Annotated in this window: 101 protein-coding genes (2 of these 101 cut by a window edge); 73 read left to right on the forward strand and 28 right to left on the reverse strand. The window is 69.9% G+C overall.

What is annotated here, in order from left to right; genetic code table 11:
* Positions 1-36 carry the 5' end (the start) of an adenine phosphoribosyltransferase gene (locus JOE67_RS10010; protein ID WP_204975436.1) on the reverse strand. The gene continues 483 nt to the left of window position 1, outside the view, so the window shows 36 of its 519 coding nt (coding positions 1-36); its start codon is at positions 34-36; its stop codon lies off the left edge, out of view.
* Positions 37-111: 75 nt separating this feature from the next.
* Here JOE67_RS10010 and JOE67_RS10015 point away from each other — a divergent pair, with 75 nt between their 5' ends.
* The 4 genes from JOE67_RS10015 to JOE67_RS10030 all read left to right on the forward strand — a co-directional run bounded on the left by JOE67_RS10015 (position 112) and on the right by JOE67_RS10030 (position 5,355).
* Positions 112-1,533 carry a GH1 family beta-glucosidase gene (locus tag JOE67_RS10015; RefSeq protein ID WP_204975437.1) on the forward strand — a complete coding sequence of 474 codons (1,422 nt, stop codon included), beginning with the start codon at positions 112-114 and terminating at the stop codon, positions 1,531-1,533.
* Positions 1,534-1,582: 49 nt separating this feature from the next.
* Positions 1,583-2,581: a LacI family DNA-binding transcriptional regulator gene (locus JOE67_RS10020; RefSeq protein WP_204975438.1), complete on the forward strand. Its 999-nt coding sequence runs from the start codon at positions 1,583-1,585 to the stop codon at positions 2,579-2,581.
* Positions 2,582-2,810: 229 nt separating this feature from the next.
* Positions 2,811-3,575: a LamB/YcsF family protein gene (locus tag JOE67_RS10025; RefSeq protein ID WP_204975439.1), complete on the forward strand. Its 765-nt coding sequence runs from the start codon at positions 2,811-2,813 to the stop codon at positions 3,573-3,575.
* A gap of 13 nt (positions 3,576-3,588) precedes the next feature.
* On the forward strand, positions 3,589-5,355 hold the full coding sequence (locus JOE67_RS10030) for a 5-oxoprolinase subunit B/C family protein (protein WP_204975440.1): 1,767 nt from the start codon (positions 3,589-3,591) through the stop codon (positions 5,353-5,355).
* 46 nt (positions 5,356-5,401) lie between these two features.
* On the opposite strand, the gene JOE67_RS10035 is transcribed toward JOE67_RS10030, so the two are convergent.
* Both JOE67_RS10035 and JOE67_RS10040 read right to left on the reverse strand, forming a co-directional pair.
* Complete coding sequence (locus tag JOE67_RS10035) at positions 5,402-5,878, reverse strand: CinA family protein (protein ID WP_204975441.1); 477 nt, start codon at positions 5,876-5,878, stop codon at positions 5,402-5,404.
* A gap of 244 nt (positions 5,879-6,122) precedes the next feature.
* Entirely contained in the window at positions 6,123-6,941 is an 819-nt protein-coding gene (locus JOE67_RS10040) for a M57 family metalloprotease (protein ID WP_204975442.1), read from the reverse strand.
* A gap of 243 nt (positions 6,942-7,184) precedes the next feature.
* On the opposite strand from JOE67_RS10040, the gene JOE67_RS10045 reads away from it, so the two are divergent.
* Entirely contained in the window at positions 7,185-8,426 is a 1,242-nt protein-coding gene (locus JOE67_RS10045) for a sensor histidine kinase (protein ID WP_204975443.1), read from the forward strand.
* A complete protein-coding gene (locus JOE67_RS10050; protein WP_204975444.1) occupies positions 8,423-9,049 on the forward strand; it encodes a response regulator in 627 nt (208 codons plus the stop codon). Before JOE67_RS10045 ends, JOE67_RS10050 begins: the two co-directional genes overlap by 4 nt.
* 135 nt (positions 9,050-9,184) lie before the next feature.
* Here the strand turns inward: JOE67_RS10050 and JOE67_RS10055 are convergent, their stop codons facing one another.
* Both JOE67_RS10055 and JOE67_RS10060 read right to left on the reverse strand, forming a co-directional pair.
* The gene (locus JOE67_RS10055) at positions 9,185-10,513 is read right to left on the reverse strand and encodes a uracil-xanthine permease family protein (RefSeq protein WP_204975445.1); all 1,329 of its coding nucleotides are present in this window, start codon (positions 10,511-10,513) and stop codon (positions 9,185-9,187) included.
* A gap of 97 nt (positions 10,514-10,610) precedes the next feature.
* Positions 10,611-11,474 (reverse strand): phosphoribosylaminoimidazolesuccinocarboxamide synthase, encoded by an 864-nt coding sequence (locus JOE67_RS10060; protein ID WP_204975446.1) that lies wholly within the window; start codon positions 11,472-11,474, stop codon positions 10,611-10,613.
* 59 nt (positions 11,475-11,533) lie between these two features.
* Here JOE67_RS10060 and JOE67_RS10065 point away from each other — a divergent pair, with 59 nt between their 5' ends.
* Complete coding sequence (locus tag JOE67_RS10065; RefSeq protein ID WP_204975447.1) at positions 11,534-12,094, forward strand: GNAT family N-acetyltransferase; 561 nt, start codon at positions 11,534-11,536, stop codon at positions 12,092-12,094.
* A 46-nt stretch (positions 12,095-12,140) separates the two neighbouring features.
* Positions 12,141-13,631, forward strand: a complete 1,491-nt coding sequence (locus JOE67_RS10070) for a DHA2 family efflux MFS transporter permease subunit (protein WP_338041567.1) — start codon at positions 12,141-12,143, stop codon at positions 13,629-13,631.
* A gap of 52 nt (positions 13,632-13,683) precedes the next feature.
* On the opposite strand, the gene JOE67_RS10075 is transcribed toward JOE67_RS10070, so the two are convergent.
* Positions 13,684-14,169: a hypothetical protein gene (locus tag JOE67_RS10075; RefSeq protein ID WP_204975448.1), complete on the reverse strand. Its 486-nt coding sequence runs from the start codon at positions 14,167-14,169 to the stop codon at positions 13,684-13,686.
* A 109-nt stretch (positions 14,170-14,278) separates the two neighbouring features.
* Here JOE67_RS10075 and JOE67_RS10080 point away from each other — a divergent pair, with 109 nt between their 5' ends.
* From JOE67_RS10080 to JOE67_RS10090, 3 genes are all read left to right on the forward strand, one after another.
* Positions 14,279-14,473: a helix-turn-helix transcriptional regulator gene (locus JOE67_RS10080; protein WP_101187959.1), complete on the forward strand. Its 195-nt coding sequence runs from the start codon at positions 14,279-14,281 to the stop codon at positions 14,471-14,473.
* The gene (locus JOE67_RS10085) at positions 14,460-14,894 is read left to right on the forward strand and encodes a hypothetical protein (protein WP_204975449.1); all 435 of its coding nucleotides are present in this window, start codon (positions 14,460-14,462) and stop codon (positions 14,892-14,894) included. Before JOE67_RS10080 ends, JOE67_RS10085 begins: the two co-directional genes overlap by 14 nt.
* Positions 14,895-14,988: 94 nt before the next feature.
* Entirely contained in the window at positions 14,989-15,462 is a 474-nt protein-coding gene (locus tag JOE67_RS10090) for a GNAT family N-acetyltransferase (RefSeq protein WP_338041568.1), read from the forward strand.
* 43 nt (positions 15,463-15,505) lie between these two features.
* On the opposite strand, the gene purD is transcribed toward JOE67_RS10090, so the two are convergent.
* Together purD and JOE67_RS10100 are read right to left on the reverse strand one after the other, a co-directional pair.
* The gene (gene purD, locus JOE67_RS10095; RefSeq protein ID WP_204975451.1) at positions 15,506-16,783 is read right to left on the reverse strand and encodes a phosphoribosylamine--glycine ligase; all 1,278 of its coding nucleotides are present in this window, start codon (positions 16,781-16,783) and stop codon (positions 15,506-15,508) included.
* Between the two features lie 32 nt (positions 16,784-16,815).
* On the reverse strand, positions 16,816-17,496 hold the full coding sequence (locus JOE67_RS10100; protein ID WP_204975452.1) for an NUDIX hydrolase: 681 nt from the start codon (positions 17,494-17,496) through the stop codon (positions 16,816-16,818).
* A 124-nt stretch (positions 17,497-17,620) separates the two neighbouring features.
* Between JOE67_RS10100 and JOE67_RS10105 the strand changes: the two genes are divergently transcribed.
* The 3 genes from JOE67_RS10105 to JOE67_RS10115 are packed head-to-tail and all read left to right on the forward strand — an operon-like array spanning position 17,621 to position 18,822.
* The gene (locus JOE67_RS10105) at positions 17,621-17,977 is read left to right on the forward strand and encodes a sterol carrier family protein (RefSeq protein WP_204975453.1); all 357 of its coding nucleotides are present in this window, start codon (positions 17,621-17,623) and stop codon (positions 17,975-17,977) included.
* Between the two features lie 22 nt (positions 17,978-17,999).
* Positions 18,000-18,455, forward strand: coding sequence for a hypothetical protein (locus tag JOE67_RS10110; protein WP_204975454.1), 456 nt, complete (start codon positions 18,000-18,002; stop codon positions 18,453-18,455).
* A gap of 40 nt (positions 18,456-18,495) precedes the next feature.
* A complete protein-coding gene (locus JOE67_RS10115; RefSeq protein ID WP_204975455.1) occupies positions 18,496-18,822 on the forward strand; it encodes a potassium transporter Trk in 327 nt (108 codons plus the stop codon).
* On the opposite strand, the gene JOE67_RS10120 is transcribed toward JOE67_RS10115, so the two are convergent.
* A complete protein-coding gene (locus JOE67_RS10120; protein WP_204975456.1) occupies positions 18,819-19,418 on the reverse strand; it encodes a zinc-binding alcohol dehydrogenase in 600 nt (199 codons plus the stop codon). The genes JOE67_RS10115 and JOE67_RS10120 overlap by 4 nt on opposite strands.
* A gap of 85 nt (positions 19,419-19,503) precedes the next feature.
* The gene (locus JOE67_RS10125; protein ID WP_204975457.1) at positions 19,504-19,836 is read right to left on the reverse strand and encodes a hypothetical protein; all 333 of its coding nucleotides are present in this window, start codon (positions 19,834-19,836) and stop codon (positions 19,504-19,506) included.
* 233 nt (positions 19,837-20,069) lie between these two features.
* Between JOE67_RS10125 and purM the strand changes: the two genes are divergently transcribed.
* The 3 genes from purM to JOE67_RS10140 are packed head-to-tail and all read left to right on the forward strand — an operon-like array spanning position 20,070 to position 23,953.
* Positions 20,070-21,185: a phosphoribosylformylglycinamidine cyclo-ligase gene (purM, locus tag JOE67_RS10130; RefSeq protein ID WP_204975458.1), complete on the forward strand. Its 1,116-nt coding sequence runs from the start codon at positions 20,070-20,072 to the stop codon at positions 21,183-21,185.
* Between the two features lie 6 nt (positions 21,186-21,191).
* Complete coding sequence (gene purF / locus JOE67_RS10135) at positions 21,192-22,658, forward strand: amidophosphoribosyltransferase (protein WP_204975459.1); 1,467 nt, start codon at positions 21,192-21,194, stop codon at positions 22,656-22,658.
* Positions 22,655-23,953 carry an MFS transporter gene (locus tag JOE67_RS10140; protein WP_204975460.1) on the forward strand — a complete coding sequence of 433 codons (1,299 nt, stop codon included), beginning with the start codon at positions 22,655-22,657 and terminating at the stop codon, positions 23,951-23,953. Before purF ends, JOE67_RS10140 begins: the two co-directional genes overlap by 4 nt.
* 132 nt (positions 23,954-24,085) lie before the next feature.
* On the opposite strand, the gene JOE67_RS10145 is transcribed toward JOE67_RS10140, so the two are convergent.
* Positions 24,086-24,271 (reverse strand): DUF3073 domain-containing protein, encoded by a 186-nt coding sequence (locus JOE67_RS10145; RefSeq protein WP_204975461.1) that lies wholly within the window; start codon positions 24,269-24,271, stop codon positions 24,086-24,088.
* Between the two features lie 153 nt (positions 24,272-24,424).
* Between JOE67_RS10145 and JOE67_RS10150 the strand changes: the two genes are divergently transcribed.
* Together JOE67_RS10150 and JOE67_RS10155 are read left to right on the forward strand one after the other, a co-directional pair.
* Positions 24,425-24,967, forward strand: coding sequence for a universal stress protein (locus JOE67_RS10150; protein WP_204975462.1), 543 nt, complete (start codon positions 24,425-24,427; stop codon positions 24,965-24,967).
* A gap of 67 nt (positions 24,968-25,034) precedes the next feature.
* Entirely contained in the window at positions 25,035-26,216 is a 1,182-nt protein-coding gene (locus tag JOE67_RS10155; protein WP_204975463.1) for an MFS transporter, read from the forward strand.
* A gap of 52 nt (positions 26,217-26,268) precedes the next feature.
* On the opposite strand, the gene JOE67_RS10160 is transcribed toward JOE67_RS10155, so the two are convergent.
* The gene (locus JOE67_RS10160; protein WP_204975464.1) at positions 26,269-26,904 is read right to left on the reverse strand and encodes a PadR family transcriptional regulator; all 636 of its coding nucleotides are present in this window, start codon (positions 26,902-26,904) and stop codon (positions 26,269-26,271) included.
* Complete coding sequence (locus tag JOE67_RS10165; RefSeq protein ID WP_204975465.1) at positions 26,901-27,740, reverse strand: DUF4097 family beta strand repeat-containing protein; 840 nt, start codon at positions 27,738-27,740, stop codon at positions 26,901-26,903. The genes JOE67_RS10160 and JOE67_RS10165 overlap by 4 nt, the downstream gene beginning before the upstream one ends.
* A 167-nt stretch (positions 27,741-27,907) precedes the next feature.
* Between JOE67_RS10165 and JOE67_RS10170 the strand changes: the two genes are divergently transcribed.
* Positions 27,908-28,678, forward strand: coding sequence for a MerR family transcriptional regulator (locus JOE67_RS10170; RefSeq protein ID WP_204975466.1), 771 nt, complete (start codon positions 27,908-27,910; stop codon positions 28,676-28,678).
* Positions 28,679-28,724: 46 nt separating this feature from the next.
* On the opposite strand, the gene JOE67_RS10175 is transcribed toward JOE67_RS10170, so the two are convergent.
* The 3 genes from JOE67_RS10175 to JOE67_RS10185 form a co-directional block, all read right to left on the reverse strand.
* Complete coding sequence (locus JOE67_RS10175; RefSeq protein ID WP_204975467.1) at positions 28,725-29,789, reverse strand: glycoside hydrolase family 26 protein; 1,065 nt, start codon at positions 29,787-29,789, stop codon at positions 28,725-28,727.
* A gap of 169 nt (positions 29,790-29,958) precedes the next feature.
* Positions 29,959-31,044 carry a LacI family DNA-binding transcriptional regulator gene (locus JOE67_RS10180; RefSeq protein WP_338041569.1) on the reverse strand — a complete coding sequence of 362 codons (1,086 nt, stop codon included), beginning with the start codon at positions 31,042-31,044 and terminating at the stop codon, positions 29,959-29,961.
* Between the two features lie 20 nt (positions 31,045-31,064).
* The gene (locus JOE67_RS10185) at positions 31,065-32,072 is read right to left on the reverse strand and encodes a hydroxyacid dehydrogenase (protein WP_239528079.1); all 1,008 of its coding nucleotides are present in this window, start codon (positions 32,070-32,072) and stop codon (positions 31,065-31,067) included.
* Between the two features lie 203 nt (positions 32,073-32,275).
* Between JOE67_RS10185 and JOE67_RS10190 the strand changes: the two genes are divergently transcribed.
* The 4 genes from JOE67_RS10190 to JOE67_RS10205 are packed head-to-tail and all read left to right on the forward strand — an operon-like array spanning position 32,276 to position 37,873.
* Positions 32,276-33,304 carry an ABC transporter permease gene (locus tag JOE67_RS10190; protein WP_338041570.1) on the forward strand — a complete coding sequence of 343 codons (1,029 nt, stop codon included), beginning with the start codon at positions 32,276-32,278 and terminating at the stop codon, positions 33,302-33,304.
* Positions 33,294-34,235 (forward strand): carbohydrate ABC transporter permease, encoded by a 942-nt coding sequence (locus JOE67_RS10195; RefSeq protein ID WP_338041571.1) that lies wholly within the window; start codon positions 33,294-33,296, stop codon positions 34,233-34,235. The genes JOE67_RS10190 and JOE67_RS10195 overlap by 11 nt, the downstream gene beginning before the upstream one ends.
* A gap of 60 nt (positions 34,236-34,295) precedes the next feature.
* The gene (locus JOE67_RS10200; protein ID WP_204975470.1) at positions 34,296-35,927 is read left to right on the forward strand and encodes an extracellular solute-binding protein; all 1,632 of its coding nucleotides are present in this window, start codon (positions 34,296-34,298) and stop codon (positions 35,925-35,927) included.
* Positions 35,924-37,873, forward strand: a complete 1,950-nt coding sequence (locus tag JOE67_RS10205; protein ID WP_204975471.1) for a DUF2264 domain-containing protein — start codon at positions 35,924-35,926, stop codon at positions 37,871-37,873. The genes JOE67_RS10200 and JOE67_RS10205 overlap by 4 nt, the downstream gene beginning before the upstream one ends.
* A 165-nt stretch (positions 37,874-38,038) precedes the next feature.
* Here JOE67_RS10205 and JOE67_RS10210 read toward each other — a convergent pair whose 3' ends face one another.
* Positions 38,039-39,487, reverse strand: a complete 1,449-nt coding sequence (locus tag JOE67_RS10210; protein ID WP_338041572.1) for an alpha-L-fucosidase — start codon at positions 39,485-39,487, stop codon at positions 38,039-38,041.
* A gap of 100 nt (positions 39,488-39,587) precedes the next feature.
* Here JOE67_RS10210 and JOE67_RS10215 point away from each other — a divergent pair, with 100 nt between their 5' ends.
* A complete protein-coding gene (locus tag JOE67_RS10215; protein ID WP_204975473.1) occupies positions 39,588-40,973 on the forward strand; it encodes a flavin monoamine oxidase family protein in 1,386 nt (461 codons plus the stop codon).
* Here the strand turns inward: JOE67_RS10215 and JOE67_RS10220 are convergent.
* Positions 40,897-41,613 (reverse strand): Pr6Pr family membrane protein, encoded by a 717-nt coding sequence (locus tag JOE67_RS10220; RefSeq protein WP_338041573.1) that lies wholly within the window; start codon positions 41,611-41,613, stop codon positions 40,897-40,899. The two genes, JOE67_RS10215 and JOE67_RS10220, sit on opposite strands and share 77 nt — an antisense overlap.
* A gap of 109 nt (positions 41,614-41,722) precedes the next feature.
* Here JOE67_RS10220 and JOE67_RS10225 point away from each other — a divergent pair, with 109 nt between their 5' ends.
* The 4 genes from JOE67_RS10225 (at position 41,723) to JOE67_RS10240 (ending at position 46,322) form a co-directional block, all read left to right on the forward strand.
* Positions 41,723-42,112 (forward strand): fluoride efflux transporter FluC, encoded by a 390-nt coding sequence (locus tag JOE67_RS10225; protein WP_338041574.1) that lies wholly within the window; start codon positions 41,723-41,725, stop codon positions 42,110-42,112.
* Positions 42,109-42,471, forward strand: coding sequence for a CrcB family protein (locus JOE67_RS10230; protein WP_204975475.1), 363 nt, complete (start codon positions 42,109-42,111; stop codon positions 42,469-42,471). Before JOE67_RS10225 ends, JOE67_RS10230 begins: the two co-directional genes overlap by 4 nt.
* A gap of 76 nt (positions 42,472-42,547) precedes the next feature.
* The gene (locus tag JOE67_RS10235; protein WP_204975476.1) at positions 42,548-43,120 is read left to right on the forward strand and encodes a TetR/AcrR family transcriptional regulator; all 573 of its coding nucleotides are present in this window, start codon (positions 42,548-42,550) and stop codon (positions 43,118-43,120) included.
* Between the two features lie 10 nt (positions 43,121-43,130).
* Positions 43,131-46,322 (forward strand): efflux RND transporter permease subunit, encoded by a 3,192-nt coding sequence (locus JOE67_RS10240; protein ID WP_204975477.1) that lies wholly within the window; start codon positions 43,131-43,133, stop codon positions 46,320-46,322.
* Between the two features lie 89 nt (positions 46,323-46,411).
* On the opposite strand, the gene JOE67_RS10245 is transcribed toward JOE67_RS10240, so the two are convergent.
* The gene (locus JOE67_RS10245; RefSeq protein ID WP_204975478.1) at positions 46,412-47,329 is read right to left on the reverse strand and encodes an aldose 1-epimerase family protein; all 918 of its coding nucleotides are present in this window, start codon (positions 47,327-47,329) and stop codon (positions 46,412-46,414) included.
* Between the two features lie 249 nt (positions 47,330-47,578).
* On the opposite strand from JOE67_RS10245, the gene JOE67_RS10250 reads away from it, so the two are divergent.
* The gene (locus tag JOE67_RS10250) at positions 47,579-49,948 is read left to right on the forward strand and encodes a DEAD/DEAH box helicase (protein WP_204975479.1); all 2,370 of its coding nucleotides are present in this window, start codon (positions 47,579-47,581) and stop codon (positions 49,946-49,948) included.
* 108 nt (positions 49,949-50,056) lie between these two features.
* Positions 50,057-50,290 carry a hypothetical protein gene (locus tag JOE67_RS10255; protein WP_204975480.1) on the forward strand — a complete coding sequence of 78 codons (234 nt, stop codon included), beginning with the start codon at positions 50,057-50,059 and terminating at the stop codon, positions 50,288-50,290.
* Here JOE67_RS10255 and JOE67_RS10260 read toward each other — a convergent pair.
* Positions 50,269-51,321 (reverse strand): Rv2578c family radical SAM protein, encoded by a 1,053-nt coding sequence (locus JOE67_RS10260; RefSeq protein ID WP_204975481.1) that lies wholly within the window; start codon positions 51,319-51,321, stop codon positions 50,269-50,271. The genes JOE67_RS10255 and JOE67_RS10260 overlap by 22 nt on opposite strands.
* 156 nt (positions 51,322-51,477) lie before the next feature.
* Between JOE67_RS10260 and JOE67_RS10265 the strand changes: the two genes are divergently transcribed.
* The 12 genes from JOE67_RS10265 (at position 51,478) to JOE67_RS10320 (ending at position 65,510) form a co-directional block, all read left to right on the forward strand.
* On the forward strand, positions 51,478-52,527 hold the full coding sequence (locus JOE67_RS10265) for a LacI family DNA-binding transcriptional regulator (protein WP_204975482.1): 1,050 nt from the start codon (positions 51,478-51,480) through the stop codon (positions 52,525-52,527).
* Positions 52,524-53,465: a carbohydrate ABC transporter permease gene (locus JOE67_RS10270; RefSeq protein ID WP_239528081.1), complete on the forward strand. Its 942-nt coding sequence runs from the start codon at positions 52,524-52,526 to the stop codon at positions 53,463-53,465. The genes JOE67_RS10265 and JOE67_RS10270 overlap by 4 nt, the downstream gene beginning before the upstream one ends.
* Positions 53,462-54,301 (forward strand): carbohydrate ABC transporter permease, encoded by an 840-nt coding sequence (locus tag JOE67_RS10275; RefSeq protein ID WP_204975483.1) that lies wholly within the window; start codon positions 53,462-53,464, stop codon positions 54,299-54,301. The genes JOE67_RS10270 and JOE67_RS10275 overlap by 4 nt, the downstream gene beginning before the upstream one ends.
* Positions 54,302-54,346: 45 nt before the next feature.
* Positions 54,347-55,642: an ABC transporter substrate-binding protein gene (locus JOE67_RS10280; protein WP_204975484.1), complete on the forward strand. Its 1,296-nt coding sequence runs from the start codon at positions 54,347-54,349 to the stop codon at positions 55,640-55,642.
* Positions 55,643-55,789: 147 nt separating this feature from the next.
* Positions 55,790-56,959, forward strand: a complete 1,170-nt coding sequence (locus JOE67_RS10285) for an ADP-ribosylglycohydrolase family protein (RefSeq protein ID WP_204975485.1) — start codon at positions 55,790-55,792, stop codon at positions 56,957-56,959.
* Positions 56,956-58,320, forward strand: coding sequence for an ADP-ribosylglycohydrolase family protein (locus tag JOE67_RS10290; protein WP_204975486.1), 1,365 nt, complete (start codon positions 56,956-56,958; stop codon positions 58,318-58,320). Before JOE67_RS10285 ends, JOE67_RS10290 begins: the two co-directional genes overlap by 4 nt.
* A complete protein-coding gene (locus JOE67_RS10295; protein ID WP_204975487.1) occupies positions 58,317-59,246 on the forward strand; it encodes a PfkB family carbohydrate kinase in 930 nt (309 codons plus the stop codon). Before JOE67_RS10290 ends, JOE67_RS10295 begins: the two co-directional genes overlap by 4 nt.
* Positions 59,247-59,250: 4 nt before the next feature.
* Positions 59,251-61,209, forward strand: coding sequence for an SUMF1/EgtB/PvdO family nonheme iron enzyme (locus tag JOE67_RS10300; RefSeq protein ID WP_204975488.1), 1,959 nt, complete (start codon positions 59,251-59,253; stop codon positions 61,207-61,209).
* Positions 61,206-62,396: a CaiB/BaiF CoA transferase family protein gene (locus JOE67_RS10305; protein ID WP_204975489.1), complete on the forward strand. Its 1,191-nt coding sequence runs from the start codon at positions 61,206-61,208 to the stop codon at positions 62,394-62,396. The genes JOE67_RS10300 and JOE67_RS10305 overlap by 4 nt, the downstream gene beginning before the upstream one ends.
* The gene (locus JOE67_RS10310) at positions 62,393-63,241 is read left to right on the forward strand and encodes an HpcH/HpaI aldolase/citrate lyase family protein (protein ID WP_204975490.1); all 849 of its coding nucleotides are present in this window, start codon (positions 62,393-62,395) and stop codon (positions 63,239-63,241) included. Before JOE67_RS10305 ends, JOE67_RS10310 begins: the two co-directional genes overlap by 4 nt.
* 36 nt (positions 63,242-63,277) lie before the next feature.
* The gene (locus tag JOE67_RS15685) at positions 63,278-64,207 is read left to right on the forward strand and encodes a M15 family metallopeptidase (RefSeq protein ID WP_338041575.1); all 930 of its coding nucleotides are present in this window, start codon (positions 63,278-63,280) and stop codon (positions 64,205-64,207) included.
* Positions 64,208-64,346: 139 nt separating this feature from the next.
* The gene (locus JOE67_RS10320) at positions 64,347-65,510 is read left to right on the forward strand and encodes an acyl-CoA dehydrogenase family protein (RefSeq protein WP_204975491.1); all 1,164 of its coding nucleotides are present in this window, start codon (positions 64,347-64,349) and stop codon (positions 65,508-65,510) included.
* 69 nt (positions 65,511-65,579) lie between these two features.
* Here the strand turns inward: JOE67_RS10320 and JOE67_RS10325 are convergent, their stop codons facing one another.
* From JOE67_RS10325 to JOE67_RS10340, 3 genes are all read right to left on the reverse strand, one after another.
* Positions 65,580-66,455 (reverse strand): siderophore-interacting protein, encoded by an 876-nt coding sequence (locus tag JOE67_RS10325; protein WP_204975492.1) that lies wholly within the window; start codon positions 66,453-66,455, stop codon positions 65,580-65,582.
* A 10-nt stretch (positions 66,456-66,465) separates the two neighbouring features.
* On the reverse strand, positions 66,466-68,820 hold the full coding sequence (locus JOE67_RS15775) for an energy-coupling factor transporter ATPase (RefSeq protein WP_338041576.1): 2,355 nt from the start codon (positions 68,818-68,820) through the stop codon (positions 66,466-66,468).
* Between the two features lie 100 nt (positions 68,821-68,920).
* Positions 68,921-69,463 carry an ECF transporter S component gene (locus JOE67_RS10340; RefSeq protein WP_204975493.1) on the reverse strand — a complete coding sequence of 181 codons (543 nt, stop codon included), beginning with the start codon at positions 69,461-69,463 and terminating at the stop codon, positions 68,921-68,923.
* A gap of 80 nt (positions 69,464-69,543) precedes the next feature.
* Here JOE67_RS10340 and recQ point away from each other — a divergent pair, with 80 nt between their 5' ends.
* Positions 69,544-71,547, forward strand: coding sequence for a DNA helicase RecQ (recQ, locus tag JOE67_RS10345; RefSeq protein ID WP_204975494.1), 2,004 nt, complete (start codon positions 69,544-69,546; stop codon positions 71,545-71,547).
* Positions 71,548-71,587: 40 nt separating this feature from the next.
* On the opposite strand, the gene JOE67_RS10350 is transcribed toward recQ, so the two are convergent.
* Positions 71,588-72,001 (reverse strand): OsmC family protein, encoded by a 414-nt coding sequence (locus JOE67_RS10350; protein WP_204975495.1) that lies wholly within the window; start codon positions 71,999-72,001, stop codon positions 71,588-71,590.
* Between the two features lie 91 nt (positions 72,002-72,092).
* Here JOE67_RS10350 and JOE67_RS10355 point away from each other — a divergent pair, with 91 nt between their 5' ends.
* The 27 genes from JOE67_RS10355 (at position 72,093) to JOE67_RS10485 (ending at position 109,380) form a co-directional block, all read left to right on the forward strand.
* Positions 72,093-72,866, forward strand: a complete 774-nt coding sequence (locus JOE67_RS10355) for a methionine ABC transporter ATP-binding protein (protein WP_204975496.1) — start codon at positions 72,093-72,095, stop codon at positions 72,864-72,866.
* Positions 72,863-73,534: a methionine ABC transporter permease gene (locus JOE67_RS10360; protein ID WP_204975497.1), complete on the forward strand. Its 672-nt coding sequence runs from the start codon at positions 72,863-72,865 to the stop codon at positions 73,532-73,534. Before JOE67_RS10355 ends, JOE67_RS10360 begins: the two co-directional genes overlap by 4 nt.
* Positions 73,535-73,581: 47 nt before the next feature.
* Positions 73,582-74,403 carry a MetQ/NlpA family ABC transporter substrate-binding protein gene (locus JOE67_RS10365; RefSeq protein ID WP_204975498.1) on the forward strand — a complete coding sequence of 274 codons (822 nt, stop codon included), beginning with the start codon at positions 73,582-73,584 and terminating at the stop codon, positions 74,401-74,403.
* Positions 74,404-74,555: 152 nt separating this feature from the next.
* Positions 74,556-76,622 (forward strand): acyl-CoA dehydrogenase family protein, encoded by a 2,067-nt coding sequence (locus JOE67_RS10370; RefSeq protein ID WP_204975499.1) that lies wholly within the window; start codon positions 74,556-74,558, stop codon positions 76,620-76,622.
* A gap of 116 nt (positions 76,623-76,738) precedes the next feature.
* Positions 76,739-77,308, forward strand: coding sequence for a DNA-3-methyladenine glycosylase I (locus JOE67_RS10375; RefSeq protein ID WP_204975500.1), 570 nt, complete (start codon positions 76,739-76,741; stop codon positions 77,306-77,308).
* Between the two features lie 189 nt (positions 77,309-77,497).
* Positions 77,498-78,982, forward strand: a complete 1,485-nt coding sequence (locus JOE67_RS10380; protein WP_204975501.1) for a S8 family peptidase — start codon at positions 77,498-77,500, stop codon at positions 78,980-78,982.
* A gap of 249 nt (positions 78,983-79,231) precedes the next feature.
* A complete protein-coding gene (locus JOE67_RS10385; protein WP_338041577.1) occupies positions 79,232-85,237 on the forward strand; it encodes an Ig-like domain-containing protein in 6,006 nt (2,001 codons plus the stop codon).
* A 33-nt stretch (positions 85,238-85,270) separates the two neighbouring features.
* On the forward strand, positions 85,271-86,242 hold the full coding sequence (locus JOE67_RS10390) for an AAA family ATPase (protein WP_204975503.1): 972 nt from the start codon (positions 85,271-85,273) through the stop codon (positions 86,240-86,242).
* Positions 86,242-87,501: a DUF58 domain-containing protein gene (locus JOE67_RS10395; protein ID WP_204975504.1), complete on the forward strand. Its 1,260-nt coding sequence runs from the start codon at positions 86,242-86,244 to the stop codon at positions 87,499-87,501. Before JOE67_RS10390 ends, JOE67_RS10395 begins: the two co-directional genes overlap by 1 nt.
* A complete protein-coding gene (locus JOE67_RS10400) occupies positions 87,498-89,888 on the forward strand; it encodes a transglutaminase-like domain-containing protein (RefSeq protein WP_204975505.1) in 2,391 nt (796 codons plus the stop codon). The genes JOE67_RS10395 and JOE67_RS10400 overlap by 4 nt, the downstream gene beginning before the upstream one ends.
* Positions 89,885-91,249 carry an RDD family protein gene (locus JOE67_RS10405; RefSeq protein ID WP_204975506.1) on the forward strand — a complete coding sequence of 455 codons (1,365 nt, stop codon included), beginning with the start codon at positions 89,885-89,887 and terminating at the stop codon, positions 91,247-91,249. The genes JOE67_RS10400 and JOE67_RS10405 overlap by 4 nt, the downstream gene beginning before the upstream one ends.
* The gene (locus JOE67_RS10410) at positions 91,246-92,064 is read left to right on the forward strand and encodes a PP2C family protein-serine/threonine phosphatase (protein ID WP_204975507.1); all 819 of its coding nucleotides are present in this window, start codon (positions 91,246-91,248) and stop codon (positions 92,062-92,064) included. The genes JOE67_RS10405 and JOE67_RS10410 overlap by 4 nt, the downstream gene beginning before the upstream one ends.
* A complete protein-coding gene (locus JOE67_RS10415; protein ID WP_204975508.1) occupies positions 92,061-93,407 on the forward strand; it encodes an FHA domain-containing protein in 1,347 nt (448 codons plus the stop codon). The genes JOE67_RS10410 and JOE67_RS10415 overlap by 4 nt, the downstream gene beginning before the upstream one ends.
* On the forward strand, positions 93,404-95,074 hold the full coding sequence (locus tag JOE67_RS10420; protein ID WP_204975509.1) for a protein kinase domain-containing protein: 1,671 nt from the start codon (positions 93,404-93,406) through the stop codon (positions 95,072-95,074). The genes JOE67_RS10415 and JOE67_RS10420 overlap by 4 nt, the downstream gene beginning before the upstream one ends.
* On the forward strand, positions 95,074-96,531 hold the full coding sequence (locus JOE67_RS10425) for an RDD family protein (protein ID WP_204975510.1): 1,458 nt from the start codon (positions 95,074-95,076) through the stop codon (positions 96,529-96,531). The genes JOE67_RS10420 and JOE67_RS10425 overlap by 1 nt, the downstream gene beginning before the upstream one ends.
* A gap of 56 nt (positions 96,532-96,587) precedes the next feature.
* Positions 96,588-101,087, forward strand: a complete 4,500-nt coding sequence (locus JOE67_RS10430; protein WP_204975511.1) for an FtsK/SpoIIIE domain-containing protein — start codon at positions 96,588-96,590, stop codon at positions 101,085-101,087.
* A 114-nt stretch (positions 101,088-101,201) separates the two neighbouring features.
* Positions 101,202-101,495, forward strand: coding sequence for a WXG100 family type VII secretion target (locus tag JOE67_RS10435; protein WP_239528083.1), 294 nt, complete (start codon positions 101,202-101,204; stop codon positions 101,493-101,495).
* Positions 101,496-101,582: 87 nt separating this feature from the next.
* Complete coding sequence (locus JOE67_RS10440) at positions 101,583-102,287, forward strand: WXG100-like domain-containing protein (RefSeq protein WP_239528085.1); 705 nt, start codon at positions 101,583-101,585, stop codon at positions 102,285-102,287.
* A 2-nt stretch (positions 102,288-102,289) separates the two neighbouring features.
* Positions 102,290-102,925 (forward strand): DNA/RNA non-specific endonuclease, encoded by a 636-nt coding sequence (locus JOE67_RS10445; RefSeq protein ID WP_204975512.1) that lies wholly within the window; start codon positions 102,290-102,292, stop codon positions 102,923-102,925.
* A gap of 17 nt (positions 102,926-102,942) precedes the next feature.
* Positions 102,943-103,323 carry a hypothetical protein gene (locus JOE67_RS10450; RefSeq protein ID WP_204975513.1) on the forward strand — a complete coding sequence of 127 codons (381 nt, stop codon included), beginning with the start codon at positions 102,943-102,945 and terminating at the stop codon, positions 103,321-103,323.
* A 61-nt stretch (positions 103,324-103,384) separates the two neighbouring features.
* Positions 103,385-103,606 (forward strand): hypothetical protein, encoded by a 222-nt coding sequence (locus JOE67_RS10455; protein WP_204975514.1) that lies wholly within the window; start codon positions 103,385-103,387, stop codon positions 103,604-103,606.
* A gap of 7 nt (positions 103,607-103,613) precedes the next feature.
* The gene (locus JOE67_RS10460; protein ID WP_204975515.1) at positions 103,614-105,311 is read left to right on the forward strand and encodes a periplasmic substrate-binding domain-containing protein; all 1,698 of its coding nucleotides are present in this window, start codon (positions 103,614-103,616) and stop codon (positions 105,309-105,311) included.
* A gap of 97 nt (positions 105,312-105,408) precedes the next feature.
* Entirely contained in the window at positions 105,409-105,702 is a 294-nt protein-coding gene (locus JOE67_RS10465; RefSeq protein ID WP_239528083.1) for a WXG100 family type VII secretion target, read from the forward strand.
* 175 nt (positions 105,703-105,877) lie between these two features.
* Positions 105,878-106,168: a hypothetical protein gene (locus JOE67_RS10470; protein WP_204975516.1), complete on the forward strand. Its 291-nt coding sequence runs from the start codon at positions 105,878-105,880 to the stop codon at positions 106,166-106,168.
* On the forward strand, positions 106,165-107,829 hold the full coding sequence (locus JOE67_RS10475; protein ID WP_204975517.1) for an alpha/beta hydrolase: 1,665 nt from the start codon (positions 106,165-106,167) through the stop codon (positions 107,827-107,829). The genes JOE67_RS10470 and JOE67_RS10475 overlap by 4 nt, the downstream gene beginning before the upstream one ends.
* 16 nt (positions 107,830-107,845) lie before the next feature.
* Positions 107,846-108,556: a hypothetical protein gene (locus JOE67_RS10480; RefSeq protein ID WP_204975518.1), complete on the forward strand. Its 711-nt coding sequence runs from the start codon at positions 107,846-107,848 to the stop codon at positions 108,554-108,556.
* A gap of 53 nt (positions 108,557-108,609) precedes the next feature.
* Complete coding sequence (locus JOE67_RS10485; RefSeq protein WP_338041579.1) at positions 108,610-109,380, forward strand: FHA domain-containing protein; 771 nt, start codon at positions 108,610-108,612, stop codon at positions 109,378-109,380.
* A gap of 43 nt (positions 109,381-109,423) precedes the next feature.
* Here the strand turns inward: JOE67_RS10485 and JOE67_RS10490 are convergent, their stop codons facing one another.
* Positions 109,424-109,882: a recombinase family protein gene (locus JOE67_RS10490; protein ID WP_204975519.1), complete on the reverse strand. Its 459-nt coding sequence runs from the start codon at positions 109,880-109,882 to the stop codon at positions 109,424-109,426.
* Positions 109,883-109,925: 43 nt separating this feature from the next.
* Positions 109,926-110,915 carry a malate dehydrogenase gene (locus tag JOE67_RS10495; protein WP_204975520.1) on the reverse strand — a complete coding sequence of 330 codons (990 nt, stop codon included), beginning with the start codon at positions 110,913-110,915 and terminating at the stop codon, positions 109,926-109,928.
* Between the two features lie 95 nt (positions 110,916-111,010).
* Between JOE67_RS10495 and ypfJ the strand changes: the two genes are divergently transcribed.
* Complete coding sequence (gene ypfJ, locus JOE67_RS10500) at positions 111,011-111,889, forward strand: KPN_02809 family neutral zinc metallopeptidase (protein ID WP_204975521.1); 879 nt, start codon at positions 111,011-111,013, stop codon at positions 111,887-111,889.
* 160 nt (positions 111,890-112,049) lie between these two features.
* On the opposite strand, the gene JOE67_RS10505 is transcribed toward ypfJ, so the two are convergent.
* Together JOE67_RS10505 and JOE67_RS10510 are read right to left on the reverse strand one after the other, a co-directional pair.
* Positions 112,050-113,804 carry an aldehyde dehydrogenase family protein gene (locus JOE67_RS10505; RefSeq protein ID WP_204975522.1) on the reverse strand — a complete coding sequence of 585 codons (1,755 nt, stop codon included), beginning with the start codon at positions 113,802-113,804 and terminating at the stop codon, positions 112,050-112,052.
* Between the two features lie 43 nt (positions 113,805-113,847).
* Entirely contained in the window at positions 113,848-114,111 is a 264-nt protein-coding gene (locus JOE67_RS10510) for a glutaredoxin domain-containing protein (RefSeq protein WP_204975523.1), read from the reverse strand.
* Positions 114,112-114,250: 139 nt separating this feature from the next.
* Between JOE67_RS10510 and JOE67_RS10515 the strand changes: the two genes are divergently transcribed.
* Positions 114,251-115,343, forward strand: partial view of a glycosyltransferase gene (locus tag JOE67_RS10515; protein ID WP_204975524.1) — the 5' portion only. 104 nt of this gene lie beyond the right edge of the window; only the first 1,093 of its 1,197 coding nucleotides appear in the window; the start codon lies at positions 114,251-114,253; the stop codon falls past the right edge of the window.

Here is a 115,343-nt window from a genome sequence, read left to right on the forward strand (position 1 = left end):
GATCAGGGACTCGGCGCGTGCCAGTTCGGAGTTCACCGATCAAGGGTACCGAACCGGACTGCGCCGAGATCTGTGGGAGCGCTCCCAAGCCAGTCGTGGCATCATGTTCTCATGACGCGAACCTTTCCCGAGGGCTTCCTCTTCGGCGCCGCCACCGCCGCCTACCAGATCGAGGGCGCGGCCTTCGAGGACGGCCGCACGGCATCCATCTGGGACGCCTTCGCGCGGGTTCCCGGTGCCGTCGTGGGCGGCGAGAACGGCGATGTCGCGTGCGATCACTACCACCGCTACGCCGACGACGTCGCGCTCATGAAGCGGCTCGGCCTGCAGACCTACCGCTTCTCGACCTCGTGGTCCCGCGTGCGCCCCGATGGCGGGCCCGTGAACGCCGCCGGGCTCGACTTCTACAGCCGGCTCGTCGACGAGCTGCTCGAGGCGGAGATCGTGCCATGGCTCACGCTGCACCACTGGGACATGCCGCAGGCGCTCGAAGAGCAGGGCGGCTGGACGAACCGCGACATCGTCGCCCGCTTCACCGACTACGCGCTCAGCGTGCACGACGTGCTCGGCGACCGTGTGCAGCACTGGACCACCATGAACGAGCCGTGGTGCTCGTCGTTCCTCTCGTACACCGCGGGGGTGCACGCGCCGGGGCGCACGAGCATCCGCGACGGGCTGCTCGCCTCGCACCACCTGCTCCTCGCGCACGGCAGCGCCGTGCAGGCGCTGCGCGAACGCGACGCCTCTCTCGACCTCGGCATCACCCTCAACCTCACGGTCGCCGACCCCGCCGACGTCGACGACCCGGTCGACATCGACGCCGCACGCCGCATCGACGGGCAGTTCAACGGCTGGTTCCTCAGCCCCCTCTTCCACGGCGAGTACCCGGCCGACATCGTCCGCGACTTCCGCGAGGTCGACCCGGCCGCCGTCGCCGAATGGCAGGATGCCGTGAAGCCGGGCGACCTCGACATCATCTCCGCCCCGCTCGACGCGCTCGGCGTGAACTACTACCACGGAGAGCTGCTGTCGGGGCATCCGCAGCCGGGCGGAGGAGACCCGCACCAGACCGAGGGTCAGCAGCGCGAGACGCGCTCGCCGTTCCCCTCGAACGAGGGCATCCACTGGGTCGAACGCGGCCTGCCGCGCACCGGCATGGACTGGGAGGTGCAGCCCGATGGGCTCACCCGGCTGCTCGTGCGCGTCGCGAAGGACTACTCGGGCGACGTGCCGCTCTACGTCACCGAGAACGGCGCCGCCTACGACGACGAGGTGGGGCCGGACGGCGAGGTGGCCGACGTCGAGCGCACCGACTTCCTGCGCGCGCATGTCGAGGCGACGCTCGACGCGATCGAGCAGGGCGTCGACGTGCGCGGCTACTTCTACTGGTCGCTCATGGACAATTACGAGTGGGCGTGGGGCTACGCCAAGCGCTTCGGCATCGTGCGCGTCGATTATGAGACGCAGCAGCGGACGATCAAGCAGAGCGGCCAGGAGTACGCTCGGATCATCGCCGCACACACCGGTCGCTGAGCGACGGAGCTCAGTCCGGCGGCGACACGCACGGCCCGAAAGCAGATCCATGCCCCGACCCACGATCGAAGAGGTCGCCGCACTCGCCGGCGTCTCGCGCTCGACCGTCTCCCGCGTCGTCAACGGCTCGAGCGCGGTCAGCCCCGAAGCGCTCTCGGCCGTGCAGGACGCGATCGCCAGGCTCGGCTATGCCCCCAACCGTGCCGCCCGCTCGCTCGCCAGCCGGCAGACGCATGCGATCGGACTGGTCGTGCCAGAAGACACCACGCGGTTTTTCGGCGACCCGTTCCTGGCATCCGTCGTCGCGGGGATCAGCTCTCGCCTGGCCGAGTCGGAGTACATCCTCAATCTGCTCATCGCGAGCGACGACCCTGACGGCAAGATGACGCGGTTCGTGCGCAACGGCGGGGTGGATGCGGCGATCATCGTCTCGCACCACGCGAGCGACTCGTTCGTCGAGCGGATCGCCGAGGCGATCCCTGTGGTCTTCGGCGGCAGGCCCGTGACCGTGCGCACGAGCGACATCATCGTCGACGTCGACAACATGACCGCCGCGCGCGACGCGGTCGCGCACCTGATCGCCCTGGGGCGCACGCGCATCGCGACGATCACGGGCACCATGACCATGTCGGTGAGCGTCGATCGCCGAGACGGGTACCGGGCAGCCCTGGAGGATGCCGGACTGCAGCCCGCCGGTGAGATCGACGGCGACTTCAGCGAGCAGGGCGGTGCCGAGGCCGCGCGTCGGCTGCTCGAGCGAGACGAGCACCCCGACGCGATCTTCGTGGCCAGCGACCTCATGGCCCGCGGCGCCATCGGCGTGCTGCGCTCTGCCGGACTGCGGGTGCCGCAGGACGTGGCGGTCATCGGATTCGACGACTCGCCCCTCGCCGAGGCATCCGACCTCACGAGCGTGCGCCAGCCGATGTTCACGCAGGGCGAGATGCTCGCCGGCATGGTGATCGACCTGCTCGCGGGAAGGCGGCCCGAACCGCTCACGATCCTGCCGACCGAGCTCGTCGTGCGCGGATCCGCTCCCGCGGTCTGACCCGCCTGGGCCGCCGGGCTGTTGGGGTGTCGGCTTCCGTCGGGGTGCCGGCTGCCGTCGGGGTGCCGGCTGCCGTTGGGGTGCCTCCTTCGCGTCGGAATCCTCGGACGGTTCGTCCCGCAGGCGGCGGGTCGCTGACAGACACGCCGCGTGGCAGGCATCCGGTCCGTGACGTCCGGCACGGGCTGCTCGGATGGACAGCCGTCGATCCGTTGGGTAGACAGGCGGCATGGCATCCATCGACCTGAACTCGGATCTCGGCGAGAACTCCGCCGAGCGGGTCGTCAGCGATGACGCCGCGATGCTCGAGATCGTGACCAGCGCCAATGTGTCGTGCGGGTTCCATGCGGGCAGCGCCGAGGGCATCCGCGACACCCTCGCCGCGGCGACGGCGAACGGGGTCGTGATCGGAGCCCACCCGTCGTACCCCGATCGCGAGAACTTCGGCCGCACCCCGCAGAACCCGGATGCCCGTACCCTGCAGGCCCAGATCGAGTATCAGCTCGGTGCGCTCATCGCGCTCGCGGGTGCCGTCGGCGCGCGGGTCGCCTACGTCAAGCCGCATGGCGCGCTGTACAACACGATCGCGCGCGACGAGAGGCAGGCGCAGGCGGTGGCCGCGGGCATCCGCTCGGTCGATCCCGGGCTGGTCATGCTGGGTCTCGCGGGCGGCGTGGCACTCGAGGTCGCCGCCGGTGCGGGTCTGCAGGTCGCAGCCGAGGCGTTCGCCGACCGCGGCTATCTCGCAGACGGGACGCTTGTGCCGCGTTCGCAACCCGGGGCCGTGCTGCACGACGCCGCAGCGGTGGCGCGGCGGATGGTGCGGCTCGCCGAGACGGGTTTGATCGAGGCCGTCGACGGCACCCCCGTACGCGTCGAGGCCCAGTCGATCTGCGTGCACGGCGACAGTCCCGGTGCGGTCGCGATGGCGGCGGAGACGAGGCGGATGCTGGTGGATGCCGGCGTCGAGATCGCCCCGTTCATCGCGGGCTGAGCGAGGTGACCGCATGCGTGTGCTGACCGCCTCCGACCGCGCCGTGCTCGTCGAGTGCGCCGACCTCGACGAGGCCATGCGCATGCACCGCGCCTGGGCGGACGTGCTCGGTGTGATCGAGCGCGTGCCAGGTGCTCGCACGGTTCTCGTGCGCTTCGACCCGCTCGTGACGACGGCTGACGAGCTGGCGAGGGCGCTGCTCGCGACCCATGCGGATGGGGCCCCGCCGGGAGCGGGGGCCGACCTGCTCGTGCCCGTGCGGTACGACGGCGATGACCTCGCCGAGGTCGCGGAGCTGCTCGGGGTCTCGGCCGAGGAACTCATCCGCCGGCACGGCGCCGCCCGCTGGACGGTCGCCTTCTCGGGCTTCGCGCCGGGGTTCGGGTATCTCGTCGGTGATGATCCACTGTTCGACGTGCCTCGTCGGGCCTCGCCGCGCACGCGCGTGCCCGCCGGCTCGGTGGCGCTCGCCGGCCCGTTCAGCGGCGTGTATCCGCGCGAGAGCCCGGGCGGATGGCAGCTGATCGGCACGACGGATGCCGTGATGTGGGACGTGCAGCGCGATCCGCCGGCACTGCTGGTGCCCGGTGCGGTCGTGCGTTTCGTGGATGCGGATGCGGATGCGGATGCGGATGCGGGTGCGGATGCGGGTGCGCGTGCTGCGGCGGTGTCGGGGGTCTCGGATGTGTTGGCCGCGAAGCGGCGTGTCGAGCCGCGACACGCGGGTGGGGGGCCGGATGGTCGGGTGGTTCCGGCGGATGCGCGTGCGGGTGTGGATGCGGGTGCGCGTGCTGCGGTGTCGGGGGTCTCGGATGCTCTGGCCGCGGAGCGGCGTGTCGAGCCGCGACGCGCGGGTGGTGGGCCGGATGGTCTGGTGGTTCCTGCGGCCACCGTCGAGGTCATCGACCCTGGGCTGCAGCTGCTCGTGCAGGATGGCGGCCGTCCCGGCCTCGCCGAACTCGGGGTTCCGGCATCCGGAGCAGCCGACCGCGTCGCTCTCCGCGACGCGAATCGTGCCGTCGGCAACGACTCCACCGCGGCAGCTCTCGAGGGCATAGGGGCGATCGCGCTGCGATTCCACGCCGCGGGTGTCGCGGCCGTCGCCGGCGCCGATGCCGAACTGGCCGTGGTCACTGCGGCCGGCCGGCTCCGCAGCATCCGGCTCGGAGCGCCGTTCGCCGTCGCTCGCGGCGACCTGCTCGAGATCGGCCTTCCGGCGCGCGGGCTGCGGGTCTCGGTCGCCGTGCGCGGCGGCATCCGGATGCCCGATCAGCTGGGCAGCCGGTCGACCGACACCCTCTCGGGGATCGGTCCTTCGCCCCTGCGGGTGGGTGACGTGATCGCGATCGGCGGCATCCCGTCGGTCGCCGTCGAGCCGGCGCCACTGCCACGCGAGCTGCCCGCACCCGGTGATCTCACCGTGCTCGACATCACGCTCGGCCCGCGCGACGACTGGTTCACTCCCGACGCCGTGCGGCTGTTGAGCACGCAGGAATGGCTGGTCACACCACGTTCTGACAGAGTAGGCATCCGCCTGCGCGGTGAGCGCGCTCTCGAACGCGCGATTCGCGACGAGCTGCCCAGCGAGGGCGCGGTCGACGGTGCCATCCAAGTGCCGGCCGACGGCCAGCCCGTGCTGTTCGGGCCCGACCATCCGACCACCGGCGGCTACCCGATCATCGGCGCGCTGACTGATGGGGCGCGGGATCTGGCGGGGCAGCTGCCGCCTGGTGCGCGCATCCGGTTCCGTGACGTGACGGAGATCTCAGACCGTCCGTGACGGGTGCGGCGTGTCAGCCGCCGCCACGCCGGGCGCAGCCGTCCGGTCACTGATTCCCCGCGCCGTCCACAAGGCCGGCATGGAACGTCAGCAGCTGCACGGCCGCCTCGATCGTCGCCTCGAGCACCTCCTCCGGACCGCCGTCGAGCGTCAGACGGCGATGCCCGGCCTCGTCGCGAGTGGCCCATCCGAGGAACACCTCTCCCGCGGGGTGCCCGTCTTCGGCATCCGGACCCCCGACGCCGGTCGTCGAGACGCACAGATCCGCGTCGAGCAGCTCGCGCGCGCCTCTGGCCAACTGCTCGGCGCACTCCGCCGACGTCGGATCCTGATCGGCGGGGAAGCCGAGCACGCGCTCCTTGACCTCGGGCAGGTATGCGACCACCCCGCCGCCGAACCATGCGCTCGCCTCCTCCCCGGCGCCGACCGTGCTGGCCAGCGCGCCGGAGGTGAGCGATTCGGCGACCGCCACGCGCAGGTGTCGGCTTCGGGCGAGATCGGACAGAGCGGTGACATCGGACATGCGCCGACGGTACCGTCCCATCCGGATGCTGCGGCGGGGCCTTGACAGCCGTTCCGGCTCCGGTCGTGTCGGGAATCTCGGACGGTCCGGGGCGTGGGCGGCGGGTCGCACGACGACACGCCGCGCCGCGGACGTCTGGTCCGAGATTTCCGACGTCCGGACGCCCGCACAGCCAAGGCCCCTCGTGCCGCACACACACGTGGGGCCCGGTCTCTCGACCGGGCCCCACGCGAGGAGAGGGTGATCAGCTGCCGTACAGCGCGACGACGCCTGCGCGGTCGGAGCTGGTCATCGACAGGTCGTCGGAGCTGCCGTTGCACTGCGGGTAGTGCATGATCGACGACGAGTCGTACGGGGTCAGCGGACGCCAGTTGTTGTCTTCGAAGCAGGTGCCCGACTCGGGGCGGGTGTGCTCGTGGCGGAAGCCCAGGGTGTGGCCGAGCTCGTGGCCGAGGATGTTCGTGGGGGTCCACGAACCCGACGACCAGATCGAGTCGTCGATGAGCACGTTCATCTGACGGTCGGGGCTGCTCGGGAAGAACGCCCGCGCGATGTACTGCGAGGTCTGCACCGGCTCGACCGAGAACAGCACCGCGTTGTTGCGGGTGGTGCAGTTGCTGTCGGCGCTGCTGACGTACACGAAGTTGACCTTCGACGAGGCGGCCTCCCAGAGGGCGGCGCCGCTCGCCATCGCCGCGACCACGTCGTCGTGGCGCGTGCCGAACTTGGTGCTGACGCAGTAGGTGAGGTTTCCGACCTTCGAGGCCGACCACTTGTCGTCGACGCCGTTGACAGTGTTGACGATCAGGCCGTCCGTCATCGAGTCGGGTCCGAGAAGGTTGTCGTAGAAGCTCTTCAGGTCGCCCTTGGTCGACACGAGCTCGTCGCCGTTGACCACGTATCCGCCGTCGATGTCGCGATAGGTCGACGCCGCGAACTCCTGGTAGGTCGGGGTGTCTCCGCTGCCCGCCGAGGGGGCGGCGCTGGCTGCCGGCGCGATGGCGCCGAAACCGAGCGCGACGACCGCGGTCGCTGCGAGGGCGAAGGTTCTGGTGATGCGCATTCAGTGCTCCTTTTGAACTGAACGATGTCCGCCCACCTGGTCGGCGGGCGCACCTCGGAGTGGAGTGCCGGGCATCTTCGCACCGTCTCTCACGCCGAAGCCCGCTCACCGTAACCAGCCGATTTCAGCCCTGTCAACCCTTGCGATTCGCCCGATATTCTGCTGCCGGTCGATGGGATCGCTCCCAGGATTCGCGCCGATCGGATGATTCCCGAGACCTGCTCCGCTCCGTAGGCTGTGCCCATGACAACCGCGCCCGATGCCGCCGAGACCGGCGTTCGGGGCATCCTCGCGCCGGTGCGGTTCGCCCGGATGCTGCAGGTCGTGCTGCTGGTTCTGCTGGCCGTCTGCGCGGCTCGCTATGTGATCAGGCATGAGTGGGACGCGACGGCTGCGATGATCCTCAGCGGCGTGGTGGTGCTCGCTGTGATCGCCGTCATGCAGGGTCTGGTTCCGCGTCACGGGGCATGGCCGGCGGTGTGGACGCTGATCGTGTGCGCGCTGTGGGTCGCGCTCACGCTGACCGCGCCGTCGTTCGCGTGGTGTGCGGTGCCGCTCGCCTTCCAGGTGCTGCAGATCCTGCCGTTCTGGCCGGCGTCGGGGGTCGTGTCGGTCATGACCGCGGTCGTGGTCGCCGCCGAGCTGCGCCTGAACCCCGAGCTCGACCCGACGATCTTCGCGGGACCCATCGGCATCGCCGTCGCCGCGGTCGTCGCCTACCGCGCTCTCGACCGCGAGGCCACTGCTCGGCAGCGCCTGGTCGACGAGCTGACCGAAGCGCAGGCCGAGCTCGCCGCCGCCGAGCATCGCGCAGGCGGACTCGCCGAGAGGGCAAGGCTGTCGCGCGAGATCCACGACTCGGTCGGGCAGAACCTCACCAGCATCAATCTGCTGCTGCAGGCGGCGGAGCAGGGCTGGGACCGCCGGCCCGATGCAGCCCGTGCGCAGGTGCGCACTGCGGCAGACTCCGCGCGCGCCGGGCTCGACGAGGTGCGGCGGGTCGTCCGCGACCTGGCGCCGGCCGAACTCGACGGCGCCGCCTCCTCGCTTCCCGCCGCCGTGCAGCGCGCGGTGCAGCGGGCGGTGGCGGATGCCGCATCGTCGATCCTCACGGTCGACCTCCGCGTGCACGGCGAGGTCGATCGAGTGCCGCTGCCCGTGGCATCCGCCGTCATCCGCACGGTGCGTGGAGCGCTCGCCAACGTCGCCGAGCATGCCCGCGCGACCAGAGCCGTGGTGAGCCTCACCGCCCAGCCCGGCGAACTGCGCCTCGACATCCGCGACGACGGGATCGGGTTCGACGCCCGGCCGGCCGCGCGGCGCCAGGCGGCCGTGCAGCGCCGAGCGCAGGGCCGTGGCTACGGACTCGACGGCATCGCCGAGCGCATCGCCGTCGTGGGCGGGCATCTCGACATCGAGAGCGCGCCAGGCGAAGGCACGACGCTGTCGGCCGTGTTCCCCCTCACCGAGAGGACGCTCCGATGACCCTGCGACTCGTACTGGTCGACGACCACCCGGTGGTGCGTGCGGGGGTGCGCGCCCTGATCGAATCGAGCGACGGTCTGATCGTGGTCGGTGAGGCGTCGAACGCCGCCGAGGCGGTGACGGCGGTCGAGCGCGAGCATCCCGATGTCGTGCTGATGGACCTCAGCCTCGGCGACGGCGTCGGCGGCATCGAGGCGACCGCACGGCTGCGTGGCCTCGAGCACCCGCCGGCGGTTCTGGTGCTGACGACCTACGACAGCGAGTCCGACATCCTGCGGGCGCTGGATGCCGGTGCGGGCGGCTATCTGCTGAAGGATGCCCCGCCCGAGCAGCTCTTCGCGGGCATCCGGTCGGTGGCCGTCGGGGCGCCCGCGCTCGCTCCTTCTGTCGCGGCGATGCTGATGCGGCGTGCGTCGTCGCCCGACCCGCGCGTGACCGAGCGCGAGGTCGAGGTGCTCGAGCTGCTCGCCGACGGTCTCGGCAACCGCGAGCTCGCCCGCGCGCTGTTCGTGTCCGAGGCGACCGTGAAGTCGCACCTGTCGCACATCTACGCCAAGCTCGGCGTCGATACCAGGGCGGGCGCTGTCGCGGCTGCGATCGAGCAGCGGATCATCCGGCGCTGACGCCGCCGGACTGGCATCCGGATGCCCGAGAACAGGCGAACACGCGAGAACAGGACGGATTCCGGGGAATCGACCTGCGCTCGCGTGTCCTCCTGTCGTGGACGGCGGGCCCGAGGCCCGCGTCAGGCGTCCGCGTCAGGCGGGGTCGCCGCCGGGCGCACCCACACCGGCGAGCGGCTTGGGGTCGTCGGCACCGGAGCCGCGCAGCCGCGCGACGAGGTTGCCGAGGTGGTAGATGAGGATGGCGCCGACGGTGGCGAGCACGATGCCGCCGAGCTCGAAGCCCGATTCCGGGTCCTTGATCATGAAGCCGCCGACCGCGACGATCAGGCCCACCGCAGCGGTGTACTGGTTGACCGGCCGTGAGAAGTCGACGCGGTTGTCGACCCAGATCTTGATGCCGATCACGCCGATCAGACCGTACAGGGCGGTCGTGACGCCGCCGAGCACGCCGGCGGGGACCGAGTTGATCACGGCCCCGAACTTCGGCGACATGCTCAGCAGGATGGCGGTGATGCCGGCCACCCAGTACGCCGCCGTCGAGTACACGCGGGTGGATGCCATGACGCCGATGTTCTCGCCGTAGGTCGTGGTTCCCGAGCCGCCGAAGAAGCCGGCGAGCGAGGTCGAGATGCCGTCGGCGATGAGCGCCTTGCCGGTCTGCTGGTTGATCGCGGGATCTTCGACCATGGTCGCGACGCCGCGCACGTGGCCGACGTTCTCGGCGATCAGCACGAGCACGACGGGCAGGAACATCGCCATCGCCGACCAGGTGCCCGGTGAGGCGAAGTCGGGCGTGTGGAAGGTCGGGAAGCCCACCCAGTCGGCCGCCTCGACGGTGCTGAAGTCGAGCTCGCCCCGGATGCCCGCGAAGATGTACCCCGCGATCACGCCCAGGAAGATCGAGATGCGGCCGAGGAATCCGCGGAACACGACCGCGAACAGGATGGTCACGGCGAGGGTGAACGTGGCCGTGATGGGCGCCTGCTCGTAGTTGCCGCGCGCAGCGCCCGCGAGGTTGAACCCGATGAGCGCGACGATCGTGCCCGCGAGCACGGGCGGCAGGAAGCGGTCGACCCAGTGCACGCCGACGGTGTGCACGACGACGCCGATCAGCGCCAGCAGCACGCCGACCGCGACGATGCCGGCCAGCGCCGAGCCGATCTCATTCGTGGCCGTCGCGGCGGTGACCGGGGCGATGAACGCGAACGACGACCCCAGGTAACTGGGCAGCTTGTTGCGCGTGATGAGCAGGAACAGGATCGTGCCGACACCGCTGAACAGCAGCGTCGTCGGCACGGGGAAGCCGGTGAGGATCGGCACGAGGAACGTCGCGCCGAACATGGCGATGACGTGCTGCACGCCGATCGCGATGGTCGCCGGCCAGTTCAGGCGCTCTTCGGGGCGGACGACGGCGCCGGGCGCGACAGTGCGACCGTTGCCGTGGATCTTCCACAGCGGCATGGGGGCTCCTCGGGGATCAGGGGTTCAGGGCCGAGGAAACCCTATCGCCCCCGGCATCCGCGTCCTGTCGTGCCGACGCGCGGGGAGCATCGGGGCATCAGCCCTTCAGCCGCCCGATGAGCTCGCGGTAGCGATCGGCCGTCTGCTCGACGATCTCGTCTGGAAGCGCGGGCGGCTCGCCCTGCTTGTCCCAGTTCGCTGCCAGCCAGTCGCGCACGATCTGCTTGTCGAAACTCGCCATGCGGGCCTCGGGAGTCGTGCCGCTCTTCCAGGCCTCCGCGTCCCAGTAGCGCGACGAATCGCTGGTGAGCACCTCGTCGGCCAGACGCAGGGTGCCGTCGGCGTCCACTCCGAACTCGAACTTGGTGTCCGCCAGGATCAGGCCCTTCGCCTCGGCTATAGCCGAGGCGCGGCGGTAGAGCGACAGCGATGCGTCCCGCAGCTGAGCGGCGCGCTCGGCGCCGACCAGCTCGACGACCCGCTCGTAGGTGATGTTCTCGTCGTGCTCGCCGAGCGGTGCCTTGTAGGCCGGCGTGAAGAGCGGTTCGGGCAGGCGGTCGCCGTTCGAGAGCCCGGCCGGGAGCGGGATGCCGCAGACCGTGCCGTGCTCGACGTACTCCGCCCAGCCGGTGCCGGTGATGTAGCCGCGCACGACGCACTCGATCGGAAGGATCTCGAGTGCCATGGCGAGCATGGCACGGCCGGCCACAGCATCAGGGATCTCGCCCTCGGCCAGGTGGTTCGGCACGTCGGAGAGCTGATCGAACCACCAGTCGCTGAGCTGGGTGAGCAGCTCGCCCTTCTGCGGGATGCCAGGCGAGAGCACGAAGTCGAAGGCGCTCACCCTGTCGCTCGCGACGAGGAGGATGCGGGTGTCAGCCGGATCCTCAGAGGCGTAGAGGTCGCGGACCTTGCCCGAGTACAGGTGCCGCCAGCCGGGGATGCTCTGTGCTTCGCTCACGCACCCATCTTCCCATCCGGCGCGACCCGATGTCGGCGGTGCGTCGTACGCTCGTCGCGATGGATGAAGAGACCCTCACCGACCGCCTCAGCCTGCGCCGGCCGACGGATGCCGATTTCGCCGCCGTGCACGCGATCCACGCCGACCCGCGGGTCTGGCTCCACTACCCCACTCTGCGGCACGCCGAGACGGCGCCCACCGAGCGGATGTTCGCGCGGTGGGACGCCGCGTGGAACGAAATCGGGCTCGGGTCGTGGATCGTACGCCTCCGCACGACCGGCGAGATCATCGGCGCGGGCGGCTGCACCCTGCTGCCCGCTGAACCGGGCGCGCGGGTGTGGAACCTCGGCTACCGCATCTCGGCCGATCATCACGGCCACGGCTACGCGACCGAGCTGGCGCTCGCCGCAGTCGCCGCGGCCCGCCTGCGCTCACCGAAGCCGCCGGTCATCGCCTATCTCGTCGAGCACAATCGCGCGTCGGCGGCGGTGGCCGAGAAAGCAGGGCTGCAGCTGGTGCACCGTGCTCCGGATGCCGGAAATCCCGACCCCGAGGTGATCAGACTGGTCTACGCCGACCGGGAGCTGACCGGCGCGCAGCTCGCGACGACGCTGCGCTGATCGGCATCCCGGCGCCGGTGTCGGAGGGGAGGAGTAGCGTTGCCGGGTGACTTCGACTGAGACGACTCGTACCGAGACCCGCAGCCCCTGGCCCGCCCTGTGGGCGCTGGTCATCGGCTTCTTCATGCTGCTGGTCGACACGACGATCGTCTCGGTCGCCAATCCGGCCATCAAGGCCGCCCTCGACCCCGACACCAACAATCTCGACAATGTCGTCTGGGTCACGAGCGCGTACCTGCTGGCCTACGCGGTTCCGCTGCTGATCACCGGGCGCCTGGGCGATCGGTTCGGTCCCAAGAACATCTACCTGATCGGCCTCGCGGTCTTCACCCTGGCATCCCTGTGGTGCGGCCTGTCGACCACGCTGGAGGGGCTGATCGCGGCCCGGGCCGCGCAGGGGCTGGGCGCCGCGTTCATGACACCGCAGACGATGGCCGTGATCACCCGCACCTTCCCGCCGCAGCGGCGAGGCGCGGCGATGGGGCTGTGGGGTGCCACCGCGGGCGTCGCCACCCTCGTCGGCCCGCTGCTCGGCGGTGTGCTCGTCGACGCCTTCGGATGGGAGGCCATCTTCTTCGTCAACATCCCCGTCGGCATCGTGGGCTTCGTGCTCGCCTGGATCCTGGTGCCCAAGCTCGAGACCCATCCGCACCGCTTCGACCTCGCTGGCGTCGTGCTCAGCGCCGTCGCCCTGTTCCTGATCGTGTTCGGTCTGCAGGAGGGTGAGGCGTACGACTGGGGCACCATCGCCGGACCCATCACGGTGTGGGGCCTGATCATCGCTGGCATCACCGTGCTGGCGCTGTTCATCGTGCAGCAGGCGATGACCAAGAGCGAGCCGCTGGTGCCTCTGGCGCTGTTCAGGGATCGCAACTTCTCTGGCGCGAACGCGGCGATCGCGGTGGTCGGGTTCGCGGTGACCGGTATGTCGCTGCCATTCATGTTCTTCCTGCAGCTCGCCCGCGGGCTGACGCCCACCGAGGCCGCGCTGCTGATGATCCCGATGGCCGTGCTCTCGGGCGTTCTCGCCCCGGCCGCCGGAAAGCTGCTCGACCGGATCGACCCGCGGTGGATCCTCATCCCCGGCCTGCTCTGCGTCGCGGGAGGGCAGTTGTGGAACGCCGCGCTGATGAACATGGACACCCCGACCTGGATGTTCCTGCTGCCGTCGGCCGTGCTCGGGATCGGCAACGCAGGCATGTGGGGTCCGCTCGCCACCACGGCGACCCGCAATCTGCCCCCGCGCCAGGCCGGAGCCGGTGCCGGCATCTACAACACCACGCGCACGATCGGCTCTGTCGTCGGGTCTGCCGCGATCGCCGCCTTCATGCAGTCGCGTCTCGAGGCGAACCTGCCCGGGCTGTCCGAGGCTCCTGCAGGGCTCTCGGGCGGAGGCGAGATGCCCCGGCGGATCGCCGAGGGATTCTCGGCCGGCATGGCGCAGGCCATGCTTCTTCCTGCCTGCGTGCTGGGCATCGCGCTGATCGCGGCGCTGTTCCTCGGCCGGCACCGTGCCGATGAGGCGCCGTCGCGCTGACCGTGCCGACGAGGCGCCGGCGCGCTGACCGCGACGGCGCCTCCGTGTCCGCTCAGCGGAAGAGGGCGATGCCGGCCTGGCCGATGAGCGCGAAGATGATCGCCCAGACGATGATCGAGATGACCTGCCAGAAGATCACGGCGTTGCGGCTGGCACCGAACGACACCATCATCCCCGAGGTGATCTGGCTGGGCAGCACGGTCTGGCCGAGCAGGCTCACGCCGGGAACCCCGAAGCGGTCGAACATGCGCTTCACCTTCTCGCGACGCGGGGAGGGGACATCCTGAGCAGCATCCGCACCCCGCCGCGCCATCACCTTCTGCCGGGCGGCGGACGCGATGAAGACGAAGATGAGCATCGAGATGACGTTGCCGACCACGGCCGCGAGCACGGCGATCGGCAGCGGAACGCCGGCGATCGCGCCGATGAGCGTGCCGAAGTACGACTCTATGAACGGGATCGCGGCGGCGAGCATGACCCCGGCCCACTGCAGCCACAGGGGAAGGGACTGGGTGAAGTCGACGAGTGCGTCCTGCATGATGGCCTCCGAAAGTGTAAAGCGTGTTTGACATGACAAGCATGCTTGACACCTCGGGAGCGTGTCAAGTCGGCTTTACATGAGATCGCCGGTCGCCTACGTTTGAAGCGTGCAGAGCAGGGTCAAAGAGCTGAGAACCGAACGCGGTCTCTCGCAGCAGGCGCTCGCGACCGCCGTCGGCGTCTCGCGCCAGACCATCAACGCGATCGAGACCGGCCGCTACGACCCTTCCCTCGCGCTCGCCGTGCACCTGGCGCGGCACTTCGGCTCGACCGTTGAGGAGGTCTTCGATGTCGATGCATGATGATGCGGCCGCCGAACCCACGTCTCGCCGCTGGCCCATGTCACGCACCAACACGGTGCTCGTCGGCGTGTGCGCCGCGGGCGCGCTGGTGTGCTTCGTGCTCGGGCAGACCGTAGCGGCCGTCGCTCTGCTCGTCGGCGCGATCGGCGGCGGACTCGGCGCGGTCTTCGCCCGCAGGGGCAGCTCAGGCGACCTCGAACGGGTGAACGCCCTGGAGTACGCCGACGAGCGCGACCGCGTCGCAGCGACCAAGGGCCTTGCCGCCGTCGGAGTCGTCGCGCTCGTGCTCGGCACCGTGCAGCTCGTCGTGCACGCCGTCGTCGACACCGATCCGGTCTCGCGCTGGACTGCCATCGCGTTCTACTTCGCCCTGGTGATCAGCTGGCTCGTCGCGAACTGGTACTTCGTGCGCCGAGGCTGATACCGAATACCGCCCACCGGCGTGATCTGATGGAGCGATGACCATCGCGCTGGCCCGTCCCTCCCTGTCCCTGTTCGACTCATGGTCCGAGACCGTGGCTGAATTCGGAGATGCGCACATCGACGGCGCTGGTCTCGAGCGCGGGCAGTCGCATGATCGGGATGCCTGCGCCGCTCTCGTCGAGAAGGCCGAGCTGTACGCCGATGCGGAGGCGACGCTGCCCGACGGCCACGTCGGCTGCGACTACTTCTGGATCACCGACGACGGCGACGTCGTGGGGTTCATCGCCTTCCGTCGCGAGCTGAACGACTGGCTGCGCATGTACGGCGGGCACATCGGGTACTCGGTGCGTCCTTCGCGGCGCCGGCAGGGCATCGCCGGCGCGGCCCTGCGGCTCGTGCTCGACCGGGCCAGCGAGCAGGGCTACGACCGCGTCATGCTCACCTGCGACGACGGCAACGCCGGCTCGTACCGCACGATCGAGAGCGCGGGCGGCGAGCTCGAGGCGGTCATCGCCGGGCCTGACGCTCCGGACGAGCGGATGCGGCAGTACTGGATCGCCCTCTGATCTGACGCCGTCCCCGGTCCGCGCCGGTGACGCGCCGGTCGCGCTACTCGGCGACGCGCGCCGCGATGTCGTGACGATAGTGGGCGCCGTCGAGCGAGATGCGGCCGATCGCCTCATAGGCCCTGGCACGGGCATCCGCGAAGTCCGACCCCGTGGCGACGACGTTCATCACCCGACCGCCGGTCGCGATGAGTGATCCGCCAGGGGCGTCGGGAGCACCGGTCGCGGCGTGAACGATCGAGACGCCGTCGACGGATGCCGCATCGGCCAGTCCCTCGATCATGCGGCCGGTCTGCGGGGCCTCGGGGTAGCCCTCGCTGGCGAGCACGACGGTGATCGCGACATCGGATGAGAAATCGGGCTGCGGCTCATCTTCGAGCGTGCCGGATGCGGCGGCCAGCAGCAGGCGCGACAGGGGAGTGCGCAGTCGCGGCAGCACGACCTGGGTCTCGGGGTCGCCGAAGCGCGCGTTGAACTCGATCACCCGCACGCCCGCAGGAGTCAGGATGAGCCCCGCGTACAGCAGGCCGATGAAGGGAGTGCCCTCGGAGTCGAGCTGATGCACCACGGGCACGGCGACCGACTCCGTCACCTCGGCGACGAACGCCTCGACGCTGCCGAATTCGTCGGCGAGCCACGGCAGCGGCGAGTACGCGCCCATGCCGCCGGTGTTCGGTCCGCCGTCGCCGTCGAGCGCGCGCTTGAAGTCCTGCGCGGGGCTCAGCGCGCGCACGGTGTCGCCGTCGCTGAGGAAGAAGAGCGACACCTCGGGCCCCGTGAGGAACTCCTCGACGAGCACAGGACCGGAGGGCAGGTAGTGCTCGGCGTGCGCCAGCGCCTCGGCGCGATCGGCGGTGACGATGACGCCCTTGCCCGCGGCCAGGCCGTCGGCCTTCACGACGTGCGGAGCACCGAGCTCATCGAATGCGGCCTCGACCTCGGCGGTCGTCGCCGCGCGCACCGCGCGCCCGGTCGGCACACCCGCGGCATCCATGATCCGCTTCGCGAAGGCCTTCGAGCCCTCGAGCTGAGCGGCGGCCCGGCCAGGGCCGAACACCGGGATGCCTCGTTCGCGCAGCACGTCGGCGACACCGGCGACCAGAGGCGCTTCGGGGCCGACGACGACGAGGTCGATGGCGTGCTCGTTCGCGAAACCCGCGACCGCGGCGCCGTCGAGCTGATCGAGGTCGACGAGGGTGGCATCCTGCGCGATGCCGGCATTGCCGGGTGCGGCGAAGATCTCGTGATCGGCCTCTTCGGACCGCAGGGAGAGGATGATCGCGTGCTCGCGCGCGCCCGAGCCGAGGACGAGGATCTTCATGCCGCCAGCCTACCGGCGCGCCACGGCCGAGCTCAGACGATGACAGGCCGCTCGACCGCCGGGTCCCACGACTGCGACCAGCCTGTCGCGTCGAACAGCGCGTCGAGTACGCCGGCGGTGAAGCCCCACACGATCGTGCCGTCGATGTCGAACGCCGGGCCCTTGTAGGTGTACCCGTCGCGGCGCAGCACCGACGTGAACCGGTTGGCGGGGTCGACCAGCTGCGCGACCGGCACCCGGAAGACCTCGACCGTCTCGGCATGATCCACGGCCGCGACCCGCGAGGGTTCGCGCCACCAGCCGAGCACCGGGGTGACCAGGAAGTTGCTCACGGCGAGCGGGATCTCGGGCAGCGCCGCGAGCACTTCCACGCCATCCGGATCGAGCCCGGTCTCCTCCTGCGCTTCGCGCAGCGCGGTCGCGACGGTGTCGGCATCCTGCTCTTCGTAGCCGCCGCCGGGGAACGACACCTGACCCGGGTGCGACGACAGCGTGGCCGCTCGACGCTGCAGCAGCACGTCGAGGTCGGCCGACACGGTCTCGTCGTCGGATCGGGCCGGGATGCTGTCGAGCCGGCCGAACAGGATGAGCACCGATGCGGGCCACGGATCGTCGACCGACATCGGAAAGCGCGGCGTCCATTCGCCCGCGCGCTCTGCGGCGGCCAGCAACTCGGCGCGCGCGCCGCGCATCTCTTCAGCAGAACCAGTCATCGAATCAGAGCCTAGGCGCGCCGCCGTCACAACTCCGGAGAAATGTGGCGGATGTGCCGCGGAACAGGGGTTCTGGGCTCCTGCGCATCCGGACCTCCGGGCTTGTGACGCGTAACCTGGGGGCATGCCCGCCCGGAAGATCGACGTCGCCGATGGACGTGCCGCGCTCGCGAGCGTCGCCGCCAGTGAGGCAGCGCGTCCGGTGCTCGCCACCGCGGTGCGCTACCTGCTTCAGCTGCTCGACGAGAAGGCGCCGGGCAACAGCGTCGAGGTGCGTGTGCCGCCGTTCGGGGCAGTTCAGGTCGTGCAGGGCCCGCGGCACACCCGCGGCACCCCGCCCAACGTCGTCGAGATGGACGCCGCCACCTGGGTCGCGCTGGCCACGGGGGCGGAGCAGTGGGCGGATGCCCTGGCCGCCGGCCGCGTGATGGCATCGGGCACCCGTGCAGACCTCAGCGACCTGCTGCCACTGCGGCCATGACTGCGCACCTAGGGTGTGGATCATGAAGAAGACCTCGGCGGCAGTCGTCGTGGCGATCGCCGCACTCGCGCTGACCGGATGCAGTGCATCGCAGTCGACCGATGACGGTGCGGTGCAGCGGTGGCTGGAAGAACGTGCAGAGTCCACGGCTGGGGCCGCTCAGCTGTCGGGTCTGGCCGTGAAGCCGGACGATCAGCGCACTCTCGATGGGGCGATCGCCGCGGGCCAGGCCGTTCGCATCGACTTCGAGTCGCCGCAGGACGTCACCTCGGTGCAGTTCGAATGCTTCGGCGCCGAGACGATGGACGCCGGGGTCTACTACGAGAGCGGATCGGGCCAGGTCGGCACCGGCGCCACCGATGTCCGCTGCGCCGACGGTCCGATCACGATCGACGTCGGCAGGGAGCCGCTGAGCGCCATCGCCGCCGACGGAACCAACGCCGAGGGACTCGGCGCCTGGTCGGTGACCGTCCGCTGATCCCCGCGATCGCATAGGCGGAGCGTGGGACAATAGGAGCATGTCCCGCACACCCCGCCACTCCACGGTCGAAGCGACGATCCGTCCCGTGCCGCGCTACGGCGTGTTCATGGTGACAGGGGCCGTGCTGGGGATCATCGTCGCCGGCATCGTGACGCTGCTCGGATCGTACGAGCCGTCTCGCGTGCTCGGCGTCGTCTACCCTCCTGGCCAGGTCTTCGGGTTCGCGCTGCTGTGGACCGTGCCGATCGGCATCGCCCTCGGCGGCATGATCGCCGTGATGCTGGACCGTGCGGCGCGCAAGCACGCCCGCGTCGTTCGCGTCGAGCGCGAGCACGTCGTCGAGACCGACGACGAGCAGGGCTAGGCCAGCTCGGCGATCACCGGCCGCATCGCCGCGTCGAACGCGACCACGTCACGTCGCAAGCCGTCTGTGACGGCGACGCTCAGGGCGCCGATCCACCAGATGCCCCGCTGGGCGAACGGCAGCACCTGCACGTTCAGCTCGAACGAGTGCGCTCGGCGCCCGACCTCGCGCTCGAACTCCGCGATGGCGCTCGCGTAGGCGCGATAGGCGCCGCCCGATGAGCTGACCGAGTCGACGTAGCGGTTGTGCGCGCGCTGCGCGTAATGCAGCACGGTCTGCGCGTGCGGGATGATCGCGTCGCGCAGCTCTTCGGCGCCGGTGGTCGGCAGCGCGACGAGGGTGTCATAGCCGTCGACGAGGTCGAGCGGCACGTCCGAGCGGTGCGCGCGCGGCTCGACGGTCATGTCCCAGTACTCGCGCCACTGCTTCTCGAGTGCGTCGTCGACGTCTTCGGCGTCGGGCCGGCGCACCTCGAGGCCGCGCAGCGCGGGCAGGTCCTCAGGCGCCCGGATGCCCAGCAGCTGCCTGAGCGCAAGGGCGACCAGCACCGAGGTGCCGGCGTCTTCGCGGATCAGCCACTGCGGCTTGTCGACCATTGCCCCATCGTATGGTCAATATGCGACGGAGGCGCAGGTCTCACCGCAGTCTCGTCTGGTCGAGGAGAGAGCGGCAGCGGAGGTCTCAGCGGCGACGGGAGAGGATGCGGCGGCGCAGCCGCTCTCGGCTGCGTGACGGCGGGCGCGTGGCGTCGACCAGCGCCTGCCGGGCTGCGGCGAGGTTCGGGTAGCTGCCGATGCGGCGGCTGTGGCTGTCGTGCACCACGTGGGCGGCGTCGTCGACGGTCACGAAGCCGGCGAACTCGCCCCGGCTCGTCGCGACGAAGACGTCGTGGCCCGCCTGGCGCCAGGCCAGCTCTGCGGGTGCTTCAGCGGACGCGACGGCGGTCGCGGTGGGGTCGGTGTCGTGGTCGTGGATGGGCGCGCGGGAGCGCGCGGAACTGGCGGTACTGCTCATGATCTCTTGGTCTGTCTGCGGGCGGCATGCTGCCGCCTGTGGTTCGGCCGGGGCGCCGTGAACCGCATCGGTGCGGATCGGCCACTCATGCCCGGCCTGGATGTGTGCGCTGCGCCGGTGAGATACGGCGGAACTTCGCGCAACTATCCATAGTAGCAGATCGGGCGGAAGTGGCCCCGGACGGTCAGGAAACGGCGGGGTCGGCGGCTCCTGCGGGCCGGTAGGCTGTAGGCGTGGCAGACACCCCCACCAATCCCTATGCTCAGGCCGGCGTCGACACCGCTGCAGGCGATCTCGCTGTCGAACTCATGAAGGCATCGGTGCGCGCGACGCACGGGCCCGAGGTGCTCGGGGGTGTCGGCGGATTCGCGGGCATGTTCGACGCCAGCGCGCTGCTCGGCTACACGCGCCCGCTGCTCGCCAGCAGCACCGACGGAGTCGGCACGAAGGTGGCGATCGCACAGGCCATCGACAAGCACGACACGATCGGTCAGGATCTGGTCGGCATGGTCGTCGACGACATCGTGGTGGTCGGCGCGAAGCCGCTGTTCATGACCGACTACATCGCGTGCGGCAAGGTCGTGCCGGAGCGCATCGCCGACATCGTGCGCGGCATCGCCGAGGCCTGCGCGGCGACTGGCACCGCGCTCGTCGGCGGCGAGACGGCCGAGCATCCAGGGCTGCTCGGCCCGCGTGACTACGACGTCGCGGGTGCCGCGACGGGAGTGGTCGAGGCGGATGCCCTGCTCGGAGCGCATCTGGTGCAGGACGGCGACGCGGTGATCGCGCTCGGATCGAGTGGCCTGCACTCCAACGGCTACTCGCTCGTGCGCCACATCGTCGCGAACGCGGGCATCGGCTACGGCGACAACGCGGCCGACTTCGGCGCGACGTGGGGCGAGGCTCTGCTCGAGCCGACTCGCCTGTACACGACGCCGCTGCTCAAGCTGCTCGAGGCCGTGCCCAACGGCATCCACTCGCTGAGTCACGTGACCGGCGGAGGCATCGCCGCCAACCTCGCCCGGGTGCTGCCGCAGGGCAGCTGGGCCGAGGTCGACCGCTCGACATGGACTCCCAGCCCGGTCTTCCGGGTGCTGGCCGACATCGCCGGCACGCCGATCGTCGACACCGAGGGCACGTGGAACCTGGGCATCGGATTCCTCGCGGTGGTCGCCGCGGGGCAGAAGGATGCCGCGATCGCCGCCATCGGCGCGCAGGGCATCGCCGCCTGGCAGGTCGCGACGGTGCGCACCGGGGCTCGACCCGACGGCGAGTTCGAAGAGGGCGCCAAGGGCGTCGACGGCGGAGCAGTGCGCCTGGTCGGCGCATACGCGGACGGAGCGAAGTAAACACCCATGTGCGGCATCGTCGGAATGGTCGGCAACGGACCGGTCAACCAGGACATCTACGACGCGCTCCTGCTGCTGCAGCATCGCGGGCAGGACGCCACGGGCATCGCGACCGCGGAGCCGAACGGCGTCATGCACATGGCCAAGGCCGAGGGCATGGTGCGCGAGGCGTTCCGCACCCGCGACATGCGCGCACTGCTCGGCAAGATCGGCCTCGGTCATGTGCGCTACGCGACCAAGGGCACGGCATCCAGCGAAGAAGAGATGCAGCCCTTCTACGTGAACGCCCCGTACGGCATCGTGCTGATCCACAACGGCAACCTCACGAACACGCGAGAGCTCACGGCAGACATGGCCGAGCGCTATCGCCGGCACCTGAACTCGTCGAGCGACACCGAGCTGCTGCTCAACGTGCTCGCGGGCGAGCTGCAGGCGACGACGTCTGCGGTCGATCTGGATCCCGACCGCATCTTCGACGCCGTCGCGCGCACCCACAACCGCATCGAGGGCGCCTACGCCGTGATCTCGATCATCGCCGGGCATGGTCTTCTCGCATTCCGCGACCCGTTCGGCATCCGCCCCCTCATCCTCGGTCGCCGTGCGGCGGCCCTGGAGGGCGGCCACGACGAGTGGGTCGTGACCAGCGAATCGCTCGTGCTCGAGAACGCCGACTACGAGATCGTGCGCGAGGTCGAACCGGGCGAGGCCGTGTTCATCTCTAACGAGGGCGAGCTGTTCACGCGTCAGTGCGCCGAGAATCCTCAGCTCGTGCCGTGCGCGTTCGAGTACGTGTACCTGGCCCGCCCCGACTCGATCATGAACGGCGTCTCGGTGTACGAATCGCGCCTGCGGATGGGCGACCGCCTCGCCGACACGATCGCGAAGCACGTGCCGCTCGACGAGATCGACGTCGTCATGCCGATCCCCGACTCGTCCCGGCCCTCGGCCATGCAGGTCGCCCGCAAGCTCGGCAAGGAGTATCGCGAGGGCTTCTACAAGAATCGCTACGTCGGTCGCACGTTCATCATGCCCGGACAGGCGGTGCGCAAGAAGAGCGTGCGTCAGAAGCTCAACGCGATGTCCGCGGAGTTCCGTGGCAAGAACGTGCTGCTCATCGACGACTCGATCGTGCGCGGCACGACGAGCAAGCAGATCATCCAGATGGCGCGCGACGCGGGCGCCACGTCGGTCATCTTCGCCTCGGCAGCACCTCCGGTGCGTCACCCGCACGTGTACGGCATCAACATGCCGTCGCGCCAGGAGCTCATCGCCCACGACCGCACGATCCCCGAGATCTCCGAGGTGCTGGGGGCCGACCGCATCGTCTACCAGGAGGTCGAAGACCTCAAGGCGGCGATCATCGAGGGCTCGGAGCTGACCGACCTCGACATGAGCTGCTTCGACGGGCGGTACGTCACCGGCACCGTGACCGACGAGTACCTCACCTGGGTCGAGCAGTCCCAGTCGTCGTGAGCGCGCCGCTGCCGCTGTGGCGCGGCCGGGTGCTGGCGGTTCTCGGCATCCTGCTCTGCGCGTTCTCGCTGCGTTCGGCGGTCGCCTCGCTCTCACCCGTCGTCGATCTGATCGGCGAGGACTTCGCGGTCTCTTCGGCGGTGCTCGGCGTGATCGGCACGCTTCCGCCCGCCTGTTTCGCGGTGTTCGGCATCCTCACCCCCATGCTCGAGCGGATGCTGGGGATCGAACGGCTGACGGTGATCGCCCTCACGGCGATCACCGCGGGCCTCGTCGGTCGCGGCTTCGCCGCCGACTCGATCGGGCTGCTGATCGGCACCGCGGTGATCTTCGCCGGTGTGGGCATGGCGAACATCCTGCTGCCGCCGCTGGTGAAGAAGTACTTCGCCGACCGCATCGGCGTGATGATGACCGTCTACACGGCGACGATGGCGTTCTCGACCTTCGTTCCGCCGCTGGTCGCGGTGCCGGTGGCCGATGCCCTCGGCTGGCGCTTCTCGCTGGGGATGTGGGCCGCCTTCGCGCTCGCCGGCGTCGTCCCGTGGCTGGTGATGCTGTTCCGTCCGGGGCCGCCGACGCGTCCCGACGCGTCTGAGTCGTCGAGCCGCGTGCGGGAGACCGCATCCGACGCCCCCGTCTTCACCGCGACCGGTCCGATCGCCACCGCGCCCACGAACCGCCGGCTCTTCGCCCGCCTCGCGCGCATCCCGCTGGTCTGGGCGCTCGCCCTCACCTTCGCCACATCGTCGACCATGGCCTACGTCTCGTTCGCCTGGCTTCCGTCGATCATGATCGACACGGCGGGGGTCGATGCGGCGACGGCCGGATTCATGCTCTCGCTGTGGGCGTTCATCGGCTTCCCGGCCGGTCTGATCGTGCCGGTGCTGGTCGTGCGGTTCCAGGCGACGCGCCCGCTGTTCATCGTCGGCGTCGTGGGTGCGCTCGTGGGCCTGCTGGGACTGCTGCTCTTCCCCAGGCCCGAGCTTCTCTGGCTGTGGATGACGCTGTTCGGACTGATCGGCCTGGCGTTCCCACTCGCCCTGGTGCTCATCAGCATCCGCACCCGCACCCCTGAGAGCGCTGTGCTGCTGTCGAGCTTCGTGCAGAGCGCGGGGTATGTGCTCGCGGCGATCTTCCCGCTGCTCGTCGGTGTGCTCCACGACGCGACGGGTGGCTGGACGATCCCGATCATCGCGGTGGCCGCCGTGCTCGTGCTCACGTTCCCCGCTGGCATCATGGCAGGGCGCCGCGTCACCGTCGAAGACGAGTGGGAGCGACGGCACGGCCGCTGGTGAACGTCTCCGCGGCCGACGGGCGGGTCGCGGGACCGCAGCTCTTCTCAGGCGGCCGGGATCGTGCGCAGACAACGACGAAACCCTGGCCGACGCGGCGGATGCCGGTCGCCAGGGTTCGTGCGGAAGCGCAGATCAGGCTCGCTCGAGCTCGTCTTCGTCTTCGTCCTCGTACATGTCAGCCCACTTGTCGACGTACTGGTCTTCCGACGTCGGGTGACCGAGCTCACTCTCCAGTGCGGAGAAGTTCACGTCGGGACTGTACGACTTGAGTTCGCGGGCGATCTTGGTGTGCTTCGCCTTCTGACGGCCACGGCCCATGCGCGAGACCCCCTTTTACGAGTTCAGCAGCGGGCTTGTGCAGGGCCCGATGATATTCACGGCACCGGCCTGAAGCCGGTAAGAGTAGCATTCAGGATAGCACGCACGCCAGAGCATCCGGCCGTCCTGCGGCCGCCCTGCGGAAGGATCGACATGACGGATTCCACGCCCCGAGCAGCTGAAGAAGCGGCACAGAACGCGGCACTGCAGAAAGCGGTCATCGTCGGCTTGCAGCCAGGCCAGCCTCCGCACGTTCTCGACGAGGCCCTGCGTTACGCACGGCTGCTGAAAGCACCCCTCGTCGTCGTGCACGTCGACGTCACCCGCTTCGTCACCTACGAAGACCCTGACGGGTATGTGCACTCCGCGCCGATCGATCTCAACCTCGACGCGGGCGCCGCGGAGTTCGAAGACGTGCAGCGCGCGGCCGAGCAGGCCCTCGCCGACGTCGACGTGCCGTGGACGGCCAGACAGCTGGTCGGCGACCCGGCCCTCGCGATCAAGCAGCTGGCCGAGAAGCTCGACGCGCAGCTGATCGTCGTCGGCACCCGCAAGCGCGGTCTGGGCGAGTCGATCCGCGAGTTCTTCACCGGATCTGTGGCCGCGCGTCTCGCGCACCGTCAGCACCGCTCGGTGCTCGTCGTGCCTCAGGGCGAGTCGGTCCCCGACGACCAGAAGGACATCTGGACCGAATAGGTCGCGGCCTCGCTCCGGTGACTGAAACGGATTCGCGGGGGCAGACCTGAACGACTTCAATGGATGGGTGACACCGCCCTCTCGTCGCGCCTTCGCGCTCATGCTGGCCGCGCTGCTGCTGCTGGCCGTCAATCTGCGCCTCGCCGTGACGACCGCGTCGGTGCTGCTGCCGTTGCTGATCGACGAGGGGGCGCTGACACCGCAGGCGGCGATCGTCATCCCCGCACTGCCGACGGCCATGTTCGCCGTCGGCGGGGTGTTCACGCCGTGGCTGAGCCGGCGCATCGGCGCTGTGGCCGCGGTCACCTGGGCGATGGGTGCCGTCACGGTCGGGATGCTGGTGCGCTTCGTGCCCGATTCGATCGCGATCGTCGGCGGAACGGCGCTCGCGACGGCGGGCATAGCCGTCGTCAACGTGATGCTCCCCGCCCTCGTGAGGGCGACGAGCGGCAGCCGCATGCGATCGGTGACCACCGCGTACACGACGATGCTCTCCGGCTCGGCCGCGATCGGCGCCGCCGCCGGAGTGCCGGTCGCGCACCTGCTCGGGTCGGCCGCGCTGGGTCTGGGCGCGTGGTCGCTGTTCGCCGTGCTCGCTCTCGTGATGTGGGTGGTCGCAGCGCGGGGTCACGACGTCGACGGTGCGCTCGCACCACCGGTCTCACAGGCGCGCACGGCGCTGCCGCGGGGCACCTGGGCGCTCACCGGCTTCTTCGCCCTGCAGGCGCTGCTGGCGTTCGTCGTCATGGGATGGCTGCCGACCATCGCCGTCGAGACGGGTATCAGCCCGGCTCGCGCTGGTGTGCTGCTGGGCATCGTCATCATGGTCAGCATCCCCGCCGGTATCGCCGCGGTGAGCATGGCGCACACGCTGCGCGGCGTGCGCATCGGCGTCGTCGCCGTGTCGCTCGGCACGGCGGTCGGCGTGAGCGGGCTGTGGCTGGCGCCGACCCTCGCTCCCGAGCTGTGGAGCGTGCTGATGGGCGTCGGCATGGCGGCGTTCCCGTTGACCCTGGCGCTCATCGCGCGCGCAGGCAGCGGCGCGGCCGAGGCGACCAGGGTGTCTGGCGTCGCGCAGGGCGTCGGGTACGCGATCTCTACCGTCGGGCCGCTCGGCGCCGGCGCCTGGTACAGCTCGGGCGGCGAGTGGGGTCCGGTGCTGGTGGCGATGATCATCGGCGCGGTGCTGCAGGGCGTGGTCGGTCTGGTGCTGGCGTCCGCTCCCGCCGAACCGGCAGCGAACCGCTGACGTGACGATGCCCCTCCCGCCGTCGGCGGAAGGGGCATCGTCGGCGGTAGATCTACTGCTCGGTCGAGAGCGTGCTCAGCGCACGGGTGACGGCGCGGGCCGCGTCGTCCATCGCGTTCTCGAGCTCGGTGACGACCGAGGCAGGCAGCGACCCGCCCCGCGCGACATGGGTGCGCAGGTCGGTGCGCACCTGCGCACGGAAGGCGTTGATCGAGGCATCCGCCCGCTGCAGGTGCTCGCGGCTCGTGACCCGGTCATCGCTCATCCCGTCGAAGCGAGGACGCGACTTCGACGCGCGCTTCTCTTCGTCGGCAGCGGTGGCGAGGTCGGCGCGAAGGCTGCGCATGGCATCCTGAACGCTCTGCCGGACCTCGTTCGCGATCAGCCGCACCGAGTCGGCGAGGCCCTGCTCGATGCCGGCCAGGTCGCCCTCGCGGGAGGCGAGCTCGGCGCGTCCGGCGTCGGTTATGGCGTAGATGGTGGTGCGGCCGTCGACGGTCTTGGTGACCAGGCCCTCCTCCTCGAGCTTCGCCAGCCGCGGGTAGATGGTGCCCGCGCTGGGCGTGTACGTGCCGCCGGTGCGGTCGGTGAGCGCCTGGATGATGCCGTAGCCGTGCTGCGGCGCCTCGGCGAGCAGCGACAGCAGGTACAGGCGAAGGTCGCCGTGCGAGAAGACCGCGGGGCTCATGATTCCCACTCCGCGTCATCGGCGACCGACACCTGCGGACGACGCAGCACGGTGACGCCGCCGGAGACCGAGTTCGCGCGCACGTCGACGAAGCTGCCGGCGAGCTCGCCCACCTGACCGGTATAGCTGCTCGGACCGCCGCTCGAGCGCTCGATGCCGTCGACCGTCAGCCTGCCGCTCATGCTGCGCAGCACGTAGTTGGCGGGAAGCGTCTCGTCGAGGCGAATCGTCGTGCCGCCGGAGACGGTGTTGAGGTTCACGGTGTTGATGTCGCCGACAGCGTCGACGAGGATCGACCCCGAGACGGTGTCGACGGTCGCCTTGCGCATGCTGCCGGTCACGGCCACATCGCCCGAGACGCTGTTGGCGTTGAGCGAGCCGGTCAGACCGCGCACCTGCACGTCGCCCGAGACGGAGTTCGTCGTGAGGTCGCCGGTGATGCCGTCGGCGATCAGGTCGCCCGAGACGGTGTTGAGTTTGGCGTCGTTGCGGATGCCGGAGACGAGCGCGCCTGCGCTGACCACGCCCAGCGTGAGGGCGATGTCGCGGGGGACGGCGATGCTGATCTCGGCCTTGGGGCCGCCGGCGCCGAAGTTGCGGAACACGTCGAGGAAGTTGTCCCACCCGATCTGCGGGTGGTCGATTTCGACCTGTGCTCCGTCGGATTCGATGCGCAGGTCCTTGACGGTGACGCCGTGCACTTCGATGCGGATGCCGGGTTCGTCGTGAGCGATCACGTCGACCTGCCCGCCCACGAGCCCGACCTTGAGGCGGGCGGCGGATGCGATGTCGATGACGCGTTCCTCGCCCGGGGCGATGAGCCACTTCTCGGTCATGTCGTTCTCTCCTTGTCCGCGATATCGAGATATATCGCGTTGGACCGAGAATAACACGATATATCTCGAAGTGCACCCGAGAGATCGCTGAACGCCGCTTGACCTTGACGCAGCGTCAACTTCTACGGTGGAGACATCGACACAGATCCCCGTGAGAGGAGGAATGCATGGACTGGTCCATCCAGGAGATCGCCCGGCTCGCCGGAACGACGAGCCGAACACTGCGCCACTACGACGACATCGGGCTGCTCGCCCCGTCGCGCATCGCGCACAACGGCTATCGGCACTACGACCAGGCCGCGCTCGTGCGCCTGCAGCGCATCCTGCTGCTGCGCGAGCTCGGGCTCGGCCTTCCGCAGATCGCCGAGGTGCTCGAGCACACCCGATCAGAGGCATCCGCTCTCGAGACGCACCTCGCGTGGCTGCGGCAGGAGCAGCAGCGGATGCTGCGGCAGATCGCGTCGGTCGAGAGCACCATCACCGCATTGAGAGAAGGAGAAGAGATGATGGCCGAGAACATGTTCGACGGCTTCGACCACACCAGGTACAAGGAGGAGGTCGAGGAACGCTGGGGCAAGAAGGCATACGCCGACAGCGACCGCTGGTGGCGCGGCATGAGCGACGACGATCGCGCCGCCTGGCAGCAGCGCGTCGCCGAGCTCGGTGCCGACTGGGTCGCCGCCGCCGAGCGGGGCATCGACCCCGCATCCGACGAGGCGCAGGACATCGCCCGCCGTCACGTCGAATGGCTCACGGGCATTCCGGGCACCCCGGCATCCGCACCGGGTGGCGACGCGAAGGCGTACGTGATCGGGCTCGGCGAGATGTACGTCGCCGACCCGCGCTTCGGCGCCAACTACGCCACCGCCGAGGGTGGCACGGCGGGCGCCGAGTTCGTGCGCGACGCCCTGCGCGTCTACGCCGAAGCCCGCCTGTAAGACGCACAGCGGGGGCGGGAGATCTTCCCGCCCCCGCCGGCTCGTGTCAGGACGCCTCGTCGAACACCCGTCGGCCGACCTCGGTGTCGCTGAGCCGCCAGTCGGTCTCCTTCACGGTGTGGAAGAAGTTCACGAACGACGCTCCCGAGTCCCTGGCCCGGCGGATGAGCATCCGCGACCAGCCCTCCTGGGTGATCCAGTCGTCGGCGGTCGCCTCGTACGGCGGGTTCTCGGGCCACTCGAAGACCCACGAGCCCCACGCCGCGTACTGCGAGCCGCCCGCGCGGAACGATGCCGGGTCGTCCGGTGCGGATGCTGCCTCGGCGATGCCCCACGGCTTGCCTGCGGCCAGCTTCTTCAGGCGCACGACGGGGCCGTCCGCCCTGGTGAAGCCGAACACGTCCTCGGTGCTCTGCCATCCGGGCGACTGCGGGCGGGCTGTGCCCCAGTTGAAGCCGTCCAGCGCCAGTGCGTCGACATAGGCCGCGCCCGGGTAGTACGACTCGAACGGGTACGGGCCGGCGCCGTAGTTGAGCGGGTTCCACAGGAACACGAGGTTCGGGGCGATGGCCTGCTTGAGTGCGTACACGTGACGCCACATGTTGATGTAGTCGGTCGGCGTGGTCGTCGCCTTCTTGCCCGCCTTGCTCGACCACGGCCTGGTCGAGTCGTCCATCTCGGGCGCGAAGCGCACGATGATCTCGGCGTCCGCCGAGCGCGTCGCCGCATCCCGCAGCCACGCCTTCAGGTGCGCGTCATATGCGCCGGCGGCGATGCGGCGCGGCGCGAACTCGGGCTGCTGGTCGGCAGGACGGTTCCAATCCCACGGCTCCCACGCGATGAGCAGAGCGGATCCCCGGGCCGCTGCTGCATCCGCGTACGCGTGCGGGAAAGCGGGCGACTGGACGAAGTCGACATAGGTCGACAGCATCCCGTTCGGGCGGCCGAACGCCGCCTCCTCTGCCGCCATCGTTGTGAGATCATGCGATGCCCAGCCGAGCAGCATCTGCTGGTCGGCATCGCGGATGCTGGCTGGTGATGTCGCCTGCGCTGTCGCGGCACTCGCCGTCGACAGCGCCAGCGCGGCCGCGGTGATGAGCACCGCCGCCATTCGGGTACGACTGTATAGGCCTGTTCTGGCCATGATTTCCTCCGGTGTCCTCCACTCGCGCAGTGCGAGCGGAACATTTCATTGTCCGTGATGACGGGGCGAAGAGGGAAGCGTCGGTCCGGAGGCGAGTCGAATGGTGAGGATGCCGATGGCCGCGGGGGCTCGCGGGTCAGGACTGCGGCGGCCCGGCGACCGAGTCGCGATGCACGAGATGGGTTCCGAGGGTGACCACGTCGTCGGGCGTGCGCGTGAACGCGTCGTGATCTGCCAGCGCTGCGCGCAGCGCCTCACGGCCCAGCTGCTCGAGCGGCACGTGCACGGTCGTGAGCTTGGGGGAGAGGTCTGTTGCCAGAGGCGTGTCGTCGTAGGCCGCCACCGAGATGTCGGCCGGGATGCGGAGCCCCGCGTCGGCTATGGCCTCGTACACACCGGCAGCGACCGTGTCGTTCACCGCGAGGATCGCCGTCGTGCCTGTCGCCTCGTCGATGAGCGCCTTGGTGATCGCGCTGCCGGCGCGGCGGCCGAATCCTTCCGTGCGGATCAGTGTCTCGTCGGGTTCGATGCCGCGCGAGGTGAGGGCGCGCAGGTACCCGTCGAGGCGACGGGCGATAGTGGGGATACCGGCGACTCCTCCGACGAAGGCGATGCGCCGGTGGCCGCGCGAGATGAGATGCTCAGTCATCGCGAAGGCACCGCCCTCGTTGTCGTACGTGACGGTGCGACTGGCAGTGGGTGGATCGAGTGGAGGGTGCGCGCACAGCACCAGCCGGCTGCCCATCCGGTCCAGCGATTCGGCGCACTGCGCGAGTCGCCGCCTGTAGGAAGGATCGTCGAGAGCGCCGCTGATCACGATCACCGCGTCGACCCGGTGCTCTCGCATGCGGTCGATGAGCGCCATCTCGCGATCGGGATCGGAACCGGTCGTGCTCACGATGAGCAGGCGGCCGGCGTCGGCGGCGGCCTGCTCGAGTCCGCGGATCAGGTAGCCGAAGAACGGATCGACGATCTCGGGCACCACGACGCCGATCATGCCGGTTCCCGTCTGGGTCAGCGATCGGGCGTTGGCGTTGGCTGCATACCCCAGCTTGGTCACGGCGCGTACGACGCGCTCCCGGGTGGCCGCGGCGACCGGATAGTTGCTGTTGAGCACTCGCGAGACGGTCGCAGTCGAGACGCCGGCCATGGTGGCGACGTCGCTGATGGTGGCCGGGCGGCGAGTCCCTGGGCGGTGCGCGTGGTCAGTCTGGGAGGACACTGTCCCTCATCTTCGAGCGGCTATGCCAGGATCGCAAAATCCGCGGGGCGGACTTCATGGTCGAATGTACCATCGGCTGCGAAGCGTGCTGTCTCCGCGACCGCCATCTCGCCGAGGCGGGCGATCTCGTTGCCGAGAGCGCCCGCGATGTGCGGAGTCAGCGTCACGTTCGGCAGCGTGTAGAGCGGGGAGTCAGCGGGAAGCGGCTCGGGATCGACGACGTCGAGGTAGGCATCCAGGCGGCCGGCGACGAGTTCGGCCGTGAGGGCCTCCGTGTCGACGAGAGCCCCTCGGGCGGTGTTGATGAGGATCGTTCCATCGCGCATCAGCGACAGCTCGCGCTCGCCGATCATCCTGACCGTCTCGTCGGTGAGCGGAGCATGGATCGACACGACGTCGCTGCGCCGGCACAGCTCGTCGAGCCCCACCAGTGCGGCACCGAGCCCGGCCGCCTCCTCGGCCGTGACATAGGGGTCGCTGAGCAGGATCGTCGCATCCAGCGCCTGCAGCATGCGCAGCATCTCTCTGCCGACCCGTGAGGCGCCGATCACTCCGACCGTCACGCCGTAGGCGCCTATCGGGGGCATGGAGCTGGGGTTCCGGATGCCGTGGGTCTCGCGGAGCTGGGCGACGAAGCGATTCGCGCGTTTGAGTCCGAGCACGGTGGTGGCGAAGGCGTACTCCGCGACGGGGACGGCATTCGCGCCGGCGCAGCTGGTGACGCGGATGCCCAGGTCGAACACCTCGGGATCGAGGAAGAGGCGCACAGTGCCGGCGGAGTGGACGATGGCCCGCAGAGCGGAGGCCGCAGCAACGGTAGAGGGTGTTATGCGCGGCGTGCCCCAGCCGGTGATGAGGATGTCCGTCGAGGCGAGGATCTGCTGCGCGTGCGCTGACCCCAGGTCGCCGAGTGGCCGCTCGTGCACGATGTCAGCGAAAGAGCGCAGCTCGGCGAGCACCGCAGGAGGGAACGCGGCGGCATGGGCGTCCGCATCCATGGCGAACGCGACGCGGGGGCGTCTACTCATGAGCAGTCTCCATGTGATGTCGATGTGTAGTAAACGATTTCTATCACGACCCGCCTCCACGAAGCAACGTGCATACCGGTCATTGACCGCTGGCCGAGACATATCCCGTTATGTTGGTTGACAGTTCCCAATCGTCTGCATTACCTTCCATAGTAATCGCTTACTAGCGAAAGCCCCTCGCCAACGATGTTCGGAGGATCGCGGTGACGTCAGCACCCGCTCAGAGCAGCCCGCCCGCGGCAGAGCCGCCAGCGCCCGCGGACCCTCCGCGCAGTGCCGTCCCGGTGTCCCGCCGCGTCAGCCGCAGAGGCACGACCAAGCTGTCGTTCGCCGCCCGGTTCCGCCGTGACCGGGTGATGCTGCTCATGGTGCTCCCCGGGTTCCTGTACTTCGTGGTCTTCCACTGGCTGCCGATCCCGGGCAACATCATCGCGTTCGAGGACTACCAGCCGTACCTCGGCTTCATCGACAGCGTCTGGGTCGGGCTCGACAACTTCGCGGCCGCATTCGCCGAACCGGCGTTCTGGCTGGCGCTGCGCAACACCCTCGTGATCACCCTCATGCAGCTGCTGCTGTTCTTCCCCGTGCCGATCGCGCTCGCACTGCTGCTGAACAGCATCATGTCGCCCGGCATCAAGAAGTTCGTGCAGAGCGTGATCTACCTGCCGCACTTCCTCGGCTGGGTCATCATCATCTCGATCTTCACGCAGATCCTCGGCCCCACGGGCGTCATCCCGAACCTCCTCGAGTCGATGGGCCTGCCCCGCGTCAGCCCGATGACCAACCCCGACACCTTCCCGCTGCTGGTCACCCTTCAGGTGATCTGGAAGGACGCGGGGTGGGGGACGATCATGTTCCTCGCCGCACTGGCCAGCATCGACGACGAGCTCTACGAGGCCGCCGCAGTCGATGGCGCCGGTCCCTGGCGCCGCACCTGGGCGATCACGATCCCCGGCATCATGCCCATCGTCATCCTGCTGCTGATCCTCAACCTCGGCAGCGCACTCTCGGTCGGTTTCGAGCAGATCATCCTGCAGCGCAACAACGTCGGCGCCGAGGCGGGAGAGGTGCTCGACACGTACGTCTACTACCACGGCATCGTCGACGGCCAATGGGGCACGGCCGCCGCCGTCGGCCTCGTGAAGGGCGTCGTCGGGCTGTTCCTCGTGCTCGGCGCCAACAAGGTCGCCCACATGTTCGGACAGGATGGGGTGTACTCCCGTGACCGCTGACGCATCCACCACTGTCGTCCGTCTCGGAGCCGAGGGCGCTCGCCGGTACCGGTCGAGCCGTCGCCCGGTGTGGATGGAGAAGCCGAGCATCCCGATGCAGGCGCTCAAGGGCCTCGTGCTGCTGATGGTCTGCGTGGCCGTGATCTACCCGTTCCTCGCCGTGGTCGGCACCAGCCTGTCCACCCAGCAGGAGATCGCGGCCAACAACGGCTTCGTGCTCTTTCCGAGCGAGCCCACCTTCGCGGCGTACAGCACGATCTTCGCGGGCGGCATCGTCACCGACGCGCTCGTGCGCAGCATCGGCATCACGCTCGTCGGCACCGCCCTCTCGGTGACCCTCACGGTGATGATGGCGTACGGGCTCTCGCGGCGCGGCCTGCTCGGCGGCGGGTTCTTCCTGATGACCGCGCTGCTGACCATGCTGTTCACCCCCGGAATCATCCCGACCTTCCTCGTCGTCAAGGAGCTGGGGCTGCTCGGCACGTACGCCGCGCTGATCCTTCCCACCGCGCTCTCGGCGTTCAACCTCGTCATCGTGCGCTCGTTCATGATGGGCATCCCCTCCGAGCTCGTCGAGGCCGCGCGCCTCGACGGCGCAGGCGACCTGCGTGTGCTGTGGCACGTCGTGCTGCCGCTGTCGAAGGCCGTGATCGCCGTGGTCGGACTGTTCTACGCGGTCGGCTACTGGAACGCGTTCTTCAACGCGATGCTCTACGTCGACAGCGACAAGTGGCCGCTGGCGATGGTGCTTCGCCAGTACGTGCTGCTCGGCTCTTCGATCGACGCCGGCAGCGGGGCCGAGATCGCCGCACCGAGCCAGGCGATCCAGATGGCCGTGGTCGTCATCAGCCTGGTGCCCATCCTGTGCGTCTATCCGTTCCTGCAGAAGTACTTCACCAAGGGCGTGCTCACCGGCGCCATCAAGGGCTGACCCCCGCTCACCATCACCCGGCAGGCGACGCTGCCTGCAATCCCTCAGAGAGGACCGGAAATGTCAATCAACGAGATCGCCGCCGACCGGCGGACCTTCCTCAAAGCCGCCGGACTCGGCCTGCTGAGCGTCGCCGCGGCCGGCACGCTCGCCGGCTGCGGCACCCGCGAAGAGCTCGTGGCCTCCGCCGCCGACTCCGTCAAGATGCCCGCGTTCGTGCCTGCCAAGGGGCTCTCGCCCGACCTCGCGGGCAGCGCCGAGGGCGTGCCAGCCGCCTTCTTCAACTACCCGGCGAACCCGGTGCGCTCCGTCGCCACGCCTCCGCTCAAGGGCGAGACCTTCAGCGCGATCACGAACATCTTCGGTCCTCCGCCGAACGGCCGAGACAAGAACCCGGCCTGGCAGGAGATCGAGAAGCGCCTGGGTGGCAAGGTTGACATGACGGCCGTGTCGTCGGACGACTTCACCGCCAAGATCAACACCACGATCGCCGGCAATGACATCCCCGACATGATCCTCGACGACGGCGCCTCGATCCCCGACATCATCGGCTTCCTGAAGTCGAAGATCCAGGATCTCACCCCGTTCCTCTCCGGCGACGCGATCAAGGAGTACCCGAACCTCGCCGCGATCCCAGAGCTGTACTGGAAGCAGACCGTGCGCGACGGCAAGATCTACTCGCTGCCGATCCCGCGCGGCGGCGCGGGCGGCCTCGGCTTCTACAACGCCAAGCGGTACGCCGAGGTCGGCATCACCGACACCACCCAGCTCACGGACGCCGACGAGTACATGTCGGTCATGAAGGAGCTCACCGACGCCAAGGCCAACCGCTGGGCGTTCGGCTCCAGCGGCTTCGGGCTCAGCACGTTCCTGCAGCTCTTCGGCTCGCCCAACCAGTGGCGCGAGGAGAAGGGCAAGCTCACCTTCTACATCGAGACCGACGAGTACCTCGAGGCGATCTCGTTCGTGCAGAAGGCGGTCGCGGCGGGCTACGTCGCCCCCGGCAGCGATGCGTGGACGAAGTCGCAGATGGTCAATGCATTCACCAACGGGCAGGCCGCCCAGGTGTACGACGGCCTGCCGGCGTTCTTCAAGGCCGATGGCTACGGGGTGACCGTGCCCGACTCGGCGCCGTTCCTGCCCTTCGCGGCAGGGGGCGGCAAGCCCACCGCGCATCTCGACAACATCCTCTTCGCGAGCACCATGCTCAAGAAGAACGACGAGAAGTCGATCAAGAAGCTGCTCGGCATCGCCAACCTGCTTGCCGCGCCGTTCGGCACCGAGGAGTACCTGCTGATCAACTACGGCGTCGAGGGCACCGACTACACGCTCGACGCGGACGGCAACCCGCTGCCGACGCCGAACGCCCTGGCCGATGTCACCGTGCCGTGGAAGTACCTCACCGCGCCCAGCCCCGTGCTCTACCTCCCCGGCCACGAGGACCTCATCAAGCGCACTCACGCGGCGTACTCGACGCTCATCCCCTACGGCGTGACCGATCCCACTGCGACGCTGTTCAGCCCCACGAATGCGCAGAAGGGCGGCACCATCCGACAGCCGGTCAGCGACGCGGCGCAGGACTTCATCGCGGGCCGCAAGAGCATCGACGACGTCAAGGCGGCGATCAAGGGCTGGCGCAGCGCGGGCGGCGACAAGATCCGCAAGGAGTTCGAGAAGGCGCTGAAGGCGTGACCGCTGAGCGCGACCCGGCAGGTGGCGCGAACGCGCGGCGTCTCTGGACGTCTACGGCCGACCTGTGGCTCCGCGCCGTGCGTGAGCACGGAGCGAGCGACCCTGCCGGAGTCGTGCTGCCCGGTCGGGTGACTGGCGACGGCGAGCGGCGGGAGTCGATGGAGGCCATCGGGCGGAGCTTCCTGCTCGCGTCGGCCCGCATCGCCGGAGCGGATGCGGCGGATGCCGAGGCCGACGCCCTCGTCGAGTTCTACGCGCAGGCGATCGTCGACGGCACCGATCCCCGGCATCCCTCGCGCTGGCCGCTCGGGGTGACGTGCCGCACGCCGCTCACCGGCATCACCAACTCGATCGTCGAGGCGGCGAATCTGGCATTCGGCCTGTACACCGCCGGCGACCGCTTCTGGTCGCGTCTCGATGCGCGCGAGCAGGACCAGGTGCACGGCTGGCTGCGCCATCATGCGCTGCGTGAGGTGTGGCAGAACAACTGGCAGCTGTTCCCCGCGATGGCCGAGGCGTTCATCCGGCACTCCGGCGGCGACGCATCGGGGCTGCACGGCGAACGCAACGTCGCCCGCGTCGAGGGATGGTATCTCGGCGACGGCTGGTACACCGACGGGCCGGCGCACGCCGTGGACTACTACAACGCGTGGGCGATCCACCCCTACCTGTGGGCGTGGTACCGCATGACCGACCGCACGCAGACCGCCGACGGTCAGCGGCACCTCGAGCGGCTCGCGCAGTTCGTCGACGGCATGCCATCGTTCATCGCCGCCGACGGCGCGATGGTGCACTTCGGCCGCTCCCTCACCTATCGCACTGCCGCCCTCGCGCCGCTGTGGTGCGCGGAGATCTCGGGAATCAGCCCGTTCGCCCCGGCCCGCACCCGGGAGCTGGCCACCTCGGTGCTCGACGGCTTCGTGCGCCATGGCGTCGGGGCCGACGGGCAGCTGCGTCTGGGCTGGTACGACGAGTACCTGCCCGCCATGCAGGACTACAGCGGCTTCGGATCGCCCTATCTCGCCGGCATCGGCTTCCTCGGGCTCTCCCTGCCGTCGGGGCACCGGGTCTGGACGGAACCGGATGCCCCGGCGGCGCGTCAGGCCGCCACCCGGTCCTTCGACGGCACAGGGCTCACTCTCAGCACGGCGGGCGGAGACGCCCCGGTGGTCCTCGTGAACCACGGCTCGGATCACGCCGAGCTGCCGGTGCAGGATCACGGCATCCGTGACGTCGACGACCCCCACTACGCCTCGTTCGCGTACTCCACCCACACTGCGCCCGAGGTGGGCGACGGCTGGCTCGAGGCGGTCGACGGGCACATCACGCTGTTCGACGCCGAGGGGCGGCCCAGTCGAAGGGTGAAACTGCGCGGCCGGACACAGCAGGGCCCGCTCAGCGCCTCGGTGCATTATCCGCAGGTCGACGGGAGACTGCTGCCCGGGACCTGCATCGTCACCGCCTCGGTGGTCAATCGAGGCACCGAGGTGCGCGCACATCTCGTCATCGCTCCGCAGGAGCACGACCGCATCCGTGAGGGCTCCTTCGCGCTCGCCGGGCCGGAACCGCTCGCGCAGGACGTCACCGCCCGCCGCGCTCAGGCCGCGGTCGCCAACGGCGTGCACCGGGTGGCGCTCACCGGACTGCACGGATGGGACGACGGCGACGTCGTCGCGCACCACGGCACGAACGCCATGGGCGAGCACTCGGCGATCCCGATCCTCACGGCTCGGCGCGACCGGGGTGAGACCGTCCACGTCGCGGTTCACCAGATTCTGTCCGCCGACGAGGATCCGAGCGCCGCGCTCGCCGGCCTCGACGTCACCGTCGACGGCACGGCTGTGCGCGTCGAGTGGCCGGCCGACGGCATGAGCTCCGAGTTCGACCTTCGCTCGGTCGTGGAGTGGGATGGACAGCCGGGGCGGCCCGGCGGTCGTCGCACCTGACGCCGGCATCCATCTCGAGTCCGTGCGCTTCGCGCGGAGAAGTGCGCTTCGCGCGGACGGAACTCGGGTTCCGCTCCGCGGCAAGCGCACATCTCCGCGGCAAGCGCACGCCGGCGACACGGTCGGATGCGATGCATCCAGGGCGCGTCCGACCGGCGGGGTGCGCTACATCCAGGCGTCGATGCGATCGAGGACGGTCGGCGACGCCTCGCCGAGAACGAGCTCGATGACGAAGGCTCGGTCGGTCGTGAGATCGGACGGGATGATGATGTCGCAGTACAGGGCGGCATCCAGGTCGAAGCCGAGGTCCGTCAGGCGGACCTCGAGTGCGCGGCCGGACTCCAGCAGCCGCGCGGCCACGGGCATCCGTTCGGCATCCGAGGGGAATCGCAGCCTCGCGACGCCGTTCACCGGACGGTTGATGACGGTGAGGAACAGCCGTTCGCCGGTGCCGGTCAGCCAGCCCATGCCGGTGCGATCGAGGTCGACGTGCCCGGCGTCGTACACCGCCTCTCCGTTTGCCGAGACCCACGCGCCCAGCTGCTCGGCGACGTCGGACTCGTGCTCGGTCATCCGGCCGGTGCCGTCCGGGCCGAAGTTGACCACGAGGTTGCCGTTCATCGAGCGGCACCGCATGAGCAGGTCGATCAGGTCGTCAGCGGTCTTCTGGTACTGGCCGCGGGTGTCGCGCATGTATCCCCAGGCGTTCGGGCCGATGGTCATGGCGCAGTCCCAGTCGTTGCCCGCGAGCATCTCGAAGCTCTCCGGCAGCTTGCGCTCCCAGCCCTGCTCGTAGTCCCCGAGCAGGGCGCCGTCGGAGTCGAAATGCCGAGCTCCGTGCTCGTCGTTGCGGAACCGCGAGCCGATGATGAGTCCCGGTCGCCGCTCGCGCAGCTCCCGCTCGAGCCGGTGCGTGAACTCGTACGATGCGATCCACGACTCGTCCCACGTGCCGTCGAACCACAGCCCACGGGCAGCCGGATAGCGGTCGAGCAGCTCGAGCAGCTGCGCGCGGGTGTAGTCGAGGAACTCCTGCCAGCCCTGCTTCTCGGCGGCGTCTGACGGAACGCTTCCGATGTAGCCGGGGTGGTGCCAGTCGAGCACCGAGAAGTACAGAAAGACGTCGATGCCCTCGGCGGTGTAGGCATCGACGACCTCGCCGACGAGGTCGCGCTCGCAGGGTGAATGGGCAACGGTGTAGTCCGAATGCTCAGAGGGCCAGAGCGCGAAGCCGTCGTGGTGCTTGGTCGTGAAGATCACATACCGGGCGCCCATGCGCTTGGCCTGTCGTGCCCAGGCCTCGGCGTCGAGCTCTGCCGGATCGAAGCTCTCGTTCAGCCGGTCGTAGGTGTCGGGCCACCCCTCTGGCGCGGAAGGGCCGCGCCACGCGCGGATCCACTCCGGCGCGGCCGCACCCTCGGCGGCGCTCACCCCCTGGTACTCGTTGCCCAGAATCGAGTACAGGCCGAAGTGGATGAACTGCCCCAGACCGTACCGGCGGAACCGGCGCATGGCCTCGTCATCGCGACGGCTCACAAGCGGCCCGTAGGCCACCTGCTGCGCAGGGCCGTCGAGGCGTCGACGACTGGTCCAGGGGGAGGCGACAGGAGTCACGGTCTGTCCGATCGGATGGAAAACGCTTACCATGCAGCTTACCCGGAGTGGGCGCTGCGTGCACCCCCGACTTCGGTGCGCGGGTAGTCTGGCAAGCACGATGAGCATCACGCGCCGAACCCTGCTCGTCGGTGCCGGAGCGGGCGCCGTCGGGCTGCTGCTCGCCGCCTGCACCCCCGAGCCGGCGCCCGCGCCCACCCGCACGAAGACGCCGATGCCGCGGCCAACCGCGCCCGAGTCCGTGCCGGCTCCGGCCGGCTGGCTGCGCAGCACGTGGGCCACCGATCCGTACTCGCTCGGGTCGGTCAGCTACCTGCCGGCCGGAGTCGATCCCAGCGAGCGCGAACGTCTCGCCGAACCCGTGCTCGACCGGGTGTTCTTCGCCGGAGAGGCCACCGACTCGGCCAATCCCGGCACGGTCGTCGGCGCCGTCGACGCCGCACGTCGCGCCGCCCTCGCGCTCATCGCCGCAGCAGGTGACACCGAGCGGATCGCCGTGGTCGGCGCGGGTGCCGCCGGCGTGATCGCCGCCCGGATGCTGACGGATGCCGGACACGACGTCACCGTGTTCGAGGCGCGGGAGCGCCTCGGCGGGCGCATCCGCAGCGAGGTGGACGACGAGCAGTGGCCGGTGCCCCCGCAGCTCGGAGCCTGGCTGCTCAGCGACGACGAGCTCGCCGCGCTCTCAGACCGCCTCGTCGACATCAGCGACGAGACCATGACGTTCGACACCGCGACCGGCTGGACGGCAGAGGGAGAGGCGGCGACGGTCGACGGCGCCGCGATCGCCGACGCACTTCAGAAGGCCGAGTCCGCGGCATCCGACCCGTCGATCGCCGACGCGCTCGCCGCGAGCGGCGCGAACACAGACGACCCCGCGCTCGCCGCATCGCTCGCCTGGCTCGCGGCGATGACCGGCGCCGACCCGGCGCGCGCCTCGAGCTGGTATCCGCCCGACTTCCCCGCCGACACCGTGCACGGCGTGACCGGCGACCTCATCACGTTCCTGAAGGAGCACCTCGACGGACTCGACGTCACCACCGCATCGCCGGTGGTGCGCATCGCGTACGACGACCGCGGAGTCAGCCTGCGGCTCGGCACCGGCGAGGCGCTCTCATACGACCGGGTGGTCGTCACCGCGCCGCTCGGGGTGCTGCAGAAGCAGGGGATCGAGTTCGCCCCCGCGCTGCCTTTCGCGCATCGCGGGGCGATCTCGGCCCTGGCATCCGGATTCGTCGAGACCGTCTGGATGCGATTCGACGAGCCGTTCTGGACCACCGAGGCGGCGATCTGGCACGTCGTCGGGGGAGGCGGGCTGATCCGCACCTGGCTCAACCTGCAGCCGGCCACGGGAGAGCCTGTGCTCGTCGGGCTGGTCGGCGGTGCCGACGCCGAGCAGTTCGCCGAGCTCAGCGAGCGCGACGCGGCGGTAGCGGCACGCGCCTCGCTGGCGTTCTTCGCAGAGCCGGCAGCGGACGAGGGCTGAGCTCGCCCCACGGCGGGACCGTCGGGCGCACCCGGCTGAGCAGCACCAGGCACGATGCCACCCCGGCGAAGATCGACAGAGCGAGAGCGCAGCTGAGCACCATCTCGCCGATGCCGGACACCTGCCTCAGATCGAGGAAGTAGTACGGGTACCAGCCGATGAGGCTGCCCCGCCAGATCGTGAAGATGCCCCACAGCAGGGGATAGACCAGCACGAACGGCACCACCCGCCACGATGCGGCGCGGCGTCCTGGCCCGATCACCCACGCGACGATCGTCCACGCAGGCAGCACGAAGTGCAGCAGGACGTCGGACCAGGGGACGGTGATGGGGATGCCCCTCTCACCCGCCTGCCAGACGATGAGCCCGAACGCGAGACCTGCCGTGATCGTCCAGCTCAGCACCAGCGCGCGTGCGGTCGTGAGCCAGGCCGGGTCCTCCTCGTGACGCAGCGCGATGACACCCGCGATTATCGCGAGAACGGCGAACGCGGTGTTCGACTGGATCGTCAGGTATGCGAAGAAGTTGGCGCCGGCGAGGGTCTGAGAGCCCATGCCCCACAGCATCCGGTGCACGAGCGCCGCGATGCACACGGCCGCGGTCAGCAGACGCGACCAGCCGAAGATCCTTCGCGTGAGCACTCGAGTGTCGTCCTCCCGGCGGTCCGGCGGCATCGGGAGGGCCGCACCACCGCTTCGAGTCTATGCATGCCCGTCAGGTGCCTCCCGAGCGCGCGACTAGAGTGGCGCCGTGACCTCGCCGCCCACCGCACGCACCGTGCTGCGCCGCGCCGCGCTCGCCGCGGCGGGCGGCGCCGTCGGCACGGCCGCCCGTCTCGGGCTCGGGATGCTGATCGCCGACGCCCCCGCCTCCGTGCTCGTCGCCAACATCGTCGGGGCGATGCTGCTGGGCATCCTCACCGCGCGGCTGCCGGCCTCCGACCTGCGGATCCTGCTCGGAACGGGCGTGCTCGGCGGCTTCACCACCTACAGCGCGTTCGCGGTCGACAGCATCGGCCTGTGGTCGGCGTCGCCCGCGCTCGCCGCCGGATACGTCGCCGCGAGTCTCATCGGCGGGCTGCTCGCCGCCTGGATCGGCCTGCGCGTCGGAGGATCGCTCGGACGAAGGAGCGCGTCGTGAGCCCTCTGGTGTTCCTGCTCGCCGCCGCCTGCGGCGGCCTGGGGGCGGCGACCCGCTACCTGGTCGACATCGGCATCGCGCGCGCGACGGGCTCACGGTTCCCGTGGGGTGTGATGGTGATCAACGTCACGGGATCGCTGCTGCTGGGGCTGGTGGTCGGGATGCTGCCGGGCGCCGCCTTCGTGCTGGGTGCCGGCTTCCTCGGCGGCTACACGACCTTCAGCACGGCGATGATCGACGCCATCTCGCTCTGGCGGGACGGCGAGCAGAGAGCTGCCGTCTTCGACCTGCTGGGGATGCTCGTGCTCTCGCTCGCCGCGGCCGGCCTCGGGCTCGCACAGGGCGGCGCCCTCAGCTGACCTGCGCTGCCAGTCGGGGCACAGCTTCGCCGACGCATAATGTACAGACGTACACTTCGACCCCGGGGGAGGGATCTTGAGCGAGCCGCAGCGCCGTCGCCGTGATCCCGAGGCGCGCAGGCGCGAGATCGTCGCCGCCGCCGCCGAGCTGATCGTCGAGGTGGGGGTGAGCGCCGTGACGCACCGCATGATCGCGTCACGTGCGGGCGTGCCCCTCGGCGCGACGACCCAGTACTTCGCCACCCTCGACGACCTGCGCTCCGAGGCGCTGCACCACCTGGTCACCGAGGTCGACGCCGGCATCGACGACATCCGCGCCGCTCTCGAGCAGCGCGGTGCGACCCCCGCCGTGCTCGCCGACCTCCTCGTGAAGGGCCTGGCCGACGCGCGCGCTCTCGAAGCCGACCGCGCCGTCGTCACCGCGGCCATCGACGATCCGCAGCTGCGCGCACTCGCGCGCCGCTGGTCCGAGCGCATGATCGGGTTCCTCGTACCCGACTACGGCGTCGAGCGCGCCACCGCGGCATCCGTCTTCATCGATGGCGTGCTCTGGCACGCCCGCATCCACGACGAACCCCTCGACATCACCCTCATCGAGGACGCCCTCACCGGCATCCTCGGCACCGAAACCACGACGACGAGCGACTGAAAGAGCACCCGTGTCGAACCTCTCCGTTCTCAGCCTGCGCAACCGCGCACTCATCGCGCTGATCACCATCGTGTCCGCCGTCTTCGGCGGCCTGGCCCTCACGAACCTCAAGCAGGAGCTGATCCCCTCGCTCGAGCTGCCCGCACTGGTGGTCATGACCACCTACCCCGGCGCCTCGCCCGAGGTCGTCGAGAACGACGTGTCGACGCCCATCGAGAACGCCATCCAGGGCGTACCCGGCCTCGAGTCGAGCAGCGCCACAAGCACGACCGACGCCTCGATCGTGCAGGCGATGTTCGCCTACGGCACCGACCTCGCCACGGCAGAGCAGAAGATGCAGCAGGCGATCAACCGCATCTCGCGGCAGCTGCCGGACGACGTGAGCCCGCAGGTGCTCAGCGTCTCGATCGACGACTTCCCCGTCATCCAGATCGCGGTCACCGGGTTCGGCGACTCAGAGACCGCGCAGCAGGATCTCGAGACCACCGTGGTCCCCGAGCTGGAGGACGTCGACGGCGTCAACGCCGCGCAGATCGTCGGCGGCGTCGGTCAGCGCATCACGATCACGCCCGACGAGCAGAAGCTGTTCCGCGCTGGGCAGAGCACGCAGGCGATCCGCCAGGCGCTGCAGCAGAACGGGGCACTGCTGCCCGGTGGTGACATCACCGAGGGTGACGAGACGCTCACGGTGCAGTCCGGTGCGAAGCTCACCTCGGCCGACGACGTGGCGGTTCTGCCTCTCGCGGGCACCGACCTCACGATCGGCGAGGTCGCGACGGTCGCGCAGGTCAGCGACCCCGTGACCTCGATCTCGCGGGTCGACGGCGAAGACGCCCTGTCGATCGCGGTGACCAAGCTGCCCGCCGCGAACACCGTCGAGGTCTCGCAGGGCGTGCTCGCCGCACTCGACGAGCTCGGCGACGCCTTCCCCGACGCCGAGTTCACCGTCATCTTCGACCAGGCGCCCTACATCCAGCAGTCGATCGAGACGCTCGCGACCGAGGGCATGCTGGGGCTCGCGTTCGCGGTGATCGTGATCCTCGTCTTCCTGCTCTCGATCCGCTCGACGCTCGTCACCGCGATCTCTATCCCCACCAGCGTGCTGATCACCTTCATCGGGCTGCAGGCGTTCGGGTACTCGCTGAACGTGCTGACCCTCGGTGCGCTCACCATTGCCATCGGGCGCGTCGTCGACGACTCGATCGTCGTGATCGAGAACATCAAGAGGCACTACGTCGAGGGCGCCGACAAGGGCGACGCCATCCGGCTGGCCGTGCGCGAGGTGGCATCCGCCATCACCGCGTCGACCATCACCACCGTCGCCGTGTTCCTGCCGATCGTGTTCGTCGGCGACATGGTCGGCGAGCTGTTCCGGCCGTTCGCGATGACCGTCACGATCGCCATGGTCGCCTCGCTGCTCGTCTCACTGACGATCGTGCCCGTGCTCGCGTACTGGTTCCTGCGGCCGGGCAGGCCGCTGCTCGCCGAGGACGGCTCGCGGATCGACCCCGAGCATCCGGATGCCCCTCCCACTCCCCTCCAGCGTCTCTACCGGCCCATCCTCGGGTGGACGCTCAAGCACTCCGCGATCACGGTGGTGCTGGCCGTGGTCGTGCTCGCCGGAACGCTGGCCGCCGCCCCGCTGATGAAGATCAACTTCCTCAGCGACTCGGGTCAGAACACGATGACCGTCACGCAGGACATCGGCGAAACCGCGAGTCTCGAGGCGAAGTCCGAGGCCGCGAAGAAGGTCGAGGAGGCGCTCGACGGCGTCGACGGCATCACCCACGTGCAGGCGTCGATCGGCTCGAGCGGCTCGGCCCTGCGCGACGCCTTCTCGGGCGGCGCCGGCATCACCTACTCGATCCAGACCAGCGACCACGCCGACCAGGAGACGCTGCGCGCCGACGTGCAGAAGAAGCTCGACGCGATCGACGACGTCGGCGAGGTCTCGGTCGGCGCATCGTCCGGCGGCTTCGGCTCGAGCGACATCGAGATCACCGTCACTGCGCCGAACGCCGACGACCTGCAGGCCGGCACCGATGCCCTCATGAAGGAGCTCGAGGGGCGCGACGGCATCGGCCAGGTCACGAACAACCTGGCGGCGTCGCTGCCGTACATCGCCGTGGTCGTCGACCGCGAGGCCGCCGCCGCGCGCGGCCTGTCGGAGGTCGCCGTCGGGTCGATCGTGTCGAACACGATGCGCCCGCAGCAGATCGGCTCGGTCGAGGTCGACGACTCGGCGCTCACCGTCTACCTCGTCGACCCCGAGCCGCCGGCATCCGTCGATGCGCTGAAGAAGCTCACCATCCCGACGGCGACAGGACCGGCGCAGCTGCAGGATCTCGCGACGGTCGAGCAGCGCAACGGACCGACGTCGATCTCGACAGAGCAGGGTCGCCGCACCGCCACGATCACCGTGCCGCCGGCGTCCGACGATCTGGCCGTCGCCACGGCATCGGTCAGCGCAGCCCTCGACAAGGTCGACCTGCCCGACGGCGCGCGCGCCGAAGTCGGGGGCGTCGCCGAGCAGCAGACCGAGTCGTTCTCGCAGCTCGGACTCGCGATGCTCGCGGCGATCCTCATCGTGTACGTGGTGATGGTCGCGACGTTCAAGTCGCTGCGTCAGCCGCTGCTGCTGCTCGTGTCGGTGCCGTTCGCCGCGACGGGGGCGATCCTGCTGCAGATCGTCACCGGGGTGCCGCTGGGCGTCGCGTCGCTGATCGGCGTGCTGATGCTGATCGGCATCGTGGTGACCAACGCGATCGTGCTCGTCGACCTCGTCAACCAGTACCGCGAGAAGGGGCTGTCGACGCCGGAGGCGGTGATGGCGGGTGGCGAGAAGCGCCTGCGTCCGATCCTCATGACGGCGCTGGCGACGATCTTCGCGCTCACGCCCATGGCCCTCGGCATCACCGGACACGGCGGGTTCATCTCGCAGCCGCTCGCTATCGTCGTGATCGGCGGTCTCGTTTCGTCGACGGTGCTGACGCTCATCGTGCTGCCGACGCTCTACAACCTCGTCGAGGGTGCCAAGGAGCGGCGTCGGGCGAAGCGCGGCGAGCTGCCCTCCACGCCCGACCACGCCGACCCGGTCGACCACGCCGACCCGGTCGACCACGCCGACCCGGCCGACGCGGCCGGTCATCCCGACGTCGCCCTCACCCGCCGGCAGCTCCGCGCAGGCGGCGCCCACGACTGAGAGGTCCCGAGAGGTCGGAAACGCACCGGAACGGGCATCCGGAGGTGCGTTTCTGATCTCTCACCCGACGCGGCGGGTGTGCGAGCGCGTCAGGCGAAGCGGATGCCCCACCGCAGCGTCCACGACTCGCCCTCGGCGAGCCGGCGCAGCCCGCGACCGGAGTTGAACGCATCGGCCGGAGCGGTCATGGGCTCGATGGCGACGGCGAGAGGCTGGCCAGGGTACTTCGCGCTCGTGAAGGCCTGCACGAAGTCGAACCCCTCGCCCTGCTGCAGCGTGACCGCGTGTCCGTCGGGAGCCGTCAGGGTGGTGCGAGCGAACCCGTCGGCGTCGCGGTGCAGGTTCGCATATCCGGTGTCGAGCTGCACGTCGCCGAGGCGGCGCCCCTCGCGCAGATCGGTGCCGACGGACACGGGGCTCTCCCCGACCGGCAGCATCCGGTCATCGGTCTCGAAGTACGTCTCGGCGGGCAGCCGCAGCACGAGATCGCGCGCGTCGACACCGCCGATCACGAAGAACGGATGCGTGCCGAGCGCCACAGGCGCGGGTTCGGCGGAGTGATTGGTCAGGGAGTGGGTGACGTCGATTCCGCCATCCGTCAGCGCGTACGTGACCGACGTCGCGACGACGTACGGATACCCGGTCTGCGGCACGACGGTGGCGGCGAGTGTCACCGACTCGTCGGTGTGCTCGGCGATCTCGTAGGCGCTGAAGCGCAGCAGTCCGTGGCTCGCGTTGCGGAACTTGGGCTCGCTGATCGAGAGGGCGCGTTCGGTGTCGCCGTCCTGCCAGACACCGTCGCGGATGCGGTTCGGCCACGGCACGAGCACCACCCCTGAGCACGACGGCGTCGGCTGGTCGGCCGGATAGGGCGGCACGATCTCGACGCCGCCGACGGTCAGGTGCCGGAGCGAAGCGCCGACCTGCGCGATCTGGGCGGTGACATCACCGCGGCGAAGGTGGATCTGGATGCCGGTGGGGGAGCCGATCACGTCGTCAAGAGGCATGCCGCCATCGTACGGCGGGCACTCTCCCAGCAAACCCCGGTATCCTGGAACGAGTCGGCTTCGGGCACCCGCTTCCCAGCGGTTTCTTCCGAGCAGCGCAAGCGCTCATTGTGAGCCCAGGGGCCGATGGTTCATAACCATCACATGAATGGCCCCGGCCGACGGATGCCCGGGTATGTCCCACGCGCGCTGATCTCTGTGCCCGCGGAAGGGACGCTGTTCTCGTGTCAGAGACAGTCAGGAAACACCATGCCCAAGAATGGCAAGCCCAAGGGCGGACGCCCCTCGCGCAACTTCGAGCCGCGGTACGCGAAGAGCGGACCCTCGTTCCACGAGCGTCACGCCGGCGGACGCCCCTCGCGTGACAGCGATCGTCGGGATGCCGGCGACCGCCGCTCGTTCTCGTCGGATGCCCGTGCCGACCGCCGCCCCGGCAGCGTGAGCCCGAAGCACCGCGGCTACCGCGCGGCGGACGCCGAAGGCTCGGCACCCAAGGGTCGCTGGTCGGATGCGCAGCGCGCAGGCCGCGACGAGGCCCGTTCGATCCGCAACCGCGCCGAGTCGGGTCGTCGCGAGGCGCCGCACCACCGCAACGACCGCGACGACCGCCAGGGCGGCCGCGGCTTCGACCGCAACGACCGGTTCGACCGGGACTCGCGTCCGGCGCGGGACGACCGGTTCGGCCGGGACTCGCGTCCGGCGCGGGACGACCGCTTCGGGCGCGATGGGCGCCCCGCACGGGATGACCGTGGTGGCTACGGCCGCAATGACCGGTTCGATCGCGATGCCCGTCCGGCCCGCAACGACCGGTTCGACCGCACCGAGCGCCCCGCCCGTGACGATCGCCGAGGCGGCTTCGACCGCACCGAGCGCCCTGCCCGTGACGATCGCCGAGGCGGCTTTGACCGCAACGAGCGCCCGGCTCGTGACGACCGTGGTGGTTACGGCCGCAGCGACCGGTTCGATCGCGATGCCCGTCCGGCTCGCGATGCCCGTCCGGCCCGCAACGACCGGTTCGATCGCGATGCCCGTCCGGCTCGCGACGACCGTGGTGGTTACGGCCGCAACGACCGCTTCGATCGTGACGCTCGTCCGGCTCGCGACGACCGCGGTGGCTACACGCGCAACGACCGCTTCGATCGTGACGCTCGTCCGGCGCGCGGCGACCGTTTCGATCGTGACTCGCGTCCTGCTCGCGACGACCGCCGCAGTGGCACCGAGCGCCCGCGCTTCGACCGCGCGGAGCGCCCGCGCTTCGACCGCGATGCGCGTCCCGCGCGTCAGAACCGCGACGACCGTCCGAACCGCAGCGACTGGAACGCCACGTCGACCGCCAAGGCGCGCGACGAGCAGGCCGACGTCGTGCACGAGCGGCTCGAGGCAGAGGCCGTGCAGGCCACTGAGGTCGCGGATGTGACCTTCGGCGACCTCGGCATCGGATCGAACATCGTCGAGATCCTGAAGAACATGGGCGCTGAGACGCCCTTCCCGATCCAGGCAGCGACGATCCCCAGCATCCTGCAGGGACGCGACGTGCTCGGCCGGGGCCGCACCGGCTCGGGCAAGACGATCGCGTTCGGCGCGCCCCTGGTCGAGAGCATCCTGCTGTCGCAGAAGGGCAAGCGCCGCGAGTTCGGCCGCAAGCCACGCGCGATCATCCTCGCCCCCACCCGCGAGCTGGCCCTGCAGATCGACCGCACTGTTCAGCCGATCGCGCGCAGCGTCGGACTGTTCACCACGCAGATCTACGGCGGCGTGCCCCAGGCGCGTCAGGTGGGCGCGCTGAACAAGGGCGTCGACATCATCATCGGCACGCCCGGTCGCATCGAAGACCTCATCGAGCAGCGCAAGCTCGATCTCTCCGAGGTGCGCATCGCCGTGCTCGACGAGGCCGACCACATGGCAGAGCTCGGCTTCGCCGAGCCGGTGCAGCGCATCCTGCGCAAGACCGGCACGGCCCTCGAAGACGGAGCGACCAGCCAGAAGCTGCTGTTCTCGGCGACCCTCGACCGCGAGGTCGCCGCGATCGTCGACGAGTTCCTGATCGACCCGGCCGTCTACGAGGTCGCGGGCGAAGACCAGGACTCGAGCACCATCGACCACCGGGTGCTCGTGATCGAGCACCGTGACAAGGCCGATGTGCTCACCTCGCTCGTCGACCGCGATGGTCAGACGCTGGTCTTCGCGCGCACCCGCGCCTACGCCGAGATGCTCGCCGAGCAGTTCGAAGACGCCGGCATCGCCGCGGTCTCGCTGCACGGTGACCTCAACCAGGCCAAGCGCACGCGCAACCTGCAGAAGCTGACCGCAGGCAAGGTGCAGGTGCTCGTCGCCACCGATGTCGCCGCCCGTGGCATCCACGTCGACGACATCGACCTGGTCGTGCAGGCCGACGCTCCCGACGAGTACAAGACGTACCTGCACCGCGCCGGCCGCACCGGCCGTGCCGGCCGCTCGGGCCGAGTCGTCACGCTGATCACCCGTCAGCGTCGCCGCCGCATGGAGGACCTGCTGGGTCGCGCCGAGATCGACGCGCCGTTCGAGCAGGCGGCTCCCGGCGACGACGTGATCGAGGAGATCACGGGCCGCATGCCGAGTGAGGCCGAACTCACCGCCTGAGCCGGTTCACAACTCAGGAGAGACCGTCGGGATCCGCGCCCTCAGGGCCGGATCCCGGCGGTCTCTGCGTATTCGTCCTGAGTTGCGAGCGCCACATAGTGTGGACCCATGGGTTGGAACGAGTGGGCGACGGCCGGGGGCACGGTATGGTTCAGCATCGCTCTGGTGATCAGTGCGCTCGCCGGCATGCAGGGGCGCACGAAACTCGGGTGGTTCGTGCTCGGGATGATCTTCGGCCCCCTTGCGCTGCTCTTGCTGGTGTTCCTCATCCAGCCGCCTGCCGCGCGTGAGGAGCTGCCCGCAGGCAGCGCCGGACGAGCTCAGAAGAGCATGTCGGACTGAGTCGTCGTGCGGACGGATGCCGGAGCGGGGCGCTGTCGCATCCGCCGGCCGCGCATGCTGTCGTTCTCTTCCTCGGATCGGGCATCGAGCCCGTGCACGCGCATGAGCGGCCGGATGCGTCGCGCGAGCCACTGACGGTAGGCCTTCGGTGCCTCGACCGAGACGCCCGGATACAGGCCGCGGTATGACGACAGCAGCTCGGGATGCTCGCGCTCGAGCCACTGGAAGAACCACGGCTTCACGCCAGGGCGCAGATGCAGCGACCCGTAGACGACGTGGTCGGCGCCCGACTGCCTGATGCGGCGCAGCCCTTCGTCGATGGCGGCGAGCGAGTCGGTCAGGTGCGGCAGCACCGGCATGAGGAAGACGCCCACGCGGAAGCCCGCATCGCTGAGTGCACGGACCGTGTCGAGCCGCGCCTGCGTGCTCGGCGTGCCCGGCTCTATGGCGTGCTGCAGCGCCTCGTCGTACATCGCGATCGACATCTGTATGTCGATCGGCACCCGCTTGGCCGCCTCGACGAGCAGGGGTATGTCGCGGCGGATCAGCGTTCCCTTGGTGAGGATCGACATCGGCGTGCCCGAATCGGCGAGCGCCTGCACGATGCCCGGCATGAGCCTGTACCGTCCCTCTGCGCGCTGGTACGGGTCGGTGTTCGTGCCGAGCGCCACCGTCTCGTGCTTCCACGATCCTCGCCGCAGCTCGCGCTGCAGGACCTCGACGATGTTCGTCTTCACGACGATCTGCGAGTCGAAGTCGGCGCCGCCGTCGAGGTCGAGGTACTCGTGCGTCCCGCGGGCGAAGCAGTACACGCATGCATGGCTGCATCCGCGGTAGGGATTCACGGTCCACGCGAACGGCATGCGCGAGGCGCCTGGCACGGCGTTCAGCGCCGACTTCGCGAGCACCTCGTGAAAGGTCATCCCGGCGAACTCGGGTGTGGTCACCGAGCGGACGATGCCGGTGCGGCTCTCGAGGCCGGGCAGCGCGTCGACGTCCCGATCGTCGACCGCTTGTCCTTGCCATCTCATGCAACGATTAGAACATAAGAGCGAACGCCGGGCAATGGCACGAGATCGATGTTCGCACATCAGGGGAACACTCGCGGAAGCTCTTGACTCGCCAGATCGTTCATGAGAACGTTTACAGCGACGGTGGGAACGTTTACAGCACTCAAGGGAGAGTCCATGCCCCGAGCAACGATCACACAGGTCGCCGCACGAGCAGGCGTGTCGGTGGCCTCGGCCTCGCGCGCGCTCAACGGGCAGATCGCCAGCGCCGAGACCATCGCCAAGGTCGAGAAGGCCGCCGCCGAGCTCGGCTATGTCGCCGACGCGACGGCCCAGTCGCTGAAACGAGGGCGAACCTTCCAGCTCGCGTACGCGGTCGCCGACATCGGCAACCCCGTCTACGTCGAGATGATGACCGCCATCCAGAAGGTCATCTCGGCATCCGGATACCGCCTGATCGTCTCTTCGACCGGCGACGCGTCGTCGTCGGTCGACGTCGTGCGCGACCTCAGCCGCGGCTACGTCGACGGCCTCATCATCTCGCCGCTGCGCGTCACGAAGCAGCTGCTCGACGCCCTGGCCGCCGTGCCTGTGCCGGTCGTCGTACTCGGTCGGGTGCCGGGGGATGCCGGGTTCGACACCGTGCGTGCAGACTCGCTCACCGCCATGCGGCAGGTCGTCGACCACCTCGCCGAGAACGCGCATCGCGACCTGGCGTTCATCAACGGTCCCGTCGACACGACGCCCGGTGCCTTCCGCCGCGACGGCTTCACCGCCGCGATCGCCGCGCACCCCGAGCTGCGCGCGCAGAGCGTCGTAGCTGCCGACTTCACGATCGCCGCCGGCTACGAGGCGGCGCTGCCGCTGCTCGGCGGCGACGACCGACCGCAGGCCGTGATCGCCGCGAACGACCTCATCGGCGTCGGGGTGCTGCGCGCCGCCGAAGACCTCGGGCTGTCGGTTCCCCGCGACCTCGCCGTCACCGGCATCGACGACACCGAGCTCGCCACCGTCATGCGCCCGGGGCTGACCAGCGTCGACATGGGCGCAGCTGAGCGCGGTCGCGTCGCCGCCGAGCTGCTTCTCGCCCGCATCGCCGACGGCGAGCGGCCCACTCAGACCGTCGCTGTCGCCCCTCGTCTCGTCGTGCGCGGATCGACCGTCGAGAACACGGCCCGCGCGGGCATCCCGCTCGCCCCCGTCGATCTCGGGAGGGCAGCCGGATGAGCATCACCGCAGAGAAGCGCGCGAAGGCTCCGCACAAGGTGCGCCAGATCGGCGCGCGCACTCGCGCGCAGCGCAAGGAGGCGATCGCGCTCGTCATCCCCGCACTGCTGCCGATCATCATCTTCTCGGTGATCCCGCTGGTGAGCGGCGTCGCGATCGGCTTCACCGACGCCACGCTCAAGCGCAACGCCGAGATCAGCTTCAACGGGGTCGAGAACTACATCGACCTCGCCGGCAATCAGCGGTTCTGGGGCTCGTTCGGCATCGGACTCGTCTGGTCGGCATCGGTCGCGCTGCTGACGCTCGTCTGCGCCATGTGCCTCGCTCTGCTGCTCAACAGCAACCTGCGCCTGAAGGGGCTCACCCGCGTGCTCGCTCTCATCCCGTGGGCGATGCCGCCCGTCGTGATCGCGATCGTGTGGCGCATGATCTACAACCCGAACTCGGGTCCGCTCAACGGAATGCTCAGCTGGTTCGGCATCCCGGGCGTCAACTGGCTCGGCGACTTCTCGACCGCGCTGCCCGCGGTCATCGTCGTGGGCGTCTGGTCGGGCATCCCGCAGACGACGGTGCTGCTGCTCGCCGGAATGCAGGCGATCTCGGCCGAGCAGCACGAGGCGGCGGCCGTCGACGGCGCCGGCGTGTTCCGCCGCTTCTGGCACGTCACGCTCCCGGCGCTGCGTCCCGTGATCTTCGCCGTCACCTCGCTCGACTTCATCTGGCAGTTCAACTCGTTCGGCCTCATCTACGTGCTCACCGAGGGCGGACCAGGCGGGCAGACCATGATCCCGCCCCTGTTCACCTACCTCGAGGCGTTCCGCAACCGCGAGATCGGTGCGGCGTCGGCGATGGGCAACGTCCTCGTGGTCGCGATCCTGATCATCCTCTCGCTGTACCTGATCAACCAGTTCCGCCAGAACAAGGGGGTGCGCGCATGACCGCCAGACGCCCCTGGTACGCGACCGTCCTGATGTACGCGGCGCTGGCGTTCTTCCTCGCCTTCCTCGGCTTCCCGCTGGTGTGGCTCGTGTCGGCATCGTTCAAGTCGTCGCAGGAGCTCAACTCGCTCGCGGTGAACCTCATCCCCGCGCAGTGGGACTTCTCGAACTACGCCAGCGCGCTCGAGCGTCAGAACCTCATCCCCGCGGCGATGAACTCGCTGCTCGTGGCAGTGGCGACCATGATCATCACCGTCCTGCTGTCGATGCCGATGGCCTACGCCCTCGCCCGCCTGCAGGGACGGCTGCGCGCCGCCGGCACCATCTGGATCCTCACGAGCCAGGTCTTCCCGAGCATCCTGATCATCATCCCGCTGTTCCTGCTGCTGCGATCGATCAGCCTCAACGACACCCTCCTCGGGCTCATCCTCGTGTACGTCACCTTCACCATGCCGTTCACCCTGTGGATGCTGCAGGGGTACGTCGCCGCCATCCCCGTCGAGCTCGAAGAGGCTGCCGAGATGGACGGTGCGAACAGGATCACCATCCTGCGCCGGGTCGTGCTGCCACTGCTCGCGCCGGGACTCGTCGCGACAGCGATGTTCACCTTCGTATCAGCGTGGAACGAGTTCTTCCTCGCCCTCGTGCTGCTGCAGAGCCCGGAGCTGTACACCCTGCCCATCGCCCTGCGCTCCTTCCTGGGCGCCGAGGGGCAGACGCAGCTCGGCCCGCTCGCCGCAGGCGCGGTGCTCGCGACGATCCCGTCGCTCATCATCTTCGGCATCCTCCAGAAGAAGCTCACCGGCGGCATGCTCGCCGGTGCCGTCAAGGGCTGAACCCCTCCACCACCAGAACCACCGCATCACTGAAAGGCGATCACCATGAAGAGAATCCGAGGCATCGGCGCCATCGCACTCGCCGGCGTCGCAGCGCTGGCGCTCACGTCATGCACCCAGGGAAGCGCGACGCGCGGCTCGGGAGACGGGGAGGACGGCGCCGTCACCCTGCAGTTCCAGTCGCTGTCGGACCAGCCCACCACCCAGGCGGCGATCAAGAAGATCGTCGACGGCTGGAACAGCGAGAATCCCGACGTGCAGGTCGAGATCATCCAGGCCGGGTGGGACGGCACCTACGACAAGCTGATCACGCAGTTCACCGGCGGAACTGCTCCCGACATCATCCACTTCGAGGCGAGCTCGATCGTCTCGTTCGCGGCGGACGGGTACCTCGCCGACCTGAGCGAGTACATCGACCCCGACCTGAAGTCGGACATCTCGGAGGGCATTTGGGACTCGGTGACGGTGGGCGACGAGATCATCGCCTATCCGTCGACGCTGCAGTCGTACATGGCATTCGCGAACGCCGATCTGCTCGAGCAGGCCGGCGTGGAGATCCCCACAGGGGACACCATGACGTGGGATGAGCTCGCCGAGATCGCGCGCGCGACCACCACGCCCGAGCACAAGGGCCTCGGATGGGGCCTCGCTTCGCCGACCGCGACGATGATGAGCCTCGCGCTCGGCTTCGACGGTGGCTACTTCTCGGGCGAGGGCGATGACGCGAAGATCGAGGTCGGCGACGATGAGCTGGCCGTGCCCGAGCGCATCCATGAGATGGCCTACGGCGACAAGTCACTCGACCTGACGTCGCTCACGCAGTCGGGCTCGGACGTCCTCGCATCGTTCTACGGCGGCAAGGTCGCGATGACCGTGCAGGGATCGTTCCAGGTGACCAACATCGCCAAGGACGCCCCCGAGGGCTTCAACTGGGTGGCGCTGCCCCCGATCGAGGGCTCGGCGGGCGCGCTGCAGGCCGCCAACCCGCAGACCTACTCGGTGAACGTCGACTCCGAGCACGTCGAGGAGTCTGCGGAGTTCCTGAACTACTTCATGGGCGCCGACAACCTCGCCGAGATCGCCTACGCCGACGCGCTGATCCCGTCGTCGGGCGAGGCCCGCTCGGCGCTCGAGAAGAAGGCCGCCGACAACCCGGCATGGACGCAGGTGCTCGCATCCGGCGAGGGTCTCGAGGGTCCGCCGTTCCTCAAGGCCGACAAGTACACGGAGTGGAAGGACACCATCGCGACGCCGGCCTTCCAGCAGTACCTGGCCGACAAGATCAGCAAGGAGCAGCTGGCGACCCAGCTCTCCGACGGCTGGGCCGACATCGCAGGCTGAGCGCCGGCAGGCTGAGCGCCGGCGGGCTGAGCGCCGGCGCGCTGAACGCCGCCGGCTGCATGCCGGCGGCGGGAGGCAGAACGGGGTGAGACGGGCATGGCGCCCGTCTCACCCCGGGCAGAAGACACACACGAGACGAGGAGTGGGATGGACGTGCTGCAGGGCCGAGTGGCCGGAGTGCTTGCAGGAGCCGCCGTGGGCGATGCGCTCGGCGGAGCGACCGAGGGGTGGACCCCCGAGCAGATCGAGGAGCGGCACGGAGGTCGGGTCGAGGGCATCGTCGGACCGTTCCTCGACGACTGGCGCACGGCTCGCCCGATCGCGCCGTACCACAAGGGCGACGGGCACGTCACGGACGACACCCTGATGACCCACGCCCTCATCGAGGTCTACGCCAAGCGGCGTCGTCACCTCGACGCGTTCGACGTCGCAGCCGACCTCGTGCCGCTGATGATCGGCGAGCGCCGGTGGATCCCCGAGCTCGAAGACCAGGCGCTCATCCTGCAGCGGGTGTTCCTGGCCGAGAAGTGGATCGTCGCCAAGCTGCACTACGGCCACGCCGATCCCCGCGAGGCTGGCGTCGGCAACATCGTCAACTGCGGCGCCACCATGTACATGGCGCCGGTCGGGCTCGTGCACATCGGCGATCCCCACGGTGCCTACGCCGAGGCCATCGATCTCGCCGGCGCCCACCAGTCGTCGTACGGGCGTGAGGCGGCCGGCGTGTTCGCCGCGGCCGTGGCGGCGTCTGCCGCGCCCGGCGCGTCGGTGGCGGATGTGCGTGCGGCGGTGACCGAGGTCGCGCACGACGGCACGGCCGCGGCGATCGCCGCCGTTCTGGACGCCGTCGACGGGTTCGTCGCCGGCGGCGGGTCGGAGGATCCGCGTGAGCTGGGTCGCGTCATCCGCGCCGCCGTCAGGCCGTACGACACGGTCGGCGACCAGTACCGTGCACCGGCGATGGACGCCAGGCTGCCCTCGCGGACGAAGTCGATCGAGGAGCTGCCCGTCGCCCTCGGCTTCGTGGTCGCGCACGACGGCGACGCTCGCGCCGCCGTTCTCGATGCGGTGAACTACGGGCGCGACTCGGACTCCATCGCGACGATGGCCGGGGCCATCTGCGGCGGTCTGGGCGGGATCGATGCGATCCCCGCCGAATGGGTGCACGACGTGACCACCGCGAGCCGCCTCGACCTCGAGGGCGTGACGGCGGCGATGACCGAGGTCGTGCGCGACGTCGCCGCGGCGGATGCGGAGCGGGCGGCGCGACGCGCAGCGAGCCTGCGCGAGATGCTCGGCGCGGAGGCGACCGCGTGAGACTGACCTGGGCCCAGCCAGAAGACCTCGTTCCGGCGGAGTTCGCCGCCCTGCGCGAGCAGGGCGTCGCGGAGTCGGAGCTGACGCCGATCGAGCAGCGATGGGCGTCAGCGGGCGGCTCGACGGTGCTCGCGCCGTCGGGCGCCAGCACGACGCCGGCCAGCGCTGAGCTGCGCGCACTCGCCCGCGCCGTGCTCGACGAGCTGCATGACCTGCAGCGGCCGAGCGACGACGAGCCCGACGAATGGGACGCCATCGCGGCGCTGCTGCCCGACGCCCCCGCACTGCCCACGACGACCGCGCTCGACCGGATGCGCGGGGCGTGGGCCGGGCGAGCGGCCGGATGCCTGCTCGGCAAGCCCGTCGAGAAGATCCCCCGCGAGGGGATCGAGCAGATCGCGCGGGCCACGGGCAACTGGCCGATCCGCACCTACTTCACCGCCCAGGGCCTGCCGGCGGAGATCGCCGAGCGGTGGCCGTGGAACCGCCGCTCGGCGCCCACATCGCTCGTCGAGAACATCGACGGGATGCCCGAAGACGACGACCTCAACTTCCCGATCCTCGCCCTCGACCTGCTCGAGCGGCACGGCGGGCGGCTGACGACCGACGACATCGCTCAGGCGTGGCTCGCCTCCCTCCCCGCCGGACGCGTGTTCACGGCCGAGCGGGCCGCATACCGGAACATCCTCGATGCGAGGCCCGTGCCCGAGACCGCAACCCACTTGAACCCGTTCCGCGAGTGGATCGGCGCTCTGATCCGCGCCGACGTGCATGGCTGGGCCCACCCCGGCGACGTCAGGGCGGCGGCGCGCTCGGCATGGCTCGACGCGCGCCTGAGTCACACCCGCAACGGCATCTACGGCGAGATCTGGGTCGCCGCGCTGTGTGCGGCCTCGATCGTCGTCGAGACGGCCGACGATGCGCTGGACGCAGCAGATGCGGCAGTGCCACCGGCATCCCGGCTCGCCGCGGCGGTGCGTCTCGGGCGCGAGACCGGGCGGGCGCTCTCATCGGGAGCTCTGACCCTCGATGCGGCTCTGGACGCCCTGCACGACGAGTTCGCCGGCATGCACTGGGTGCACACGCTCAACAACGCCGCGCTCATCGCCTGCGCGGTGCAGGCGCACGGTGCCGACTTCGGCCAGGCGATCGCCCTGGCGGTGGCCGGCGGGTGGGACACCGACTCCGCCGGTGCGACCGTCGGCTCGGTGGTCGGCGGGCTGATCGGCGCCGACGCGATCGACGCGGCCTGGACGGCCCCGCTGCGCGACAGCATCGCGACATCGATGCCGGGCGGTGCCGAGCGGTCGATCCGCGAGCTCGCCGAGCGCACCCTGCGCCTGTCGGAGGCGGGGTCGTGAGCGTCGTCATCGTCGGTAGCGTCAATCAGGACGTGGTGGCCCGCGTCCAGCGCGTACCCATGCCTGGCGAGACCGTTCTGGCAAGCTCGCTCACCCGCTCCGGAGGCGGCAAGGGCGCCAACCAGGCGGTCGCCGCGCGACGTGCGGGCGGTGCGGAGGTCGCGTTCGTGGGAGCTGTCGGAACGGATTCCGACGGCGCCTCGCTGCGTGCCGCTCTCGAGCGCGACGGCATTGACGTGTCGGGACTCGCCGAGATGGAGGGCCCGAGCGGCACCGCGCTGATCGCGGTCGACGAGCACGCCGAGAACATCATCGTCGTCGTGCCGGGGGCCAACGCCGCCCTCGAGCGTCTGACAGATGGTCAGCGCGCGGTCGTCGCGCGCTCGCGGGTGCTGCTGACCCAGCTCGAGGTGCCCGTGTCGCTCGTGCAGGATGCCGCGGGCGCTCGCCCCGTCGGCGCCTGGCATGTGCTCAACGCCGCTCCGTCGGCGCCGTTCGCCGGCGCGGCGGATGCCCTGTTCGCCGAGATCGACGTGCTCGTCGTCAACGAGCACGAGGCGCTCGAGATCGCGGGCGCGGCCGACCTCGATGGCGCCGTGCTCTCGCTGTCGGCGCGCGTGCGCGCGCTCGTCGTCACTCTGGGCGCGAAGGGGTCTCTGATCGTCCACGACGGCGATCGCGCCGAAGTCGCCGCAGTACCCGCAGATGCCGTCGACACCACCGGTGCCGGCGACACGTTCTGCGGCGTGCTGGCGGCACGCCTGGAGGCATCGGGCCGCACCCCCGACGACGCCGACGTGGCGCTGCTGGCCGATGCGGCCAGGTGGGGGGCGGCAGCGTCCGCCATCTCCGTCACCCGACCAGGGGCACAGGACGCCGTGCCGACCGCCACCGAGGTGGCGCAGCTGCGCCGAGAGAGCGAGTGAGACCGTGAGCAGTGGATTCGACCCCCTCCAGCCCCGGGAGCTGGACCGCCCGACGAGCGTGCCTCTGCGCGACATCGACGGCGTCCTGCCCGACGTGGCTGCGGGCGCCGATGCGCTGACCTTGGACGACGGCAAGATCTTCGCCGCCCCTTCCGATCCCGCGCAGCTCGACGACTGGCGGGCGCAGCTCACCGCCTGGCGGGACGGCGCCCGCCGCAGGCACGGTGCTCCCAGCCGGTACGACGACCCGCAGTCGCGCTGGGCGTCCCGCTGCTTCACCGTGGCCCAGGTGTGGCTGTGGGACGAGCTGTTCTTCGACTTCGACGCGCAGAGGTTCACGCCCGAGCGGTTCGCGGCCGACGCCCGCGAGCGCTTCGGCGGCCTCGACGGGGTCGTGCTCTGGCACGCGTACCCCGTGATCGGCATCGACGACCGCAACCAGTGGGACTTCTATGACGTGCCTGGCCTCGCCGACGCGGCGGACGCCCTGCACGCGCTGGGGATCGCGGTCTTCGTCGACTACAACCCGTGGGACACGGGCACGCGGCGCGGGCGCGACGACGCCACCGAGCTCGCCGCCACGGTGCGGCGCCTGGGCGCCGACGGCATCTTCCTCGACACGCTCAAGAAGGCCGACCCCGAGATGGTCGCGGCTCTCGATGCCGCGCGCCCCGGCATCGGACTCGAGGGCGAGTCGAAGCTCGCGACCGAGCGCATCGCAGACCACACGCTCTCGTGGGCGCAGTGGTTCGCCGACTCGGAGGTGCCAGGCGTGCTGCGCGCGCACTGGTTCGAGCGCCGGCACATGCAGCATCACATCCGCCGCTGGCACCGCGACCACTCCGAAGAGCTGCGCTCCGCCTGGCTCAACGGCGTGGGGGTGATGGTGTGGGAGGTCGTCTTCGGCGTCTGGGTCGGCTGGAACGACCGCGACGCGGCGACGCTGCGGCGCATGCTGCCGGTGCAGCGACGACTGCATCGCTGGCTGGTCGATGGCGAATGGACGCCCCTCGCCGTGCATCGCGCCCCTGTGTTCGGGTCGACGTTCGAGCTCGACGGGTCGACCCTGCTGCTGCTCGCCAACACCTCCGATGCAGACGTGTCGTACCGCCCGGAGGGCACGGGCTGGCAGCCGCTGCACGCCGGCGACTCAGCCGACGCGATCGTCGTGCCCGCGCACGGCGTCGCCGCGGCGATGCGGGTCGCAGGAGACGAGCCGGCCGAGCTGGCCGAGGTGCGTGCGGCGCTGGCCGACGAGGTGGCGGTGGCACAGGCATCCTTCCCCCACCGTCGCGCACGCCGGCTGTCGCCCCCGCGTGCCGCCTCCGCCGCCGCAGCCACCGGCGTCGTGGAGCGCGCGGCGGCATGCACCGTCATCGTGCCCCCGGGCGAGCACGTGCTGACCGTCCGCTATCGCGCGCGAGAGACCGGCATGTACGAGGGCGCTCCCTATGTCGACGAGTGGAAGCCCCTTCCGCCGCGCCTGCACGATCAGCGCACGCTCGAGCGCGTGGCGAAGCTGGCTGAGGCGGTACGGGTCGCATCCGCAGAGGTCAGCGAGGCCGAGTACGCGCTCTACCTCGACGCGATCGGCGAACGCGCCGGATCGCGTGACCCTGAGCGCCCTGCGACGGGCGTCACGTTCGCTCGGGCCCGCGACTACGCGGCGTGGGTGGGTGGGCGGCTGCCGACGGAGGACGAGTGGCAGCTTGCCGCCCGGATGCCCGGGTTCGAGCGCCGCACCCCCGAGGTCTGGAACTGGACCGAGTCGGAGCACTCTGACGGGCGCACCCGCTTCGTGATGCTCAAGGGCGGAAGTGCGCACGAGAGCGTCGGATCGGACTGGTACGTCGACGGCGGCGTGCGCGAGCCGGAGTTCGCGCTGAAGCTGCTGCTGCCCGGGCTGGGGCAGGACGCCTCGCCATCGATCGGATTCCGCGTGTGCTGGGAGGATGAGGCATGACGACGCCGCTGACCGGACTGCGGGTGATCGACGCGTCCACCCTCTTCGCCGGCCCCATGGCCGCCATGCATCTGGGAGACATGGGCGCCGAGGTGATCAAGGTCGAGCATCCGACCCGACCCGATCCCGCCCGAGGCCATGGCCCCAGCAAGGACGGACAGAACCTGTGGTGGAAGACCCTCGGTCGCAACAAGCGCACGGTCGCGATCGACCTGCACACCGCCGGCGGGCGTGAGGCGTTCCTCAGACTCGCCAGCACGGCGGATGTCGTGATCGAGAACTTCCGGCCGGGCACCCTCGAGCGCTGGGGTCTCGACTACGAGACCCTGTCGGCGCAGAACCCGGGCCTGGTGCTGGCACGCGTGACCGGGTTCGGCCAGATCGGACCGTATCGCTCGCGCCCCGGTTTCGGAACCCTGGCTGAGGCGATGAGCGGCTTCGCAGCGGCGACCGGAGAACCGGACGGCCCGCCCACGCTGCCCCCGTTCGGACTGGCCGACGGCATCGCATCGCTGGCGACCGCGTACGCGGTGATGGTGGCCCTTCACTCGCGGGCGGCGTCGGGCGTCGGGCAGGTCGTCGACGTCGCGATCATCGAGCCGATCCTCGCGATGCTCGGTCCGCAGATCACCCGGTGGGACCAGCTGCAGACGGCGCAGCCGCGCACGGGCAATCGCTCCATGAACAACTCCCCGCGCAACGCGTACCGCACCGCTGAGGGGTCATGGGTCGCGGTCTCGGCGAGCGCGCTCTCGATCGCACAGCGCGTCGTGACGCTCGTCGGCCGGCCGGACCTCGCAGATGAGCCGTGGTTCGCGACGGGAGCGTCGCGCGCCGAGCACGCCGACGAGATCGACGAGGCCGTCGGGTCGTGGATCGCCAGGCACACGCGCGACGAGGTGATCTCGGCCTTCGAGGAGGCGCAGGCGGCCGTCGCCCCGGTATACGAACCGGCCGACATCGTCGCCGACCCCCAGTTCACCGCGCTCGGCACGATCCACCGCATCCATGACGCGGACCTGGGAGAGATGGCGATGCAGGGCCCGCTCTTCCGCCTCTCGCGAGATGAAGCCGACATCGCGTTCACCGGGCGCGCCCACGGTGCCGACACCGACGAGGTGCTCAGCGAGCTCGGCTTCGCCGACGAGGACATCGCCCGGCTGCGCGAGGACGGATCGGTCGCATGAGCCGGTTCGTCATGGTCGCGCTGTATGCGCCGGCCGATCGTCCCGAGCGGTTCGGCAAGGCGCTGGATGCCGGAGCGGACGCCGTCATCGTCGACCTCGAGGATGCCGTGTCGGCGTCGCGCAAGGGGGAAGCGCGCGGCGCGCTCGGCGCCTTCGCCGACGAGTGGAGCGCGCGCGGCGATTCTCGGCCGGCCGTGCAGGTGCGGGTGAACGCGATCGGCTCTCGCTGGCACGACGACGACCTGGACGCGCTCCGCATGCTGCCCGCGGAGTTCGACGTGCGCCTGCCCAAGACGCAGTCGGCGGCAGACGTGCGGGCCGTGCGCGCAGCGCTTCCTGGCCGGCGCGTGCACGCGCTGCTCGAGACGCCGCTCGCCGTCGAGCGGGCGTACGAGATCGCGTCGTCCGGTGCGGCATCCATCGGCGCAGGAGAGGCCGACCTGCGGTCAGCCCTCGGCATCCCGGCGGGAACCGCAGGAGAGCCGGGGCTGGCCTACTCGCGCTCGCGGCTGGTGAACGCGGCGGCGGCAGCTGAGCTGCCGTCGCCGCTCATGGCGGTGTGGGCCGACGTCGTCGACCTCGACGGGCTGGAGCAGAGCTGCCGCACGGGGAAGAACCTCGGATACGCGGGACGCACCGTCGTGCATCCGCGCCAGATCGCCGTGGTACGGCAGGTGTTCACCCCGACCACCGCCGAGGTCGAGCACGCGCAGCGGATCATCGACCGGGTCGCGTCCGCTGCCGCAGACGGCACCGGCGCGTTCGTTCTCGATGACGGCACGTTCATCGATGTCGCGATGGTGCGCGGGGCCGAGCGGATCATCGCAGCCGCCTCGAGACCCTGAGCGGTGTGATCCGCCCGTTTGGGGGACAATGGATCGGTGAGCGCAGCGCAGACCCGGCACGCCGCGCGTGAATCGCTCGCCGTGCGGGTGGCCACACCCCTCGGCGTGATGTTCACGGCGATGGCTGCGCTGTCGACCCTGTGCGGCGTGCTCGCCGCCGAGCCGCCTGCGCTTCCGCATCTGCCTGAACCGGCCGCGGCGATGGCGCTGCCGGATGTCGAGGTCGACTCGCGGGTCGCTGCGAACCCCTGCGCCGACGGCGAGGTCCGCGCGCATCTCGCGGCGGGCGACGACGATGCCGCCGTGGCGTCGTTCGGTGGAGGGGCCGAGTTCCGCGAGGCCGTGATCAGCGGAAACGCGCCGTGCGTCTCGCTCTCCGATCCCGCTCGCTCGTGGGTCGTGGTCAACAAGCAGCGTCCGCTGCAGCCGGAGAGCTTCGCCCCGGCATCCCTCTCGGGGATCGGCCTGCGCACGACCACCCTCTCGAACGAGCTGCGCCCCGAACCCAATCGCGCTCTCGAGAAGATGGCAGCCGACGCCCGTGCCGCGGGTGCCGGTGTCATCGGGGTCAACAACGGCTATCGATCGTACGGCCTGCAGCAGCGCACCTATGGTGAGCACGTCCGCGACCGCGGGCAGAGCGGAGCGGATGCCGTATCGGCCCGGCCAGGCTTCAGCGAGCACCAGAGCGGGCTGGCCTTCGACCTGGTCGCGTGCAGCCCCGGCTGTGGCAGCATCGAGGCGTTCGGCCCCACGCGGCAGGGCCGCTGGGTGGCCGAGAACGGCTGGCGCTACGGGTTCATCGTGCGCTACGAGCACGGCCACACGGGCACCACGGGCTATGCGCCCGAGCCGTGGCACATCCGGTACATCGGACCCCAGCTCGCGAAGGCGTATCACGAGGGCGGCTTCCACACCCTCGAGGAGTTCTTCGGTCTTCCTGCGGCACCCGACTATCACCACTGAACGCGCGATGGGCGTATCCCACAAACGCGGAACGCAGTGTCATCGTGTGTGAGACTTGTTCCCACAAATCACTGTTCGGCGCGGTCTCACCGACCTAGACTCGCCGTGCGAGGGCGCACACGACTTTCAGGAGGACGCCATGGAACGCGACATCTACGAAGAAGACCACGAGGCCTTCCGCGACCTGGTCAAGGACTTCGTCAAGCGGCACGTCTCGAACGAGTCGATCGAGCGGTGGGATGCCGCGGGCGAGATCGACCGCGAGACCATGCGCGCTGCGGGTGAGGCCGGCATCATCGGACTCTCGGTGCCCGAGGAGTTCGGCGGCGCGGGCATGCTGCAGGACTACCGCTTCCGCGCGATCGTGAACGAAGAGGTCATCGGCGCCGGCGCCGGCTCTCTGGCAGGCGCCCTCGGCATCCAGGACGACCTGGCCGTGCCGTACCTCGTGCACATGGGCACTCAGGAGCAGAAGGAGAAGTGGCTGCCGCGCATGGCCACCGGCGAGATCCTCGGTGCTCTCGCGATGACCGACCCCGGCGCGGGCAGCGACCTGCGCGGCATCAAGACCAACGCGAAGAAGGTCGACGGCGGCTACATCCTCAACGGCGCCAAGACGTTCATCTCGTCCGGCACCACCGCCGACATCGTCGTCACCTTCGTCAAGACCGGCGAGGGCAACCGCCCCGACGCATTCAGCCTGCTGATCGTCGAGAAGGGCATGGAGGGCTTCGACCAGGGCAAGAAGCTCAGCAAGATGGGCTTCCACGGGTGGGACACCGCCGAGCTCAGCTTCACCGACGTCTTCGTGCCAGACGAGAACCTCATCAGCGGCAAGGAGGGGCAGGGGTTCATCCAGCTGATGATGAACCTGCCGCTCGAGCGCCTGTCGATCGCCGTGTCCGCCGCGGCCGTTATCCAGGCTGCGGTGAAGTGGACCGTCGACTACACGAAGGACCGCGATGCGTTCGGCGAGCGGGTCATCGACTTCCAGAACACCCGGTTCCGCGTCGCCGACATGGCCACCACGGCCGACGCCGTGTGGGCGTACGTCGACCGCGGGCTCAAGGCCTACGCCGCATCGAAGCTCACCGCAGAAGAGGCCGCCCAGCTGAAGTTCTGGGTGACCGAGCGCGAGTGGGAGGTGCTCGACACCGGTGTGCAGCTGCACGGCGGCTACGGCTACATCATGGAGTACCCCATCGCCCGCGCCTTCACCGACGCCCGCGTGCACCGCATCTACGGCGGAACCAACGAGATCATGCGCGAGATCGTCGGACGTCAGATCGCCGGCAAGCGCTGACCGCCGTCGAGAGCACCACATGCCGACGCCGGCAGACGCCGTGCTCGACGGCACGTGGTGCTCTCGGCGTCAGCCGGCAGGACGCGCCGCCGCCTCGCGGGCGGCGTTCGACGCCGGCGAGGCCGCACCGATCTTCCAGTAGCCGGTGAAGCTGACGCGGTGCTTGTCGACTCCGCGCTCGCCGACGAGCAGCTTCCGGCCTCCTGAGGCCAGCGACTGCTCGCCGGCGATGTACGCGTGCAGCCCGGCGTCCGGCATCCGCTCGCCGCGCAGCATCTCCAGCGCGCCGGTACCGGGAGCGGCGTCGGCCGAACGCACCACCCAGTGCACCGACACGCCCTCCGGGTGAGGGGACGCCAGGGCATCCGCCTCGGACGCGACCTCGATGATCGCGCTCCCGGATGCCGTCGCCGGAAGCGACGCGCAGATGCCTGCGATCGCAGGCAGGGCCGTCTCGTCGCCGACGAGCACGACGCGCTCCTCGCCGCGCGCCGGATTGAACGCGAGGCCCTCGTCGATGATCAGCACGTGCTCGCCTGGAGTGCAGGTCTCGGCCCACCGCGACGCGGGACCCGCCGTGCCGTCGGCGGCCGAGCCGTGCAGCACGAAGTCGATGTCGATCTCGGCACCGTGGCCGTCGGCGGCCGGGCGGTGCGCACGGATCGTGTAGTTGCGCATCACGGGGCGCTCGCCGTCGGGGATGCGCAGGAACCTCAGGTATCCGAACATCCTGTTCGCCTTCGCGGGCACGCGCTCGAGGCCGGACTCGCCGCTGATCGGCAGGAACAGCCGTACCCACTGGTCGTAGCCCATCGGCCGGAAGCGGTCGATCTCGCCTCCGCCCAACGTGACGCGCATCCATCCAGGAGAGAGCTGCTCGGTGCGCAGCACGGTCAGCTGCAGAAGCTCCGCCGAGGCCGGCTTGACGATCTTGCTGATGGACATGGGGTGCCTCTCAGGACGGCTGCCAGGGGAAGGTGAGGAAGAAGATGAGAGCGGATGCCAGCAGCACCGCCGCCGTGAAGACCGTGTCGCGTGCGCGCCACGGCACGAGGTGCCGTTCGGTGCGGGTGGGGTGGGCGCCGAAGGCGCGGGCATCCATCGACAGGGCGACCCGCTCGGCGTGCCGGATACCAGACGCGAGCAGCGGCACGATGTATCCCCAGCCGCGCACGAGACGAGCGACCGGTCCGCGGCCCGAGCCGTGCCCGCGCACGCGGTGCGCGGCGCGGATGACCGACAGCTCGTAGCCGAACCGCGGCACGAAGCGGTATGCGGCGAGGGCCGTGTATCCGATGCGGTACGGCACGTGCAGCTGCTGCACGGTCGCCCGCACGAGGTCGGGGCCGCGGGTCGTGAGCCCGCCGACGAGAGCGAGCGCGAGGATCGCGCCGAGGCGCAGAGCAGTCGCGAGTCCGATGAGCAGGGCGCCCGAGCGCAGCGTCCAGCCGCCGATCGTGAGCACTCCGGCGCTGCCGGAGACCTGGCCGGGGTCGACCCACACGCCGAACCCGACCGTCAGCACGGCCATGCCGACCGGCACGCCGAGCAGCATCACCGCGCAGGCGCGGCGGGTGAGCCGCGCACCGCTGAGCACCATCGCGTACGCGAGCGCGAGGAAGATCGCCGGGGTGACCAGGTCGCGCGTGAACGCCAGCAGCGCCATCGCGGGAACCACGGCGCCGAGCTTCGCGAGCGGGTTGATCCCGTGCAGCCAGTACCGCGGAGGCGCCGGCGCGTCGTCGTACGGGTCGGTGGGCGTGGGCTCCGTCGCGGGTGAGGCTGCGGATGCCGTGGCGGCGGGTGCCAGGGCATCCGCGGCATCCTGGGCGAGCACCGTCTCGGCGGCACCCCACGCGACCACTTCGCCGTCGCGCAGCAGCACGACGTGACTCGCGTACTCGGCGACCAGCCGCCGGTCGTGCGTGACGATGACCACCGTGGTGCCCGTGCGCTGCAGCTCCTGGAGCAGACCGAGCAGCTCCGCGGCGCGGGCTCGGTCCTGTCCGAACGTCGGCTCGTCGAGGGCCACCACGGAGGGCCGGGAGATCAGCGCCGTGCCGACCGAGAGACGCCGCTTCTCGCCACCGGAGAGCAGGAACGGGTGCACGTCCGCCTTGGCGCCCAGGCCGAACCGGTCGAGCATCTCGTCGACCCGCGCGTCGATCTCCGCGGGGTCGATGCGCTGCAGCCGCAGGCCGTGGGCGAGTTCGTCTCGCACGGTGCCGGCGATGAACTGGTGCTCGGGGTTCTGGAAGACGAACCCGACATGGGCTGCGATCATGCGAGCAGGCGCGCGCACGGCATCCAATCCGTCGATCAGCACCGTCCCGGCGGTGGGCGGAACGACACCTCCCAGCGTCTGCAGCAGGGTCGTCTTGCCCGCGCCGTTCGGGCCGATGATCGCGGTGAACGACCCGCGGGGGATGTCGAGGCTCTCGACGTCGAGGGTGCGGGTGCCGCGCTTCTCGACGACGAGATCGCGCGCGGTGATCGCCGGGACGCTCGGGTCGGCGGCTGGCGGCCGGACCGCCGCGCTCACCCGCTCGTCGGACGACCAGACGCCCAGCTCGTGCAGGGTCGCGGCGTGGTCGCGCATCACCTGCTGCGGCAGGCCGTCGAGTGCGAGACGCCCCTCGCGGTCGAGCACGATCACGCGGGTCGCGAGATCGATCGCCGCGTCGACGTCGTGCTCGACCAGCACGATCGCCCGCTCCTCGGCGTCCTGAATCAGCTCGCCGAGGGCGGCGTACACGTCGTGCACGCCCTGCGGGTCGAGGTTGGCCGTGGGCTCGTCGAGCACGATCACTCGGGAGCGCATCGCCAGGGCGCACGCGATCGCGAGGCGCTGGCGACCGCCACCCGAGAGCAGATCGGGGTTCCAGCGGCGCCTGCTCCACAGTCCGACGCGGCGGAGTGCCTGCTCGGCGCGGGCGAGGACCTCGGAGGCGGGCAGCCCCAGGTTCTCGAGGGCGAAGGCGACCTCGTCGAGCACGGTCCCGGTCACGAGCTGGGAATCGGGATCCTGGAAGACCATCGACACCTCGGTGCTCAGCTCGGCGACGGCGGCGCTGCGTGTGTTGCGCCCCGAGACGAGCACGGTGCCGTCGAGCGCGGCCTCGACGGCCTGGGGGACCAGCCCGTTCAGCGCGAGGGTCAGAGTCGACTTGCCCGATCCACTCGGGCCGAGCAGCAGCACGACCTCGCCGGCGTGCACGTCGAACGAGATGCCGTGCGGTGAGGGGTGCGCGGCGCCCGCGTGCGTGACGCTGAGGTCGCGCACGCTGAGCAGGGGCGCGGAAGAGCGCACGGGCGGGTCCTCTGTGAGCGGTCGGTTCCCTACAAACTTAGCCTGACCTAACCTGCGGTGTCGCGAGGCCCCTGCGGTGTCGCAGGACCGTCGCGGCGGCTCAGCGCGGTGCGACGCCCGCTGTGCGCAGCGCGTTGCCGATCGCGATGCCGACGGCTGTCCACGCGACCGGCCCGAGCACCGAGATGATCAGGTAGCTCAGCTGCACCCACGGCTCGAACTGCGTCAGGTCGACGACGACACCGACCACGGCCGCCACGATCGCGCCGATGATGGCGGCCGAGACGAAGAAGCGCCAGCGGCCCCAGGCCCGATAGCGGGTCAGCGCGGCGACGCCCTCTTGGATGGCGCCGAAGAGCAGCGCGGTGCCGATGAAGCGCATCGCCCACATCGGGGTGAATGCGCTCGAGATCAGCGCGGCGATCACATGCGTGATCAGCGCGACCATCGGCTTGCGGAGCACCTCCTGCGCGATGATTCCCGGCAGCACGTGAACACCCAGCACAAGGCCGTAGAGGTAGGGCACGACGGCGATGACGCCGACGGTGGCGAGCCCGGCGATGCCGCCCAGGATGCCTGTGGCGACGCCGATCGCCGCGCAGACGAGAAGGGTGCGCGTGCTCAGCGCCGGTCGGGATGCCACTCCGCAAGGCTATCGGGCACCGCCGACCCCGGCCGCGGACGGCTGACCGCGACGTCGGCGGCGATGGCTACGCTGGAGGGATGCCGCAGCCTCCCCGTGATCCCTACGAGGATGTGCCGTACCCCGAAGACCCGTACGACGACCTCCCGCCCGAGGAGCTCGACTGGGTTCCGCCGGAGTACGGCTGGGAGCCGCCGCTCGACTGGGGGCCGGGCCCGATGACGCCCGCTCCGGATGCCGGCGGCGGGGCGGCATCCGGGATCGCGCCTGCGCGCTACCCCACGGCCATCGAGGCGCTGCGCACCGTGTTCGGGTACGACGCGTTCCGCGGCGACCAGGCCGCGATCGTCGAGCAGGTGATCGGCGGGGGAGACGCGGTCGTGCTCATGCCGACCGGCGGTGGCAAGTCGATCACGTACCAGGTGCCTGCCCTGGTGCGCGAGGGCACCGGGCTCGTGATCAGCCCGCTGATCGCCCTGATGCACGACCAGGTCGACGCTCTGCGGGCGAACGGCGTGCGAGCCGCGTACCTCAACTCCACCCAGGCGCCGGACGAGCGGCGCGAGGTCGAACGGGCATACGTCGCCGGCGAGCTCGATCTCATCTACGTCGCGCCCGAGCGGCTGTCTTCTGCGCAGACCACGCAGCTGCTGCAGCGTGGCACGCTCAGCGTGATCGCGATCGACGAGGCGCACTGCGTCTCTCAGTGGGGCCACGATTTCCGCCCCGACTACCTCGCGCTCGGCGATCTCGCGGAGCGCTTCCCCGGGGTGCCGCGCATGGCGCTCACCGCCACGGCGACCAGGGCGACGCATCAGGAACTCACCGAGCGCCTGCACCTGCCCGCCGCGAAGCACTTCGTCGCGAGCTTCGACCGGCCGAACATCCAGTACCGCATCGTGCCGAAGGTCGAGGTGCGCCGGCAGCTCGTCGAGTTCATCTCGTCTCAGCCGGCCGGTGCCGCGGGCATCGTCTACGCCCTCAGCCGCAAGTCGGTCGAGCAGACGGCCGAGTACCTGGCATCCAAGGGTTTCGACGCTCTGCCGTACCACGCGGGGCTTCCTGCCGAGGTGCGCGCGCAGAACCAGTCGCGCTTCCTGCGAGACGACGGCGTCGTCATGGTCGCGACGATCGCCTTCGGCATGGGCATCGACAAGCCCGACGTGCGCTTCGTCGCGCACATCGACCTGCCGAAGTCCGTCGAGGGGTACTACCAGGAGACCGGTCGCGCCGGTCGCGATGGCGAGCCGTCGGTCGCGTGGATGGCGTATGGGCTCGGCGACGTCGTGCAGCAGCGCCGGCTCATCGACCAGAGTCCTGGAGACCGCACCTTCAAGATGCGCATGGGGCAGCACCTCGACGCCATGCTCGCCCTGTGCGAGACGGTCGCATGTCGGCGGCAGAACCTGCTTCACTACTTCGGGCAGGACAGCGATGCGTGCGGCAACTGCGACACCTGCCTCGAGAAGCCCGACACCTTCGACGGGCTCGTTCCCGCGCAGAAGCTCCTGTCGACGATCGTGCGCCTGAAGCGCGAGCGCAACCAGGCGTTCGGCGCCGGCCACCTGATCGACATCCTGCGCGGCGCGTCGAACGACCGCATCCGGAAGATGCGCCACGAGCAGATCGCCACCTACGGCATCGGCGCCGACCTGTCGGATCAGGACTGGCGCAGCGTGGTTCGGCAGCTGCTGGCTCGCGGCATCCTGGTCGCGCAGGGCGAGTACGGCACGCTCGCCCCCGGCGACGCCGCGGCAGGGGTGCTGCGCGGCGAGACCGAGGTGCCGCTGCGCAAAGACACGATGGGGCGGTCGGGTGGCTCGTCTCGCGTCCGCAAGACGAGCGCCGCAGATGCGCTGGATGCTGCAGACCGCGACCTCTTCGAGGCGCTGCGCACGTGGCGCGCGGCGACAGCCCGTGATCAGGGCGTGCCGGCGTACATCGTGTTCGGCGATGCGACGCTGCGCGCGCTCGCCGAGCATCGGCCGACGACGGTGGCCGGCCTGGGCGGCATCAGCGGCATCGGCGAGAAGAAGCGCGATGCGTATGGCGCCGCCGTGCTCGAGGTGATCGCGGCGCACTGATCAGCAGCCCGCGAAACGCAGGATGCTCGGAAAGGGCGCGTCAGCCCGCGTACTCCTCCGCATGCACCCGCACCGTGGTCGCGCCGTGCAGCAGCTTCGACACGGGGCAGCGAGCGTGCGCGCGCTGCAGCAGATCCTCGGTCTCCTCCATCGAGAGCCCTTCAGCCGAGAGATACGTGTCGACGTGGAACTCGTACCCGGGTCCGTCCGCCGCGTCGTGCAGCTCGACCTCGATGCGCACGGCGGTGCGGCGTTCGCGCTTCACCAGGGCCTGCGCAGTCGCGTTGAGGCAGGTCGACCAGGCCAGGGCCAGCAGCTGCTCCGGGTTCGAGGCATCCGGGTCGGGATTCGGCGCCAGGGGAGAGGCGACCGGCACCTCCATCCCGCCCGTCACACGGGCCGTGCCCGTCCCGCCGTCGCCGTTGATCGCTTCCGTCCGGTACCTCAGGGTCATGACTCAACTATAATTTGGATCACGTCCAGAAAGGCGGCTCGGTCCGCCGGGGCCCGCAGTCGGCCCGCCCCCACCCCACCCGAAAGACGCGATGGCCACCGACCTGCCCGCGATCGTCGAGTTCCGCCATGTCACGAAGCGGTTCCGCCCCGATGCCGATGAGAGCCCTGCCCTCGACGACGTCACCCTCAGCATCCGCTCCGGCGAGGTCTTCGGCATCATCGGCGAGAGCGGCGCCGGCAAGTCGACCCTGCTCGAGCTGATCAACGGTCTCACACGACCGACCGAGGGCCACGTCACCGTGCGCGGTGCCGCCGTCGCCGAGCTCGATCGAGCGGGCCTGCGCGAGCTCCGTCGCGACGTCGGCGTCGTCTTCCAGGGCGTGCACCTGCTCAGCAACAGCACCGTGCGCGACAACGTGCGTCTGCCGCTGCGTCTCGCCCGCGGCGAGACGGCGAAGAAGAGCAGGCAGCAGCAGGATGCCGTCGACGAGATCCTCTCGTTCGTCGGCCTCTCGCATCGCGCCGACCACTTCCCCGCCCAGCTCTCCGGCGGCGAGCGTCAGCGCGTGGGTCTCGCCCGCGCCCTCGTGTCGCGCCCGCCGCTGCTGCTCTGCGACGAGCCGACCTCGTCGCTCGACGCGTCGACCACCGCCGACGTGCTGCGCGTGCTCGCCGACGCGCGCGCGAAGCTCGGCACGACCGTGATCGTCATCACGCACGACCTCGACGTCGTCAAGGCGATCTGCGACCGCGCCGCGCTGCTCGAGAAGGGGCGGCTGCGCGAGGTCTTCGAGATCGACGCCGCCGGCCCCCGGTCGCTGCCCAGCTACTACGAGCAGGTCAAGCGGGAGCTGAGCGCATGACCTGGCTCACCGACCTGCTCGCCGAGTACGGCGAAGACATCGCGCAGTCGATGGCAGAGACCGGGTACATGATGCTCGTGTCGCTTCTCGCCGCGGTGCTGATCGGTCTGCCGCTCGGCACCGTCGTGTACCTCACCGAGCGCGGCGGCATCGCCGAGAACCGCGCGATCAACACGGTCGCGAACCTCTACATCAATGTGGTGCGGTCGTTCCCGTTCCTGCTGCTGGTCGTGTTCCTCATCCCGTTCACGCGCGCCGTGATCGGCACGAGCTTCGGCACGCAGGCGGCGACCCTGCCGCTCTGCTTCGTCGCCGTCGCGATCTACGCCCGCCTGACCGAGCAGATCCTGCGCGAGATCCCCGCCGGCATCTCGAAGGTGGCCGTCGCGTCGGGCGCCACGGTGCCGCAGGCGGTGTTCCGGATGCTCCTTCCCGAGGCGCGCTCCGGGCTCGTCTACGCGCTGACCTCCGCTGCGATCAGCCTGCTGTCGTACTCGACCGTGCTGGGCGTGGTCGGCGGCGGAGGCCTCGGCGACTTCGCGATGCGCTACGGGTACCAGGTCTACAACGACGACCTCATGTACCTCACGATCGTGATCATCATCGTGTGCGTCCTCGCCATCCAGGCGGTCGGACACCGCACGTCCGTGCGGCTCGACCACCGCTGAGGTCGCCCCCCCGAACCACCGCACCCGCATCGAAACGGAAGAAACATATGAAGAAGACACGCGTCGCCCTCGCCGCCATCGCCCTCGGCACTGCGCTGCTCGCCACCGCCTGCGCCCCAGCCGCCGAAGAGAAGAACGCGGATGCCCAGGCCGCCGAGCCCACCGTGCTCAAGGTCGCCGCCGTGCAGGCCCCGATGACGGATGTCGTGAAGGCCGCAGGCGACGCGATCGAAGACGGCTACGAGATCCAGCTCGTCGAGGTCGCCGACTACATCACCTCGAACACGATCCTCAACAGCGGTGACGTGTACGCGAACTTCTCACAGCACGTGCCGTACATGCAGACGTTCAACGAGGGCAACGACGGCACGCTGGTGGGCGTTCAGCCGGTCTACAACTTCGTCATCGCCTTCTACTCGAAGACGCTCGACGACATCGCCGACCTGCCCGACGGCGCGAAGGTCGCCATTCCCGACGACCCGTCGAACACCGGCCGCGCGCTGAAGCTGCTCGCCGCGAACGAGATCATCGCGCTGGACCCCGACGTCGACCCGTACGAGGCGACCGTCAAGGACATCACCGGCAACCCGAAGAACCTGGAGTTCGTGCAGGTGCCGATCGCGTCGCTGAACGCGGCGTACGAAGAGGCCGACCTGGTCTTCCAGTGGCCGTCGCACATCGCGGCGCTCGGTCTCAGCCCCGAGAAGGACGGCCTCATCACCGAGCTCGACGACCGGTTCGCGCTGAACCTCGTCGTGCAGCAGAAGGATGCCGACTCCGAGGCGACCGAGGCGCTCAAGAAGGCGTTCACGAGCGACGAGGTGCGCGGGGTCATCGAGGGCAACGGCACCATCGAGACCGCCTGGTGACGACAGCCGCCACGCACTGACTGTCGCGAGGTGACAACGGGAGGCGGGGCCGACGCCGGATGCCCTTGTGCATACCGCACAGTCGGCTTCGCCTCGCGTTGTCGGACTTCTACGGTTGAGGGTATCCCTGCTCCTTTCTGAGAGGAACCGCCATGGTCGACGCAGCCATCCGCCCCACCACCGCCGACGCACCGGCCGGTGCCGAGCACGAGGCCACGTCGATCGACGTCGAGCGCGTGAACGAGCTGCTCATGGGCACCTGGGCGCAGACCCGCCGCGAGGCTCGCGAGATGATCAAGGATCCGGCGTTCTGGCGCGACGACAGCCTCGCGAAGGACGAGCACCGTGAGCGCGTGCTCTCGCAGCTGCACCTGCTGGTCGAGAACGGCGCCGTGCACCGCGCGTTCCCGAAGCGATTCGGCGGTGAGGAGAACAACGGCGCCAACATCGCCGGCTTCGAAGAGCTCGTCGCCGCAGACCCGAGCCTGCAGATCAAGTCGGGCGTGCAGTGGGGCCTGTTCGGGTCGGCGATCCTGCAGCTCGGCACCGAGCAGCACCACGAGAAGTGGCTGCCGGGGGTCATGGACCTGTCCATCCCCGGTGCGTTCGCGATGACCGAGATCGGACACGGCTCCGATGTCGCCGCCGTCGGCACGACCGCCACGTACGACCCCGCGACCGAGGAGTTCGTGATCAACACGCCGTTCCGCGCGGCGACCAAGGAGTACCTCGGCAACGCCGCCCTGCACGGCATCGCGGCAACGGTCTTCGCCCAGCTGATCACCAACGGGGTCAACCACGGCGTGCACTGCTTCTACGTACCGCTGCGCGACGAGAACGGGCAGGACCTGCCGGGAATCGGCCGTGAGGACGACGGCCTCAAGGGCGGGCTGAACGGCATCGACAACGGCCGTCTCAGCTTCGACCACGTGCGCGTCCCCCGCACCAACCTGCTCAACCGCTACGGCGACGTCGCAGCCGACGGCACGTACACGAGCGAGATCGAGAGCCCCGGCCGCCGCTTCTTCACCATGCTCGGCACGCTCGTGCAGGGGCGCGTCTCGCTCGACGGAGCGTCTTCGTGGGCATCCGCCCTCGGCCTGCACATCGCGATCACCTACGCGACGCAGCGTCGTCAGTTCGACGGCGCGAACGGCGAGGAGACCGTGCTGCTCGACTACGGCAAGCACCAGCGCCGCCTGCTGCCTCGTCTGGCGACCACCTACGCCCAGATCTTCGCGCACGACGAGTTCCTGCAGAAGTTCGACGGCGTCTTCTCGGGCCGCACCGACACCGCAGAGGATCGTGAAGACCTCGAGACCCTCGCCGCAGCGCTCAAGCCGCTGTCGACGTGGCACGCGCTCGACACCCTTCAGGAGGCGCGGGAGGCGTGCGGCGGAGCGGGCTTCATGTACGAGAACCGCCTCGTGGGCCTCCGCGCCGACCTCGACATCTACGTCACGTTCGAGGGCGACAACAACATCCTTCTGCAGCTGGTCGGCAAGCGTCTGCTCACCGACTTCGCCGGACAGTTCAAGGGTGCAGACGCCAGGACCCTCGCCAGGTACGCGGTCGGTCAGACCGCGGGCAAGGTGTTCCACGGCGCTGGGCTCCGCGCCCTCGGGCAGGCGGTCGCCGACTTCGGCTCGACTGCTCGCTCGGTCGAGCTCGGCCTGCGCGAGGAGCAGCAGCACGAGCTGCTCACCGAGCGGGTGCAGCAGATGATCGCCGACATCGCCGGACGCCTTCGCGCCGCAGGCAAGGACAAGGTGCTCGGCGAGAAGCTGTTCAACGAGAACCAGGCCGAGCTGATCGAAGCAGCCCGCGCGCACGGCGAGCTGCTGCAGTGGGAGGCGTTCACCGACGCGATCCGCCGCATCGACGATCCCGGCACGCTGCAGGTGCTGACGTGGCTGCGCGACCTGTTCGGCCTCTCGCTGATCGAGAAGCACCTCGCCTGGCACATGATCAACGGACGACTGTCGATGCAGCGCGCCGCCGCCGTGTCGAGCTACATCGACCGCCTCTGCGCTCGCCTGCGTCCGCACGCCCTCGAGCTCGTGCAGGCCTTCGGCTACGAGCCCGAGCACGTGCGCGCTCCCATCGCGAGCGGCATCGAGCAGCAGCGTCAGGATGAGGCGCGCGCGTACTACGCCGCCCTCGAAGCCTCGGGCGAGGCGCCGATCTCGGAGAAGACGCTCAAGCAGAAGAAGCGCTGAGCACGGCGCGCGGAATCGGACGCCTGCCGCGGAGGGGATCTCGCATCCCGTCAGCGGCAGGCGTCTTCCTCCGCTCGGGGCGCACGGGCGTCGGAGCCCGGCGGTAGCGTGGCGCCATGGCATCCCTGATCACCGCCTCCGACGGGCGCGCCCGCTGCGCCTGGGTCGGAGACGACGCCGAATACCGTCGCTACCACGACGAGGAGTGGGGTCACCCGCTGCACGGCGACCGCGCCCTGTTCGAGAAGATGGCGCTCGAGGGGTTCCAGGCCGGCCTGAGCTGGATCACCATCCTGCGCAAGCGCCCGCGGTTCCGCGAGGCGTTCGCCGATTTCGACCCGGCGCTGGTCGCCGCCTTCGGGTCCGACGACGTCGATCGCCTGATGGCGGATGCCGGAATCATCCGCAACCGCGCGAAGATCGCCGCCACGATCTCGAACGCCGCACTCGTGCGCGACATGGCGGAGGGAGAGCTGGATGCCCTGATGTGGTCATTCGCGCCGCAGGCATCCCGCCCCCGCCCTCGCGACTTCGGCGAGGTGCCGGCGGTGACGGCTGAGTCGACGGCTCTGAGCAAAGCGCTGCGAAAGCGCGGATTCCGGTTCGTCGGGCCGACGACCATGTACGCGCTGATGCAGTCTGCGGGCATGGTCGACGACCACGTCGAGGGGTGCTGGCGGGCCTGACCGCCGGTGCCTCCGCCGAGACGGTCGGGTCCGTGAAGCTGCACGGCGCCCGTCTCGGAGTGAGCCGCGCCGACGAGCGGACACGGCTGACGGCGCCTACCCGGGGTGCGCGAGGGTCTCTGACAGGATCGGATGAGCGGTGCGAGAACCGCCCGCAGATGACACAAAGGAGTGCATATGATCACCCGCATGAGATCGCGAACAGCGCGGATCGCAGTGGCCGCCGCCATTCTCGGAGTCGGCGTCGTCGGCGTCCAGCCGGCTTTCGCGGCCCCGGCCGATGAGGCCGCATCGACCCCGGTGCCCATCTCCACCCCCGACGGCCAGGTGTCGAGCTACGTCGTCAACACCAAGATCGTGAACCCCGGTCAGGTGCGCAAGGCCGAGGCGGCGGTCGTCGCCGCCGGCGGCGTCGTGGTGCAGTCGTGGCCGCAGATCGGCGTGATCGTCGCGCACTCGACGAAGGCGGATTTCCGCACCGCGGTCGTCGCCGCGGGCGGCAACTCCATCGCATCCGCCGGTCCGACCCGCTCGGTGGCGGTCAGCGAGGGAACACCCGAGGGCGTCGCGACCCCGTGGGGTCCTGGCAAGGGTCAGCTGAAGAAGGCTGAGACCAAGAAGTCCGACATCTCCGACGGCACCGCGGCGACCTCGACCGACCCCCGCGAGGGCGAGCAGTGGGACATGAAGATGATCAACGTGCCGCAGGCGCACGAGATCACCACGGGCTCCCCGGACGTGCTCATCGGCGTGCTCGACTCTGGCATCGACCCGGATCACCCCGACCTCGCCAGCCAGATCGATCGACTCAACTCGGTCGGCTGCACCGACGCCGGTCGTCCGGCGACGGGTGAGGCGGCGTGGGCGCCCACGACGAGCGACCACGGCACCCACGTGGCCGGCACCATCGGCGCCGCACGCAACGGCGTCGGGATCGTCGGCATCGCACCCGGATCGAAGATGGCCTCGGTCAAGGTCGTCAACGACGACGGGTTCATCTACCCCGAGTACGCGGTGTGCGGCTTCATGGAAGCCGGCCTCAAGGGCATGGACGTCACCAACAACAGCTACTACGTCGACCCGTTCGAGTTCTGGTGCGGCGATCAGCCCGAGCAGGCTCCGGCGATGGAGGCCGTGCGCCGCGCGGTCGACTGGTCGACCTCGAAGGGTGCCGTGCACGTCGCAGCCGCGGGCAACAGCTCGTACGACCTGTCGGCGAAGACGACCGACGACAGCAGCCCCAACGACGCTGCCGAGCCGACCCTGCGCGAGATCAACAGCTCGTGCAAGGACATCCCGACCGAGCTCGACGGCGTCGTGACGGTTTCGTCGGTCGACAGCCGTGGGGCCCTGTCGTCGTTCTCGAACCGGGGACTCGGCGTGATCGATGTCGCGGCTCCCGGCAGCCGGGTGCTCTCGACCATCGTGCGCGACAACGGCTACGGCCTGAAGAGCGGCACCTCGATGGCGTCGCCGCACGTCGCCGGCGTCGCGGCGCTCATGAAGTCGGCCCACCCGACGTGGGGACCCGACCGCATCGCGGACGAGCTGCGCGCGCAGGCGATCGACACCGCGTGCACCGTGACGACGGTGGCGGCGCCCTGCGTGGGCACCGACGACGAGAACTCCTTCTACGGTGAGGGACTCGTCGACGCGTACGCCGCCGTCCGCTGACACGACCACGCAGCGCTGAGCGGGTGCACGGCCTCGGGGTCGTGCACCCGTTCTGTGTGTCCGCTGCGGCGCCGGGAGCATGGGCAGAGGTACCCATGCGCTCGGCACGACGGCATTCGTGACCCCCGGTTAGGATGTTGACGGCGTTTCGCGACGCCCGAGGGGGGTTGACTGAGTATGAAGGCACTGTCATGGGTCCGATCGCGACCGAAGACGGCGGCATCGATCGCGGGGGTTGCGATCGGAGCGGTGGCACTGACCACGATGGCTGTGGCCTACGACGGCCTGCCGACCACGAAGGTCGACCTGAACGACGCCGGCGTCTGGCTGACGAAGTCCTCGAGCTTCCTCGTGGGGCACTTCAACCATGAGTCGACGGTGCTCGATGGCGGCATGCGCGCGGCGAGCGAGAACTATGACGTGCTGCAGGACGGCGAGACGGTGCTGGTGGCCGACAGCGGCGAGAGCACGCTGACGGCGGTGGACCCCGCCCGCATGGTGCTGGGTGACAGCGCCTCTGTACCGGGCAGTGCCAAGGTCGCTCTCGGGGCGAAGACCGTCGCGATCCTCGACGACAAGTCCGGCGATCTCTGGATCACGTCGGCGAAGGGACTCTCGGGCTTCGACATCAAGGCCGCCGACCCGACTGTCGAGCTCGGCAAGGGCGCCGATGTGACGGTGGGGCGTGACGGCACGGTGTACGCGCTCTCGGGTGAGAAGGGCGAGGTCGTCACGGTTCCGTCCGATCCCGAGGGCATGCCGCTCGAGCCCGCGACCGCGTCGGTCGGCGAGCTCGATCTGAGCGAGCAGCCGAGCATCACCGCGGTCGGCTCGACGCCTGTGGTGCTCGACGCCGCGGCCGGCGTCGTGACGACTCCCGGCGGGTTCCGCACCGAGATCGATCAGGCGGCGGATGCCGTGCTGCAGCAGGCATCCGCTGATTCGGCAGCGGTGGCGATCGCGACGCCGACCGCTCTCCTGCAGGTGCCGCTCGACGGCGGCGAACCGGTCGATGAGAAGGCCGATGGCACGGGCACCCCGGCAGCTCCGGTGCAGCTGCGCGGCTGCACCTACGGCGCGTGGGCCGTGTCGGCGACGTTCATCCGCGACTGCACGGGCGACTCGCTCGACGTGAAAGAGAGCATCCCCGGCGCCGAGAACTCCGCGTCGCTGGCCTTCCGCGTGAACCGCGACGTGATCGTGCTCAACGACATCATCGGCGGGGCGGCGTGGCTGGCGAACGAGAGCCTGCAGCGCGTGGACGACTGGAGCGTGCTCGTTCCGCCGGAGGGCGAGAGTGAGGACGACGAGAACACGACCCAGGAGACCGTCGAAACCTCCCTGCCGGAGCGCAAGGAGAAGAACACCGTCCCCACGGCTGAGGACGACCCCGATCTCGGCGTCCGTCCCGGCGGCACGACCCTGCTGTCGGTTCTCGACAACGACAACGATCCCGACGGCGACGTGCTCGTGGCATCGCTGAAGGGAAAGCAGCCGTCGGTGGGCGAGGTGCGTCCGATCCTCAACGGCGCCGCCCTGCAGATCGCCGTGCCAGAAGACGCGACGGGGACGTCGACCTTCACCTACGAGATCGACGACGGACGCGGCGGGCGTGACACAGCCCAGGTCACCGTCTCGGTGCACGACGACAAGACGAACGGCGCCCCGCGCCCCAAGCGCACGAGCAAGGTGGCGGTCGAGGCTGGCGGCACCGTCTCGTACAACGTGCTGCCCGACTGGCGCGATCCCGACGGCGACGACCTGTACCTGCGCGGTGTCGAGCCGGCACCGGGTGACGAGGTCGAGTTCACCACCGACGGCAAGATCACGTACCGGGCTGTCGCGAGCCTGCAGGGCCGCAAAGAGATCGAGATCAGCATCTCGGATGCCATGGGCAAGGTCGCGACGGGCAAGGTCGTGCTCGATGTCAAGCCCGAGGGCTCGACGAACCCGCTCACCAACGCCGATCACGTCGTGACGCGCGCAGGGGAGTCCGTCACCGTCTCGCCGCTCGCGAACGACACGAGCTCGGGCCGGGAGCAGCTGCGGCTGGCGCGCGTCGAGGACACCGCTGGTGTCGAGCTCGACCGCGACTACCCGAACCGCAAGTTCGCATTCAAGGCGAACGCGCCGGGCACCTATTACGTGCAGTACCTCGCGACAGCGGGGCCGAAGCCCGCGAAGGGCATCGTGCGCGTCGACGTGCTCGACAAGCAGCAGAGCGATCTCGCGCCGGTCGCGGTGCGCGACGTCGCCATGCTCACCTCGGGCAGTGAAGCGCTCGTCGGCGTGCTCGGCAATGACAGCGACCCCGCAGGCGGCGTGCTGGTTGTGCAGTCGGTCTCTGTGCCGCCGAGCAGTGGCGTGAACGTGTCGGTGCTCAACCACGAGACGCTGCGCGTCAGCGACCAGGGCTCGCTCTCCGAGCCTGTGCGCATCACCTACCGCATCTCGAACGGCAAGAAGTCGGCCGAGGGCGACGTCGTGGTCATCCCGATCCCGGCGCCGACGAAGCTTCTCGCGCCTGTCACGAACGACGACGAGGCGGTCGTGCGCGTCGGCGACGTGGTGACCATCCCCGTGCTCGACAACGACGTGCATCCCAACGGCGACAAGCTGACGGTCGCTCCGGACCTGGTCGAGCCGCTGGTCGATCCGGAGGACGGCGAGGCGTTCGTCTCGCAGGATGCCGTGCGCTTCCGCGCGGGGAAGAACCCGGGCACCGTGTACATCACGTACGAGGCCGTCGACACCCGTGGCCAGAAAGCCGGCGGTCACATCTCGGTGCAGGTGCTGCCCATCGACGACGACGGCACGAACGCCGCGCCCCGTCCGCGTGACCTGACCGCGCGCGCTCTCGCCGGTTCGCGGATCAACATCCCCGTGCCGCTCGACGGCCTCGACGCCGACGGCGACTCGGTCGAGCTGATCGGCGTCGACAGCGCGCCGGTCAAGGGGCGCATCGTCGAGCAGGGCAACAACTACCTCACCTACGAGGCCTACGAGGATGCGTCCGGCGTCGACGCCTTCAGCTACCGGGTGCGCGACCGCCTCGGAGCCGAGTCGCGGGCATCCATCCGGGTGGGGATCGCCCCGCCCGAGGCGGTGAACCAGGCGCCCTACGCCGTGAACGACTCGGTTGTCGTTCGTCCAGGCCGATCGGTGGCGGTGCCTGCTCTGGCGAACGACTCCGACCCCGAAGGCGACCGCATCGGCTACCTGAAGTCGGGCCTGACGCTTCCTCCGGATGTGACGGGCATGAAGGCCAGGATCTCGGGCGACCGCATCGTCATCGACGTGCCGGACGAGGAGCTCGAGACCTCGCTGCAGTACACGATCAGCGACGCGAAGGGCGCGCGAGGCACCGCGGCCATCTTCGTGAAGGTCGACAAGGACGTCCCGCTGATGAACCCCATCGCCCGCGACGACCGCGTGCAGGTGGAGGACGTGAAGGACGACCTGTCGGTCGACCTCGACATCCTGCGCAACGATGAAGACCCCGACGGCACGATCGAGGGCGTCGACGTCACGCTCGAAGACGGCGCGCGTCTGCTCGGCGACGGCAAGGTGCGGGTGAAGGTCGGCGAGGAGCGTCAGCTGATCCGCTACGTGATCACCGACCAGGACGAGCTCGCGTCATCGGCGTTCATCTTCGTGCCCGCGATCGACGAGCTGCGGCCGCGCCTCAAGTCGACCAAGCCGCTCGAGGTCAAGAGCGGTGAGACCAAGGAGATCCCGCTCGAGAAGTACGTCGTGGTGGCCGGCGGCGGCGACGTCCGCCTCACCGAGGCGGCGAAGGTGAGCGCGTCGTACGCGAACGGCGACGACCTGATCAAGGACACCACCACCCTCGTGTACACGTCGAAGGACCGCTATTTCGGTGAGGACGCGCTGACGTTCGAGGTCACCGACGGAGACGGCCCTGACGACCCCGAGGGTCGCAAGTCCACGCTGACGATCCCGATCACGGTGCTGCCGCCCGACAACCAGCCGCCGACGCTCACGAGCGCGCAGATGCAGATCGCGCCAGGCGAGAAGCCGACCGCGCTGGACCTCGCGGGCCTCGCGACCGACCCCGACCCGAAGGACAAGGGCAAGCTCCGCTTCTCGGTCACGTCGCAGCCGGGTGAGGGCATCGACGCGCGCGTCGACGGCACGACGCTGTATGCCGAGACGGGACCGGACACCCCGAAGGGCACGGCCGTCACGATACCGATCACGGTGACGGACGGAACCACCGAGCCCGTCGAGGGCACCGTGCAGGTGACCGTGACGGCATCCACCCGCTCGCTGGCTGTCGCGAGCCCCGATTCGGTCGACGAGGCCGACCAGGGCGAGACCATCACGGTTCCCGCGCTCGCGAACGACATCAACCCGTTCGTCGCCGACGGCGTGCCGCTGAAGCTGCTCACCGCGGAGGTCGAGAGCGGCCAGGGGTCGGCGAAGGTCGCCGGTGATGCCGTGAGCATCACACCGGACAAGACGTTCGTCGGCGTGATGGTGGTGCGCTACCGCGTGCAGGACGCGACGAAGGATCCCGATCGCGAGGTCGAGGGCCGCATCACGGTGACGGTGCAGGGCATTCCGGATGCCCCCGGCCGGCCGACCGTGACTGCGGTCGAGGACCGCACCGTTGTGCTCAACTGGTCGGCGCCGTCGAACAACGGCGCGGAGATCACCGAGTACACGGTCACGTCGGTGTCAGGCAATCCGTACACGAAGGCCTGCACGTCGACCACGTGCACGCTCGACGGGCTGACGAACAACGTCGAGTACACGTTCGCGGTCACGGCGACCAACCGCGTGGGCGATGGTCCGGCCTCTGCCGCGTCGGAGGTCGCACGCCCCGACACCCGCCCCGACACCCCGCTGCCGCCGAAGCTCGCCTTCGGCGACAAGGCCCTCGACGTGTCGTGGACGACGCCGACCTCGAGCGGTTCTCCGGTCGAGTCGTACACGCTCGAGATCTCGCCCACCCCGCCGTCGGGCATCGGGCAGAAGACGGGCGTCACCGGCAACTCGCTGCGCTGGGAGGGCCTCGAGAACGGCACGAGCTACAGCGTGCGGATCCAGGCGCACAACCGCGCGCCCGACCCGTCGAGCTGGAGCATGTACTCGGCGGCCGAGATCCCGGCGGGGCCGCCAGCCGCCGTCGCCGCGCCCACGGTCAGCAGCGCGCCGTCGGTCGGCAGCGAGGCGCAGATGACGGTCAGCTGGTCGCAGCCGAACACCAACGGCGCGCCCATCGAGGAGTACGAGCTCATCACGTACCGCGGCGGCGGCGAGGTCTCCCGGACTGGCGTGGGGACGAGGACCTCGCAGACCGTGGTCGTACCCACCAGCACCGCTGACTACACGTACGCCGTGCGCGCGAAGAACAAGGCCGACTGGGGCCCGGTCGGCGCACAATCCGCTCCGCAGCGCGCGTTCGGTCAGCCGGGCGCCCCCTCGAACGTGAAGGCGACACCGCTGGACAGCGCGATCCGCGTCGAGTTCACGATGACCGAGGCCGCGCGCAACGGCGCATCCCCCAGCGAGATGCGCTACCAGTTCCAGCGCAACGCCGAGCAGTGGCAGCCGTGGGACGGCCAGTCGCTCATTCCCGCGAACAACGGCACGCCGTACACCGTGCGGGTGCGGGCGTACTCGGTCGTGGGCGGTCAGCAGTCGCAGACCGGTCCGTCTACGGCGTCGAACTCGGTCACGCCGTTCGGCCCACCGCACGCCCCGTCGGGTAGCGCGACGAAGAGCGGTGATCGAGCGATCAGGCTGACGTGGGACTCGAGAGGCTCGGAGAACGGCCGGCCGATCACGACGTACATCAGCATCGACAACGGCGGCTGGCAGCGGGTCGACTCGAAGACCGGCGAGCGCATCGTGGGCAACGGGTACGACCAGACGCACAACATCAAGGTGCGCGTCGAGGCCGAGGGAGGCGCGGCGGAGTCGCCGAGGTATTCCGCGACCACCGATTCGCCCCCGAAGCCGACCGCTGAGACGGTCAAGGGCACGTCGGGCAGCTGGTCGAACTGCAACACGTACTCCTGCGCCTACATGAAGGTGAAGGTGAGCAACTTCCCCGCGGGCAACTACCGCCTCTACTGCAACGACAGCGGTGGTCAGTGGGGCGGAGCCACGCACTACGTGCCGGCGAACGGCACGGCTCAGGCGACGTGCTACTACGGCATGCCGAACACCAAGGTGTGGGTGACCATCGGCGGCTGGGGCGACGCGCAACCCATGACCTGGTACTGACGACAGACGAATTCGAGAACGGACAGCACAGCAATGACCATGACCCCCGAACAGGCCGCCTGGTTCCAGGGCACCTTCCACCGTCTCGTCGAGAACGTCGACAAGGCGCTGCAGGGCAAGAGCGAGATCGTCAGCCTCGTCGTCGCCGCCATGCTCGCCGAGGGCCACGTGCTGCTCGAAGACGCACCTGGCACCGGCAAGACCAGCCTCGCGAAGGCGCTCGCGGCGACCGTGCAGGGCACCAGTTCGCGCATCCAGTTCACTCCCGACCTGCTGCCCTCCGACGTGACCGGCGTCACCATCTACGATCAGCAGGCGCACCGCTTCGAGTTCCACAAGGGCCCGATCTTCGCGTCGATCGTGCTGGCGGACGAGATCAACCGCGCCTCGCCGAAGACCCAGTCGGCGCTGCTCGAGGTCATGGAGGAGTCGCGGGTCACCGTCGACGGCGTGACGCACGAGGCGGGTCGTCCGTTCCTCGTCATCGCCACGCAGAACCCGGTCGAGCAGGCGGGCACCTACAAGCTGCCCGAGGCGCAGCTCGACCGCTTCCTGATCAAGACATCGATCGGATACCCCGACCTCGACGTCGCAGAGCGCATCCTCGCCGGTGCCTCGGACCGCAACCCGTCGGCCGGCCTCACCGCGGTGATCACCACGGGCGCCGTGGCCGACATGGCCGATCTGGCCGCCACGGTGCACGTCGAGCCCGCGGTGCTGCGCTACACCGCCGAGCTGTCCGAGGCGACGCGCGGCGACTCCGCCATCCGCCTCGGTGTCTCGGTGCGCGGTGCGATCGCCATGATCCGCATCGCGAAGGTGTGGGCAGCCGCACACGGCCGCCACTACGTGCTGCCCGACGACATCAAGGCCCTGGCCCGCCCGGTCTGGCAGCACCGTCTGCTGCTCGACGCCGAGGCGGAGTTCGCCGGCACCTCGGCAGAGAGCGTGATCGGGCGCGTGCTCGAGAACGTGGCTGCGCCGCAGGCGCGCGCGGCGGTCTGATGTCGCAGGCGACCGTGGTCGAGGGGGGCGCGTCCGGGCAGGAGGCGGGCTGGCGCGACGTCGTCGCCGTGCTCGGCGGGCGCGCGCTCGAGCGTCTGCGCATCGTCGCCGGGGTGGTGCGTCCGCTCGGGTGGATGCTGATGGCGCTGACCGCGCTGTTCTGGATCGTCGGCGCTGTGCAGGGGTGGCGCGAACTGGTCATCGCCGCATGGGTGCTGGGGTTCGTGCTCGTGATCTGCGCGCTGTTCCTGATCGGACGCACGCAGTACGACGTGTCTCTCGACCTGGCCAGGACGCGTGTCGTGGTGGGGGAGCGGGCGATCGGCGCGCTGAAGCTCGAGAACCGCAGCAGCAGGGCGATCCTGCCCTCGCGTGTCGTGCTGCCCGTCGGCGCCGGGCGCGGCGAGTTCTCGATCCAGCGTCTCGCCGCAGGCCAGAGCGCCGAAGAGCTCTTCGCGATCCCCACGCAGCGCCGCGGCGTCGTCGAGGTCGGCCCAGTCAGCGTCGTGCGCGGCGACCCGCTCGGCGTCTTCGAGCGCGCTCACCGTCGTGACGATCCGGTCGACCTGTTCGTGCATCCGAAGACCGTGCTGTTCGGCGGTCAGTCGCTCGGGTTCCTGCGCGACCTCGAGGGTCTGCCTGCAGCAGACCTGTCGCGCGATGATGTCTCGTTCCACGCCCTGCTCGAGTACCAGCCGGGCGACGACCTGCGTCACGTGCACTGGCGCTCGACCGCCCGCACGGGAACCATGATGGTGCGCCAGTTCGAGGAGACCCGTCGTTCGCACTTCGTGATCGGCCTCTCGCGCTCGCGCGCCGACTACCGCTCCGAGGACGAGTTCGAGCTCGGCGTCTCGATCGCCGGATCCATCGGGCTTCGCGCGCTGCAGGACTCCCAGCGCGTGGATGTGCGCGTGCAGGGCCGCGAACTGGCATCCGGCACCGGAAAGCAGCTGCTGGACTCGCTCTCGGCGGTCGAGCAGTCGAAGCCGCGAGAGGGCGGCATCGCCGAGCTCGCCGGCGTCGTGTCGGCGGCCATGCCCACGGCCAGCGTCGTGGTGCTCGTCTGCGGGGCGAGCGTCGACGTCGAAGACCTGCGCCGCGCCTGCGCGCGTCTGCCGTTCGGGGCGCGTGCGCTCGCCGTCGTCGCCCAGCACGGGCTCGACAGCCCCGAGCTGCGCCGCATCGCCGATGCCGACGTGGTGACCGTCGGCGCGCTCGACCAGCTTCCCGTCGCACTGCAGAGGGTGCTCGCATGACCGCTCCGAAGACCGTCACCCCGTCGCGTCTGCGGCCCGGCTGGGTCATCGACATCGTCGCCGTCGGGATGCTGCTGCTCGCCGCGCTCGTCGGATTCTGGACCACGTTCGGCGGACCGAGCTTCCTGCTCGCGGCCGTGGGCGGTGTCGTGCTCGGGCTCGGGGTCGCGACCCTGTGCGCGTGGCGCGGGTGGGGCATCCTCATCGTCACCGGCGCGACGGTCGCCGTGTACTTCCTGCTGGGCGGTGCGCTCGCACTGCCGCACACGACGATGCTCGGCGTCATCCCCACGATCGACACCCTGGTCGCGCTGGCCGCAGGGGTGGTCACGTCGTGGAAGCAGCTGCTGACCACCGTCGCCCCGGTATCTGCCGCCGACGGACACCTGCTCGTTCCTTTCCTGATCGGCCTGGTCGCCGCCGTCGTCTCGGCCTCGCTCGCCCTGCGCCTGCGCCGGCTGGCGTGGTCGCTGCTGCCCGTCGTCGCAGCGCTGTTCCTGTCGATCGCGCTCGGCGTGCCGACCGCCGCCTTCCCGCTCGCCCAGGGCATCATCATCGCCGGGGTGGCCGCTGTGTGGATGTCTCTGCGCGCATGGTGGGCGCCGCAGTCGTCGGCCGTGAACGTGTCCGAGGCCGACCCGGCTCGCGCGCGGTACATGCGCATGCGCCGGCTCGTGGGCGGAGCGCTGGTCATCGCGCTGGCGGCCGGTGCGGGCGCGGCCGTGAACGCGGTGACGGCGCAGGCGGGCCCGCGCAGCGTGTTCCGCGATGCGATCATCCCGCCCTTCAACATCCGCGACTACGCGAGCCCCATGCAGGGGTTCCGCAAGACGGTGCGCGATCAGAAGACGAAGACCCTGTTCACGGTGACGGGCCTGCCCGATGGTGCGCGCGTGCGCCTCGCCGCCATGGACGGCTGGGACGGCATGGTCTACAACGTGACCGACGGCGGACCTGGGTCGTCGAGCGCCTTCCTGCCCCTGCGCAGCGACATGGCGACAGGCGCCGAGGGCGTGCCGGCTTCTCTGCGCTTCGAGATCGACGACTACTCGGGTGTCTGGCTGCCCGGCGCCTCGGTGGTCGACGACGTTCGCTTCGACGGTGACCGCGCCGATGAGCTGCGCCGCACCGCGTACACCAACTCGACGACCGACACCACCGTGGTCACCGCCGGTGTGAAGAAGGGCGACGCGTACACGGTCGACGCCGTCTTCGCGCCGAAGATCAGCGACGATGTGCTCAAAGAGGCGGAGTTCGCCAACATCAGGCAGAAGGTGTCGCCGTACTCGCCCGACGACCTCTCGGCGATGGCCGCCGACATCGTCACCGATGCCGAGACGCCCATCGAGCAGGCCAGGGCGCTCGAGACGTTCTTCGCCGAGGGCGGGTTCTTCAGCCACGGCCTCGAGGGCGAGGTGCTCTCACGCGCGGGTCACACCGCCGAGCGCATCAGCACCCTGCTCGGCGGCGACCAGATGATCGGCGACGACGAGCAGTACGCCGTCGCGATGGCCCTCGCCGCGCAGGAGGTCGGGATGCCCGTGCGGGTCGTCATGGGCTACTACCCCGACGGCGATCGCAAGGGCGAGCCCGTCTTCACCGCGACCGGCGACGACGTGCACGCCTGGGTCGAGATCGCCTTCGAGGGCTTCGGCTGGCTGCCGTTCGACCCGACCCCGCCAGAGGACAAGGTGCCTCAGGACCAGAACACCAAGCCGCGCGTCGACCCCAAGCCGCAGGTGCTGCAGCCGCCGCCCCCTCCGCAGGAGCCGGTCGATCTGCCGCCGACCGTGCCGGACGACCGCAAGGCCGAGGATGACAGCCTGAACGTGCTCGGCATCATCGGCATGATCCTCGCGATCGTCGGGGTCTCGCTCGGGGTGCTGCTGCTGCTCGCGTCGCCGTTCATCGTGATCGGCGCGTGGAAGGCGGCCAAGCGGCGCTCGCGCCGCAACGCGGAGCGTCACTCCGATCGCATCAGCGGCGGATGGGACGAGCTGACTGACCGCGCGATCGACCACGGCGCGCGCATCGCCCCCGGGGGCACGCGTGTCGAAGAGGCCGGTGTCATGGCATCCACCCTGACGCTGCCCGCCGCCACCGCGCTCGCCGTGCGCGCCGACGGCCAGGTCTTCGGACCTGGTGAGCCGACGGCCGAGGAGGTCGACGCGTTCTGGCGCGAGGTCGACGCGGCGGTGGGAGACCTGCGCGGCGCCACCACCTTCTGGGGCCGGACGAAGGCCAGGCTGAGCCTGCGCTCTCTGACCGGCAACGGCAGGATGGCAGAGCGCATGCAGGAGCTGAAGGATGCCGCGGCCGCCCGCGTGCGGCGCGAACCTGGCAACATCGACAAGAAGAACACGACGTCCGAGAGCGAGACCCCATGACGACGATTCCCCCCGGAGACATCGCGCCGATCCAGCGACGGGTGATCGCCTACGTCATCGACGCTCTCATCGCCGGCGTGCTGCCGGTCGTCGCCACCGTGGTCATCGCGAGCCTGATGGTCGGAGCCCTGCAGAGCCCCGAGTCGGCGGCGGGTGCGCTCGCCTCGGTGGCGGTGGCTGCGGGCGTCTCCGGCCTGCTGATCCTGGGCTGGTTCGTGGTCTACACGATCATGCAGACCGGCAAGGGATCGATCGGCATGCGGGCCCAGCGCATCCGGCTCGTCGGCGCGGTCGACCTGGCCCCGCTGTCGTTCTGGCGTGCGCTGCTGCGCAACGTCGTCTTCGCGGTCACCGGCTCGTTCGTCGTGGGCCTGTTCTCGCCGCTGTTCGACGGCACCGGCCGCTACCAGGGCTGGCATGACAAGGTCGCGGGCGCGATCATGCTGGACGCCGCGGCCGTGCCCGCCGCCGCATCCGCAGCCGCTCCGGCGGCGCCTTCGGTGACGCCTCCGGCACCTCCCGCACTGCCGAACCCGCTCGCGACGGGCGGCTACACCGGGCAGCCGACGCCGCCGGCCCCGCCGGCGCCGTTCGCCTTCCCGCAGCCGACGCGCGACGCGCCGCCGCTGCCCGACGGCTTCCCCGACGAGACGATCGTCGCGCCGCGACACGCGTCGCCTGCCGCTCCGGTGCTGCCCGCCGCGCCCGCGTATCCCGCGGCGCCGGTCCCGGATGCCTCTGCCGCAGCCTCCGATGAGACGATCGCCGCGCCGCCGGCGCGCCAGGAGCTTCCCGGCGATCCGCTCATCTCGTTCGTACCCGGCGTGACGCAGCCGGGTGCAGCCCCCGCGCCGCCCGCGCCCGCTCCGGCCGCGCCCGCGCCCGCTCCGGCTGCTCCGGCTCCGGTGGTTCCGGCTCCCGAGATCGCAGCTCCTGCGTCGCCTGCCGAGCAGGCTCCGGCTGCGCAGCACGGCTCCGCGCAGGCATCCGCTCACGACGTCGACGACGACCTCGAGGCGACCCGCATCAGCGTGCCCGGGCACCGTCTCGTCTTCACCTGGGACGACGGGCAGCGTGTGTCGGTCTCGACCCGCACGGTGTTCGGCCGCAACCCCGAGCAGGAGCCGGGCACCGTCGTCGTCTCCGTGCGCGACGAGACCCTCTCGCTCTCGAAGACGCACTTCGAGGCGGGTTCCGAGCCGACCGGCGGCTGGGTCATGGACCGCCATTCGACGAACGGCCTGACGATCGTGCGCGACGGCACGCGCATCGCGTGCCCGCCCGGCCAGCGCGTGCCTGTGCGTCTGGGCGATGCCCTCGAGATCGGCGATCGCATCGTCACGATCGGGGGCTTCGCATGACGGCTCCGGTGATGGTCCGCGTGGGCTCATCGACCCATACGGGCACTCGCCGTGCCCTGAACGAAGACGCCCAGCTCTCGACGGCGCCGGTGTTCATCGTCGCCGACGGCATGGGCGGACACGAAGCAGGCGAGGTCGCCAGCGGCGCCGTGGTGGCCGAGTTCTCGCAGCTCGTGGGTCGCGATGCGCTCGAGCTCGACGATGTGCGACGGGCCGTCGCCCGCGCCCGCGCGTCGGTGGATCAGCTCGCGACGACGGGTGCCCGCGCGGGCACGACGCTCAGCGGCGTCGTCATCTCGTCGGTCGACGGGCTCGGATACTGGCTGGCCGTGAACATCGGCGATTCGCGCACCTATCGATTCGCATCCGGTGAGCTCGAGCAGATCAGCGAGGACCATTCGGTCATCCAGGAGCTGCTGGATGCCGGTGAGCTGACGCCAGAACAGGCGCTGACCGACTCGCGCCGCAACATCATCACCCGCGCGATCGGCGCAGGCAGCACCGGCGACGCCGATTTCTGGCTCTTCCCCGCCGAGCGCGGCGACCGCATGCTGGTCTGCTCGGACGGCCTCACCTCGGAGGTGTCCGAGGCGCGCATCACCGAGGTGCTCTCGAGCGAGGCCGACCCGCAGCGCGCGGCGGACCTGCTCACGGCCGACGCGGTGAACGCGGGCGGGCGCGACAACATCACGGTCGTGGTGGTCGACGCGGTCGCCGTCACCACGCGACCCGGAACGATCGTGCTCTCGGACGAGATGGACGATGTGGACGCCGACACCCGTCCGCGGGAGACACTGACTGGAGGGGTTCGATGAACCAGTTCGCTTACCGGCCCGGCACCTGGCAGCTCGTCGTCGAATCCGGCGGCTTCGTCGCCGTGCCGGCCGACGTCGAGGCCGCTCGTCTCGAGACGCTGCACCGCATGCTGCGAGACGGCACCCCGGCCCTGACCGATGTGATCGACGTGCTTGCGGCCGGTTCCATCGCCGCCCTCGGATCGTTCGCGGTGGCCCTCACCTCGGGCGACTCGATCCGCTTCGCCGTTCGCGGACCCGTGCAGGCGCGCATCGTCTCCTCCGGCGACGACGAGGTCGTGTCCGGTGCCGAGGTCAGCACGTGGACAGAGCGCTTCATCGCCGACGCGCAGGGCTTCGAGCTCACCATCGACGACGCGCAGAGCGACGCCTGGTACCCGATCGTGTCGGGTGTCGTGCTCGCGGCGGCTCTGCGCCAGGGGGAGACGGCGGCGACCCCGGCGCAGGCTGCGGATCCGGATGCCGATGGCGCGTCGGCTACGGCGACGGACGCCTCCGCGCCGGTCGCGCTCGATCCCGCCGCTGAGGCCGTTCCGGCAGCTGTCGAGGATGCCGAAGACGACGAGCCGGCCGTCTCCGAGCCGGTCGTCTCGGAGCCCGAGCCCGAGGCAGAGTTCGAGCCCGAGGCAGCGTCCGAGTCGGAGGGGGATCCCGAACCCGGACAGCAGCAGGAGGCCGAGCCCGAGCCGCAGCCGGATTCCGGGGTCGCGTCGTCGTCGCAGCCGGAGCCCGAGGCGGGCGCCGCATCCTTTCACGGGGACGACTCGGCGATCGCGCAGACTCTCATCCCGGCCGATCTGACCCTGGCGCCGATGAGCGAGGGCGACGTGACCCCCTCCTCCGACCTCCCCGGTCTCGGAGACCACGACGGTGCGACCATCTCGGCCGCCGAGCTGCGCCGCCTGCGGTCGCAGCAGGGCCTCACCACCGAGCCGCCGACCGCCGGCCCCGACGCGCCCACTGCGGTGCTCCCCGTCGTCGACTCCTCCGTCGCCTCCGTCGTGCACGGCGTCGCACGTCTGTCGACCGGGCAGGTCATCGAGCTCGACCGCACGGTGATCATCGGCCGCCGGCCGCGCTCGACCCGCGTCAGCGGCGACAGCATGCCGCACCTCGTCGCCGTCGACAGCCCGCAGCAGGACATCTCGCGCAGCCACCTCGAGATCCGCCCGGAGGGCGACTCCGTGGTCGTGATCGATCTGCGCACCACCAACGGGTCGACCCTGCTGCGCCCTGGCGCCGACCCCGTGCGCCTGCACCCCGGCGAGCACACCCTCGTGCTCAGCGGAGACGTCGTCGACCTCGGCGACGGCGTGACGGTCGCGTTCGAAGGACTCGTGTGAGCAGGCCCCCCTCCGAGCCGCCCGTCCTGCCCGGGTTCTCATACCTGCAGCCGCTCGGAGCCGGCGGCTTCGCCGACGTCTTCCTCTACGAGCAGCAGATGCCGCGACGCAAGGTGGCGGTCAAGGTGCTGCTCGCCGACCGTCTGAGCACTGGTGCCGCGCAGGAGTTCACCGACGAGGCGAACGTGATGGCCATGCTGTCGACGCATCCCGCCATCGTCACGATCTACCAGGCAGGCGTCGCCGGCGACGGCCGGCCGTACCTGGTGATGGAGTACTGCTCCAGGCCCAACCTGCAGGTGCGCTCGCGTCGTGAGCCGTTCTCGGTGGCCGAGGCGCTGCGCGTCGGCATCCAGGTGGCCGGCGCGGTCGAGACCGCCCACCGTGCGGGTGTGCTGCACCGCGACATCAAGCCGGCGAACATCCTCGTCACCGAGTACAACAGGCCGGCGCTGACCGACTTCGGCATCGCCACGACCGCGGGCGCGGTGAACGAGGCCGCAGGCATGTCGATCCCGTGGTCGCCGCCCGAGTCGTTCGCCGAGCCGCCGGCGAGCGGACCGCGCACCGATGTCTATGCGCTCGGTGCCACCATCTTCACCCTGCTCGCGTCGCGGTCGCCGTTCGAGCGGCCGGGCGAGCGCAACACCAGCGCCGACCTCATCGAGCGGATCGAGCGTATGGCGGTGCCCAAGCTCGACCGCGCCGATTCGCCGTCGAGCCTGCAGGCCGTGCTCGAGCGCGCCATGGCGAAGAACCCCGACGACCGCTACCCGAGCGCCGTGGCCTTCGCCAGGGCTCTGCAGAAGGTGCAGATCGAGCTCGCGCACTCGGTGACCCCGATCGACATCGTCGACGAGCATCCGTCGGCCGACGAGCTCGAAGACGACGATGACGGCCTGACGCGCGTGCGCGAGGTGCGCTCGATCAGCCCGCAGGGCGAGGCCGAGAACGCGACCCGCCCGTCAGCGCGCACCGAGCGCAAGGCCGCGCCGGTGATCGGCGACATCCCGCGCTTCGACCCCGCGAGCGCTCCCGCCGCAGCGGTCGAGCAGACGCAGCTGCGCGCCTCGTCGAGCGCGCCTCAGGCGACGCCGACGGCCGCTCCCGACCACGACGAGCAGACGCTGCTGCGGCCTCCGCGGGTCGTCGCGCCCGTGGCATCCGCTCCCGCCCCTGCGCCGCAGGCGCCCGCATCCGCATCGCCCCACGAGACGACCGCCGCAGCCGATGCTCCCCGCGTTCGCAAGGGCGTGCCGTGGTGGGGATGGGTGCTCATGCTGGTCGGCGCCGTGCTCGTCGTCGGCGGTGTGATCTGGGCCAGCAGCCTGGCCGCAGACGGCATCGGCAGTCAGACGACGAAGACGCCCCCGCCGTCCGAACCGGAGGCGAAGGACCCCATGGCCGGTCTCGTGCCGCCGGTCGAAGACCTGGTCGGCACCCGTTCGGGCGATGTCGTCACCTTCACCTGGAAGAACGCCGACCCGCAGGAGGGCGACACGTTCCTCTGGAACCAGGTGACGCTCGACGGCCCGTCGAAGTCGGCGCAGGTGACCGAGCCGAAGGTCGTGCTGCCGGGGCCGAATCCCGACCGCACCTGCATCGAGGTCATCGTCAAGCGCGACAACGGCACCTCTTCGCCCGAGGTCAGGGAGTGCGTCGACTGATGATCTGGGAGATCGACGACAAGAGCGAGACGATCGAAGGACTCGACGAGTCCGGTCGCCCCGACCCCGCCTATGCGGCCGCGCTCGGACTGCTTCCGGCGCCGCTCGGTCGCCGCGCGCTCGCCGCGGTGTACGACGGCGCGGCGTGGATGCTGGTGCAGCTGCCGTTCCTGATCGGGTCGGTGCCTCTTCTGATGAAGCTGGCGGGCGGGTCCATCTCGGCCTACGGTCTCGTCAACCACCCCGGCTTCACTCTCGCTGTCGTGATGGCGTCGATAACGGCGCTGCTGAGCCTGGCGCTCGCCATCGTGCAGTGGTCGCTGCACGCCGTGAAGGGCATGACCATCGGCAAGGCGCTCACCCGCATCCGCACGGTCAACGTGCGCACCCTCGGGAAAGCCGGATTCCTGCGGCTGCTGCTGCGCTACCTCATCGTCGGTGCGGCGGGTCTGCTGCCGGCCATCGGCTCCGCGCTCTTCCTGCTCTCGCCGGTGTTCGATCCTGAGCGCCGCGGGCGGGGCTGGCACGACAAGGCGAGCGGCGTCTGGCTCGTCGACGTGCGCGCCGGTCTGAACCCGTTCGACGAGAAGCGCATGCGCGTGGCCCGCAAGATGGTGAAGGCCGAGCCGACCCGCGAGCGCGTCGTGCTGCCCTCCCTCGCGACTCCCGTCGACCCGTCTCAGCAGCCCGCCTACCGACCCGGCAGCCGCGTGAGCGCCGGTGTGCTCGGGGTGGCCCGCCCGCATGACGCCAACGAGCGCCCCGTCATCGGGCTCCCGGTGGCCGCAGGACCCGAACCCGAACCGCAGGGCGAGGCGGGCAAGCCCGTGCTCGGGGGCTACCGAGCACCGGCGAAGCCCGAAGAACCGGCATCCGGTTCCTCGGCGCCCCCGCCCGCAGCCACGCCACCCGCAGTCGGTGCGGCCGGACCGGGCGCACCGGTCGTCGACGCTGTGCCGAGACAGCGTCGCGAGGCGCGCACCGTGGCAGTCGAGCGGCAGCGCGAGACCCCCGCCGCAGCTGCCCCGGTCGCTCCTGCCGCCGCTCCTGAAACTGCAGCTCCTGCCGCCGCTCCTGAAGCCGCCGCTCCTGCCGCGGCCGCTCCTGCCCCGGCACCGGAAGCGGCAGCGCCGGTGCGCTTCGGCCTGCGTTTCGACACTGGAGAGGGCATCGGGGTCACTGCGCCCGTGCTCCTGGGCCGCAACCCCGACGCGAGCGGGCACCCTGGTGCCACTCCGATGCCGCTCGCAGACAGCACGCGGTCGCTGTCGAAGACGCACCTTCTCGCCCGACCCGTCGACGGCGGCATCGAGGTCGTCGACCTCGGCTCGACCAACGGGTCCGGTCTGATCCGCGGAGGAGCCGAGTACGCGCTCAGCGCAGGAGCGGCGACTCTGGTGACCGAGGGCGACACCATCCGGCTCGGCGACCGCATCGCGGCCGTGGTCAGGGTATGACTCCCCGCTCGACGCGCGCCGCCACCGGCGAGACACATCGAAACTGAGGACGACGCATGAGGCTCAAGCTCACCCTGCACCGACAGACCGGCGATCCCGTCGACATCGTCGTCACGACCGACTCCACCGCGACCGCGGGCGACGTCGCCAGGCACATCGCCGAGGCCGACCCCGCGCGGTCGGTGCCGGTCGGCGAGGGCGACGTGCTCACGCTCGCGGTCGCGCCGCCGACCGGTGAGCGACTCGTCGCGCTGCAGCCCGACGTGCCGATCGGCGAAGCGGCGATCGGCTCCGGCTTCGCGGCGTCGATCCTGAACTACGGCTCCGGCCACATCACGACGGCCCAGCGCGCCGTCGTGGGTGTGCTGCGCGCGACCGGCGGCACGCTGGCAGGGCAGGAGTTCCCGATCACCGCGGGGCAGGTCTCGATCGGCCGCGATGCAGGCAACGACGTCGTGCTTCCGGATGCCATGGTCTCGAAGCGCCATGCCCGTCTCGAGGTCGGCACGCAGATCGAGGTCATCGACCTGAACTCCGCCAACGGCGTGCTCGTCGACGGGGTCGCCGCGCAGCGCGTGCGCATCGAAGAAGGTCAGCCGTTCGTGATCGGCGGCACGACGCTCGAGGCGCGGCTCGCGCACAGCTACGACGGCAGCTCGTCCGAGGAGCCGGTCATCGAGCGCGGCGGCGGTCTGCTGTTCAACCGCAGCCCTCGTATCGAGGTGCGCTACCCCGGCACGAAGTTCAAGATGCCGCGACTGCCCACCGAGAAGATCGGCAAGATGTTCCCGTGGGCGATCATGGTCGCCCCCATCCTCATGGGTGCCGCGCTCTACGCGATGAACGGCAACCCCCGCTCGCTGCTGATGATCGTGCTCACGCCGCTCATGGCGCTGATGAACGTGGTCAACCAGTCGGCGCAGTCGAAGAAGAGCACCAACCACGAGTTCGCTCTGTTCGAGCGCCAGTTCGAGCAGCTCGAAGAGGACTTCTTCCACGGCAAGCCCGAGGAGGAGGCCGCGCGCAACGCCGAGGCGCCGCCGGTCGCCGAGGTGTTCGACCACGCGATGCGGCTGGGCCCCATGCTGTGGACCCGACGGCCCGAGCACTGGAACTTCCTCGCCCTCCGCCTGGGCAGCTGCCGGCTGCCGGCCCGCAACTCGATCGACGATGCGGAGACGCCCGACGGGCTGCCGGAGTTCATCGACCGCATCGACAGGCTGCGCGAGCGCTACGAGTACGTCGACGACGTGCCGGTGTTCGACATGCTGGCCGACTCCGGATCGGTCGGCATCGCGGGTCCGCAGGCACCCGTAGCCGATGCGATGCGCGGTGTGGCGGTGCAGCTGTTCGGCCTGCACGCGCCTAACGACGTGGTCGCCGTCGCCTTCTCGGACTCGACCTGGACGGCCGAGCTCGACTGGCTCAAGTGGCTGCCGCACACCTCGAGCGAGAAGAGCCCGTTCCGCGACCTGGCGCTGGCCGACTCCGCGCCCACCGGAGCCGCGCTGCTCAACATGCTCGAGGACTACGTGCAGCGCTCGGCCGACGCCGCAGGAGAGCCGCGCGGTCCGTTCAAGGAGGACTGGAACCCGCTGCTGTACGGCACCGACGTCGCGCGTGCCGCCACCGACCACCAGAAGACGCCGGCGCTGTCGGTGATCGTCTTCGTCACCAGCGATGCGCCGGTCGATCGCGGCCGGCTCACCGACGTGCTCGAGCGGGGCGCAGATCATGGCGTGCACGCGGTGTTCGTCGCCCCGACGGTCGAATCCCTGCCGGCCGTGTGCCGCAGCTTCATCGACGTGACGACCGGGCTCACCGACGCGCACGTCGGCCTCGTGCGCAACGGCGAGAACTTCGAGCACGTGCAGGTGGAGGGCGTCTCGAACGCCTACATGCACATGCTCGCGCGTCGCCTGGCGCCCGTCGTCGACGCCAGCACGGTCACGCACGACTCGTCCGACATCCCCGGCTCGGTGATGTTCCTGCAGCTCGTCGACCCGGCGATCGCCGAGGATCCGAACGTCGTGATCGAGCGCTGGCGGCAGAACAACACCATCGTGGATCGCTCACCCACACCCCGGCCCCGGCTGAAGAAGTCCGGCACGCTGCGCGCCATCATCGGCCAGGGAGCCAGCTCGGCGATGGCGCTCGATCTGCGCACCCAGGGCCCGCACGCCCTCGTCGGCGGCACGACCGGTGCCGGAAAGTCGGAGTTCCTGCAGGCGTGGGTGCTCGGCATGGCCGCAGCCCACAGCCCCGACCGGGTGACCTTCCTGTTCGTCGACTACAAGGGCGGATCAGCGTTCGCCGACTGCGTCGAGCTGCCGCACTGCGTGGGACTCGTCACCGACCTCAGCCCGCACCTGGTGCGCCGTGCGCTCACGAGTCTCCGCGCCGAGCTGCACCACCGCGAGCACCTGCTCAACCGCAAGAAGGCGAAGGATCTGCTCGAGCTCGAGAAGCGACAGGACCCCGAGTGCCCGCCCGCGCTCGTGCTCGTGATCGACGAGTTCGCGGCTCTGGCATCCGAGATGCCCGAGTTCGTCGACGGGGTGGTCGACATCGCCCAGCGCGGTCGCTCGCTCGGCATCCACCTGATCATGGCCACGCAGCGCCCCGCCGGCGTCATCAAAGACAACCTGCGAGCCAACACGAACCTGCGCATCGCGCTCCGGATGGCCGACGAGGCCGACTCGCGTGACGTCGTCGACGACGCGATCGCCGCGTCGTTCCCGCCGTCGATCCCCGGTCGCGCGATCGCGAAGACCGGCCCCGGTCGCCTCGTGCCCTTCCAGTCGGCGTATGCGGGCGGCTGGACCACCGACGACGAGTCGGGGGTCGCCGAGGTGCGGGTGTCCGAGCTGCGCTTCGGCGCCACCGCCGAGTGGGAGCCCGACCGTCCGCCCGAGTCCGACTCGCACGAAGAGGACCTCGGCCCGAACGATCAGAAGCGCATCGTGTCGACGCTGATCCGCGCCGCCGACGCCGCTCGCCTGCACCGCCCGCGGCGCCCGTGGCTCGACGACCTCGCGCCGCTGGTCGACCTCAAGCACCTGCCGAACGACGGTGACATGCGCATTCCGATGGCGCTGCTCGACGTGCCGGAGAAGCAGCTGCAGGAAGCGGCGGTGTTCGTGCCCGACCGCGACGGATCGCTGGTCATCTACGGCACCTCCGGGTCGGGAAAGTCGACGCTGCTGAAGACCATCGCGACGGCGGCAGGCATGCGGCCCGAGCGCGGTCGTGTGCAGGTGTACTGCCTGGACTTCGCCTCGGGCGCACTCAGCGCGCTGAACGCCCTGCCGCACGTCGGCTCGGTCGTCGACAGCGCTGACGCCGAGCGCATCCAGCGTCTGCTGCGCACCCTCGACCGCGAGATGGACCGCCGTGCGGCCGCATTCTCGGCGGCCAGCGCCGCCTCGGTGCAGGAGTACCGCGAGCTGGCCGACCCGAACATGCCGCGCATCCTGCTGCTCATCGACAACTATCCCGAGTTCAAGAAGGACTGGGAGATGGCGCCGGGTCGCGGTCCGTTCTATCGCATCTTCATGCGCATCCTCGGCGAGGGTCGAACGCTCGGCGTGCACACGGTGCTCACCGCCGACCGCGGCAACGCGGTGCCCAGTGCCGTCGCCTCGAACATCCCCCGCAAGGTTCTTCTGCGCATGGGCGATCCCAGCCAGTACATGCTGCTGAACGTGCCCCGCGACATCCTCGACGAGCAGTCGGCGCCTGGCCGCGGCATCATCGACGGGCACGAGGCGCAGATCGCGGTGCTCGGCGGCACCGCCAACGTGGTCGAGCAGACGAAGGCGCTGCGCGCCCTCGGAGACAGGCTGCGCGAGAAGGGGGTGCGCGACCTTCCCGAGATCGGCGCTCTGCCGACGATGGTGCCGGTCGCCGATATGCCCGCGACGGTCGACGGGATGCCCGTGTTCGGCGTCGCCGACGATTCGCTCGCTCCGCACGGGTTCGAGCCGATCGGGTCGTTCGTCATCTCGGGCCCGCCCCAGTCGGGAAAGACCAACGCGCTCAGGTCGCTCATCACCGCGGTCGAGCGGTTCGATCCGAACGTGCAGATGTATCACTTCGGCAGCCGCCGGGCCGAGCTCAAGGACTTCCGTCCCTGGGTACGGTCGGCCACGAAGGCGGAGGACGAGAAGGAGCTCGCGACCGAGCTCGCAGAGCTGGTCGTCAGCGACGCGCAGAAGCAGCGCATCCTCATCGTGATCGAAGACATCCCGCATCTCGCCGACGGTGCCGCGGATCGGCCGATGCGCGCTCTGCTGCAGGCGATGAACAACAGCGACCACATGCTCATCGGCGAGGCCGAGATCACGCGCGCCAGCGGCAGCATCGGCGTGCTGGGCGAGTGGAAGTCGGGACGCCAGGGCATCGTGCTCAAGCCCGAGACCTACGACGGCGAATCGCTGTTCAAGGTGCCGTTCAGCCGGATGAAGCGCTCGGACTTCCCCGTCGGCCGCGGAATCATGGTGCAGGCCGGACGCGCGATCACGATGCAGATGCCGTACGTGCCCGAGCAGTCCTGACCCGTCTGATGCGCGGATGGGGAGTTCTCCCCATTCGCGTATCGGGCCCGTGTGGGTAGCGTCGTGTGTGGGCGGTCCGGTGGGGCTGTCGTAGATGAGAGCTGGAGGGTTGTTATGGCCGGACATGACTTTGGGGCGACGTACTCCGAGATGGAGAGCGCGGCATCGCGTCTGCGTGATGGTCGCAGCGCCGTGACCGACACGCTGAAGGAGCTGCAGGGCGTCATCGACGACCTGGTGCAGGACGGTTTCAAGACCGAGAATGCGTCTGAGGCGTATTCGACGGCGTACTCCGAGCTGACCACGTCGCTGGATGACGCTGCGGAGGCTGTGAACGACATGGCGCAGGCGCTGGACCGCATGGCGGACTCGATCCGCGACAAGGACTCCGAGCTCGCCGGCGGCTGAACTGCATGACGGGGTCGCGCCATCGCCCGGGGGGATGATGGCGCGACCCGGGTCGACTGATCTGAATCGAACGGAGGAGGGTGCGCGATGGGCATGATGCTGCCGGATGAGCTCATCTGGGTGATGGAGAAGCTCGGCTTCGAATGGCCCGACATCGATGAGGACGAGCTTCGGCGCGGAGCGGAGATCGTGCGCACCTTCAGCGGCGATCTGGAGCAGGCGCTGACCGCTATGGATCGCAAGGTGAACGGCGACATGGCCGCCGCGATGCGAGGCCAGGCAGGGCCGGCCTACGTGGCCGCCTGGAACACCAACCGCTCGCAGAACCTCGACAAGCTGCTGGGGCTGCTCGGTCCGGTGCCCACGGGCATGGAGATCGCCGCCGACGTCGTCTTCGGCCTGAAGATCAAGGTCATCGCCGACGTGACGACGACGATGATCACGCTGGTCGGCATGCTGACCAACCCCATCACCGCGCTCGGCGCGGGCCCGATGCTGCTGCTCAAGAAGAAGCTTCTGAACGCGGCTGTCGACATCGCGATCGAGCAGGCGCTCGAGCAGATCCTGCCGACGGTCATCGCGCCGCTCACCGAAGAGCTGCCCGGCGTGATCATGGCGGCGCTGGACGCGCCGATCGTCGAGGCCACGGTCGGCGACACCGACGAGTTCTACGCAGACCTGCAGGCGCTCGAGCAGGCCCAGGGCGACATGGAGACGTACGCCGGTGACGTCGAGAGCATGACCGAGCGGCTGATGGCCGATCTCGCCGGCCTGAACCTGACGGGAGACTGACGATGGCGAAGATCATGGACTCGCTGGGTCGTCCGATCATGCACTCGCTGGACGGCTTGCCCATCCACGTGCGCCAGCTCGCCGACATGTTCCGCGGTCACGGCCAGCGTCAGGTGCGCAACAAGAACGGCGTCAACGACGTCGACCGGTTCGACGACGGCGTCATCACCACGCGTGGGGGCAACACGAAGGCCACGCACTTCGATCCCGAGACAGGTCGGCCCATCACTGAGCGCGGCACGATCACCGAGGACTTCGGAAGCAGCACGCGCGGTGACAATGCGACGGACGTCGGCAACCTCGGCGAATCGACCGACGACGGTGGTCACCTCGGCGGTCATCGCTTCTACGGCGACACCCCCGATGAGGGCATCGCGCCTCAGGCCGCGAATCTGAACCGCGGTGCGTGGAAGAAGATGGAGAACGAGTGGGCCGACTGGGTCGGCAAGGGCTATCAGGTCGACTACACGGTCGAGGTCATGCCTCCCGGCGCGGTGCGCCCTGATAGCTTTGTGGTCAACTACACGGTCACCGATCCCGCCACGGGGAACGCCGCGTACCGAAACTTCCCGATGTTCGACAACGTCGCCGGTGAGGCCTTCGACAGGGTCTCCCGTGCCGACATGCCGGACCGCTGAGCAGCTCAAGGAGTGCAATGACCGACGACGTCACCACCGGCCTCATCCGTGCGCTGGTAGAGAACCTCTCCGGCGCCGACAAGGAATGGCAGGCGCTGTCGATGGTCCTCGACTTCGCCGGGGGCAAGTTCAGCGGAACGCACGGCTACGCATACTCCGACGACGGATCGGTCGCCGCCGTGGCCTCGCACCCCTACTACGCCAAGACGGCGGTGAACGCCTACCTCGAGAGCTACTACAAGCCCGGTGATCCGCTCCCGGCCGCGATCCTCGTGCAGTTCGACCGCACCAGCGGGCAGTACGAGGTGACGTTCGAGGACACTGACGCGACGCGCTGGCAGGTCACACCGGCCAACATCGGCTCGATGGGCGAGCAGCTGCGCCCGTCGTTCGAGTGAGCATCGCCGGGCCTTCACTCCTACCGTTGAAATCGAGCCAGCTGACCGGAGCGGGGAACTGATGCGCGAATCGCAGACCTATTGGTACAACCTGTCGACCCAGAGCGTGCTGCGCGCCGATGAACGGCCGTCTGAAGACACGATCGGGCCGTTCGCGACCTACGAAGAGGCCGAGGAGTCGCCGGCGACGCTGCTCGAGTACGCCAAGGCATGGCTCGAGAGCGAAGAGAGCGAGCCGTTCCGCGCGATGGCGGCGGAAGACGACGACGCCGACCTCGCGTGATCCGTCTGTGAGGGGCACGCGTCACCTCGCGGCTGCCACGGTGGTCGCGCTCGCCTTGGGCCTGGCGGCGTGTGCGCCGGCGCTGCCCGAGACCGTCGTGCCCGGCACCGAGGTCACGGTCGCGTGGAGCGGTGAGCTCACCTCGCTGAACGCGGCCGCCGTGCCGACCGCCGCGAACCGCGACGTCGCCGAGCTCGTCCGCGCCGACTTCGGCGATCTCGTCGACGGAGAGTTCGTGCCCGACGAGGGCTTCGGCACGGTGAAGATCGTCTCGAAGAAGCCTTTCACCGCGAGGTACGACCTCGCCGAGCCGGTCTGGTCAGACGGCATCCCGCTCGACGCGGCCGACCTTCTGCTCGGGTGGGCCTGGCGCGCCGGCCTGCTTGCCGACGATGAGAGCGGAGCGGCGTCGCCAGAGAGCTTCCTCGATGCGAAGCCGCCGAAGATCGACGAGTTCGCGCGGGCGATCGAGGTGACCTTCACCCGGCCCGACATCGACTGGCAGCGAGCCGTCTCGGCGCCCGTTCCGGCTCATGTCGTCGCGCAGAGGGCTCTCGGTCTCGACGATCCGATGGAGGCGAAGCAGGCGGTCATCACCGCGATCCGCTCGGGGGATGACGAGACGCTGGCGAAGCTCGCCGCCGAATGGCGGGACGGCGCGTCGGTGAAGCCGGGCGAGCCACCCGCGCCTGAGATGCTCGTGTCGAGCGGACCGTACCTCGTGGAGAAGATCGACGAGTCCGCGACGAGCGTCTCTTTCACGCCGAACCCGGACTACCGCGGCATCGTGGGCGCGAAGGTCGCGAAGATCGCGCTGGTGCCCCGTGGCGACGATGTGCTCGAGCGCATCGGTGACACGGTGGACGTCGCGCAGGTCTCGCCGAACAGCGGCAATCGCGACCCGATCCGGATGCTGCAGCGCAAGGACTTCACCGTGCAGTCAGCCCACGACGGCACCATGTGGTCGCTTCAGCTGCAGCCCTACGGCGTGTTCTCGCGGGCCCAGGCCCGCATCGCGTTCCTCAGGGCGGTGCCGGCGTCGACCCTTGCTCAGCGGGGCGGCGGAGAATGGGCATCCGACTTCGCCGGCACGACGTCGATGATCACCGCTCCTGGTTCGCGCGCGTACGACATCGTCGCCGAGGACTCGGGGTTCACGCAGAAGCTCGGTGAACCCGCCGACGACGCGGCCCTCGAGCGTCAGAACGCCGGTCTTCCCGACCGCGTCGGCGTCTGCGTGCTGTACGACCGGCGCAGCGAGTTCGCCCGCGGCGCCTTCGCGGCGCTGCGCGAGGTCACGGCCGAGGCCGGCTGGGCCGTGCGCGACTGCGGCAGCGACGACTACGCGAAAGCCGTGGAGGGCGGCGGGTGGGATGCCGTGATCGCGCGCACCTCGATCCCCGAGACACCCGCGCAGATCGCGGATCAGTGGGGCAGCAGCGGCTCGACATCTCTCGTGCCCGCTCCGGACGGCAACCGCGACACCCTCATCGAGAAGCTGTCGCAGACCACCGACGTGTACGAGGCCCGTGAGGTGCTCGCGCAGATCGAGGCGACGATCGTGCAATCGGCCGTTGCTCTGCCGATCGCCGTCAATCCCCGGCTGACGATCGTCGACCCGCGCGTCGAGGGCGTGTCCATCCGCAGCGGAGGCGTGGCATCCCTCACCTCCGGCGTCACCCAGTGGGCCGTGAAGAAGAAGTGATGGGGAGTTCTCCCCATTCGCGTCCCGCGGGAGTTTCGGTAACGTCGTGTGTGGGCGGTCCGGTGGGGCTGTCGTAGATGAGAGCTGGAGGGTTGTTATGGCCGGACATGACTTTGGGGCGACGTACTCCGAGATGGAGAGCGCGGCATCGCGTCTGCGTGATGGTCGCAGCGCCGTGACCGACACGCTGAAGGAGCTGCAGGGCGTCATCGACGACCTGGTGCAGGACGGTTTCAAGACCGAGAATGCGTCTGAGGCGTATTCGACGGCGTACTCCGAGCTGACCACGTCGCTGGATGACGCTGCGGAGGCTGTGAACGACATGGCGCAGGCGCTGGACCGCATGGCGGACTCGATCCGCGACAAGGACTCCGAGCTCGCCGGCGGCTGACCGGCAGCTGCACGAGAGGGCCGTGGCAGATCCCAGGATCTGCCATGGCCCTCTCTGCTGCCCGAGCGGTGGGGCAGGCGCACGCCGCATGGGTAGTGATGCCCATCGACCTCGCCCCAGGGCATCCCTAACCTGGCGGTGAGCCGGATCGTCCGGCGCCGGAGGGATGCTCATCGTGAGCGACGTCGAGATCTTCTACGCCGAGCTGCAGCTCGCCTCGAGCACCGTCGACACCGCGATCACGGGAGTCCTGCTCGAGTCGGCCGACCTCGGCGCCGAAGACACCGGCATCGGCAACCCTGCCTCGCGGCCCGCCCTGCGCCTGGCCCTGCACCGCCACCTCACCGGTCTCGGCGATGCTGTGCGCGCCCGCGTCGACAGCGGGTCTCAGGTCTCGGCATCCGCCCGCCGCATCGCCGACCGGTACACCGAGCTCGATGTCGAGTTGACGGGAGAGCGGTCATGACGCTCGTCTCGCCGAATCGCGGATACCTGCTCGAGCGGATCGAGGGCGACACCGGCACGATGTCGTGGTGGTCTGGCCAGCTCACCCGCGTGCACGACGGCCTCGACGACCTGCGTGACGCGGCCACCAGCGCGACCGGCCTCCCGGGCGTCGGTCAGGCCGTCACCTCGGTGCGCGCCGATGCCGCCGACCTGCTGGCGGCCCTCGCCCCCGACATGGCCGAGGCCGAGCATCTCTCGCGAGTGATCGCGACCTACGCCGATGCGTACGACCGCTACGCGGCTCCCGCGAACGCCATGATCGAGGAGATCGAGCTGGCGCACGCGAACTGGGCCCAGGCCGACGCCGCGGCCGACGACGCAGGCCGGGCCGCCCTCGCCGCGGCCTACGGCACGAGCGCCCTCGCGATCGAGGCGACGCACGCTCTCGCCACCGAAGCGATCGAGGCGCGCGACACCGCGGCGCAGACGCTCGACGCACTGTGGGCCGAGTACGAACGGCACCACTCCGGGTGGGATGCCGCGTACGGTGCGGCGCTGGCCGCCCTCGCCGCCGGTGCGAACTCGACGCTGACACCGCAGGAGCGCAGCTTCCTCGAGAGCCTGCTGGCCAGCGGCGACCCGGCGGAGGTGCTGCAGGTCTGGCGCGCTCACCCCGAGCTTCATGACGAGCTGATCGAGGCGCACCCCGAGGTGATCGGCAATCTCGACGGCATCCCGTACGACGTGCGCGGCGATGCCAACCGTTCGCATCTCGAGGCTCTTCTCGCCGGTGACCTGCCGCCCGACCGACGAGACGACCTCGAGGCCATCATGCGTGCGCTCAACGCCGAGGGCCTGCCAAGGCCGAGTCTGATCAGCTTCGATCCCGACGGCTCCGAGCAGGTCACCGCCGCAATCGCCCACGGCGATCTGGCCACGGCATCCGAGATCAACTCGCTCGTGCCCGGGATGAACAGCACCGTGCACGACCTCGCAGGCTGGGGCGAGTCGGCGCGCGAGCTCAACGCCTCGGTCGGACCGGGGTCAGCCACGGTGGTCTGGTTCGGATACGACTCGCCCGACCTCCTCGAAGAGCCGCAGATGGGGCGGGCCGTCGACGGCGCGGCCGCGTTCGGCTCTTATCTCGACGGCGTGCGCGCCCTCTCACCCGACGCCGACATCAACGTCATCGCGCATTCCTACGGCAGCACGACAGCCGCACTGGCGATCGGATCGCAGCCGGACGGGCACGGCGTCACCGCCTTCATCGCCGTGGGCTCGGCGGGTTTCCCCGACGACGAGACCGTGATGCACAACCTCTCCGAGAGCCGCGCGACGCAGGTGTACGCGACCATCTCGGAAGACGACGCGACCGCCCGGATCGGGCGTGCCACCGCCCCCGGGCATCCGGTGCCGCCCGAGCACCTGCCCGGCGTCACCGTCTTCGACAGTGACGGCGGAGTCTCGCACACCGGTGAGGAGCTGCCGGCGGCGACCGGCCACGGCGCCCTCGGCCCTGGCGCGTACCTCGAACCCGGATCCGAGTCGTTCTACAACGTCGCCGAGATCATCCGCACGGGTGAGCCCGGTACCGAGCGTCAGGGCGAGGGCAGCACGAAGGGGTTCTGGGACGCCACGAACTGGTGGATCAGCGATGAGTTCGAGCTGATCGACTTCTGAGGGCAGGATGGATGCGATGCGACGCGAGACTCGACGAGGACTGAAGACGGCGATGGCCGTCGGGATGGTGGCGATGATGACTGGTTGCAGCCCCGCGGACCCAGGCCTCACTGGCGACTCGCTGTATCGAGACGGCGAGAAGCGCTACATCGCCTACTCGACCGTGATGCACGACGTGATCATGGCGGTGCACGAAGGAGACTGGAGCGTCGACACCTGGGGTGCCGCGCCGATCTCCTGCAAGCTCGACGACGGCCAGCGCGGCTACACGTTCTCGTGGGTGCGGGAGCACAGGGCGGACGACATCGACGTGGATGCCGTGGTGCAGGCCGCCAGCTCGGCGTTCACCGCCTCGGGCGTCGACGTGAGCGTCGCCGAGTACGGCGAGGGCGACAGCGCCGAGATCAACGTGATCGGCTCCGGCGACCCGCTCGGCCGCGGCGTGGTGACCATCCGCCCGGGGCGAGGCGTGATCCGTGCGACCGCGAACCCCGGATGCTTCCCGGGGGATGCCGGCGACCTGTCCGACATGGTCTTCGACGGTCTCGTCTACGACAGCGCATGGCAGCGGTTCCCCGCTTTCGAGGGGCCCGACTGGCAGCCGCGCTTCTACTTCCCTGAAGACGGAAGCCCCGTCTACCGCGATGCCGACGGCACGCCCGTGCAGCCGCAGCCGTCGCCGGACGACCTGCCCGTCGCACCCTACGGGGAGGGCGACGCCGACTGAGCCTCGAAGACGCGCCATCGCGTGACAAGATATTGCCCAGAGGGGGACTTCCTGTGACCGATGTGAAAGCCGATGCTCAGACCGAGCCCGCCGCAGAGCGGGCGACACCGCCGCTGCGTCTGGAGTTCGCCGGTGAGTGGCGTGACGTTCCCCCAGACCGTGCATTCGTGATCGGACGAGAGGGCGACCTCGCGATCGACGACAACCCCTATCTGCACCGCCAGTTCCTGGATGTGCAGTTCCGCGATGGCCTGTGGTGGCTCGCCAATGTCGGGGTGCGGCTCGCTGCGACCGTGTCGAGCGCCGGCGGCGCTGTGCAGTCGTGGCTGTCGCCCGGCGCCCGCATGCCTCTGGTCTTCGAGCGCAACGTCATCGTGTTCACCGCCGGCCCCGTCACCTACGAGCTCAGCCTGCACACCGAAGAGGCGCCCTACGAGATCTCGCGTCAGGTCGAGGAATCCATGAGCGGCGAGACGACCGTCATGCCCGCCCGCTTCACGGCCATGCAGAAGCAGTTGATCGTCGCGCTCGCCGAGCCCATGCTGCGGCGCGAGGGCGTCAGCATGAACGAGCTGCCCTCGTCGACCGCCGCCGCGAGGCGGCTCGGGTGGAGCATGACGAAGTTCAACCGCAAGCTCGACAACGTCTGCGACAAGCTCGACCGCATGGGAGTGCAGGGGCTGCGCGGCGGGCCGGGCAAGGTCGCCACGAATCGCCGAGCGCGCCTGGTCGAGTACGCGGTGACCTCGCAGATCGTCACGCGCGCCGATCTGCCGCTGCTCGACGACGAGTCGCTGCGCGAGGCGGCAGCAGAAGAGGACTGAGCCGGGTCGCGCCGTCGCGCGTCGGTCAGACCCCCTAGCGCGGTCAGACCGTCGCGTCGGTCAGGTGGCGGGCGTGGTGCCCGAGGACCTTCACCATGATCCCGCGGCGACGAAGCTCAGCGATCGTACGCGACTCCTCGTCGCGGTCGCGGCCCAGCGCATGCGCGTTCGCGACGACGAGCACGTCTCCGCTGCGCAGCGTCTCGATGAGGCGCGCCAGCCGATCGCCCCAGCTCTCGAGGATCTCGGGCGCAGGGTGGCGGAAGCCCTCGATCGGCACGCCGAACCTGGTGAGATCCTCACGCTGCTGGGTCACCGACGGCATCCCCTCGCGGGCCACCACCAGCCCCACCAGCCTGGTGCCTTCGGGGCGGGCCGACCACCAGCCGTGATCCGTGTTCGCCAGGCACTTCTCGCAGGTCGCCGCAGCGTGCGGCAGGTGCAGGGGGCTCGTGAGGGCCGCTTCCATCCCGGCATCCGTCGGGTTCATCGCGTCGCTCATCGTCGTACCTCCTTCACCCATTCTGCCCGAGCGCGAAGGCTGGTCAGAGCAGACCGAGGGATCGCACCGTGTCGCGCTCAGAGACCAGCTCCGCCACTGACGCATCGACGCGGGCCCGAGCCCAGGCATCCCGTTCCAGGCCCTCGACGACCTGCCACTCGCCGCCGACCGCCTGCACCGGGAACGACGAGATCAGCCCCTCCGGCACGCCGTACTCGCCGTGCGAGACGACACCTGCGCTCGTCCAGTCGTCGCTGCCGTGCACCCAGTCACGCACGTGGTCGATCGCCGCGCTCGCCGCGGACGCCACCGACGACGAGCCGCGCACCTCGATGATCTCGGCACCCCGCTTCGCGACCCGGGGGATGAAGGTCTGCTCCTGCCAGGTGCGGACATCTCCCACGGCGGACGCGAGACGCTCGGCGACCGGTTCGCCGTCGACCGTCGCGTGGGTGATGTCGGGGAACTGGGTGGCCGAGTGGTTGCCCCAGATCGGCACACGTCGCACACTCGCCACCGGCGCGCCGAGGGTCTGGGCCAGCTGAGCCCGCGCGCGGTTCTCGTCGAGCCGCGTGAGCGCGCTGAATCGCTCGGCGGGCACTCCGGCGGCGGCCGATGCTGCGATCAGCGCGTTCGTGTTGGCCGGGTTGCCGACGACGGTGACGCGGATGTCGGATGCCGCCGATGCGGCGATCGCGCGGCCCTGCGGGCCGAAGATGCCCCCGTTCGCGGCGATCAGGTCGCCCCGCTCCATGCCCGGTCCGCGCGGGCGGGCACCGACCAGGAGGGCATGGTTCGCACCGTCGAAGCCGACCGTCGCGTCATCCGTCACCTCGACGCCGTCGAGCAGCGGGAACGCGCCGTCCTGCAGCTCGAGCGCGGCGCCCTCGGCCGCGCGCAGACCCTGCGGGATCTCGAGCAGCCGAAGCCGCACATGCTCGTCGGGGCCGAGCATGTCGCCCGCCGCGATGCGGAACAGCAGCGCGTAGCCGATCTGTCCGCCGGCACCTGTGATCGTGATCGTCGTCACCATGATCCGAGCCTATTCCTCGTCGTGCCGGCCTGCGCGGCGTTCGCGCATCCGTCAAGCCCTCGTCGTTGGATGCCGCACCGGGGTACCTTTTCTGCATGACGTTCAATCCAGATGCCGACATCTCGGGAAACACCACCCGCCGACGTGGACGAGGCGCCGTGGTCGCCGGTGGCGGCGTGGGTGTGCTCGGTCTTGTCGCCCTCGTGGTTGCCATGCTCGGCGGACCCGATCTGACGGGCCTCGTCGGCGGGGCTCCCGGCGGCCAGAATCCGCCCGCCTCGAGCGGCGAGAACACCCTCGCCGAGTGCGACACCGGGCAGGACGCGAACACGAACGACGACTGCCGCATGGCGGGTGCGCAGGTGCTGCTCGACGAGTACTGGAGTCAGCACGTCGACGGTTACACCGCCCCCACGATGACGGTGGTCGACGGCTCGACCTCGACCCAGTGCGGCACGGCGTCGAACGCGGTCGGCCCGTTCTACTGCCCTCCCGAGCAGGGCGTGTACATCGACCCCGACTTCTTCCAGCTCATGCGGCAGCAGTTCGGCGCCTCGGCAGGCGAGCTCGCTCAGCTCTACATCGTGGGCCACGAGTGGGGCCATCACATCCAGAACATCACCGGCACGATGGAGAAGTACCCGAACAACGGCACCGGGCCCGACAGCAACGGCGTGCGCACCGAGCTGCAGGCCGACTGCTATGCCGGCGCCTGGCTCGGCGACGTCACGAAGCTGAAGGACGACAACGGGGTGGAGTACCTGAAGAAGCCGACCGAGGAGCAGATCACGGATGCCCTGAACGCCGCGTTCACCGTCGGCGACGACAACATCCAGGAGCAGCAGGCGGGCCGGGTGAACCCGGAGAGCTTCACGCACGGCACCAGCGAGCAGCGCCAGGCGTGGTTCGCGAACGGCTACAGGAACGGTCTCGGCGTCTGCGACACCTTCGCCGTCTCCGGCGACGACCTCTGACCCTCCCCCCTCCCCGCCTCGCCCCGCCCCCTGCGCTCGCCTACCCGCTCCTTGGCGTCGTGCGCGGGGGGTGCGGGTGTGGGGCGCGGGGTGCGCGGGGGCGTGCGGGTGTGGGGCGCGGGGTGCGGGTGTGGCGCGGGGTGCGGGCGGGTGGGGGCCGTCAGGCGCGCAGCGCCCGGAGCAGGGTGCGCACGAGCGTCACCATGCCCCCTTGCGCCCGGAATCGCGTGAGGCCCTCGCTCACCCCGGCAGCGGTCCGTGACGAGACGAACCACGGCGGCTTCGGCAGGATCGTCAGGCGACCGCCGCCGTTGAGCACGGGCAGCGACCGCGGGAACGGACGGAACGGGCCGCGCACCACGGAGCGCTCGACCCCGTCGAGCAGCAGGGCGTTGTGCACCACGCCTATCCCGCTGCCCACGTCGTCGAGCGTGTTGCCGGGGAATGCGCCCCAGGTCAGGGTGGGGGTGATGAACCCGAAGGCGGTCCAGGAGTTGATCGCGACCGTTCCGTAACGCAGGTCGGCGATCGCGCGCTCGAATCCGGTGCCGAGTGACTTCTCGGTCGCCGGGTCGATGATCAGGTTCGCGCCCAGGGTGCCCTGCAGCTCATCGTTCGCGTGTGCGACCGCGGCATCGAGGAACTCCTGTCCCGTGCCGGGCAGCTCGACGACGCCGAGCACGGGGGCGAAGTACTCGGTGGTCTGCAGAGCCGCTGCGTCCTCGCCCTCGCCGATCTCGATCAGCAGACGATCCGCCAGCACCAGGGCATCCGGATAGTCCTCCGCCGCCTGCTGCATGCGCGACGGCGAGCCCGGATACCAGACGGGGCGCTCGGGGGCGGCCGCGTACGCGCGCCGCAGCGCGGCGCGGAACTGCTCTGCCTGCGCCCACTCCGACGACATGATCACGACCTGACCGGCAATGCAGTTGTGGCCGCAGTTCTGCAGACGCATGGTCGCGATGTGCTCTGCCTGGAAGGCGAGGTCGGCGGCGCTCCAGTCGCCCGGCACGACGATGATCGGGGACACTCCGCCCAGCTCGGCCGTGATGGGCTTCTTCAGCAGCGGACGGTTCTCGCGTCGGCGGCGGGTCGTCGCGCCGGCCTTGGGCCCGGACGACGGACCCCAGACGATCGCGTCGAACGTCGCGGCCGACCCCGTGATGTGCACGTGCACGAGGTCGCGGTGCGCGGTGAGGTATGCGCCGACAGCCGGGCCGCCGCGCACGATCCGCAGGAACCCCGGAGCGATCAGCGGAGCCAGCGCCCGCTCGTAGACGGGCACCAGGGCGTCCTGCGTCGGGTTGACCTTCAGCAGCGCCACGCGATTGTGCGCGAGCAGCTCGTACAGCACGTCGAGCACCGGGATCGAGGTGATGTTCCCCGCGCCGAGCACGAGCCCGACGCCGCCCTCGCCGCCGCGCGTTCGCTGCGCGAGACCCGCATCGGCGCGCGCCGCATCAGGGGTGATGCCTGGTTGCAGCCACACCTCGCCTGAGAAGCCGGACAGCAGGAAGCGGTCGAGTCCGGTCAGCGGGAACGCGCTGACCCTGGTGCGCCCGCCCGGGGCGCGGCCGATGGTCACACCGTCGAGTGGACTGCGCCCCTCAGCCAGCTTCGCGAGGGTGTCGATGTACGCGTCGAGGGCGCCCAGAACCGAGTACGGCCCGCTCAGCCACTCCTCGCCGCGGAGAGGATGCCGCGCATCCAGCCCCTTCGAGCCGGCGGCCGTTCCCGCCCAGTCGGCCGCGGTGGCGGCGACGCTCGCGCGCACCGCGCGCAGCAGCGTCGCGCGCTGGCCGACGGTCAGGTGCGACCACGTGCGCGCACCCTGCTGCAGCGCGTCGATGTCGGCATCGAGCGCGGCACGCTGCGCCTCGTCGAGGTCGGTGTCGGCAGCCGTCTGCTGAGTCATCGTCGTCTCCTGTGGCGGTGGCAGAGGGAGCGGGTCGAGCGGGTCAGATCAGCGAGAGCTCGCGAAGCTTCGCCTCGACGTCGGCGTTGCTCGGCTCGACGTGGTGGCTCGCGTCGGGGTAGACGACCACAGGGATGTTCATGCGGCCCGAGATCTCCTTGGCGACGTCGGCTGCGGCGGGGTCTGCGACCAGGTCGACGTACGTGTACTCGATGCCGAGCTCGTCGAGCTGCTTCTTGGTGCGGCGGCAGTCGCCGCACCACTCGGCGCCGAACATGGTGATGGTGTCGGATGCAGGGGTGCTCATGATTCCACCCTACGGCCGCCTGGCTGCACGGGCGCCGGGTGCACAGGCGCCGGGTGCAGCCCCCGCATGAGATCCCGTGAAACGATGGATGCTGCATCGCGACCACGCTGCATTCGGGTGACACAGGGGAGGAGCACAGGTGAGTGCGACCGCCGTCCCTCCGGTGACCGTCATCATCCCCACCTTCAACGAGCGCGACAACGTCGCCGAGCTCGTCGCACGCACCTCGGCGGCGCTCGCCGGCGTCGCCGCCGAGATCCTCTTCATCGATGACAGCAGCGACGGCACGATCGACGAGATCGCGCGCATCGGGGCCTCCGCGAGCATCCCCGTCCGCGGGATCCACCGCGATCGGAACACCGGCGGTCTCGGTGGTGCCGTCGTGCTGGGCCTCGCAGAGGCGTCACACGACGTCTGCATCGTCATGGACGGTGATCTGCAGCATCCGCCCGAGCTGCTGCCGGCCCTGCTCGGCCGCTACGGCGAGGGTGGGGCCGATGTCGTCGCCGCCTCCCGCTACATCGGCGGAGGCGACTCGGCCGGACTCGGCACCGCCGCGCGGTACGGGGTGTCGAAAGCCGCGACGGCGGTCACCAAGGCGATGTTCCTGCGGCGGCTGTGGCGCAGCACCGATCCCATGACGGGGTTCTTCCTCGTCGACCGCACGCGCATCGACATCGACGAGCTGCGCCCGCAGGGATTCAAGATCCTGCTCGAGATCCTCGTGCGCGCGGGCGAACGCCGCGAGCTGCGCATCGCCGAGGTCCCCATGGAGTTCGGCGCGCGCCGGCACGGGGATTCGAAGGCGAGCCTGCGCCAGGGCGCCACCTTCCTCGCCCACCTGGCACGCCTGCGCTTCGGCAGGATGGGCCGATTCGCGCTGATCGGCGGCGTCGGCGCCATCGCCAACATCGGCATCATGTGGGCGCTGACGCACCTCGGGGTGGACTACGTGCTCGCCGCGATCGTGGGGGCCGCCGTCACGATCATCGGCAACTTCGTGCTGCAGGAGCTCTTCGTGTTCCGCGACGACCGCGCGGATGCTCAGAGACTGTGGGTGCGCTTCGCGGCATCCGTATCGTTCAATTCGGCTGAGGCGGCGCTGCGCATCCCCCTCATGGCCCTCATGGTCGAGACCTGGCACATCTCCAGCGTGATCGCGACGGCGATCTCGCTGGTGGTCGCCTTCTTCGCCCGATTCCTGTTCCACGCCCTGGTCGTGTACGCGCCGC

Source organism: Microbacterium esteraromaticum (assembly GCF_016907315.1).
GTDB lineage: Bacteria > Actinomycetota > Actinomycetes > Actinomycetales > Microbacteriaceae > Microbacterium > Microbacterium esteraromaticum.

Bases quoted from the DNA above. Each gene is read 5' to 3' on its own strand.
- JOE67_RS10145 (WP_204975461.1), bottom strand. From the start codon at position 24,271: ATGGGCCGTGGCCGTCAGAAGGCGAAGCACACCAAGATCGCCCGCGAA.
- JOE67_RS10175 (WP_204975467.1), bottom strand. From the start codon at position 29,789: ATGGCGGCGGTGCTCATCACCGCGGCCGCGCTGGCGCTGTCGACGGCG.
- JOE67_RS10490 (WP_204975519.1), bottom strand. From the start codon at position 109,882: ATGAGCGACGCGATGAACCCGACGGATGCCGGGATGGAAGCGGCCCTC.
- JOE67_RS10030 (WP_204975440.1), top strand. From the start codon at position 3,589: ATGCGTGTGCTGACCGCCTCCGACCGCGCCGTGCTCGTCGAGTGCGCC.
- JOE67_RS10245 (WP_204975478.1), bottom strand. From the start codon at position 47,329: ATGCCTCTTGACGACGTGATCGGCTCCCCCACCGGCATCCAGATCCAC.
- JOE67_RS10150 (WP_204975462.1), top strand. From the start codon at position 24,425: ATGACGGATTCCACGCCCCGAGCAGCTGAAGAAGCGGCACAGAACGCG.
- JOE67_RS10065 (WP_204975447.1), top strand. From the start codon at position 11,534: ATGGATGAAGAGACCCTCACCGACCGCCTCAGCCTGCGCCGGCCGACG.
- JOE67_RS10410 (WP_204975507.1), top strand. From the start codon at position 91,246: ATGACGGCTCCGGTGATGGTCCGCGTGGGCTCATCGACCCATACGGGC.
- JOE67_RS10425 (WP_204975510.1), top strand. From the start codon at position 95,074: ATGATCTGGGAGATCGACGACAAGAGCGAGACGATCGAAGGACTCGAC.
- JOE67_RS10285 (WP_204975485.1), top strand. From the start codon at position 55,790: ATGGACGTGCTGCAGGGCCGAGTGGCCGGAGTGCTTGCAGGAGCCGCC.
- JOE67_RS10505 (WP_204975522.1), bottom strand. From the start codon at position 113,804: ATGACTCAGCAGACGGCTGCCGACACCGACCTCGACGAGGCGCAGCGT.
- JOE67_RS10450 (WP_204975513.1), top strand. From the start codon at position 102,943: ATGACCGACGACGTCACCACCGGCCTCATCCGTGCGCTGGTAGAGAAC.
- JOE67_RS10020 (WP_204975438.1), top strand. From the start codon at position 1,583: ATGCCCCGACCCACGATCGAAGAGGTCGCCGCACTCGCCGGCGTCTCG.
- JOE67_RS10185 (WP_239528079.1), bottom strand. From the start codon at position 32,072: ATGAGTAGACGCCCCCGCGTCGCGTTCGCCATGGATGCGGACGCCCAT.
- JOE67_RS10040 (WP_204975442.1), bottom strand. From the start codon at position 6,941: ATGCGCATCACCAGAACCTTCGCCCTCGCAGCGACCGCGGTCGTCGCG.
- JOE67_RS10265 (WP_204975482.1), top strand. From the start codon at position 51,478: ATGCCCCGAGCAACGATCACACAGGTCGCCGCACGAGCAGGCGTGTCG.
- JOE67_RS10305 (WP_204975489.1), top strand. From the start codon at position 61,206: ATGACGACGCCGCTGACCGGACTGCGGGTGATCGACGCGTCCACCCTC.
- JOE67_RS10015 (WP_204975437.1), top strand. From the start codon at position 112: ATGACGCGAACCTTTCCCGAGGGCTTCCTCTTCGGCGCCGCCACCGCC.
- JOE67_RS10435 (WP_239528083.1), top strand. From the start codon at position 101,202: ATGGCCGGACATGACTTTGGGGCGACGTACTCCGAGATGGAGAGCGCG.
- JOE67_RS10115 (WP_204975455.1), top strand. From the start codon at position 18,496: ATGTCCCGCACACCCCGCCACTCCACGGTCGAAGCGACGATCCGTCCC.
- JOE67_RS10120 (WP_204975456.1), bottom strand. From the start codon at position 19,418: ATGGTCGACAAGCCGCAGTGGCTGATCCGCGAAGACGCCGGCACCTCG.
- JOE67_RS10250 (WP_204975479.1), top strand. From the start codon at position 47,579: ATGCCCAAGAATGGCAAGCCCAAGGGCGGACGCCCCTCGCGCAACTTC.
- JOE67_RS10380 (WP_204975501.1), top strand. From the start codon at position 77,498: ATGAGATCGCGAACAGCGCGGATCGCAGTGGCCGCCGCCATTCTCGGA.
- JOE67_RS10105 (WP_204975453.1), top strand. From the start codon at position 17,621: ATGCCCGCCCGGAAGATCGACGTCGCCGATGGACGTGCCGCGCTCGCG.
- purF (WP_204975459.1), top strand. From the start codon at position 21,192: ATGTGCGGCATCGTCGGAATGGTCGGCAACGGACCGGTCAACCAGGAC.
- JOE67_RS10495 (WP_204975520.1), bottom strand. From the start codon at position 110,915: ATGGTGACGACGATCACGATCACAGGTGCCGGCGGACAGATCGGCTAC.
- JOE67_RS10510 (WP_204975523.1), bottom strand. From the start codon at position 114,111: ATGAGCACCCCTGCATCCGACACCATCACCATGTTCGGCGCCGAGTGG.
- JOE67_RS10200 (WP_204975470.1), top strand. From the start codon at position 34,296: ATGTCAATCAACGAGATCGCCGCCGACCGGCGGACCTTCCTCAAAGCC.
- JOE67_RS10365 (WP_204975498.1), top strand. From the start codon at position 73,582: ATGAAGAAGACACGCGTCGCCCTCGCCGCCATCGCCCTCGGCACTGCG.
- JOE67_RS10035 (WP_204975441.1), bottom strand. From the start codon at position 5,878: ATGTCCGATGTCACCGCTCTGTCCGATCTCGCCCGAAGCCGACACCTG.
- JOE67_RS10415 (WP_204975508.1), top strand. From the start codon at position 92,061: ATGAACCAGTTCGCTTACCGGCCCGGCACCTGGCAGCTCGTCGTCGAA.
- JOE67_RS10165 (WP_204975465.1), bottom strand. From the start codon at position 27,740: ATGACCGAGAAGTGGCTCATCGCCCCGGGCGAGGAACGCGTCATCGAC.
- JOE67_RS10110 (WP_204975454.1), top strand. From the start codon at position 18,000: ATGAAGAAGACCTCGGCGGCAGTCGTCGTGGCGATCGCCGCACTCGCG.
- JOE67_RS10055 (WP_204975445.1), bottom strand. From the start codon at position 10,513: ATGCCGCTGTGGAAGATCCACGGCAACGGTCGCACTGTCGCGCCCGGC.
- JOE67_RS10350 (WP_204975495.1), bottom strand. From the start codon at position 72,001: ATGACCCTGAGGTACCGGACGGAAGCGATCAACGGCGACGGCGGGACG.
- JOE67_RS10400 (WP_204975505.1), top strand. From the start codon at position 87,498: ATGACCGCTCCGAAGACCGTCACCCCGTCGCGTCTGCGGCCCGGCTGG.
- JOE67_RS10310 (WP_204975490.1), top strand. From the start codon at position 62,393: ATGAGCCGGTTCGTCATGGTCGCGCTGTATGCGCCGGCCGATCGTCCC.
- recQ (WP_204975494.1), top strand. From the start codon at position 69,544: ATGCCGCAGCCTCCCCGTGATCCCTACGAGGATGTGCCGTACCCCGAA.
- JOE67_RS10360 (WP_204975497.1), top strand. From the start codon at position 72,863: ATGACCTGGCTCACCGACCTGCTCGCCGAGTACGGCGAAGACATCGCG.
- purD (WP_204975451.1), bottom strand. From the start codon at position 16,783: ATGAAGATCCTCGTCCTCGGCTCGGGCGCGCGCGAGCACGCGATCATC.
- JOE67_RS10440 (WP_239528085.1), top strand. From the start codon at position 101,583: ATGGGCATGATGCTGCCGGATGAGCTCATCTGGGTGATGGAGAAGCTC.
- JOE67_RS10390 (WP_204975503.1), top strand. From the start codon at position 85,271: ATGACCATGACCCCCGAACAGGCCGCCTGGTTCCAGGGCACCTTCCAC.
- JOE67_RS10480 (WP_204975518.1), top strand. From the start codon at position 107,846: ATGCGACGCGAGACTCGACGAGGACTGAAGACGGCGATGGCCGTCGGG.
- JOE67_RS10445 (WP_204975512.1), top strand. From the start codon at position 102,290: ATGGCGAAGATCATGGACTCGCTGGGTCGTCCGATCATGCACTCGCTG.
- JOE67_RS10100 (WP_204975452.1), bottom strand. From the start codon at position 17,496: ATGACTGGTTCTGCTGAAGAGATGCGCGGCGCGCGCGCCGAGTTGCTG.
- JOE67_RS10045 (WP_204975443.1), top strand. From the start codon at position 7,185: ATGACAACCGCGCCCGATGCCGCCGAGACCGGCGTTCGGGGCATCCTC.
- JOE67_RS10075 (WP_204975448.1), bottom strand. From the start codon at position 14,169: ATGCAGGACGCACTCGTCGACTTCACCCAGTCCCTTCCCCTGTGGCTG.
- JOE67_RS10375 (WP_204975500.1), top strand. From the start codon at position 76,739: ATGGCATCCCTGATCACCGCCTCCGACGGGCGCGCCCGCTGCGCCTGG.
- JOE67_RS10050 (WP_204975444.1), top strand. From the start codon at position 8,423: ATGACCCTGCGACTCGTACTGGTCGACGACCACCCGGTGGTGCGTGCG.
- JOE67_RS10270 (WP_239528081.1), top strand. From the start codon at position 52,524: ATGAGCATCACCGCAGAGAAGCGCGCGAAGGCTCCGCACAAGGTGCGC.
- JOE67_RS10455 (WP_204975514.1), top strand. From the start codon at position 103,385: ATGCGCGAATCGCAGACCTATTGGTACAACCTGTCGACCCAGAGCGTG.
- JOE67_RS10255 (WP_204975480.1), top strand. From the start codon at position 50,057: ATGGGTTGGAACGAGTGGGCGACGGCCGGGGGCACGGTATGGTTCAGC.
- JOE67_RS10325 (WP_204975492.1), bottom strand. From the start codon at position 66,455: ATGTCCATCAGCAAGATCGTCAAGCCGGCCTCGGCGGAGCTTCTGCAG.
- JOE67_RS10430 (WP_204975511.1), top strand. From the start codon at position 96,588: ATGAGGCTCAAGCTCACCCTGCACCGACAGACCGGCGATCCCGTCGAC.
- JOE67_RS10280 (WP_204975484.1), top strand. From the start codon at position 54,347: ATGAAGAGAATCCGAGGCATCGGCGCCATCGCACTCGCCGGCGTCGCA.
- ypfJ (WP_204975521.1), top strand. From the start codon at position 111,011: ATGACGTTCAATCCAGATGCCGACATCTCGGGAAACACCACCCGCCGA.
- JOE67_RS10370 (WP_204975499.1), top strand. From the start codon at position 74,556: ATGGTCGACGCAGCCATCCGCCCCACCACCGCCGACGCACCGGCCGGT.
- JOE67_RS10160 (WP_204975464.1), bottom strand. From the start codon at position 26,904: ATGAGCCCCGCGGTCTTCTCGCACGGCGACCTTCGCCTGTACCTGCTG.
- JOE67_RS10275 (WP_204975483.1), top strand. From the start codon at position 53,462: ATGACCGCCAGACGCCCCTGGTACGCGACCGTCCTGATGTACGCGGCG.
- JOE67_RS10405 (WP_204975506.1), top strand. From the start codon at position 89,885: ATGACGACGATTCCCCCCGGAGACATCGCGCCGATCCAGCGACGGGTG.
- JOE67_RS10475 (WP_204975517.1), top strand. From the start codon at position 106,165: ATGACGCTCGTCTCGCCGAATCGCGGATACCTGCTCGAGCGGATCGAG.
- JOE67_RS10355 (WP_204975496.1), top strand. From the start codon at position 72,093: ATGGCCACCGACCTGCCCGCGATCGTCGAGTTCCGCCATGTCACGAAG.
- JOE67_RS10465 (WP_239528083.1), top strand. From the start codon at position 105,409: ATGGCCGGACATGACTTTGGGGCGACGTACTCCGAGATGGAGAGCGCG.
- JOE67_RS10395 (WP_204975504.1), top strand. From the start codon at position 86,242: ATGTCGCAGGCGACCGTGGTCGAGGGGGGCGCGTCCGGGCAGGAGGCG.
- JOE67_RS10085 (WP_204975449.1), top strand. From the start codon at position 14,460: ATGTCGATGCATGATGATGCGGCCGCCGAACCCACGTCTCGCCGCTGG.
- JOE67_RS10260 (WP_204975481.1), bottom strand. From the start codon at position 51,321: ATGAGATGGCAAGGACAAGCGGTCGACGATCGGGACGTCGACGCGCTG.
- JOE67_RS10170 (WP_204975466.1), top strand. From the start codon at position 27,908: ATGGACTGGTCCATCCAGGAGATCGCCCGGCTCGCCGGAACGACGAGC.
- JOE67_RS10025 (WP_204975439.1), top strand. From the start codon at position 2,811: ATGGCATCCATCGACCTGAACTCGGATCTCGGCGAGAACTCCGCCGAG.
- JOE67_RS10215 (WP_204975473.1), top strand. From the start codon at position 39,588: ATGAGCATCACGCGCCGAACCCTGCTCGTCGGTGCCGGAGCGGGCGCC.
- JOE67_RS10320 (WP_204975491.1), top strand. From the start codon at position 64,347: ATGGAACGCGACATCTACGAAGAAGACCACGAGGCCTTCCGCGACCTG.
- JOE67_RS10125 (WP_204975457.1), bottom strand. From the start codon at position 19,836: ATGAGCAGTACCGCCAGTTCCGCGCGCTCCCGCGCGCCCATCCACGAC.